This is a genomic window from Streptomyces liangshanensis (assembly GCF_011694815.1).
Classification (GTDB): Bacteria; Actinomycetota; Actinomycetes; order Streptomycetales; family Streptomycetaceae; genus Streptomyces; species Streptomyces liangshanensis.
In genome coordinates, this window is the sequence record NZ_CP050177.1 from 1,254,693 (window position 1) to 1,368,211 (window position 113,519).

100 protein-coding genes and 2 pseudogenes (2 of these 102 cut by a window edge) are annotated in these 113,519 nt (G+C 71.7%); 28 read left to right on the plus strand and 74 right to left on the minus strand.

The genetic code is table 11. The features are described from left to right. A protein-coding gene (locus HA039_RS05485; protein WP_167024575.1) for a PucR family transcriptional regulator crosses the window boundary here: on the plus strand, nucleotides 1–1,000 show its 3' portion. It extends 200 nt beyond the left edge of the window; 1,000 of the gene's 1,200 nt are visible here — the last part of the coding sequence; its start codon lies off the left edge, out of view; it ends in the stop codon at nucleotides 998–1,000. 42 nt (nucleotides 1,001–1,042) lie between these two features. Here the strand turns inward: HA039_RS05485 and HA039_RS05490 are convergent, their stop codons facing one another. From HA039_RS05490 to HA039_RS05500, 3 genes are all read right to left on the minus strand, one after another. Next, nucleotides 1,043–2,236, minus strand: a complete 1,194-nt coding sequence (locus HA039_RS05490) for a lipid II:glycine glycyltransferase FemX (RefSeq protein WP_167036265.1) — start codon at nucleotides 2,234–2,236, stop codon at nucleotides 1,043–1,045. A gap of 63 nt (nucleotides 2,237–2,299) precedes the next feature. Further along, entirely contained in the window at nucleotides 2,300–3,235 is a 936-nt protein-coding gene (locus HA039_RS05495; protein ID WP_167036268.1) for a DUF6891 domain-containing protein, read from the minus strand. Nucleotides 3,236–3,395: 160 nt separating this feature from the next. Further along, a complete protein-coding gene (locus tag HA039_RS05500; protein WP_167024578.1) occupies nucleotides 3,396–4,550 on the minus strand; it encodes a glycerate kinase in 1,155 nt (384 codons plus the stop codon). A gap of 105 nt (nucleotides 4,551–4,655) precedes the next feature. On the opposite strand from HA039_RS05500, the gene HA039_RS05505 reads away from it, so the two are divergent. From HA039_RS05505 to HA039_RS05515, 3 genes are all read left to right on the plus strand, one after another. After that, the gene (locus HA039_RS05505; protein ID WP_243869182.1) at nucleotides 4,656–5,147 is read left to right on the plus strand and encodes an NUDIX domain-containing protein; all 492 of its coding nucleotides are present in this window, start codon (nucleotides 4,656–4,658) and stop codon (nucleotides 5,145–5,147) included. Between the two features lie 397 nt (nucleotides 5,148–5,544). After that, complete coding sequence (locus tag HA039_RS05510) at nucleotides 5,545–6,267, plus strand: SIR2 family NAD-dependent protein deacylase (RefSeq protein WP_167024581.1); 723 nt, start codon at nucleotides 5,545–5,547, stop codon at nucleotides 6,265–6,267. Next, nucleotides 6,260–6,853, plus strand: coding sequence for a GrpB family protein (locus HA039_RS05515; RefSeq protein ID WP_208298548.1), 594 nt, complete (start codon nucleotides 6,260–6,262; stop codon nucleotides 6,851–6,853). Before HA039_RS05510 ends, HA039_RS05515 begins: the two co-directional genes overlap by 8 nt. Nucleotides 6,854–6,911: 58 nt before the next feature. Here the strand turns inward: HA039_RS05515 and HA039_RS05520 are convergent, their stop codons facing one another. The 4 genes from HA039_RS05520 to HA039_RS05535 form a co-directional block, all read right to left on the minus strand. Then, nucleotides 6,912–7,418, minus strand: coding sequence for a methylated-DNA--[protein]-cysteine S-methyltransferase (locus HA039_RS05520; protein WP_167024584.1), 507 nt, complete (start codon nucleotides 7,416–7,418; stop codon nucleotides 6,912–6,914). 11 nt (nucleotides 7,419–7,429) lie between these two features. Next, nucleotides 7,430–8,926 (minus strand): AlkA N-terminal domain-containing protein, encoded by a 1,497-nt coding sequence (locus tag HA039_RS05525; RefSeq protein WP_167024587.1) that lies wholly within the window; start codon nucleotides 8,924–8,926, stop codon nucleotides 7,430–7,432. Nucleotides 8,927–9,223: 297 nt separating this feature from the next. Next, a complete protein-coding gene (locus HA039_RS05530; protein WP_167024592.1) occupies nucleotides 9,224–9,745 on the minus strand; it encodes an O-acetyl-ADP-ribose deacetylase in 522 nt (173 codons plus the stop codon). A gap of 96 nt (nucleotides 9,746–9,841) precedes the next feature. After that, a complete protein-coding gene (locus HA039_RS05535) occupies nucleotides 9,842–11,257 on the minus strand; it encodes a phytoene desaturase family protein (protein ID WP_167024595.1) in 1,416 nt (471 codons plus the stop codon). A 268-nt stretch (nucleotides 11,258–11,525) separates the two neighbouring features. Here HA039_RS05535 and HA039_RS05540 point away from each other — a divergent pair, with 268 nt between their 5' ends. Next, entirely contained in the window at nucleotides 11,526–11,948 is a 423-nt protein-coding gene (locus tag HA039_RS05540) for a nitroreductase family deazaflavin-dependent oxidoreductase (protein ID WP_167024598.1), read from the plus strand. An 11-nt stretch (nucleotides 11,949–11,959) separates the two neighbouring features. On the opposite strand, the gene HA039_RS05545 is transcribed toward HA039_RS05540, so the two are convergent. The 5 genes from HA039_RS05545 to HA039_RS05565 all read right to left on the minus strand — a co-directional run bounded on the left by HA039_RS05545 (nucleotide 11,960) and on the right by HA039_RS05565 (nucleotide 16,719). Then, nucleotides 11,960–12,886 (minus strand): inositol monophosphatase family protein, encoded by a 927-nt coding sequence (locus HA039_RS05545; RefSeq protein ID WP_167024601.1) that lies wholly within the window; start codon nucleotides 12,884–12,886, stop codon nucleotides 11,960–11,962. A gap of 54 nt (nucleotides 12,887–12,940) precedes the next feature. Continuing rightward, the gene (locus tag HA039_RS05550) at nucleotides 12,941–14,761 is read right to left on the minus strand and encodes a gamma-glutamyltransferase family protein (protein WP_167024604.1); all 1,821 of its coding nucleotides are present in this window, start codon (nucleotides 14,759–14,761) and stop codon (nucleotides 12,941–12,943) included. A gap of 94 nt (nucleotides 14,762–14,855) precedes the next feature. After that, nucleotides 14,856–15,320, minus strand: a complete 465-nt coding sequence (locus tag HA039_RS05555; RefSeq protein WP_167024608.1) for an MEKHLA domain-containing protein — start codon at nucleotides 15,318–15,320, stop codon at nucleotides 14,856–14,858. Between the two features lie 53 nt (nucleotides 15,321–15,373). Beyond that, nucleotides 15,374–15,931 carry an NADPH-dependent FMN reductase gene (locus HA039_RS05560; protein ID WP_167024611.1) on the minus strand — a complete coding sequence of 186 codons (558 nt, stop codon included), beginning with the start codon at nucleotides 15,929–15,931 and terminating at the stop codon, nucleotides 15,374–15,376. A gap of 143 nt (nucleotides 15,932–16,074) precedes the next feature. Beyond that, nucleotides 16,075–16,719 carry a TetR/AcrR family transcriptional regulator gene (locus HA039_RS05565; protein WP_167024614.1) on the minus strand — a complete coding sequence of 215 codons (645 nt, stop codon included), beginning with the start codon at nucleotides 16,717–16,719 and terminating at the stop codon, nucleotides 16,075–16,077. A gap of 156 nt (nucleotides 16,720–16,875) precedes the next feature. On the opposite strand from HA039_RS05565, the gene HA039_RS05570 reads away from it, so the two are divergent. Continuing rightward, nucleotides 16,876–17,793 carry an alpha/beta fold hydrolase gene (locus HA039_RS05570; protein WP_243869184.1) on the plus strand — a complete coding sequence of 306 codons (918 nt, stop codon included), beginning with the start codon at nucleotides 16,876–16,878 and terminating at the stop codon, nucleotides 17,791–17,793. 116 nt (nucleotides 17,794–17,909) lie between these two features. Further along, entirely contained in the window at nucleotides 17,910–18,965 is a 1,056-nt protein-coding gene (gene lplAB / locus HA039_RS05575) for a lipoate-protein ligase LplAB (protein WP_167024619.1), read from the plus strand. Nucleotides 18,966–19,060: 95 nt separating this feature from the next. Here the strand turns inward: lplAB and HA039_RS05580 are convergent, their stop codons facing one another. The 13 genes from HA039_RS05580 to HA039_RS05640 all read right to left on the minus strand — a co-directional run bounded on the left by HA039_RS05580 (nucleotide 19,061) and on the right by HA039_RS05640 (nucleotide 36,799). After that, nucleotides 19,061–20,578 (minus strand): NCS1 family nucleobase:cation symporter-1, encoded by a 1,518-nt coding sequence (locus HA039_RS05580; RefSeq protein WP_167024621.1) that lies wholly within the window; start codon nucleotides 20,576–20,578, stop codon nucleotides 19,061–19,063. Nucleotides 20,579–20,616: 38 nt separating this feature from the next. Next, nucleotides 20,617–21,618 (minus strand): TIGR03842 family LLM class F420-dependent oxidoreductase, encoded by a 1,002-nt coding sequence (locus HA039_RS05585; RefSeq protein ID WP_167024624.1) that lies wholly within the window; start codon nucleotides 21,616–21,618, stop codon nucleotides 20,617–20,619. A gap of 78 nt (nucleotides 21,619–21,696) precedes the next feature. Continuing rightward, nucleotides 21,697–23,100 carry a dihydropyrimidinase gene (gene hydA / locus HA039_RS05590; protein WP_167024627.1) on the minus strand — a complete coding sequence of 468 codons (1,404 nt, stop codon included), beginning with the start codon at nucleotides 23,098–23,100 and terminating at the stop codon, nucleotides 21,697–21,699. Nucleotides 23,101–23,187: 87 nt separating this feature from the next. Then, nucleotides 23,188–24,519, minus strand: a complete 1,332-nt coding sequence (locus HA039_RS05595) for an aspartate aminotransferase family protein (RefSeq protein WP_167036277.1) — start codon at nucleotides 24,517–24,519, stop codon at nucleotides 23,188–23,190. Nucleotides 24,520–24,551: 32 nt separating this feature from the next. Beyond that, complete coding sequence (locus HA039_RS05600) at nucleotides 24,552–25,394, minus strand: nitrilase-related carbon-nitrogen hydrolase (RefSeq protein WP_167024629.1); 843 nt, start codon at nucleotides 25,392–25,394, stop codon at nucleotides 24,552–24,554. A gap of 176 nt (nucleotides 25,395–25,570) precedes the next feature. Further along, complete coding sequence (locus HA039_RS05605; protein ID WP_341830005.1) at nucleotides 25,571–27,490, minus strand: hypothetical protein; 1,920 nt, start codon at nucleotides 27,488–27,490, stop codon at nucleotides 25,571–25,573. A gap of 187 nt (nucleotides 27,491–27,677) precedes the next feature. Further along, complete coding sequence (locus HA039_RS05610; protein WP_167024635.1) at nucleotides 27,678–28,070, minus strand: PPOX class F420-dependent oxidoreductase; 393 nt, start codon at nucleotides 28,068–28,070, stop codon at nucleotides 27,678–27,680. 220 nt (nucleotides 28,071–28,290) lie between these two features. Then, complete coding sequence (gene ggt / locus HA039_RS05615; RefSeq protein ID WP_167024638.1) at nucleotides 28,291–30,126, minus strand: gamma-glutamyltransferase; 1,836 nt, start codon at nucleotides 30,124–30,126, stop codon at nucleotides 28,291–28,293. Nucleotides 30,127–30,236: 110 nt separating this feature from the next. Then, on the minus strand, nucleotides 30,237–32,501 hold the full coding sequence (locus HA039_RS05620) for an ATP-binding cassette domain-containing protein (RefSeq protein ID WP_167024641.1): 2,265 nt from the start codon (nucleotides 32,499–32,501) through the stop codon (nucleotides 30,237–30,239). Between the two features lie 35 nt (nucleotides 32,502–32,536). Beyond that, nucleotides 32,537–33,868 (minus strand): crotonyl-CoA carboxylase/reductase, encoded by a 1,332-nt coding sequence (gene ccrA, locus HA039_RS05625; protein WP_167024644.1) that lies wholly within the window; start codon nucleotides 33,866–33,868, stop codon nucleotides 32,537–32,539. A gap of 52 nt (nucleotides 33,869–33,920) precedes the next feature. Continuing rightward, nucleotides 33,921–34,247, minus strand: a complete 327-nt coding sequence (locus HA039_RS05630; RefSeq protein WP_167024648.1) for an antibiotic biosynthesis monooxygenase family protein — start codon at nucleotides 34,245–34,247, stop codon at nucleotides 33,921–33,923. A gap of 66 nt (nucleotides 34,248–34,313) precedes the next feature. Beyond that, nucleotides 34,314–35,684: an NDP-hexose 2,3-dehydratase family protein gene (locus tag HA039_RS05635; RefSeq protein WP_167024651.1), complete on the minus strand. Its 1,371-nt coding sequence runs from the start codon at nucleotides 35,682–35,684 to the stop codon at nucleotides 34,314–34,316. Nucleotides 35,685–35,974: 290 nt separating this feature from the next. Then, nucleotides 35,975–36,799, minus strand: a complete 825-nt coding sequence (locus tag HA039_RS05640) for an SDR family oxidoreductase (protein ID WP_167024654.1) — start codon at nucleotides 36,797–36,799, stop codon at nucleotides 35,975–35,977. 83 nt (nucleotides 36,800–36,882) lie between these two features. On the opposite strand from HA039_RS05640, the gene HA039_RS05645 reads away from it, so the two are divergent. Continuing rightward, a complete protein-coding gene (locus HA039_RS05645) occupies nucleotides 36,883–37,926 on the plus strand; it encodes a helix-turn-helix transcriptional regulator (protein ID WP_167024657.1) in 1,044 nt (347 codons plus the stop codon). Between the two features lie 28 nt (nucleotides 37,927–37,954). Here the strand turns inward: HA039_RS05645 and HA039_RS05650 are convergent, their stop codons facing one another. Together HA039_RS05650 and HA039_RS05655 are read right to left on the minus strand one after the other, a co-directional pair. Further along, nucleotides 37,955–38,614 carry an FMN-dependent NADH-azoreductase gene (locus tag HA039_RS05650; protein WP_167024660.1) on the minus strand — a complete coding sequence of 220 codons (660 nt, stop codon included), beginning with the start codon at nucleotides 38,612–38,614 and terminating at the stop codon, nucleotides 37,955–37,957. A gap of 116 nt (nucleotides 38,615–38,730) precedes the next feature. After that, nucleotides 38,731–39,447, minus strand: coding sequence for a class I SAM-dependent DNA methyltransferase (locus tag HA039_RS05655; RefSeq protein WP_167024663.1), 717 nt, complete (start codon nucleotides 39,445–39,447; stop codon nucleotides 38,731–38,733). A gap of 179 nt (nucleotides 39,448–39,626) precedes the next feature. Between HA039_RS05655 and HA039_RS05660 the strand changes: the two genes are divergently transcribed. Together HA039_RS05660 and HA039_RS05665 are read left to right on the plus strand one after the other, a co-directional pair. After that, a complete protein-coding gene (locus HA039_RS05660; protein WP_167024666.1) occupies nucleotides 39,627–40,592 on the plus strand; it encodes an NAD-dependent epimerase/dehydratase family protein in 966 nt (321 codons plus the stop codon). Then, nucleotides 40,589–41,707 carry a DegT/DnrJ/EryC1/StrS family aminotransferase gene (locus tag HA039_RS05665; RefSeq protein ID WP_167024669.1) on the plus strand — a complete coding sequence of 373 codons (1,119 nt, stop codon included), beginning with the start codon at nucleotides 40,589–40,591 and terminating at the stop codon, nucleotides 41,705–41,707. The genes HA039_RS05660 and HA039_RS05665 overlap by 4 nt, the downstream gene beginning before the upstream one ends. A 47-nt stretch (nucleotides 41,708–41,754) precedes the next feature. On the opposite strand, the gene HA039_RS05670 is transcribed toward HA039_RS05665, so the two are convergent. The 3 genes from HA039_RS05670 to HA039_RS05680 are packed head-to-tail and all read right to left on the minus strand — an operon-like array spanning nucleotide 41,755 to nucleotide 44,730. Then, a complete protein-coding gene (locus HA039_RS05670; protein ID WP_167024672.1) occupies nucleotides 41,755–42,897 on the minus strand; it encodes a glycosyltransferase in 1,143 nt (380 codons plus the stop codon). 40 nt (nucleotides 42,898–42,937) lie between these two features. After that, nucleotides 42,938–43,741, minus strand: a complete 804-nt coding sequence (locus HA039_RS05675) for an ABC transporter permease (protein WP_167024675.1) — start codon at nucleotides 43,739–43,741, stop codon at nucleotides 42,938–42,940. Further along, entirely contained in the window at nucleotides 43,738–44,730 is a 993-nt protein-coding gene (locus HA039_RS05680) for an ATP-binding cassette domain-containing protein (RefSeq protein WP_167024678.1), read from the minus strand. The genes HA039_RS05675 and HA039_RS05680 overlap by 4 nt, the downstream gene beginning before the upstream one ends. A 396-nt stretch (nucleotides 44,731–45,126) precedes the next feature. Between HA039_RS05680 and HA039_RS05685 the strand changes: the two genes are divergently transcribed. Further along, the gene (locus HA039_RS05685; protein ID WP_167024681.1) at nucleotides 45,127–45,633 is read left to right on the plus strand and encodes a hypothetical protein; all 507 of its coding nucleotides are present in this window, start codon (nucleotides 45,127–45,129) and stop codon (nucleotides 45,631–45,633) included. 18 nt (nucleotides 45,634–45,651) lie between these two features. On the opposite strand, the gene HA039_RS05690 is transcribed toward HA039_RS05685, so the two are convergent. The 5 genes from HA039_RS05690 to HA039_RS05710 all read right to left on the minus strand — a co-directional run bounded on the left by HA039_RS05690 (nucleotide 45,652) and on the right by HA039_RS05710 (nucleotide 49,654). Further along, entirely contained in the window at nucleotides 45,652–46,077 is a 426-nt protein-coding gene (locus HA039_RS05690; RefSeq protein WP_167024684.1) for a nuclear transport factor 2 family protein, read from the minus strand. A gap of 44 nt (nucleotides 46,078–46,121) precedes the next feature. After that, nucleotides 46,122–46,985: an AfsR/SARP family transcriptional regulator gene (locus HA039_RS05695; protein WP_167024687.1), complete on the minus strand. Its 864-nt coding sequence runs from the start codon at nucleotides 46,983–46,985 to the stop codon at nucleotides 46,122–46,124. Nucleotides 46,986–47,420: 435 nt separating this feature from the next. Further along, on the minus strand, nucleotides 47,421–48,200 hold the full coding sequence (locus HA039_RS05700; RefSeq protein WP_167024690.1) for an SDR family NAD(P)-dependent oxidoreductase: 780 nt from the start codon (nucleotides 48,198–48,200) through the stop codon (nucleotides 47,421–47,423). A gap of 48 nt (nucleotides 48,201–48,248) precedes the next feature. Then, entirely contained in the window at nucleotides 48,249–49,187 is a 939-nt protein-coding gene (locus HA039_RS05705) for an MBL fold metallo-hydrolase (RefSeq protein WP_243869186.1), read from the minus strand. Further along, nucleotides 49,184–49,654, minus strand: a complete 471-nt coding sequence (locus HA039_RS05710) for an SRPBCC domain-containing protein (protein WP_167024693.1) — start codon at nucleotides 49,652–49,654, stop codon at nucleotides 49,184–49,186. Before HA039_RS05710 ends, HA039_RS05705 begins: the two co-directional genes overlap by 4 nt. Before the next feature lie 206 nt (nucleotides 49,655–49,860). Here HA039_RS05710 and HA039_RS05715 point away from each other — a divergent pair, with 206 nt between their 5' ends. Next, complete coding sequence (locus HA039_RS05715; RefSeq protein WP_167024696.1) at nucleotides 49,861–51,129, plus strand: beta-ketoacyl-[acyl-carrier-protein] synthase family protein; 1,269 nt, start codon at nucleotides 49,861–49,863, stop codon at nucleotides 51,127–51,129. Between the two features lie 14 nt (nucleotides 51,130–51,143). Then, a complete protein-coding gene (locus HA039_RS05720) occupies nucleotides 51,144–52,343 on the plus strand; it encodes a beta-ketoacyl synthase N-terminal-like domain-containing protein (protein ID WP_279592819.1) in 1,200 nt (399 codons plus the stop codon). Between the two features lie 117 nt (nucleotides 52,344–52,460). Here HA039_RS05720 and HA039_RS05725 read toward each other — a convergent pair whose 3' ends face one another. The 6 genes and pseudogenes from HA039_RS05725 to HA039_RS05750 all read right to left on the minus strand — a co-directional run bounded on the left by HA039_RS05725 (nucleotide 52,461) and on the right by HA039_RS05750 (nucleotide 65,170). After that, nucleotides 52,461–53,645: an acyl-CoA dehydrogenase family protein gene (locus HA039_RS05725; RefSeq protein ID WP_208298549.1), complete on the minus strand. Its 1,185-nt coding sequence runs from the start codon at nucleotides 53,643–53,645 to the stop codon at nucleotides 52,461–52,463. Next, nucleotides 53,642–53,899 carry an acyl carrier protein gene (locus HA039_RS05730; RefSeq protein ID WP_208298550.1) on the minus strand — a complete coding sequence of 86 codons (258 nt, stop codon included), beginning with the start codon at nucleotides 53,897–53,899 and terminating at the stop codon, nucleotides 53,642–53,644. The genes HA039_RS05725 and HA039_RS05730 overlap by 4 nt, the downstream gene beginning before the upstream one ends. Nucleotides 53,900–53,976: 77 nt before the next feature. After that, nucleotides 53,977–54,906, minus strand: coding sequence for an aromatase/cyclase (locus tag HA039_RS05735; protein WP_167024702.1), 930 nt, complete (start codon nucleotides 54,904–54,906; stop codon nucleotides 53,977–53,979). 91 nt (nucleotides 54,907–54,997) lie between these two features. Further along, nucleotides 54,998–61,132 (minus strand): annotated as a pseudogene (locus HA039_RS05740) (type I polyketide synthase); the annotation flags it as partial. A gap of 98 nt (nucleotides 61,133–61,230) precedes the next feature. Continuing rightward, nucleotides 61,231–64,131, minus strand: coding sequence for a type I polyketide synthase (locus tag HA039_RS05745; protein ID WP_167024707.1), 2,901 nt, complete (start codon nucleotides 64,129–64,131; stop codon nucleotides 61,231–61,233). Then, nucleotides 64,124–65,170, minus strand: coding sequence for an acyltransferase domain-containing protein (locus HA039_RS05750; protein WP_167024710.1), 1,047 nt, complete (start codon nucleotides 65,168–65,170; stop codon nucleotides 64,124–64,126). Before HA039_RS05750 ends, HA039_RS05745 begins: the two co-directional genes overlap by 8 nt. Nucleotides 65,171–65,352: 182 nt before the next feature. Between HA039_RS05750 and HA039_RS05755 the strand changes: the two genes are divergently transcribed. From HA039_RS05755 to HA039_RS05775, 5 genes are read left to right on the plus strand one after another with little or no spacing between them, the layout of a single operon-like run. Continuing rightward, nucleotides 65,353–66,396 (plus strand): ketoacyl-ACP synthase III family protein, encoded by a 1,044-nt coding sequence (locus HA039_RS05755; RefSeq protein WP_243869189.1) that lies wholly within the window; start codon nucleotides 65,353–65,355, stop codon nucleotides 66,394–66,396. Nucleotides 66,397–66,448: 52 nt separating this feature from the next. Continuing rightward, nucleotides 66,449–67,930, plus strand: coding sequence for an alpha/beta fold hydrolase (locus HA039_RS05760; protein ID WP_167024713.1), 1,482 nt, complete (start codon nucleotides 66,449–66,451; stop codon nucleotides 67,928–67,930). Nucleotides 67,931–67,960: 30 nt separating this feature from the next. Next, nucleotides 67,961–69,190 carry an FAD-dependent oxidoreductase gene (locus HA039_RS05765; RefSeq protein ID WP_167024715.1) on the plus strand — a complete coding sequence of 410 codons (1,230 nt, stop codon included), beginning with the start codon at nucleotides 67,961–67,963 and terminating at the stop codon, nucleotides 69,188–69,190. 48 nt (nucleotides 69,191–69,238) lie between these two features. Next, on the plus strand, nucleotides 69,239–70,459 hold the full coding sequence (locus HA039_RS05770; RefSeq protein WP_167024719.1) for a cytochrome P450: 1,221 nt from the start codon (nucleotides 69,239–69,241) through the stop codon (nucleotides 70,457–70,459). Nucleotides 70,460–70,463: 4 nt separating this feature from the next. Then, nucleotides 70,464–71,192, plus strand: coding sequence for a class I SAM-dependent methyltransferase (locus tag HA039_RS05775; RefSeq protein ID WP_167024722.1), 729 nt, complete (start codon nucleotides 70,464–70,466; stop codon nucleotides 71,190–71,192). A 60-nt stretch (nucleotides 71,193–71,252) separates the two neighbouring features. On the opposite strand, the gene HA039_RS05780 is transcribed toward HA039_RS05775, so the two are convergent. Genes HA039_RS05780 through HA039_RS05790 form a run of 3 tightly spaced genes read right to left on the minus strand, consistent with a single transcriptional unit; the run spans nucleotide 71,253 to nucleotide 74,140 of the window. Further along, nucleotides 71,253–72,245 carry an NAD-dependent epimerase/dehydratase family protein gene (locus tag HA039_RS05780; RefSeq protein ID WP_167024725.1) on the minus strand — a complete coding sequence of 331 codons (993 nt, stop codon included), beginning with the start codon at nucleotides 72,243–72,245 and terminating at the stop codon, nucleotides 71,253–71,255. 56 nt (nucleotides 72,246–72,301) lie between these two features. Further along, on the minus strand, nucleotides 72,302–73,450 hold the full coding sequence (locus tag HA039_RS05785; RefSeq protein ID WP_167024727.1) for a nucleotide disphospho-sugar-binding domain-containing protein: 1,149 nt from the start codon (nucleotides 73,448–73,450) through the stop codon (nucleotides 72,302–72,304). Between the two features lie 9 nt (nucleotides 73,451–73,459). After that, nucleotides 73,460–74,140, minus strand: coding sequence for a dTDP-4-dehydrorhamnose 3,5-epimerase family protein (locus tag HA039_RS05790; RefSeq protein WP_167024730.1), 681 nt, complete (start codon nucleotides 74,138–74,140; stop codon nucleotides 73,460–73,462). A 160-nt stretch (nucleotides 74,141–74,300) separates the two neighbouring features. Between HA039_RS05790 and HA039_RS05795 the strand changes: the two genes are divergently transcribed. After that, a complete protein-coding gene (locus tag HA039_RS05795; RefSeq protein ID WP_243869192.1) occupies nucleotides 74,301–75,542 on the plus strand; it encodes a winged helix DNA-binding domain-containing protein in 1,242 nt (413 codons plus the stop codon). A 48-nt stretch (nucleotides 75,543–75,590) separates the two neighbouring features. Here the strand turns inward: HA039_RS05795 and rfbA are convergent, their stop codons facing one another. Next, on the minus strand, nucleotides 75,591–76,469 hold the full coding sequence (gene rfbA, locus HA039_RS05800) for a glucose-1-phosphate thymidylyltransferase RfbA (protein WP_167024733.1): 879 nt from the start codon (nucleotides 76,467–76,469) through the stop codon (nucleotides 75,591–75,593). A gap of 166 nt (nucleotides 76,470–76,635) precedes the next feature. On the opposite strand from rfbA, the gene HA039_RS05805 reads away from it, so the two are divergent. Then, nucleotides 76,636–77,853 carry a class I SAM-dependent methyltransferase gene (locus HA039_RS05805; RefSeq protein WP_167024736.1) on the plus strand — a complete coding sequence of 406 codons (1,218 nt, stop codon included), beginning with the start codon at nucleotides 76,636–76,638 and terminating at the stop codon, nucleotides 77,851–77,853. A gap of 193 nt (nucleotides 77,854–78,046) precedes the next feature. On the opposite strand, the gene HA039_RS05810 is transcribed toward HA039_RS05805, so the two are convergent. The 12 genes from HA039_RS05810 to HA039_RS05865 form a co-directional block, all read right to left on the minus strand. After that, nucleotides 78,047–78,904 carry an amino acid ABC transporter permease gene (locus HA039_RS05810; protein ID WP_167024739.1) on the minus strand — a complete coding sequence of 286 codons (858 nt, stop codon included), beginning with the start codon at nucleotides 78,902–78,904 and terminating at the stop codon, nucleotides 78,047–78,049. Beyond that, on the minus strand, nucleotides 78,901–79,545 hold the full coding sequence (locus tag HA039_RS05815) for an amino acid ABC transporter permease (protein ID WP_167024741.1): 645 nt from the start codon (nucleotides 79,543–79,545) through the stop codon (nucleotides 78,901–78,903). The genes HA039_RS05810 and HA039_RS05815 overlap by 4 nt, the downstream gene beginning before the upstream one ends. A gap of 8 nt (nucleotides 79,546–79,553) precedes the next feature. Beyond that, nucleotides 79,554–80,492: a glutamate ABC transporter substrate-binding protein gene (locus HA039_RS05820; RefSeq protein ID WP_167024744.1), complete on the minus strand. Its 939-nt coding sequence runs from the start codon at nucleotides 80,490–80,492 to the stop codon at nucleotides 79,554–79,556. Nucleotides 80,493–80,643: 151 nt separating this feature from the next. After that, nucleotides 80,644–81,081, minus strand: a complete 438-nt coding sequence (locus HA039_RS05825) for a DUF6278 family protein (protein ID WP_167024747.1) — start codon at nucleotides 81,079–81,081, stop codon at nucleotides 80,644–80,646. A 70-nt stretch (nucleotides 81,082–81,151) separates the two neighbouring features. Then, nucleotides 81,152–81,931, minus strand: coding sequence for an exodeoxyribonuclease III (locus HA039_RS05830; RefSeq protein ID WP_167024750.1), 780 nt, complete (start codon nucleotides 81,929–81,931; stop codon nucleotides 81,152–81,154). Between the two features lie 102 nt (nucleotides 81,932–82,033). Further along, nucleotides 82,034–82,666, minus strand: a complete 633-nt coding sequence (locus tag HA039_RS05835) for an MBL fold metallo-hydrolase (protein ID WP_167024753.1) — start codon at nucleotides 82,664–82,666, stop codon at nucleotides 82,034–82,036. 63 nt (nucleotides 82,667–82,729) lie between these two features. After that, a complete protein-coding gene (pcaDC, locus tag HA039_RS05840; RefSeq protein WP_167024756.1) occupies nucleotides 82,730–84,034 on the minus strand; it encodes a bifunctional 3-oxoadipate enol-lactonase/4-carboxymuconolactone decarboxylase PcaDC in 1,305 nt (434 codons plus the stop codon). Between the two features lie 110 nt (nucleotides 84,035–84,144). Then, nucleotides 84,145–85,158 (minus strand): alcohol dehydrogenase catalytic domain-containing protein, encoded by a 1,014-nt coding sequence (locus tag HA039_RS05845; protein WP_167024758.1) that lies wholly within the window; start codon nucleotides 85,156–85,158, stop codon nucleotides 84,145–84,147. A gap of 217 nt (nucleotides 85,159–85,375) precedes the next feature. Continuing rightward, a complete protein-coding gene (locus HA039_RS05850; protein ID WP_208298551.1) occupies nucleotides 85,376–85,954 on the minus strand; it encodes a CGNR zinc finger domain-containing protein in 579 nt (192 codons plus the stop codon). 211 nt (nucleotides 85,955–86,165) lie between these two features. Beyond that, the gene (locus tag HA039_RS05855; RefSeq protein ID WP_167024761.1) at nucleotides 86,166–86,885 is read right to left on the minus strand and encodes a type 1 glutamine amidotransferase domain-containing protein; all 720 of its coding nucleotides are present in this window, start codon (nucleotides 86,883–86,885) and stop codon (nucleotides 86,166–86,168) included. A gap of 177 nt (nucleotides 86,886–87,062) precedes the next feature. Continuing rightward, nucleotides 87,063–87,920 carry an SDR family NAD(P)-dependent oxidoreductase gene (locus HA039_RS05860; RefSeq protein ID WP_167024764.1) on the minus strand — a complete coding sequence of 286 codons (858 nt, stop codon included), beginning with the start codon at nucleotides 87,918–87,920 and terminating at the stop codon, nucleotides 87,063–87,065. A gap of 97 nt (nucleotides 87,921–88,017) precedes the next feature. After that, nucleotides 88,018–88,920: an alpha/beta hydrolase gene (locus HA039_RS05865; RefSeq protein ID WP_167024767.1), complete on the minus strand. Its 903-nt coding sequence runs from the start codon at nucleotides 88,918–88,920 to the stop codon at nucleotides 88,018–88,020. Between the two features lie 169 nt (nucleotides 88,921–89,089). On the opposite strand from HA039_RS05865, the gene HA039_RS05870 reads away from it, so the two are divergent. Further along, on the plus strand, nucleotides 89,090–89,764 hold the full coding sequence (locus HA039_RS05870; RefSeq protein WP_167024770.1) for a TetR/AcrR family transcriptional regulator: 675 nt from the start codon (nucleotides 89,090–89,092) through the stop codon (nucleotides 89,762–89,764). Nucleotides 89,765–89,793: 29 nt separating this feature from the next. On the opposite strand, the gene HA039_RS34340 is transcribed toward HA039_RS05870, so the two are convergent. The 4 genes and pseudogenes from HA039_RS34340 to HA039_RS05890 form a co-directional block, all read right to left on the minus strand. After that, the gene (locus HA039_RS34340; RefSeq protein WP_341830007.1) at nucleotides 89,794–92,862 is read right to left on the minus strand and encodes a helix-turn-helix transcriptional regulator; all 3,069 of its coding nucleotides are present in this window, start codon (nucleotides 92,860–92,862) and stop codon (nucleotides 89,794–89,796) included. Between the two features lie 32 nt (nucleotides 92,863–92,894). After that, the gene (locus tag HA039_RS05880; RefSeq protein WP_167024776.1) at nucleotides 92,895–94,196 is read right to left on the minus strand and encodes an MDR family MFS transporter; all 1,302 of its coding nucleotides are present in this window, start codon (nucleotides 94,194–94,196) and stop codon (nucleotides 92,895–92,897) included. Nucleotides 94,197–94,458: 262 nt separating this feature from the next. Further along, nucleotides 94,459–95,295, minus strand: coding sequence for an oxidoreductase (locus HA039_RS05885; RefSeq protein WP_167024779.1), 837 nt, complete (start codon nucleotides 95,293–95,295; stop codon nucleotides 94,459–94,461). 34 nt (nucleotides 95,296–95,329) lie between these two features. Continuing rightward, nucleotides 95,330–96,744 (minus strand): annotated as a pseudogene (locus HA039_RS05890) (aldehyde dehydrogenase family protein). A gap of 92 nt (nucleotides 96,745–96,836) precedes the next feature. Between HA039_RS05890 and HA039_RS05895 the strand changes: the two are divergent. Next, nucleotides 96,837–97,532 (plus strand): TetR family transcriptional regulator, encoded by a 696-nt coding sequence (locus HA039_RS05895; RefSeq protein WP_167024782.1) that lies wholly within the window; start codon nucleotides 96,837–96,839, stop codon nucleotides 97,530–97,532. 118 nt (nucleotides 97,533–97,650) lie between these two features. Then, nucleotides 97,651–98,400: an alpha/beta fold hydrolase gene (locus tag HA039_RS05900; RefSeq protein WP_167024785.1), complete on the plus strand. Its 750-nt coding sequence runs from the start codon at nucleotides 97,651–97,653 to the stop codon at nucleotides 98,398–98,400. A gap of 19 nt (nucleotides 98,401–98,419) precedes the next feature. Here HA039_RS05900 and HA039_RS05905 read toward each other — a convergent pair whose 3' ends face one another. After that, on the minus strand, nucleotides 98,420–98,782 hold the full coding sequence (locus tag HA039_RS05905) for a nuclear transport factor 2 family protein (protein ID WP_167024788.1): 363 nt from the start codon (nucleotides 98,780–98,782) through the stop codon (nucleotides 98,420–98,422). A gap of 139 nt (nucleotides 98,783–98,921) precedes the next feature. Between HA039_RS05905 and HA039_RS05910 the strand changes: the two genes are divergently transcribed. Then, nucleotides 98,922–99,749 (plus strand): MerR family transcriptional regulator, encoded by an 828-nt coding sequence (locus tag HA039_RS05910; protein ID WP_167024790.1) that lies wholly within the window; start codon nucleotides 98,922–98,924, stop codon nucleotides 99,747–99,749. A gap of 57 nt (nucleotides 99,750–99,806) precedes the next feature. Here the strand turns inward: HA039_RS05910 and HA039_RS05915 are convergent, their stop codons facing one another. Then, complete coding sequence (locus HA039_RS05915; RefSeq protein WP_167024793.1) at nucleotides 99,807–100,745, minus strand: ketopantoate reductase family protein; 939 nt, start codon at nucleotides 100,743–100,745, stop codon at nucleotides 99,807–99,809. 192 nt (nucleotides 100,746–100,937) lie between these two features. Beyond that, nucleotides 100,938–102,482: an MFS transporter gene (locus HA039_RS05920; protein WP_167024795.1), complete on the minus strand. Its 1,545-nt coding sequence runs from the start codon at nucleotides 102,480–102,482 to the stop codon at nucleotides 100,938–100,940. A gap of 70 nt (nucleotides 102,483–102,552) precedes the next feature. Between HA039_RS05920 and HA039_RS05925 the strand changes: the two genes are divergently transcribed. Continuing rightward, on the plus strand, nucleotides 102,553–103,197 hold the full coding sequence (locus tag HA039_RS05925; protein WP_167024798.1) for a winged helix-turn-helix transcriptional regulator: 645 nt from the start codon (nucleotides 102,553–102,555) through the stop codon (nucleotides 103,195–103,197). Between the two features lie 39 nt (nucleotides 103,198–103,236). Here HA039_RS05925 and HA039_RS05930 read toward each other — a convergent pair whose 3' ends face one another. Continuing rightward, the gene (locus HA039_RS05930) at nucleotides 103,237–103,962 is read right to left on the minus strand and encodes an alpha/beta fold hydrolase (protein WP_167024801.1); all 726 of its coding nucleotides are present in this window, start codon (nucleotides 103,960–103,962) and stop codon (nucleotides 103,237–103,239) included. 111 nt (nucleotides 103,963–104,073) lie between these two features. On the opposite strand from HA039_RS05930, the gene HA039_RS05935 reads away from it, so the two are divergent. After that, nucleotides 104,074–104,847 carry an IclR family transcriptional regulator domain-containing protein gene (locus HA039_RS05935; protein WP_167024804.1) on the plus strand — a complete coding sequence of 258 codons (774 nt, stop codon included), beginning with the start codon at nucleotides 104,074–104,076 and terminating at the stop codon, nucleotides 104,845–104,847. A 33-nt stretch (nucleotides 104,848–104,880) separates the two neighbouring features. Here HA039_RS05935 and HA039_RS05940 read toward each other — a convergent pair whose 3' ends face one another. The 6 genes from HA039_RS05940 to HA039_RS05965 form a co-directional block, all read right to left on the minus strand. Continuing rightward, nucleotides 104,881–105,348, minus strand: coding sequence for a DUF6221 family protein (locus tag HA039_RS05940; protein WP_167024807.1), 468 nt, complete (start codon nucleotides 105,346–105,348; stop codon nucleotides 104,881–104,883). Further along, nucleotides 105,345–105,557, minus strand: coding sequence for a hypothetical protein (locus tag HA039_RS05945; protein WP_167024810.1), 213 nt, complete (start codon nucleotides 105,555–105,557; stop codon nucleotides 105,345–105,347). Before HA039_RS05945 ends, HA039_RS05940 begins: the two co-directional genes overlap by 4 nt. A gap of 117 nt (nucleotides 105,558–105,674) precedes the next feature. Continuing rightward, nucleotides 105,675–107,015, minus strand: coding sequence for an MFS transporter (locus HA039_RS05950; protein WP_167024813.1), 1,341 nt, complete (start codon nucleotides 107,013–107,015; stop codon nucleotides 105,675–105,677). 333 nt (nucleotides 107,016–107,348) lie between these two features. Continuing rightward, nucleotides 107,349–108,188 carry a pentapeptide repeat-containing protein gene (locus HA039_RS05955; RefSeq protein WP_167024816.1) on the minus strand — a complete coding sequence of 280 codons (840 nt, stop codon included), beginning with the start codon at nucleotides 108,186–108,188 and terminating at the stop codon, nucleotides 107,349–107,351. A 255-nt stretch (nucleotides 108,189–108,443) separates the two neighbouring features. Then, the gene (locus HA039_RS05960) at nucleotides 108,444–109,001 is read right to left on the minus strand and encodes a GNAT family N-acetyltransferase (protein WP_167024819.1); all 558 of its coding nucleotides are present in this window, start codon (nucleotides 108,999–109,001) and stop codon (nucleotides 108,444–108,446) included. 88 nt (nucleotides 109,002–109,089) lie between these two features. Then, nucleotides 109,090–109,707, minus strand: a complete 618-nt coding sequence (locus HA039_RS05965) for a TetR/AcrR family transcriptional regulator (protein ID WP_167024822.1) — start codon at nucleotides 109,705–109,707, stop codon at nucleotides 109,090–109,092. Between the two features lie 154 nt (nucleotides 109,708–109,861). On the opposite strand from HA039_RS05965, the gene HA039_RS05970 reads away from it, so the two are divergent. Continuing rightward, nucleotides 109,862–110,854, plus strand: coding sequence for a zinc-dependent alcohol dehydrogenase family protein (locus tag HA039_RS05970; RefSeq protein ID WP_167024825.1), 993 nt, complete (start codon nucleotides 109,862–109,864; stop codon nucleotides 110,852–110,854). A gap of 168 nt (nucleotides 110,855–111,022) precedes the next feature. Here the strand turns inward: HA039_RS05970 and HA039_RS05975 are convergent, their stop codons facing one another. Then, nucleotides 111,023–111,601 (minus strand): TetR/AcrR family transcriptional regulator, encoded by a 579-nt coding sequence (locus HA039_RS05975; RefSeq protein WP_167024828.1) that lies wholly within the window; start codon nucleotides 111,599–111,601, stop codon nucleotides 111,023–111,025. A gap of 91 nt (nucleotides 111,602–111,692) precedes the next feature. Here HA039_RS05975 and HA039_RS05980 point away from each other — a divergent pair, with 91 nt between their 5' ends. Then, complete coding sequence (locus HA039_RS05980) at nucleotides 111,693–112,139, plus strand: anthrone oxygenase family protein (protein ID WP_167024831.1); 447 nt, start codon at nucleotides 111,693–111,695, stop codon at nucleotides 112,137–112,139. A 30-nt stretch (nucleotides 112,140–112,169) separates the two neighbouring features. Here HA039_RS05980 and HA039_RS05985 read toward each other — a convergent pair whose 3' ends face one another. Both HA039_RS05985 and HA039_RS05990 read right to left on the minus strand, forming a co-directional pair. Beyond that, nucleotides 112,170–112,838 carry a Type 1 glutamine amidotransferase-like domain-containing protein gene (locus HA039_RS05985; RefSeq protein WP_167024834.1) on the minus strand — a complete coding sequence of 223 codons (669 nt, stop codon included), beginning with the start codon at nucleotides 112,836–112,838 and terminating at the stop codon, nucleotides 112,170–112,172. Nucleotides 112,839–112,968: 130 nt separating this feature from the next. Next, nucleotides 112,969–113,519, minus strand: the 3' portion of a protein-coding gene (locus HA039_RS05990; protein ID WP_167024837.1) for a tautomerase family protein. The gene runs 277 nt beyond the window's last position; only the last 551 of its 828 coding nucleotides appear in the window; its start codon lies off the right edge, out of view; the stop codon is at nucleotides 112,969–112,971.

Here is a 113,519-nt window from a genome sequence, read left to right on the forward strand (position 1 = left end):
GATCACCGCGCCGCGCGACGCGCCCCGGCCGGACCTGGAGTACGCCAGGGCGCTGGGCCGCCGCCGGGCCGAACAGGGCCTGGCGCTCGACCTGCTCCTGCACGCCTACCGGCACGCGGGCTACCTGGTCTGGGACGAGCTGCTGCGGATCGTCGGCGAACAGGCCCCCGCGGACCTGCCGTTACTGGTGCACACGGCGTCCCACATGTGGTCGGGGGTGGACCTCCAGGCGACCGCCGTCGCGGAGGCGTACCGGACGACGGAGCGGGAGATGCAGCGGCGCAGCGACGAACGGGTGCAGGCGTTACTGGACGCCCTGCTGGAGGGCCGGGCGGCCCCGGGGGTCGCGGCGCGCGCGGCGGCGGGGCTCGACCTGCCGGAGCAGGGGCGGTACGCGGTGGTCGTGGCCCGGGTCGAACGGCAGGGCGGGCGGGAGCCGTTCGAGCGGATCACCGCCGCGGAGGGCATGCGGTTCTTCTGGCGGATGCGGGCCGACTGCGAGATCGCGGTGGTGGCGCTGGAGGCGGAGGCGGGCCTGACCGAGCTGGTCGAGGCGCTGGGCCGGCCCTGTCCGGGGCCCGGCGGGATCAGCCCGGTGGTGGAGAGCCTCACGGAGCTGGGCCTCGCGCGGCGGCTGGCCGAGACGGCGCTGCGGACGATCGCGCCGGGCGGCCAGCGGATGGCCCGTCTGGACGCCTGCCTGCCGACGGCGTTGGTGGTCAGCCAGCCCGAGCTGGCCGCCCGGCTGATCGCGGACGTCTTCGGCCCGCTGCTCGAACTGGACCCGTCCGACCGGGCCGTCCTGCTGGAGACGCTGGACGCCTGGCTGGAGTACGGGGGTTCGGCGGGGCGGGCGGCCACCCGGCTGTACTGCCACCGCAACACGGTGTTCAACCGGCTGCGCCGGCTGGAGCAGCTCACGTCCCGGTCGCTGTCCCGGCCCCGGGACCTGATCGAGATGACGTTGGCCCTCGACGCGTTCCGGCTGACCCCGGGCTGACCTCTGGCTGACCTCTGGCTGACCCCGCGCTGGCGGCGGGTCTCAGCGGCGGGCCATGTAGAGCTGGAACGCCTTGTGCAGCGGCTTGTTGAGCGGGAAGTCCCACTCGCCCAGGTACTCGGCGGCCTCGCCTCCCGTACCCGCCTTGAAGCGCAGCAGACCGAGCAGGTGGTTGCCCTCGTCGAGGGTGTCGGTGATGCCGCGCAGGTCGTAGACGCGCGCGCCGTCCGCGTGGGCGTCGCTCAACATCCGCCACTGGACGGCGTTGCTGGGCTGCACCTCGCGCCGGCGGGAGGTGGAGGCGCCGTACGAGTACCAGACGTGGTCGCCCACGGTGAGCATGGTGGCGGCGGACAGGATCTCCCCGTCGTGGTGGGCGAGGTAGAGGCGCATGCGGTCGGGGTCCTCGGCGGTCAGCGCGGTCCACATGCGTTCGAAGTACGGCAGCGGCCTGGGCAGGAACCGGTCGCGCTCGGCGGTCTCGCGGTACAGGGTGTAGAAGGCGGGCAGGTCGTCGTACCCGCCGCGGACGACCTTGACGCCGGCCTTCTCCGCCTTCTTGATGTTGCGCCGCCACTGTTGGTTGAAGCCCTGCTGGATCGCGTCCAGCGACCGTCCTTCGAGGGGGACCTGGAAGACGTACCGCGGCTGTCCGGCGGCGAAGCCGTCCCCGGCCGGGTCCTCGCCCTGCCGCCAGCCCAGTGCGCGCAGCCGGTCGGCGACCCGCAGGGCGCGGGGGTCGGTGGTGGTGGGGGTGACGTCCCGCAGCCGGTGCGCGGCCGGGTCGGCGACGGCCGCCTTGAGCGCGTCGGCGTCCCAGCGGCGGGCGACGACCGGCGGGCCCATCTTGACGGAGAAGGCGCGCCGGGCCTTGAGGTGGGCGAGCATCGGGGTGAGCCAGGCGGCCAGGTCGTCGGCGTACCAGTCGAGGACGGGGCCCTCGGGCAGGTACGCGAGGTACCGCTTGATCCTGGGCAGCGGCCGGTAGAGGACCAGCCCCGCGCCGACCATCCGTCCGGCATCCCGCGCCTCGCCGAGGCTGCCCTCGGCCCGGTCGTCCCCGGCCCCGCCGCCGGCCCGGTCCCCGGCCCCGTCCTCGTACCAGCCGACGCTTTCCGCCCGCCAGTCCGGCTTGACGTCCCCCCACGAAGGGACCTGCATGTGGCTGGCGGAGGGTCTGGCGCGGACGAAGGCCAGGTGCTCCTCGCGGGTGATCGTCCTCAGTCGGTAGCTGATGCTCATGGTCCAGTCATACGTGCCGTACGGGCCGGGGCGGGGCGGACACGCGAAGGGGGGCCACTACCCGATCAGGCGGCGGCGCCAGTCGAGCGGGGTGACGGTGACGGACCGGGTGGGGTCGCCGTCCCATTCGGCGGGGAGCCCGGCCGCTCCGAGGGCGGCCACGACCTCCCGGCCGATCGCCGCCGTGGTCGCGGACGAGCCGTCGAAGCCGCCGAAGAGCAGCGACAGTCCGTGGCCGGCCGCGGCGGAGTCGGTGCACTGGGTGTGGAAGTAGACGAAGCCCCGGGCGTCCGGCTCGCCCTCGGCGCCGATCTCGGACTGTCCGCAGCTGCGGCAGCAGGTGAAGTTCTCGCGGGCGGTGATCCCGGCCCGGTCCAGCGCCCCGAAGGCGCGGGTGAGCCGCTCGGGGTCGGTCTCGCCCCGCCAGTCGGCCTGCTCCGCCACGCGCTCCAGCCACAGTTGATCGGCCAGGACGCGTGCCTGGTCGCGCGTCACGGGCCGGCGGTCGGCGGTGACCAGGTACTCCTCGGCGATCTCGGCCAGCTCGGCGCGGGTGGTGTAGCCGCCGGCGAGCACCTCGCGCAGGCGGGTCTCCAGCTCCTCGCGCTCGCGCGCGTCGAGGCCGAGCGGCGGGATCTCGGGGGCGGGGCCCATGTCGAGCGTCGTCCAGCCGGGGTCGGAGGCGCCGCCGGCCGCTCGATCGTCCCAACCCGTGAGCGTCGCCCAGCTCGTCAGCGTCACGATCACCGCGTCGGGGTCGTCGAGCATCACCTGGAAGTGGCGGTCGGCGGCGCCGTCGCGGTACTCCACCGTGTAGTCCCCGCCGGCCTGGTGCCAGACCTGGGCGAAGACGTCGGGCAGGTCGGGTATCCGGTGGAGGACCAGGAACCGGTCGCCCTCGCCGCCGATGCGCCGGACCAGCCCGGCCAGGTCTTCCGCGGGCAGCCGGACGAACCGCTCCCGCCTGTCCGTCTCCACCACGATCTCCAGCACGATCTCCAGCATGCGGGGACTCTCGCACACCGCACTGACAGCGGCCCTGGCGGTCCCGGTGACGGCGCTCATGACGGGGCCGGCCCCCGCGTCCGATCGGCGAACGCGGGGGCTGGCCTCAGGACCCGAAGTCCCTCACCTCAGGGAGTCTGCGCGTCCCTCACGTCAGGAAGTCCCTCCCGATGTCCTCCGCGAGCCGTTCCAGCAGCGGACCCGCCTCGGCCATGCACACCGCCGGGTCCTTCTCCAGGTCCGTGAGGGCGTACGCGCGTCTGATGCCCGCCCTGCCGAGAGCCTCCGGCAGCAGGGCCAGCCGGCCGCACACGGCGATGACCTCGATGTTCTTCGCGCGGGCCGCCGCGGCGACCCCGGCGGGCGCCTTGCCGTGGAGGGTCTGTTCGTCCAACGAGCCCTCGCCCGTGATGACCAGCGTCGCCCGGGACAGCGCGGCGGCGAAGCCGAGGACGTCGAGCATCACCTCGATGCCGGGGCGGAAGCTGGCGTTGAGGCCGACCAGGGCGCCGTAGCCGATGCCGCCGGCCGCGCCCGCGCCCGGGGACAGCGCGAGACGCGTGGCCCGGGAGCCGAGGGTGGCCTCCAGGACGGAGGCGTAGTGGGTGAGGGCCGCGTCGAGCAGCTCGACGTCCTCGGGGGTCGCGCCCTTCTGGGGCCCGTAGACCGCCGGGGCGCCCTTCGGCCCGGTCAGGGGATTGTCGACGTCGCTGGCCAGGACGATGTCCGTCCGGGCGAGCCGGGGGTCGAGACCGGAGAGGTCGGCGGTGGCCAGTTCCCGCAGTCCGCCGCCGCCCGGCGGGACGGGCGTGCCGTCTGCCGTCAGGAAGCGCGCGCCGAGCGCGGCCAGCATGCCCGCGCCGCCGTCCGTCGTGGCGCTGCCGCCCACCCCGAAGACGATGGTGTGCGCCCCCGCGTCGAGCGCGGCGCGCAGCAGCTCGCCGGAGCCGTACGTACCGGCCGTCAGTGGGGCGGGGACCCCGTCGGGCAGCCGCGACAGGCCGGAGGCCTCCGCCATCTCCACGACGGCCGTGCCGTCCCGGAGGGCGAACGCGGCGGTGAGTTCGTGGCCGAGCGGTCCGCTGACGCGTACCTCACGCTGTTCGAATCCGGCCGCCACCGCGGCGGCCACCGTGCCGTCGCCGCCGTCCGCGACGGGCATGGTGTCGACCGGCACGTGGGGGGCGGTCCGGTGCAACCCGGCCGTCACCCGCTCGGCGACCTCCACGGCCGTCAGCGACCCCTTGAACTTGTCCGCCGCGATGAGCACGCGCGCGGTATCGGTTACTGCTCCGTCCGTCACGTTGATATCCCTTGCTGTCGAACAGGCAGTCGCGCCGCTTCGACCCTATCCGCACGGGTGCCACTCTGCCCATGGCCCCCGGGTCCGCCGGATACGCTGCCCTCCGTGACGGACACCGACTACGCCGCGTACATCGCCGGACTCCCCCGCATTCTCGCCGGGGCGGCCATGCTCCTCAGGGACGGCGAGGGGCGCGTCCTGGCCGTCGAGCCGAACTACCGGGAGGGCTGGGCGCTGCCCGGCGGGACCATCGAGTCCGACGCGGGCGAGACGCCCCGCCAGGGCGCGCGGCGCGAGACGCTGGAAGAGATCGGCCTCGACGTCGAGCCCGGCCGGCTGCTCGCGGTCGACTGGGCACAGGGGCCCGCCCGCCCGCCGATCGCGGCCTACCTCTACGACGGCGGCGTCCTGACGGAGGCCCAGCTCGCGGCGGTGCGCGTCCAGGAGGCGGAACTGCTGTCCTGGCGCCTGCTGACCCGCGAGGAACTCCCCACGTACCTGCTGGGCTCACTGGCGGGTCGCGTGCTGGCGGCACTGGACGCCTTGGACGCGGGCACGGGCACGGCGGAACTGGAAAACGGCAAGCGGGTGGGGTGAGGGGCCGGGGGGCCGCGGGGGCTGGGGGCTGGGCGTCTCCGGGCGCGGGCCACCGGGCCGCAGGGCGTCGGGCGTCAGGCGTCGGGCGTCGGGCGCAGGGAACGGGCACTGGGCCGCCCGGTACGGAGCACCGCCGGGCGCCGGGCCGCCAAGTGCCGGGCCAGCAGGGCCTCGGGCCACCGGGTGCCGGGCGGCGGCACGGGCCACCGTGCACGGGGTGCCGTGTCAGGAACCGCCGGGCTCAGGCCCGCCGGTCACCGGGCCGCTGGGTTGAGGTTTCACCGGCCCACCCGGCCCCCGGGTGCGGCGTTTGTGGACGGCCCGGGCCGGATCGTGGGGGTGGGGTGCCCGGGCAATTGGGTCGCCTGCTTTGGCGGGCGCTGCGTACGCTCCCCGTATGACTCTCGTCGCGATTCTCAGCGGCGCCGGGATCTCCACGGATTCCGGCATCCCCGACTACCGCGGGCCGAACGGGCTCTGGCGGCGTGATCCCGGGGCCGAGAAGCTCGTCACGTACGTCTCGTACGTCCACGACCCCGAGATCCGGCGGCGCGCCTGGCGCATGCGTACCGACAGTCCCACCTGGCGGGCGGAGCCCAACGCCGGCCACCGCGCGGTGACCGAGCTGGAGCGGTCGGGGACGGCGGTCCGGGTGCTCACCCAGAACGTCGACGGACTGCACCAGCGGGCGGGGACGCCTGCCCGGAAGGTGCTCGAACTGCACGGCACCGCACGGGAGACCAGTTGTGTCCGGTGCCACGCGCGGGCTCCGATGGAGGAGGCGTTGGCGCGGGTCGCGGCGGGCGAGGAGGATCCGCCGTGCCGGGTGTGCGGCGGGATCCTGAAGTCGGCGACGGTGATGTTCGGCGAGCGGCTCGACCCCGAGGTGCTGGCGCAGGCGATGGCGATCGCCAAGGCGTGCGAGGTGTTCCTCGCGGTCGGTACGACGCTCCAGGTGCAGCCGGCCGCCTCGCTGGCGGGCCTGGCCGCCGACCACGGCGCGCGGCTGATCGTGGTGAACGCCGAGCCGACACCGTACGACGACCGGGCCGACGAGATCGTGCGGGAGCCGATCGGCACGGCGCTGCCGACGCTGCTGAAGAGGTTCCACGGTGGCTGAGCACGGCAAGGCCAAGGACTCCCGGCTCGCCGACATGGCGGTGACCCTGGCCGAGTACGACCCCGCGTGGCCCCTGGCCTTCGCCGAGCAGCGCGACCGGCTGGCGGTGCTGTTGGCGCCCCGGCTGGCCGCGCCGGTCGAGCACATCGGCTCGACGGCGGTTCCCGGGCTGCGGGCCAAGCCGGTCGTGGACGTACTGGCGCCGGTACGGTCCCTGGACGGCGAGGCACGGGCCGCGATGGTGGCGGCCCTGTCGGCCGACGGGTGGCTCCACTGGCCGGACGACCCGCGCGCCGACACCCGGTTGTGGTTCCTGCGCCCGCGTCCCGAGGCGCGGACGCACCACCTGCATGTCGCCGTGCACGGTGACGCGCGCGCCACGTCGCTGCTCGCGTTCCGGGACGCCCTGCGGGCGGATCCGTCGGCGGCGGCGGAGTACGAGCGGCTCAAGTCCCGCCTGGCGCGCGAGCATCCGTCCGCCAGGAACGCGTACACGAACGGCAAGGCGGAGTTCGTGGCACGCGTCCTGCGGGCGGCCGGGATCCCGCGTCCGGTGCTGGAGGAGCTGCCGGAGTCGTCCGAGTAGGGGACTGCACGGGGGCTGTAGTACGGGGGCTGTACGGGGCCGTCCGACCGAGGGCGCGTCAGAACAGCGTTGCCGTGGACGGGACTTCGGACGCCGCCCCCTCGAAGACCAGCAGCCGCTGCTTGCGGTCCAGGCCGCCGCCGTACCCCGTGAGGCCGCCGGTCGAACCGATGACGCGGTGGCAGGGCACGATGATGCCGACCGGATTCTTGCCGTTGGCCAGGCCGACCGCCCGTGAGGCGCCCGGTTTGCCGAGGGCGTCGGCCAGTTCGCCGTACGAGCGGGTCTCGCCGTACGGGATGCGCTCCAGCTCCGCCCACACACTGCGCTGGAACGGGGTGCCGGCCAGGTTCAACGGCAGCTCGAAGCGAGTCAGTTCGTGGGCGAAGTACGCGGCGAGCTGGCGCCGTACCTCGCCGAAGGGCCGGGTGTCGGGGACCCCGAAGGTCTCCTCGGCCGGGCGGTGGCGCTGCCCCTCCATGTAGAGGCCGCTGAGGAGACCGTCGGTGGCGACGAGCGTGAGGGGTCCGTACGGGCTGTCGATCACGGTGTGTTGCTTGAGCATGGTGAACTTTCCTAGGCGGGAAGGTGGTTGATGGCGTGGTCCTCGGTCGCCCACAAGTACTGCACCGCGTACGCCCGCCAGGGCCGCCAGGTTGCCGCCCGGGCGGTGAGCGCGGCGGGCGTGGCGGGCAGGCCGAGCGCGGCAGCCGAGCGGCGGACTCCGAGGTCGCCCGGCAGGAACGCGTCCGGGTCGCCGAGCGCGCGCATCGCGATGACCTCGACCGTCCAGGGCCCGAAGCCGGGCAGGGCGGTGAGCCGGGCGCGCGCCTCGTCCCAGTCGCTGTCGGTGCCGAGCCGGAGCGAGCCGTCGGCGAGGGCGGCGACCAGTGTGGTGAGGGTGGTTCGGCGGCTGCGCGGCAGCGCGAGGGCCTCCGGGTCCAGTGACGTCAGGGCCTCCGTGGTCGGGAAGAGGTGCGTGAGGCCGCCCTCGGGATCCTCGACCGGCACGCCGTACGCCGTGACCAGCCGGGCGGCGTGGGTGCGGGCCGCCGCCGTGGACACCTGCTGGCCGAGCACGGCCCGTACGGCGAACTCGGCGGCGTCGACGGTACGGGGCACCCGGCGGCCCGGCGCCTTGTCGACCAGCGGGGCCAGCAGGGCGTCGGACCGCAGCTGCTCGTCCACGGCGACCGGGTCCGCGTCCAGGTCGAGCAGGCGGCGGCACGCGCTGATGGCGAAGGTCAGGTCACGCGGGTCGGTGAGCGAGAGCCGGCAGGCGATGTGGTCGGGGCGCGGCGACAGGGCGGCGATGCCGTGCCCGTACGGGAGGGAGAGCGTGCGCCGGTACGCGCCGTCCCGCCACTCCTCCACGCCCGGGACGGCCGTCGCGGCGAGGTGGCCGAATAGGTTGTCGGGGTTGAGGGGCGCCCGGAAGGGGAGCCGCAGGGAGATCACGCCGGGGGTGGGCGCGTCGCCGCCGCGTCCGCCGCGGGGGCCGCGGGCGCTCCGGGCGGCGCGGGTGCGCAGTTCGCTCGGCGAGAGGGCGAAGACCTCGCGGACCGTGTCGTTGAAGGCCCGGATCGACGCGAACCCGGCCGCGAAGGCGACCTCGGCCATCGGGAGCGCGGTGGTCTCGATGAGGACGCGAGCGGTCTGGGCGCGCTGGGCGCGGGCCAGGGCGAGCGGTCCCGCGCCCAGCTCGGCGAGGAGCTGGCGTTCGATCTGCCGGGCGGAGTACCCGAGGCGTCCGGCGAGTCCCGGCACGCCCTCGCGGTCCACGACGCCGTCCTGGATGAGGCGCATCGCGCGGGCGACCGTGTCGGCGCGGGCGTTCCACTCGGGCGAACCGGGGCTGGTGTCGGGGCGGCAGCGCTTGCACGCCCGGAAGCCGGCCTGCTGGCAGGCGGCGGCGCTGGGGTAGAAGGTCATGTTCCGCGCCTTGGGCGGCACGGCGGGGCAGCTGGGCCGGCAGTAGATCCCGGTGGTCAGGACGGCCGTGAAGAACCACCCGTCGAATCGCGCGTCCTTGGACCTGACGGCCCGTACGCACCGCTCGGTGTCGGTGTACATGCCTCCAGCATCCGGCACCGGGGAGGGGGAGGCTGGCAGGAATCCGACATCAGGGTCGGGGCCCACCGGGGCGGCGCGTCCGCCGGGCCTCCCCCGTGGGGCGTCCGGATGACTGTCCGAACAGCCGCCCGGACGGCCGCCGGGACGGCCATCCACCCAGTAGTCCGCCCGGCCTGCCCGGCCCGCCCGGCCCGTGGCGCCCGGCCCGTGACGCGCCGCCCGGCTCGTACGCCGATGCAGCTCGCGCCCCCGGACCGTACCGCCCGTGCCGGCGCCCGCCCGCCGCCGACCGTCCCGTCAGGACGCGGCCCCCAGCGCCGTTTCGAACGCCCCGTACGCCGCCGCGTCGAAGAGTACGAACCGGACCTCCTCGACCGGCGCCGCGGCCGCCTCCCGCGCCGTGCGGACCGCGATCCGGGCGCCGTCGTCCATCGGCCAGCCGTAGATGCCCGTGGAGATGGCCGGGAACGCGACCGTACGCGCCCCCAGTCCGGCGGCGATCGTCAGGGACTCGCGGTAGCAGGAGGCGAGCAGGTCGGACCGGTCCTCGCCGGAGGACCAGACGGGGCCCACGGTGTGGATCACCCAGCGGGCGTCGAGGAGCCCCGCCGTGGTGGCGACAGCCCGGCCGGTGGCCAGCCCCCGCCCGTAGTGCCCGGCCCGCAGCTTCCGGCAGTCGGCGAGGATCTCGGGGCCCCCGCGCCGGTGGATCGCGCCGTCGACCCCGCCCCCGCCGAGGAGCGACGAGTTGGCGGCGTTGACGATGGCATCCACGCTCTGCCGCGTGATGTCGCCCTGGACCAGTGTCAGATGTGCCATGCGGGAGAGCTTGTCAGGCCGGGGCGGTTCGGTGCGCGCCCCATACCGTGGGCCGTCGCTCCGCCCGCGGCCCCGCCACTCTGCCCCGCGGCCAGGTCACTCCGCCCGCAACCGCCGCCACACCGCCTTCGCCGCGTTGTGGCCCGACATCCCGTGCACCCCGGGGCCCGGCGGGGTCGCCGAGGAGCAGAGGAAGACCGCAGGGTGCGGGGTCGTGTACGGGAACAGGGAGAGCTTCGGGCGCAGCAGCAGCTGGAGACCCGAGGCGGCGCCGCAGGCGATGTCCCCGCCCACGTAGTTGGCGTTCTTCGCCGCGAACTGGGGCGGGCCCGCCGTCGCGCGGGCCAGGACCCGGTCGCGGAAGCCGGGGGCGAAGCGCTCGATCTGCCGCTCGACGGCGTCGGTCAGGTCGCCGTCCCAGCCGTTCGGGACGTGCCCGTACGCCCAGAACACATGCTTGCCCTCGGGCGCGCGCGACGGGTCGACCAGACTGGGCTGGGCGGTGATCAGGAACGGCGTCCTGGGTGCCCGGCCGCCCGAGGCCTCCCGCAGCGCCGTGCCGATCTCGCCGCTGGTGGGGCCCACCTGGACCGTGCCGGCCCGGCGCGGCTCCTCGGCCGTCCAGGGGACGGGCCCGTCCAGCGCGTAGTCGATCTTGAAGACGCTCGCGCCGTAGCGGTACCCGTCGTACACCCTGCCGAGCCCCGCGATGCGGGCGAGGGCGGTCGGCGAGGTGTCGAAGACGTACGCGCGGGCGGGCGGCAGGTCGTCGAGGCGCTTGATCTCGTACCCGGTGTGGACCGTGCCCCCGAGGGCCTTGAGGTACGCGGTGAGCGCGTCCGAGATCGACTGGGAGCCGCCGCGCGGCAGCGGCCAGCCGCCGGCGTGCGCCGCGAGGGCGAAGACCAGGCCGACGGCGCCGGTGGCGATGCCGCTCAGCGGGGCCATGACATGCGCGACCAGTCCGGCGAACATGGCCCGCGCCTTCTCGTCGCGGAACCGCCGCGCCAGCACGCTGTACGGCGGGAGGCCGGCGAGGCCGAAGCGGGCGAGGGTGACGGGGTGGCGCGGGAGGGCCGTCAGCGGCAGGGACATGAAGTCCTGTGCCAGCGTGTCCCACCGGCCGAGGAACGGCGCGACGAGCCGCCGGTACGACCCGGCGTCGCGCGCGCCGAACGAGGCGGCGGTCTCGGCGACGGAGCGGGAGAGCACGGCGGCCGTGCCGTCGTCGAAGGGGTGGGCCATGGGCAGCTCGGGGTGCAGCCACTCCAGGCCGTACCGGTCGAGGGGCATGGTCTTGAAGGCGGGGGACCCGGCGCCCAGCGGGTGGACGGCCGAGCAGGGGTCGTGGCGGAATCCGGGGAGGGTCAGCTCTTCCGTCCTCGCGCCCCCGCCCACGGTGTCCCGGGCTTCGAAAACGGCCACGGAGAAGCCGCGGCGGGCCAGTTCGACCGCGGCGGTCAGTCCGTTGGGGCCCGCCCCCACGACGACTGCATCGAGCATCGACGGCACCTTCGGACTCCTTCGTCAGCCGATGGCCAGGACCCCCAGGATATTCCTGGGCACGGACAGCCCGGACGCCGGCACTGTCCGCGACGGCGGGGCGGCGCCGCGCGTTTCACCGGTGGGTGGTCCATCTCACTGCCGGGGGCGGTGAACAGACCGGTCCACACAACCGTATTCCGTGAGGGATGGGGCAACTTTCGCCACTCCACCGACACATACCGATAGATGCCGACACATACCGGCAGAACACGATCGAACAAGGCAGTGGTACGACATGAACGCACTCAACGATTCCGTGATCACCGAGTTCCGCGCGAACGGCGGCGTCGTCACCGAGGCCATGGGGGGACACTTCAGGAACTCCACCGTGGCGCTCGTGCACCATGTGGGCCGGCGCACGGGAACGCGGCGCGTCCAGCCGGTGCTGTGCATGGCCGACGGCGGTCACTACGTCCTGATCGGGTCCAACGGCGGCGCGGCCGAGGACCCCTCGTGGGTCGGGAACCTGGAAGCCATGTCGGAGACGACCCTCGAACTCGGCGCGCGTTCCTTCTCCGTGAAGCCGACCGTGTTGCGCGAGGGCGACGAGAGGGAGCGGCTGTACGCGGCCTACACCGCGTTCTGGCCGGACATCACGGACTACGAGAAGAACACCGACCGCACGTTCCCGGTCGTCCTCCTCGAACCCCTCGCGTAGACGCCGCCTTTCTAGGCCCCGGCCCGCAGCAGGTCCCGTATCCGCCGGGCCGTGGCCGTGTCGCGGGCGGCGGTGAAGGGCAGCGCGTTGTCACCCGTGATCCGGAACGGCGCGCCCGCGGACGTCACGTCGCCGCCGCCCGCCTCGGCCACCAGGAGCAGCCCCGCCGCGTGGTCCCACGCCAGCTCCCAGCTGAACGCCACCGCGTCCAGGGCGCCCCGGGCCAGGGCCAGGTACTCCAGCCCCGCCGAACCGCAGGGGCGGGTCTCGACGCCTTCGGTACGGAGGCCGAGGAGCGCGCGCTTCTGGTCCTCGGTGGTGTAGTCCGGGTGGGACATGGCGACGGTGAGCGGCGCGCCGGGAGCGGGAGCGCCGGAGCGCAGACGCGTGCCGTTCAGCCAGGCGCCCCGGCCGCGCACGGCGACGGCCAGCTCGTCCAGCGCGGCGGCGTACGTCCACGACGCCAGCACCTCGCCGCCCTGGGCGAGCGCGACGAGCGTGCAGAACCCGGGCTCGCCGCGGACGAACTGGGCGGTGCCGTCGACCGGGTCGACGATCCACACCGGCGCGTCCCCGCGCAGTGCGTCGTACACCGCCGGGTCCGCGTGCACGGCCTCCTCGCCGACGACGACGGAGCCGGGGAGCAGGGCGGTCAGGGCGGCGGTGAGGTGCTCCTCGGCGCCCCGGTCGGCGACGGTGACCAGGTCGTGCGGGCCCTTCTTCTCGACGATCTCGTGGGCGGCGAGCTGCCGGAAGCGCGGCATGATCTCGGCGGCGGCCGCGGCCCGTACCGCCGCCTCGACGTCGGACACCCGGGGGCCCGGCGCGTCACCGGCCCCCGCCGCGGCGGGGGTCCGGCGCACCGGCACCCTCGTGGAGAGGAGGTCTCCGTACCCGGACCCGTCGTTCCCGGCGCTGCCCGCGCTCTCATCGATCATGCGTCCATACCATCACGCGGCACTGACAACGCGTATGACAGGTCGGGTGACAACTCAGCGGCCTACGGCGTAACCCTGCATGCCGCGCGGGTTCGCCGCCGCCGACAGGACGCCCGTCGCCGGGTCCCTCGCCACCACGCACAGCCGCCCCTCGGACCAGGGATCGCCGACGGTGACGTCGTGGCCCAGCCGCCCCAGCTCCGCGACGACTCCCGGGTCCATGCCCTCCTCGACCGTCACGCTGCCCGGCCGCATCCCACGCGGGTAGAAGGAGCTGGGGAAGCTGTCGTTGTGCCAGTTGGGGGCGTCGACCGCGCCCTGGAGGTCGAGTCCGCCGCGTACGGACCCGCGCAGCACGAGGGCCAGGAAGAAGTGGAGCTGCCACTGGTCCTGCTGGTCCCCGCCGGGGGTGCCGAAGGCGAGCACCGGCACCCCGTCGCGCAGCGCGAGGGTCGGGGTGAGGGTGGTGCGCGGACGGCGGCCGGGGGTCAGGGAGTTGGGCAGGCCCTCCTCCAGCCAGGTCATCTGGAGGCGGGTGCCGAGCGGGAAGCCCAGCTCGGGCACGACGGGGTTGGACTGGAGCCAGCCGCCGCTGGGCGTGGCGGCGACCATGTTGCCCCAGCGGTCGACGATGTCGAGGTGGCAGGTGTCGCCCCGGGTGGCGCCGTCCTTGGCGACGGTCGGCTCCCCCGCGCCCGGCACCCCCATCGGGCTGAACTCCTCGGCGCCCTCGGCGACGGCACCGGCGTGCGCGCTGAGCACGGGCGTACGCCCTCCGGGGCTGCCGGGGCGCAGTTCGTACGAGGCCCGCTCGCCGATCAGCGCCCTGCGCGCGGTGTTGTACGGCTCCGAGAGCAGCGCGTCGAGGGGTACGTCCCCGGCGGGCGTCTCCCCCGCGTCGCCGTACCAGGCCTCCCGGTCGGCCATCGCGAGCTTGCAGCCCTCGATCAGGAGGTGGACGTACGCGGCGGAGCCGTACGCGGGCAGGTCGGCGGCGCGGGACGGCAGGAGGGCGAGCTGCTGGAGGAAGGCGGGGCCCTGGCTCCAGCCGCCGGCCTTGCAGAGCGTCCAGCCGTCCCAGTCGTAGGTGACGGGGGCCTCGTACGACGCGGACCAGCCGGCCAGGTCGGCGGCGGTCAGGGTGCCGGTGTGGTGCGCGCCGCTGGTGTCGAGGGTGGGGCGGGCGGCCTGGCGGACGAGCGCCTCGGCGATGAACCCCTCGCGCCAGACGGCGCGGGCGGCCTCGATCTGGGTGGTCCGGTCGGGGCCGGCCGCCTCGGCCTCGGCGACGAGGCGGCGCCAGGTCGCGGCGAGGGCAGGGTTGCGGAACAGGGTGCCGGGGGCGGGCGGTTCGCCGTCGGGCAGGTAGATCCCGGCGGACGAGGCCCACTCGGTCTCGAAGAGTTCGCGGACGGTCGCGACGGTCTGGCCGATCCGTTCGACGGGGGCGTGGCCGTCCTCCGCGTAGCCGATGGCGTAGCGCAGCACGTCGGCGAGCGTCCAGGTGCCGTGGTCGCGGAGCAGCAGCATCCACGCGTCGAAGGCGCCGGGGACGGCGGCGGCGAGGGGGCCGGTGCCGGGGACGAGGGTGAGGCCCAGGGAGCGGTAGTGGGCGACGGTCGCGGCGGCGGGGGCGGGGCCCTGCCCGCACAGCACCCGCACGTCCCCGCCGGCCGGCGCCAGGATGATCGGCACCTCGCCGGCGGGTCCGTTGAGATGGGGCTCCACGACATGCAGCACGAACCCGGCGGCGACGGCGGCGTCGTACGCGTTCCCGCCCCCCTCCAGGACCGCCATCGCGGACTGCGAGGCCAGCCAGTGGGTGGAGGAGACCATGCCGAAGGTGCCCTGGAGGGTGGGTCGGGTGGTGAACACGGGTGCCGCGCCTCGCTGTTCCTCTGCCGGCGCCGATGACGGGCGCTCGGGACGGGTCCCGGGGAGCGTGCCCGCTCCCCGCTTCCCCAGAAGGCTAGGCGGGGGTCGTGGAGCGGATCAGGGCGGCCTGTCCGTGGATCCGTCCGGCCTCGTCGACGAGATTCCAGATGGTGACGTCCTCGATCCAGAACCGGGTCCCGGACCTGCCCTCGCGTATTCCCCGGTAGTGGTCGCTGTAGCCGCGCTCCAGGACGTCCTTCATGAGTTTCGCGCGCGTGGACCGTTTGGCCGGCGGCGCGGAAAGCCGGGAAGGCATTCCGATGAACTCTTCCCACTCGTATCCGAAGAACGATTGGACGGTCCTGTTGGCGTAGACGAACCGGGGATCTTCGGCCGTGTCATGCGCCAGGAGGCCGAACGGCGCCTTCTCGTAGAGCCATCGCGCGGCATCCGTCGCGCCGGGTGGCATATCGGCCAGCAGCGACTTTCCGGTGAGCCGTCGATAGGTGTCGGCCAGTAGCGAGGAGAACCGGTCGCCGTACGGATCGGGAAGTGACATCACGTGGTCCGGGTCGCGTGGGCGTATTCCTGGCGCGTGGGTGTCGGTGGATGTCAGTCGCGGAGCGAGCCGAGGGCCGTACCCCACTGCACCACTTCGTCGATCGTACCGTTCAACTGCTCGACGAGCCGCTCGGTGGGCTTGAACGTGTAGAACTCCTCGAAGTCGGTGTAGGAGTTCAGGGCCACCTGGGAGCGCACCGTGGCGACCTTGAGTTCCGCCAGCACGACGCGCAGGTGCTCGACGGCGCGCAGGCCGCCCGCGGCGCCGTAGCTCACGAACCCGGCGGCCTTGTTGTGCCACTCGTAGTGGAGGAAGTCGATCGCGTTCTTGAGGCTTGCGGGCACCGAGTGGTTGTACTCGGGCGTCACGAAAAGGAAGGAATCCAGGCCCGCGATGGTGGCCGACCAGTCCTTGGTGTGCTGCTGCGTGTACTGCTGGACCATCGGAGGCATGCCCTCGTCGAACAGCGGCAGACCCGCCTTCGCCACGTCGACGAGCACGAACTCTGCGTCGTCGCGCTGGGAGGCGACCTCGGCCACCCAATCGGCGACTATCTCGCCGACGCGTCCGGGACGGGTGCTGCCGAGAATTATTCCGATCTTGATCATGACGACCTTCTCCAGAGCTGCTCACCGGCGACCCATTCGGCCGGATCGCCCACACGCTAGCACTTGGATGCCGTGCGAAAGTACCTGGTTTATCAGGCACTTACTCCAGGTATTTGACCGGGCCCGGAGAACCGGTAATGAGTTCACAAAGGGCGATCAAAGATATCTCCCCCGGACTTGCCCCGGGCCGCCGGGAGAATGCGGTCGAGATGGTGGTTCAGGACCTCGACGGCCGACTCCGGGTCGCGCTGGCCGACCAGGATGCTGGTGCCGAGTCCGGCGGACAGGGCGAGCAGGCCCACCGCCTCCAGGCGCGCGTCCATCCCGGGCTCGGCGAGACCGCTCTCCCGCGCCTCCCGCAGGAGCCCGACGAGGATGCCCTCGGCGGCGTCGGGGTCGGCGATGAAGGGCTGGGCGGCGAGCACCTCGTCGGTGACGGACAGCACGGCGTACGACGTGTAGACGAGGTGGAAGACGCGGCTCTCCTCGTCGGTCGGCAGCGCCGCCATCAGCATCGCCTCGATCATCACGCGCGGCCCGGGATCGTCGCCGGCGGCCAGGACGCGGGCGGCGACCCGCTCGCCGAACCGCTCGGCCAGGTGCCGGAGCCCGTACAGGAGCAGCTTCTCCTTGGTCTCGAAGTAGTACTGCACCAGCCGCAGCGAGACGCCGGCCTCGGCCGCCACGTCGCGCATGCCCGCGGCGTGCAGCCCACGCCGCGCCGCCACCCTGAGGAGCGCCTCGGCGATCTCCGTACGCCGCTCCGCGTGATCCACCCGCTTGGGCATCGACCGCTCCTCCGCTCGCCGTTCGCTCCGGCCGGGTCGTCCGCGGCCACTTTGATGGTACAGCCGTACCACCATCGTGGTACGTTCGTATCACGTCGGACCGGCACCCGGTCGCGACGGATCGACACCCGTACCAGGACAGATCCGTACCCGGAGGTGACCGTGTCCCGGACCGAGACCCGACCCCAGGCCGAGGTGGGCCGCTACGTGAACGACGCCCTGCGCGACCGCTACTTCGCGGCGTGCGACGCGGTGTACGCGCTGGGCGCCCCCGCTCACTCCGAGACGGACGTGGAGACCTCCTTCGGCACCACCCACGTCTACCGGTACGAGCCCGCCGACCCGGCCGCCCGGTCCCGTACCCCCGTCGTGCTGGTGCACGGGGCCAGCTCCAACTCCGCCATGTGGTACCCGAACACCCCCGCGCTCAGCGCCGCCCGCCCGGTCTACGCGATCGACACCCCGGGCGATCCCGGGCGCAGCGTCCACCGCGTCCCCCTCCACCAGCCCGAACGCGCCGCGCAGTGGCTGGACGAGACACTCACCGGCCTGGGACTCGACCGGGTGCACCTGGTCGGCTCCTCCTACGGAGGCTGGCTCGCCCTGAACCAGGCCCACCGCAGGCCCGACCAGCTCGCCTCGGCCACCCTCCTCGACCCGGGCGGCCTGGAGAAGGTGGGCCTGCGCTTCCTCGCCTGGATCTTCGTCAGCCTGTTCGCCACCTCCGCGCCGAAGGCACTGCGCCCCCGCCTGGCGAAGTGGCTGGAACAGCCCGTCCTCGTCATGCCGGAGCTGCGCGCCATGATCAGACTGGGCGTCCGCGCCTACCGCGTCCGGCGGCCCGCCCCGCTGCCCCTCTCGGAGAGCGAGCTGTCCACCGTCCGCACCCCGCTCTACCTGGTGCTCGGCACACGGAGCCTCCTCCTGCACCCCCGCAGGCAGGTCGAGCGCGTCCCCCGCCTGATACCGACCGCGCGGGCCGAGATCGTCTCCGACACCGGCCACGGGCCGCAGATCGACCACGCGGACGAGATCAACCGGCGGATGCTCCGCTTCATGGAGTCCGTCGACTGAGCCGGTCACCCCGCTCGACCGGGCCCGTCACACCGGTCGAGCAGTACGATTTGTGGGTGATCATGCCCAGCTCCGCCACGGGTGCGAGGCGGCACGGACCGTAGCGGAGGTACGCGGTGCACGGTGAGTACAAGGTCCCCGGCGGCAAGCTCGTCGTGGTGGACCTGGACACGGCGGACGGGGTGCTGCGCGGGGTCCGGGTCGCCGGGGACTTCTTCCTGGAGCCCGACGAGGCGATCAAGGCCATCGACGCCGCGCTGGAAGGCGCTCCCGTCGACACGGAGGCGGAGGCCCTCGCGTCCCGGATCGACGCGGCGCTGCCGCCCGGCACGGTGATGTACGGCCTGACGTCGGAGGGCATCGCCGTCGCCGTACGACGCGCCCTGGCGCGGGCCACCGACTGGACGGACTACGACTGGCAGGTCATCCACGCGGCCCCCGAGTCGCCCGCCCTGCACATGGCGCTGGACGAGGTCCTCACCACCGAGGTCGCCGCGGGCCGCCGCCCGCCCACGCTCCGCATCTGGGAGTGGGGCGCCCCCGCCGTCGTGATCGGCAGCTTCCAGTCGCTGCGCAACGAGGTCGACCCGGCGGGGGCGGAGCGCCACGGCATCACGGTGGTGCGCCGGATCTCGGGCGGCGGGGCCATGTTCATCGAGCCGGGGAACACGATCACCTACTCGCTGTCCGTGCCGGAGGCGCTGGTCAAGGGCCTGACCTTCGCCGACAGCTACGCCTACCTGGACGACTGGGTGCTGGGCGCGCTCGGCGACCTGGGCGTGAAGGCGTGGTACCAGCCGCTGAACGACATCGCGACGGACGCCGGCAAGATCGCGGGCGCGGCGCAGAAGCGGATCGTGAGCGGGCGGGGCGCCGTTCTGCACCACGTGACGATGGCGTACGACATCGACGCGGACAAGATGCTCGACGTGCTGCGGATCGGCCGCGAGAAGCTCTCGGACAAGGGGACGCGCAGCGCGAAGAAGCGGGTGGATCCGCTGCGCCGGCAGACCGGCCTGTCGCGGGAGGCCGTGATCGAGCGGATGATCACGTCCTTCCGCGGGCGGTACGGGCTCACCGAGGGCCGGGTCACCGAGGAAGAGATGGCGCGGGCGCGGGAACTGGCCGCGACGAAGTTCGGCAGCCGGGCGTGGACGGCGCGGGTGCCGTAGACCACGGGCTGTGCGCACCTCCGCCCCGGCGGGGGGAGCCACCGGGGCGGAAGGGTTCGGGGGCGGGGAGGCCCGCCGGGGCGGGTCCGGGGCCGTCAGGATCCGGCGGCCACCGCCCGGCGCTCGGGCAGCATCAGGACCACGTACAGCGCGAGCGACGCGGCCAGCCCCACCGCCCAGCCGTAGTCGGCCAGCGGCTTGAGGAAGGGGATCAGCCCGTCCTCCGGGAACGGCCCCTTCCCCTGCGCCGAGTGCGACCCGCCCACCGCCAGCACACCCCCGACGAGGAACGCGGCCACGGCCTTGGGGTTCCAGCCGTTGGCGTACCAGTAACGGCCGCCGGGCCGGTAGAGGTCGGCGAGGTCGAGGACCGTCCGCCGGACGATCCAGTAGTCGGCGATCAGGATGCCCGCGACCGTACCGAGCAGGCCGCCGACCAGGCCGAGCCAGGTGAAGATGTACAGCTCGGGCGTCTCGGTGAGCTTCCACGGCATGATGAGCACCCCGACCACACCCGTGATCAGCGCGCCCGTACGGAAGTTGACGAGCTTCGGCGCCAGGTTCGCGAGGTCGTACGCCGGCGAGACGACGTTCGCCGCGATGTTCACCGAGATCGTCGCGATCAGTACGGTCACCAGCGCGAAGAGCAGCCCGAAGACGTTGTCCGTCTTGGCGGCCAGGGCGACCGGGTCCCAGACGGCCGCTCCGTACACCGCCTGCGATCCGGAGGTGACGAAGACCGACAGCAGCGCGAAGACGGTCATGGTCGTGGGCAACCCGAGGGTCTGGCCCCAGATCTGGGCGCGCTGTCCGGCGCCGAAGCGGGTGAAGTCGGGGATGTTGAGCGACAGGGTGGACCAGAAGGCGATCATCCCCATCAGGGAGGGGAAGAAGACCGGCCAGAAGTCCGCGCCCCAGCCGAGCTCCGACGGCTGGTCGAGCAGCGGGCCGAGGCCGCCGGCCTTGACGGTGATCCAGAGGAACAGCACGAGCGCGCCGACGATGACGAAGGGCGCGGCCCAGTTCTCGAAGCGCCGCAGGGTGTCCATCCCCCGGTAGATGATGGCGAGTTCGAGCGCCCAGAAGAGGACGAAGCACAGCCACAGCGTCCAGGGCTGGCCACCGACGCGCGACGCCTCCGCCCAGCCGCCGAAGATCTTGCCGAGCAGGACGAAGATGCCCTGGCCGCCGATCCAGGTCTGGATGCCGAACCAGGCGCAGGCGACGGCGGCCCGGATCAGCGCGGGCAGGTTGGCGCCGCGCAGGCCGAAAGAGGCGCGGGCGAGGACGGGGAAGGGGATGCCGTACTTGGGTCCCGCGTGGCCCGTCAGCAGCATCGGGAAGAGCACGATCAGGTTGGCGAGGGCGATCGTGAGGACCGCCTGCTTCCAGTCCATGCCGAGGGTGACCAGGCCCGAGGCCAGCAGCCAGGACGGGATGTTGTGCGCCATGCCGATCCACAGCGCGGCGAAGTTGTACGTGGTCCAGGTGCGGCGCGCGACCGGGACCGGCAGGAGGTCGTCGTTGACGAAGCGGCTGTCGGCGGGGGTCGCGCCGGGCGCGAGCCCGACCCGGCCGCCGTCGTCCGTTCCGGTGTCGGATATCGCGGTCATCGCGGCGGAACCCTTCCTCTGGAGGGGAAGTGCGGGATTCAGTCCTGGAAGTGCGGGATGATCTCGGAGCCGTACGCGTCGATCGTCGCTTCCTTCGCGTCGTGCATGTTGTACAGAGCGAACTGGTCGACGCCCAGGGCGCGCAGGGCCTCCAGCTTCTCGATGTGCGCCTCGACGGGTCCGAGCAGGCAGAACCGGTCCACGATCTCGTCGGTGACGAAGTCCGCGGACGCGTTGTCGGTGCGCCCGTGGTGGCTGTAGTCGTAGCCCTCGCGCCGCTTGATGTAGTCGGTCAGCGCGTCGGGCACCAGGCCGGAGTGCTCGCCGTAACGCGCCACCAGGTCCGCGACGTGGTTGCCGACCATCCCGCCGAACCACCGCGACTGGTCACGGGCGTGGGCGAGGTCGTCCCCGACGTACGCGGGCGCCGCCACGCAGATCGTGATCGCGTCCGGGTCGCGCCCGGCGTCCGAGGCGGCGGTACGGACCGCCTTGACCATCGACTCGGTGAGGTACGGGTCCGCGAGCTGGAGAATGAAGCCGTCGGCCTTCTGCCCGGCGAGGGCCAGGGCCTTGGGCCCGTACGCCGCCATCCAGACCGGCAGCTTCCCGTCCCGTACCCACGGCAGGCGCAGGGTCCGGCCGTCGACGTCCGCCTCGCGGCCCTCCGCGAGGTCCCGGATGACGCCCATCGCCTCGCCCAGCCGGGCCAGGGTGTTGGGCTTGCGGCCCGCGACCCGCATCGCGGAGTCGCCGCGCCCGATCCCGCAGACCGTGCGGTTGCCGTACATCTCGTTGAGGGTGGCGAAGGTGGACGCGGTCACCTCCCACGTCCTGGTGCCCGGGTTGGTGACCATGGGGCCCACGACGAGGCTGGTGGTGTGCTCCAGGATGCGGCTGTAGATGACGAACGGCTCCTGCCACAGGACCGCCGAGTCGAAGGTCCAGCCGTAGCGGAACCCGTTGCGTTCCGCGCGCCGCATGAGCCCGACGACCTCCGAGGCCGGCGGGTCGGTCTGGAGGACGAGTCCGAAGTCCATGGCCGTGCCACTCCTAGATCGCTTGGTTCGTTGGATTCGTTCGGTGCGCTTGGTTCATGGGGAGTTCGGCGGGCGTGCTCAGCCGAGGTACTGGCAGGTGGCGCGTGGCGTGTACTGGCCGTGGCCCGCGCGGCCGGTGAACTCCCGCCGGTCGATGACCGGTTCGCCCCGGGACAGCACGGTCTCCACCTGGCCGGTGATCCGTTTGCCCTCGTACGCCGAGTAGTCGACGTTCATGTGGTGCGTGGCGGCCGAGAGCGTCTGCTCCCGGTGCGGGTCGTAGATGACGACGTCGGCGTCCGCGCCGGGGGCGATGGTGCCCTTGCGCGGGTAGAGGCCGAACATCCGGGCCGGGGCGGCGCAGGCGATCTCGATCCAGCGGCGGCGGGTGAGGTGCCCCTCGACCACGGCCTGGTGCAGGAGATCCATCCGGTTCTCCACCCCGGGCAGCCCGTTGGGGATCTTGGAGAAGTCGCCGCGGCCCATGTCCTTCTGCCCGGTGAAGCAGAACGGGCAGTGGTCCGTGGACACCACCTGGAGGTCGTTGGTCCGCAGGCCGCGCCACAGCGCGGCCTGGTGCTCCCGGGGCCGCAGCGGCGTCGAGCAGACGTACTTGGCGCCCTCGAAGTCCGGCTCCGCGAGGTTGTCGGTGGAGAGGAAGAGGTACTGCGGGCAGGTCTCGCCGAAGACGGGCAGCCCCTTGTCGCGGGCCTGCGCCAGCTCCGCGACGGCCTCCTCGGCCGAGACGTGCACGACGTACAGCGGCGCGTCGGCGACCCGCGCGAGCTGGATCGCGCGGTGGGTGGCCTCGGCCTCCAGCAGGACCTTCCGTACCTCGCCGTGGTAGCGGGGGTCGGTGCGTCCCTCGGCGAGCGCCTGTTCCACGAGGACGTCGATCGCGATGCCGTTCTCGGCGTGCATCATGATCAACCCCCCGTTGTGGGAGGCGCGTTGCATGGCCCGCAGGATCTGGCCGTCGTCGCTGTAGAACACACCGGGGTACGCCATGAAGAGCTTGAAGGAGGTGACGCCCTCCTGCACCAGGAGGTCCATCTCCTTGAGCGAGTGCTCGTTCACGTCCGCCACGATCATGTGGAAGCCGTAGTCGATGGCGCACCGGCCGTCGGCCTTGGCGTACCAGGCGTCCAGGCCCTCGCGCAGTGCCTGTCCCGGCGACTGGATGGCGAAGTCGACGATGGTGGTGGTGCCGCCCCAGGCCGCGGCGCGGGTGCCGGTCTCGAAGGTGTCGGCCGCCAGGGTGCCGCCGAACGGCATCTCCATGTGCGTGTGGGCGTCGACGCCGCCCGGGATGACGTACTTCCCGGTCGCGTCGATCGTCCGCCCGGCGGTCCAGCCCTCGGCGACCGTGGACCCGTGCGCGGCGAGGGCGACGATCCTGCCGTCCTCGATCAGGACGTCGGCGTGGGTCTCCTCGGCGGCGGTGATGACAAGCCCGCCGCGGATCAGGGTGCGGGTGCTCATGGTGGTGGCGCTCCCTTGCTCGCGGTCCGACTGCCCCGGCGCAGAGGGTGGTGCCGGTTCCGCGCGGGGGCAGCCAGGACGGATCGGTCAGACGGCCCGCAGGGCCTGTTCGAGGATGGCCGCGCCCTGTTCCGCCTCCGCGACGGTGAGGGAGAGCGGCGGGGCGATCCGCACCACACTGGTGTTGTGGCCGCCGCCCTTGCCGAGCAACAGCCCGCCCTCGCGGGCCGCTTCGAGCAGGGCCGCGGCCCGCTCGGGCGACGCCTCGTCGGTGCCCGGCCTCACCAGTTCGAGGCCGATCATCAGGCCCCGGCCGCGGACCGCCCGTACGGCGTCGACCCCCGCGCCGATCCCCCGCAGCCGCTCGATCAGCAGTCCGCCGACCCGCCGGGCGTTGCCCTGGAGGTCGTGCTCCAGGAGGTACGAGAGGTTGGCGAGGCCCGCCGCCATCGTGACGGGGCTGCCGCCGAACGTCGAAATGGAGTTGGAGTCCAGGCAGTTCATGATGTCGGCGCGCGCCACCACTCCACCGATGGACATGCCGTTGCCGATGCCCTTGGCGAAGGTGAGGATGTCGGGCGGGCCGCTCGCGGCGTGCGCCTGCCAGCCCCAGAAGTGGTCGCCCGTGCGGCCCCAGCCGGTCTGCACCTCGTCGCTGATCCACAGGATGCCGTGCCGGTCCAGGACTTCGCGGAACGCGGCGTACAGCCCGTCGGGCGGGGCGGTGAACCCGCCGACGCCCTGCACCGGTTCGGCGATGAGCGCGGCGGGGACGCGGCCGTGGCCGAGCAGGTCCTCCAGGTCGGCCACGCAGGCCTGGACGAAGTCCGCGTCGTCGAGGTGCGCGTACGGGCCCCGGTCGCGGACCCCGCCGTGCACGTACAGCGTCTGGAGCGGGGAGAGCGAGGTCGGCGACCAGCCGCGGTTGCCGGTGACGGACACGGTGGAGAAGGACCGGCCGTGGTAGCTGTTGCGCATCGCCAGGATCTGGTTCGACGCGCGGTAGGTCGTGGCCAGCATGAGGGCCGTGTCGTTGGCCTCCGTACCGGACGTGGTGAAGAAGACCCGGGCGTCCGGGATGCCGGACAGGGTGGCGATCCGCTCGGCCAGCTCGACCATCGGGCGGTTGAGGTAGAGCGTCGAGGAGTGGATGATCCGGCCGGCCTGCTCGCTCACCGCCTTGGTGACCTCGGGCAGGGCGTGGGCGGTCATGGTGGTGAGGATGCCGCCGAAGAAGTCCAGGTAGCGGTTGCCGTCGGCGTCCCACACGTGGCGGCCCTCGCCGTGGGTGATCTCCAGCGGCCGGTCGTAGTACAGGGTGAGCCAGTCGGGGAGGACCGCGCGGTGGCGGTCGAGCAGCCGGTCGGTGCCCTGGGGGGTGACCGCGCGCGCGGGCGCCTGCGGGATGTCGTCCGTCATGTCGCCCACCTGTGTGATGTCCGTCGTGTCGGTCACGGCCGCACCAGTCCTTCGTACGCGTCGGGCCTGCGGTCCCGGTAGAACGCCCATTGCTGTCGCACCTCGTCGATCACCCCGAAGTCCAGGTCCCTGACGAGCAGTTCCTCCGCCTTGTCGCTCGCCTTCTCGCCGACGAACTGGCCGCGCGGGTCGACGAAGTAGCTCGTGCCGTAGAAGTCGTTGTCGCCGTACTCCTCCTGGCCCACCCGGTTGATCGCCGCGACGAAGTACTCGTTGGCGACGGCGGCGGCCGGCTGCTCCAGCTGCCAGAGGTACGCCGAGAGGCCGCGCGAGGTGGCGGACGGGTTGTAGACGATCTGGGCGCCGTTCAGGCCGAGCTGGCGCCAGCCCTCGGGGAAGTGCCGGTCGTAGCAGATGTAGACGCCGACGCGGCCGACGGCGGTGTCGAAGACGGGCCAGCCGGCGTTGCCCGGTTTGAAGTAGTACTTCTCCCAGAAGCCCTTCACCTGCGGGATGTGGTGCTTGCGGTACTTCCCCAGGTAGGTGCCGTCCGCGTCGATCACCGCGGCGGTGTTGTAGTAGAAGCCCGCCTGCTCGATCTCGAAGACGGGGACCACGATCACCATGCCGGTCTCCCGGGCGAGCTCGCGCATCCGCGTGACGGTCGGGCCGTCCGGGACGGGCTCGGCCCACCGGTAGTGCTCGGGCTCCTGCACCTGGCAGAAGTACGGGGCGTTGAAGACTTCCTGGAAGCCGATCACCTGAGCGCCCTGCCGGGCCGCCTCGCGGGCGTGCTCCTCATGCTTGGCGATCATGGATTCGGTGTCGCCGGTCCAGGTCGCCTGGACAAGTGCGGCGCGTACGACTCTGGCCACGGGACTGCTCCTTGGGCGTGATCGTCGACGAGCTTTCTACGCACGTAGATGCGATGCGTAGGAGGAGAACGTAAGCCCCGCCACACACGGGGGCAAGACCATCGTCGTTAACCCGCAGAGTCGATCAAGTTTCACACCCGAGCGGTCGACAACGAGCGGTTCGGGGTACGGACGGGTCAGGCGACCCCGATCCCGGCCAGCCGCAGGGCGTGCACCACGTCCCGCTCGTGACCGGCCGAGACGGCCCGCGCCGCGTCGAGGAGCTGCGGTACGAGACGGCGGGGATCGGGTACGGCGATCCGCGCCGCGTCCTCGGGTGTGCGGGCCTGGACGAAGGTGCTCAGCAACGCCTGCGCCTCGTACGCGCGGCCCGCCTCCCCCAGCGCGAGCACGGCGTGGGCGATCTCCCCGGCGGGGCGGGCGGCGCCCTGGCGGAGCAGCTGGGCGCAGTCGTCGTCCCGCCCGGCGACGGCGAGCGCCCCGGCCGCGGCGGCGAGCCGGTCGGGCGGCAGGGAGGCGGCCTCCCAGAGCAGCTCGGCCCAGTCGGCGGCGAGGCCCGCGCGGTTGAGTTCGGCGGCGAGCAGCGGCAGCTGGCCCGGCGGGCGCCCGGCGGCCTCGCAGAGCAGGACGTGCGCCTCGCCGGAGCGGCCCTGGGCGCGGAGCCCGACGAGCGAGGCGACCAGGCCGGCGGCGGCGCGCAGGTCCTCGGGCGAGTGGACGGGCTCGGCCGGGCGGGCGACCCCGGCGAGCGCCCCGCCGAAGCGGGCGCCGCGCGGGGTGTCGCGGGCGGTGGGGGGCGGGGTCTCCGTGAGGGGCGTGGCGACGGGCTCGTCGGCGTCGTCGTCGAGGTCGAGCCCGGCGAACCGGGCGCCGCGGGGTTTGCGCTTCGCGCCGGAGCCGCGCTTCTTCTGCCGCGGCGGAGCGGCATCCTCCTCACGGGGCGCGCCTGCGGCCCACTGCGGGGGGCTGCCGTCCGGCAGGGGGGCGGGGGCGTCCCGGACCGGGGCGGGGTACGGGTCGTCCCGGACGGGGGCGGGCTCGGCGGCGTCCCGGTAAGGCCCCGCCCCCGCGGCGCCACCGACCCCGGGGGCTCCCGGCCCCCACACACGGTCGCGCGGCGCAGGGGCACCGGGCCCGTTCCGGTAAGCCTCCTGCGAGGCAACCCCACCACGCGCACCGACGTCGCGCGGTGCACCGGCCCACGCCGAGGAGGCGCCGCCGCCGCTGCCGCTGCCGTCAGGCCGCGTGCCCGTGCCCGCACGGGGGTCCATGCCGGGGTGGGGGTCCGTCCCCGAGCGGCCGTCCGCACCCGGGCGGAAGTCGGTACTCGGGCGAGGGTCCATGCCCGCACGGGGATCCGTACCCGGACGGAGGTCTGTACCCGGGCGGAAGTCCGGCCCCGGGCCCAAGTCCGTACCCGCACGGAAGTCCATGCCCGCACGGGGATCCGTCCCGGGGCGACCGGTCGTGCCGGGAGCGGCGCCGGCGCTCGCCCCCGTACCCCTGCTCCCCCGCCGCGCGGACCCCGGGGCCGGGTCGCGGGTGCCGAAGACGGACTCCTCGTCCGACGGGGACTCCTCCTCGCGGAACCATCCCTCGGGGGCCACCGGGCGCGCGGTCGGGCCGCCGCGTCCCGGGGTGGTGAGCGCGGTGAGCCGGGAGCGGAGTTCGGCGCAGCGCGCCGAAGCGCGGGCGTGGTCGTCGCGCACCCACGCGAGGTCGTGCGCCAGCTGGTCGCCCTCGGGCGAGCCCGCCGGCACGGTACGGAGCCGCCGTACCAGCTCGTCGGCCCGCTCCACGGCGTACGCCTGCTCACGGACCATCAGCCGCAGCCGCTCGGCCAGCGCGTCCTCGCCGCCGGCCCGCCGGTCGTACGCGGCGGCGGACGCGGAATGCAAACGGCGCGCGCGTGCCGTCTCGGCCGCCGCCTGCTGGGCGTCGCGTCCCGCGCCGAAGTCCTGGAGCAGCGACTCCACGACGTCCCACGGGGGTATCTCGACGCCGTCGAAACACGCCCGCAGCCCGTCGGGGTCGCGCTGCCTGAACACGCCGTACCAGCCGCCGCCCGGGTCGAGCAGCGACGTCAGGTCGCGCAAGTACCGAGCGAACGCCCCTATTTCTGCCGGGAGTTGATGCACCGTCATCGCTGCCCCGTTCTGACCCCCCGTACCTGCCTGCGGTCAGGTGGCATTCGACCGCAGTCGTGTTACAGGACGGCTACGCGCAGTTTTCAGGGACGGTGCGGTGTGTTCGGCGCGGCACGGTGAGCGAGGGCGCGGGCGGTCAGAACGAGACGGCGATGCTGACCGTCCGGGGCTTGCCGCGCCGGAAGAGGCGGGCCGGGCGGTCGATCATCCAGAACTGCCAGGTGTACTTGCGGGTCAGGAGCCGCCGCACCCGGTCGTTCTCGGACGCGTCCAGCAGACGGGCCGTTCCCTCCACGGTGGTGGCGCCCGGCGCGACCCGTCCGCGCACGTCGCAGGCGGCCAGGACCACGCGGCCGTTGTTGCGGATCCGTTTGACCTTCCAGGCCTCCACGTTGGTCCAGACGAACAACTCACCCCCGTCCACGGCGTGCCAGACGGGGGTGGCGACACCGGTGCCGTCCTTGCGGTAGGTGGTGAGGCTGACATAGCGGGCGCGGCCGAGTTCGCCGACTTCGTCGAGGGTGGTCACGGACGGGAGACTACGCGCTCCCCGCCCGCCAGGCACGCGTCTCCAGCGGCCCTTGAGGGGCGCCCGGCTTCCGGCTGATCCCGGGGCCTGAGGCGGCCCCTCGGCGCAACAGCACACGCGGAACGCACGTAGCGCTTAAGACGGACGGCCCGCGCCTCCTCGCGACCCGGTGGGCCGTGGGGGTGCGGGCCGTCCCGTACACACCGACGCTCCGCGGGGCCTACCGCTTGCCGGCCGGCGTCACCACCATCGCCGAGCCGCCGCCCCTGCGGACGGTCTCCGCCGCCGCCAGCCAGCGGCCGTCCGGCAGGCGCTGGACGCCGGTCGCGGCGCCGATCTCCGGGTTCTGCGTGAACACGTGCCCGAGCGCCTCCAGTTGGGGCCGCACGGGGCTGTTCCACAGCCCCGGCTCCAGCTCCGTGGCCGCCGCGTTGCGCTGGCTCGCGCGGGGCGCGGCGATCGCGTCGACCAGCGGCAGGCCCCGGTCGAGGACGCCCGTCAGGGTCTGGAGGACCGTCGTGATGATGGTCGAGCCGCCGGGCGAGCCGACCGCGAGGACGGGGCGGTCGTGCCGGTCCAGCACGATCGTCGGGGAGATCGAGGAGCGCGGCCGCTTGCCGGGCCGGGGCAGGTTCGGGTCGTGGACCGCCGGGTTGGCGGGGGCGAACGAGAAGTCCGTCAGCTCGTTGTTGAGCAGGAAGCCGCGCCCCGGCACGGTGATCGCGCTGCCGCCGGTGGACTCGATCGTCAGGGTGTACGCGACGACGTTGCCCCACTTGTCGGCGGCCGTCAGGTGCGTGGTGTTCTCGCCCTCGAACGTGGTCGGCGCGGCGGTGCCGCCCTTCGCGCACGGCGTCGGATCGCTCGGATCGCCGGGCGCCAGCGGGCTCTTGAGGACCGCGTCGTCCTTGACGAGGCAGGCGCGCGAGTCCGCGAAGCGCTGCGAGAGCAGCCCCTTGGTGGGGACGTCCTCGAAGGCGGGGTCGCCGAGCCAGCGCCCCCGGTCGGCGAACGCGATGCGGCTCGCCTCGATGAAGCGGTGCAGGTACCGCGCCTGGGTGGCCTTCGAGAGGTCCGTGTTCTCCAGGATGTTGAGCGCCTCGCCGACACTCGTACCGCCGGACGAGGACGGCCCCATGCCGTACACGTCGAGGCCCCGGTAGGAGACCTTCGTCGGTGCCTGCCGCTTCGTCCGGTACGCGGCGAGGTCCCGGGTGCTGAGGTCGCCGGCCCGGACGACGCGGGTCGCCTTCGGGTCGACGGGAGGCGTCCGTACCGTACGGACGATGTCGCGGGCCAGCTCGCCCTCGTACAGGGCGTCGGTGCCCCGGCGCCCCAACTCCGCGTACGTACGGGCCAGATCGGCGTTCTTGAAGGTCGAGCCGACGACCGGCACCTGCCCGCCGGGCAGGAAGAGCTTCGCGGACGCGGGGAAGTCCGCGAACCGCGCCTGGTTGGCCTGGGTCTGGGTGCGGAAGGTCTCGTCGACGGTGAAGCCGTCCTTGGCGAGCTTCTCGGCGGGCTTCAGCAACTGCCCGAGGGACCTGCTGCCCCACGCGTCGAGCGCCGTGTCCCAGGTGGCGGGGGTGCCGGGGGTGCCGACGCTCAGCCCGCTGGTCACCGCGTCCGCGAACGGGATCGGCCTGCCGTCCTCCAGGAAGAGCCCGGAGTCGGCGGTCCTGGGGGCGGTCTCCCGGCCGTCGATGGTCTGCACGGTACGGGACCTGGCGTCGTAGTAGACGAAGTAGCCGCCGCCCCCGATGCCCGCCGAGTAGGGCTCGGTGACGCCGAGCGCCGCGGCCGTGGCCACCGCGGCGTCCACGGCGTTGCCGCCCCGGCGCAGCACCTCGATGCCCGCGGCGGAGGCGTCGGCGTCGACGCTCGCCACCGCTCCCCCGTACCCGGCGGCCACCGGGGTCTTCGCCAGGGTGGTGGGCGCGGGCGTCCGCGCCGAGGCCCCGGGGGCCGCCGTCGAGGGCGGCGCGGCGGCGCCCACGGCGAGCATGGCCGCGGCGACGGCCACGGCCGACACGTTCCGAGCAGCGGAGCGTTGCATCCGTACCTCCAGTCAAGAACCGTCCGCGCACTGTAACTTCACCGCCGCCGCCCCGTCAGGACCGTCTCGACCAGCGGTGCGGCGCACGCCCCGCCCCCCGCTAACTCCGGTCAGACCACCGCGCAGCGGCGCAGGTACTCGCCGGTGGCCGAGCCTTCCGCCTTGAGCAGGTCGTTGGGGGTGCCGGTGAAGACGATCTCCCCGCCGTGCTTGCCGCCGTCGGGGCCGAGGTCGATGACCCAGTCCGACTGGCGGACGATGTCGAGGTTGTGCTCGACCACGATGACTGTGTTGCCGCTGTCGACCAGGCGGTTCATCAGGCCGAGGATGGTGTCGACGTCGGACATGTGGAGGCCGGTGGTCGGCTCGTCCAGTACGTAGACGCTTCCTGAGCGGTGCAGTTGCCCGGCGAGCTTCAGGCGCTGCCGCTCGCCGCCCGACAGGGTGCTGAGGGACTGGCCCAGGGTGAGGTAGCCGAGACCCACGTCGAGGAGGCCCGTCAGCTTGTCGCGGATCTCCCGCTCGGTGAAGAATTCCACGGCCGCCTCGGCGGGGAGTTCGAGGACGTCGGCAATGGACTTGCCGCGCAGGTGGTGCGCGAGGACGTCCTCGCGGAACCTGCGGCCGTCGCAGGCCTCGCAGTGGGTCCGCACCGGGTCCATGTAGGCCAGTTCCGTGATCAGTTGGCCGCGGCCGTTGCACTCGCCGCAGGCGCCCGCCGAGTTGAAACTGAACAGTCCGGCCGGCGCGCCGCTCGCCTTGGCGAAGAGCTTGCGGGTCGCGTCCATCAGGTCGAGATGACTGAGCGGTGTGGAGCGCGAGGACCCCTTGATGGGCGACTGGTCCACGAAGACGCTGTCCGGGTAGGCCTTCAGGAACGACGCGGTGACCAGGGAGCTCTTGCCGGATCCCGCGACACCGGTGACCGCGGTCAGGACCCCGGTCGGGAAGGCGACGGTGACGTTCTTCAGATTGTGCAGGTCGGCGTCGCGCACCTCCAGGTGCCCGGTGGGCGTGCGGACCGTGTTCTTCACCGGGCCGACCCGCCGCAGGCCCTCGCCGGTGAGCGTGTCGGCTCTCCTCAGCTCCTCGAACGTCCCCGAGAAGACGATCTCCCCGCCGTGGACCCCGGCACGCGGGCCGACGTCGACGACATGGTCGGCGATCTCGATGACGTCGGGGTCGTGCTCCACGATGAGCACCGTGTTCCCCTGGTCCCGCAGGGCCCGCAGCAGGTCGTTGAGCCGGCCCACGTCCCGTGGATGCAGTCCGGTGCTCGGTTCGTCGAAGATGAAGGTCATTCCGATGAGACTGCTGCTGAGGTGGCGCACCATCTTCAGCCGCTGGGCCTCACCGCCGGAGAGCGAGGTGGTCTCCCGGTCGAGCGAGAGGTAGCCGAGGCCGATCCCCTCGATGCGTTCGAGCGCGGTACGCACACTCTCGGCGATCCCCACGGACTCGGGGTCACGAAAGGTACCGAGAAGCCGGATGAGGTCGCCGACCTCCATCCGGGACCAGTCCGCGATGGTGCGGCCGTCGATCGTCGCGGCCCGTGCCGCGGGATTCAGCCGGGTCCCCTGGCAGCCGTCGCAGGGACCTTGGGTGATGAACCGTTCGATGTTCGCCCGGCCGCGTTCCCCCAGCGTACTGAGGTCGCGCTTGAGGTTGGTCCGGGCGAACCGGTCGACCACGCCTTCGTACTTGAGGGTCGCCGTGGTGTTGGCGGTCCGCACGGTCACCGTGCCGCCGGAGCCGTGCAGGAGCATGTGCCACTCGGCAGCGTCGTAGTCGGCCAGCGGCTTGGCCGTGTCGAAGTGACCGGAGTTGGCGTACTGCTGCCAGTCCATGCCGCCGACCTTGTGGGTGGGCAGCTGGATGGCCCCCTCGTCGAGGGACTTGGACCGGTCGAGCATCCGCTCCACGTCGACCTGGCGCATCCGGCCGAGACCGTCGCAGTCGGGGCACATGCCCTGCGGGTCGTTGAAGGAGTAGACGCCGGGCGGCTGTTGGGGGGTCGCGAAGCGGGAGAACAGCACACGGATGGACGAGTAGATGTCCGTCATCGTGCCGACCGTCGACCGGGCATTGCCGCCGACCGGCTTCTGATCGACCACCACGGGTGTCGTTAAATTCTTGATCACGTCCGCGTGCGGGCGCTGGTATTTCGGCAGCTGATTGCGGATGAACCAGCTGAACGTACTGTTCAGCTGGCGCTGGGACTCCACCGCCAGCGTGTCGAAAACCAAGGAGGACTTCCCCGAACCCGACACCCCGGTGAATACCGTGATCTTGTTTCTCGAAAGGCGCAGCGACACGTTCTTGAGATTGTTCTCCCTGGCGCCGACGATCTGAATGTCATCTTCGTTCTCTGCCATGGGAATACAGTACAGGAATCATCCGGGCCGGTTCATCAAATCCCTTGCGCGCGCAGCGGGTTCAGGGCGGACTCCCCTATTCGTTCCCGGAGTACGGGATCGGTCACCCCCAGTCCTTCTCGGGGCGCGAGGCAGAGAACGCCCACCTTTCCGATGTGCTGATTGTTCTGGACCGTGCGGGTGGCCTCTCCGACCTCGGACAGCGGGTGGACGGCGGACAGGACGGGCACCAGCTTTCCGAGCCCGAACAGGCGGGTGCACTCGGCCTGTTCCTGGAGATTGGCGGCGTGGCTGCCGATGACGCGCTTGGAGTTCATCCACAGGTAGCGGTTGTCGTACTCGTGCCGGTATCCGGTGGTCGAGCCGCAGGTCACCACTGTGCCGCCGCGGCGGACGACGAAGACCGACAGGCCGAAGGTCGCCCGGCCGACGAAGTCGAACACCACGGCCGGGTCCTCGCCCGCCACCTCACGGATCGCCCGCCCCAGCCGCTTGGCCTGTTCGGCGGTGCTGTCCTTGCCGTCCGGACCTTCCAGGCCGAGTTCGGACCGGTTGACGACCAGGTCGCAGCCGAGCGCGCGCAGGTACCCGGCCTTGGCCTCGGAGCCGACCACCCCGACGGGGATCCCGCCCGCCTGTCTCACCAGTTGTACGGCGAAGGCCCCAAGTCCTCCGGTCGCGCCCCAGATCAGTACGACGTCCCCCAGCTTGATCCGGGCTCCCTTGTCGCTGATCAGCATCCGGTAGGAGGTGGCGGCGGTGAGGAGGACACCGGCGGCCTCCTCCCAGGTCAGATGACCCGGCTTCGGAAGCAGCTGGCTCGCCTTGACCACGGCGTAGTGGGCGAGTCCGCCGAAGTTCGTCTCGTACCCCCAGATCCGTTGTTCGGATCCGAGCATGGCGTCCGCGTGCGTGGCGGGCTCGTGATCGTCCACCTGGACACAGCTCACCACCACGTGGTCCCCGGGCCGCCACCGCCCGACTCCCGCCCCGGTACGGACCACCACACCCGCCGCGTCCGAGCCGATGACGTGGTACGGGAGATCGTGCCGGGCGGCGAACCCGCCGGCGGCGGCGCGCCGGGAGAGGAAGGCGAAGGTCGGCAACGGCTCGAACGTGGCCGACCAGACGGTGTTGTAGTTGATGGAACTCGCCATGACGGCGACGAGCACCTCGTCCGGCGCCAGCTCCGGCATCGGCACCGCTCCGACATGGATGGACTTGCGCACGTCCTTGTCGGTCTGCCCCGCGAACATACCGACGTCCTCGGCCCGCAGATGTGCCGCGGTGTACTCCTCCGGCAACGGCGCCCGCGCCAGTTCCCCCGGGGGCGCGTCCGACAGGACAGCCTCGCTCAAGGAATTCATCGCATTCCGTTTCTCGTCGGGGGTGCGGGGACATCGGTGGGGTTCCGCGGGATCAGGAAGCGGTGACGCCGCCGTCCAGGTAGCGCTGCCGCTCGGCGTAGAGCCGGGATTCGCTGGTCGCCAGCTTTCGCAGCTCTCCCACATGGGACTGGAAGCCGGGGTCGCTCACGGCGGCGCGGAGCGACTGCGCGTTCTTCCAGCGCGCGATGTTCACGAACCGCTGGGGGTCCTCGGTGTCCTGGGAAAGGGTGTATCCGAGAATGCCGGGCTGGCGCGTCATGAATTCGGCGGTCCTGGCGAAGGCCTCCTCGAATTCCTTCGGCTCCCCGGTCACGGTGAACCGGTTGACAAAAGTGACGGAGGTGGGCTGGTTGTCCATCGGAATCCCTTGCGTGGAGGACGACGGTGACGGGTCTTCGTGGTGGTACGGGAGAATGCCGGCGCGTCAGGCGGACAAGGCGTGCAGGCAGGCGATCAGACTGCGGGCCTGCACGTTCACGTAGTGGCTGTGCTGCACCAGGGAGGCCAGCTGGGTCAGCGTGAGCCAGCGGTAGTCCGGGTGGCCGGCATCGACATCGCCCTCGACCTCGATGACGGAGTACCGGTTCCGCGCGTGGAAGAAGCGCCCGCCCTCCTCCGAGTGCACGGCCTCGAACCGGACCTGGTGCGGCCGGGCGGCGAGAACCTCGGCCAGAAAGGGCGGTCGCGCGCCCCCCGGGATCGCGTCGTAGTTGGGCGGGGTGCACTGGACGGTGGGGGCGAGTTCCACGACGTCGACGTACCCCGGCTCGGCCTTGGCGTGGACCAGCAGGTGCAGGACGCCGTTCATCTGTTTGGCCAGGAAGGCCACCACGCCCTCGCCGCACGGCTCTATCATCGGCTGGGCCCAGGCGCGGGTCTCGCGTCCGGTGGCCGTGACACCGACCCCGATGACGCGGAAGAACAAGCCGCTGTCGTGCGCGATCTTCTTGTCGTCCCGGTTCCAGCCCTGCACGTCCCGCAGGGCGATCCGCTCGGCGTCGCTCTCCCGCCGGGTGCGGACGTCCGTGATCCAGCTGAGGACCTCGGAGGTGCTGTGGACGGCGTCGGCCTCCACGCCGTACGACCGGATGAGCGACGAGGTGAACGCGGTGAGATCGGGGCCGAACGCCCGCAGCAGGTTCACTCCGGCGAAGGGGACGCACGACAGGACCGTGCGCACGTCCATGTTCACCAGGTCGTCCAGCGCCAGCAGTTGGTGCACCTGACCGAGGGTCAGCCAGCAGAACCCAGCGAGCAGCTCGACCTCGCCGGTGACCTGGACGACCATGTTGCGGTTGCGCTTCCGGTGGAACCAGGAGCCCTGCTCGGACTGCCGGACGTCGGCCAGGACACGGTGGCCCGCGGTGTCCCGGAAGTAGTCGAGGTACGGCACACTCGCACCGCCGTGCACCCGGGTGTAGTTGCTGCGAGTCGCCTGGACCGTCGGGGAGAGCTGGAGGCCGTTGCAGTTGCCCGGCTCGATCTTGGCCTGCATCAGGCAGTGCAGGACACCGTCGAACTCCTTGACCAGGATGCCCAGGATGCCCACCTCGGGCTGGTTGATGATCGGCTGCTGCCACCGCTCGACCGGGCCGGCCGTCACCCGCGCGTCCAGCCCCTCGACCGAGTAGAACTTCCCCGAGACATGGCGGATGTTGCCCGTGTCGGGGTCGGTCCGCCATCCGTCGAGGTGGTCCAGCGGAAGGCTCCGGACCTCCATCTGGGAGATACGCCTCTGCTCGCCGAGCCAGCGGTGGAAGTGGTCGAGGTCGGGGACCAGTCCGGACCTGGCCATCACGGACCTCGCTGTCTGTAACGACGCGGCGCCGTCCACATCCTCGTGGGACTGGGCCGGCCGAAGGTGCGACGTCAATGCGGTCTCCAGAAAAGTCCGTTCGGCGGTCTGCACCGAATCGCGGATGCCGGGAGCGGTAGGGCGGCGGGCACCATCGTGGTCGGCCTCTCTCGACACCGCCTGCATTCACACTCGAACGGACAGCCGACGCCCCGGCCTCACCGATCCCGCGGATGCCGGGCACGCCGGAAGCCGGCCGGGGCTCGGCCCGGCCGGCCTCCGCGGGGTGGTCAGGCGGTGAAGGCCGCCGCGTTCTCCTCCACCCACTGGGCGAAGGCGCGCGCCGGCTTGCCGGTGACCTCCTCCACCGTGGGCAGCACGGTGTAGCCGGCCTCCGGGGGATTCGTGCGCATCATGAGGAAGAACTCGATGTCACCGTCCGCGTAGCCGCTGTTGCGCCAGTCGGCGACCACCTCGTCCTGGCTCAGCTCGACGTACCGGACCTCGCGGCCGATCACCTCGCCGATGATGCGCACCTTCTCCGCCGGGGTGAGCGCCTGGGGTCCCGTCAGCCAGTACTCCTTGCCGGCGTGACCGTCCGCGGTCAGCGCGGTCATGGCCACCGAGGCGATGTCCGCCTCGTGGACCATGGCGCTCCTGGACTCGGGGAAGCCCTCGCGGACGACACCCTCCGTCCTGACGGACTCGGCCCACTCCAGGGCGTTCGACATGAACTCCACCGGCGAGAGATGCGTCCACTCCAGGCCCGCGGCCTCGACGGCCTCCTCCAGGGGGCTCTTGGACAGGTCCCCCTTCAGTACGGTCACCTTGCGCACGCCGGCCTTGCGGGCCAGTTCGACGATCTCGGTGCCGTTCGTCAGCTCCGAGAAGTCCTCTCCGTTGAAGCTGATCAGGTGGGCCGCGGTGACGCCCGAGAAGACCTCCGCCAGACTCTCGGTCTCGGCGAGGTTGCCGGCGACGGCCTGCGCCCCGGCGGGAAGGTTCGCCTTCTGCGGGTTGCGGGTCAGAGCGCGTACCGGGTGCCCGGCGGCCAGCAGCTGCTCGACCAGCGGACGCCCCACGTTGCCCGTGGCTCCTGCGACAAGAATGGTCATGAGAATCTCCTTCGGGTCCGGAGCTCCGAAACTATGAGCAATCGCGGTCAACTGCTGTCCGCCACCGGTGCGAGACTCGGCTCATGTTGGAAACCTCGGCACGATTGCTCCGTCTGCTGAGTCTTTTGCAGGCACACCGGGACTGGTCCGGATTCGAGCTGGCGGACCGGCTGGGAGTGAGTCCGCGGACCGTGCGGCGCGACGTGGACAAGCTGCGCGCGCTCGGGTACCCGGTCAACGCGACGGGCGGGGTGGGCGGTGGCTACCAGTTGACCGCGGGCGCCTCGCTCCCGCCGCTGGTGCTGAACGACGAGGAGGCCGTCGCGGTGGCGATCGGGCTGCGCACCGCGGTGGGCGGCGCGGTCACCGGCATCACCGAGACGTCGATACAGGCCCTGGCCAAGCTGGACCAGGTGCTCCCCTCCAGGCTGCGCTACCAGGTCAACACCCTCAGCGCGGCACTGGTGACCGTGCCCGCCCCCGGTCCGACGGTCGATCCCTCCGTGCTCGTCGCCATCGCGTCGGCGATCCGCGACCTCGAACGACTGCGGTTCGACTACGTCTCGTACGACGGCTCGGAGAGTCTGCGGGACGTGGAGCCGTACCGCCTGGTCCATCACGGGCGGCGGTGGTACGTCTTCGGCTGGGACGTCACCCGGTCGGACTGGCGCAAGTTCCGTGCCGACCGGGTGACGGTCCGGATCCCGAACGGTCCGCGCTTCGCCCCGCGCCCGCTGCCCTCCGAGGATCTCCCCCACTACTTCGCCACCGCCACGGTCACCGACCAGTACCGCTACCGCGCGGTACTCACCATGTACGGCCCCGCCCAGGACGTGGCGGACGAGGTTCCGCCCACCCTCGGCGCGGTGGAACCCGTCGACGCGCACACCTGTGTCCTGCGCATCGGGTCGGACAGCCTCGACCATCTCGCGGTGTGGATCGCCGCCTTCGGATTCGAGTTCGACATCCAGGAGCCGCCGGAGCTGGTCGAACACGTCAGAACCCTGTCCGACCGCATGGGGCGCTCCGTCCGGCCCGGGGAGCGCGCCGTCCTCGGCGAGGCGGGCGCCCCGGAGCGTCCCGGCTCGGGGTCGGGGTCGGGGTCGGGTGACCGCGGAGGGGGGTGACCGCGGTCAGGCTCCCGCGGCCCCGGCCTCAGCGGAGGGAGGCCGCGCCCAGATCGCCGGCGACCTTCCGCGCGCGGTCCGTCGCGGCGGCGTGCGCCTGCCGCAGGGACAGCGCCGCCTTCTCCAGCTCCACCGGGTTCTCGGAGAGGAAGGGGGCGACCGTGTGGGAGGCGGCGATCAGCTCCAACTGGTAGCCGAGCACCTTCCCCAGAACCGTGCGCAGGTACGGGCCGCAGTGGTCCATGTCCTCGTCCGGCGCGCCCGGTCCGTAGTCCCCGCCGTAGGCGATCAGCACGGTCGCCGGACGGCCGGCGAGCGGGTTGGACGCCGGATCGTAGGGCAGGGTCCGTCCCAGGATCAGTGACTGGTCCAGCCACGCCTTGAGGCTGGACGGGACGGTCCAGTTGTGCATGGGCACGCTGATGAGCAGCGCGTCCGCGGCCTGGATCTCCGAGACCAGTTCGGACTGCAGCGCTGCGGCCGCGCGCTGCGCGTCGCTCCGCGGCTCGGACATGAGCGCCACGTACGAGTCGGGGTCGAGGTGCGGGATCGGGTCCGCGGTCAGGTCCCGGTGCGTGACGGTCGCACCGGGGTGTTCCTCGGCCCAGGCGGTCCGGAAGGAGGCGGCGAGACTCCGGGACACGGAGTACGGCGAGGTCGACGAGTCGATGTGCAGCAGATGGGGCACGGGACACCTCTCATGAACGACGGCGAGCTTCCCCGGGGGGCGGCGCTGACGGGAGTGCCGATCGTGGCGCGGGGCGCTCGAACCTGGTCGGAGCGCGGCTTGCGCCTCGGCGGTTCTCAGGTGCGGACGCCCACGAACAGGCCCCGGCCCGACAGGATTCCCGGCACGTACTCGGGGCGCAGTCCGGCGAGCGAGAACGCCGTCTCGTACTGCTCCCTGGTGAACAGCATGGCGCGGTGGACCTCCGTGAGGTGCTGGACACCGGTGTCGGGGGAGGCGCGCAGGTAGTGCACCTCCATCCGGGAGGTGTCGCCCTCGCGCACGGTGTGGGACATGCGGCTGATGGTGTCGCCCTCCCACCGCACGATGTCACCGGAGACCCAGCGGTCGACGAAGGTGTCGGGGAACCACCAGGGCTCCACGACCACCACGCCGCCCGGCCTGACGTGCCGGGCGAAGCGGACCAACGACGCGCGCAGTTCGTCGACGGACCCCACATAGCCGATCGAGGCGAACAGGCAGGTCAGCGAGTCGAACGTACGGCCGAGGTCGAAGTCCCGCATGTCCCCGACGTGCAGGGGCAGTTCGGCCGGCAGCTCCCGCCTCGCGATCTCCAGCATCGGCTCGGAGAGATCGACGCCCTCCGCGTACCCGATCAGCTCGGTGAACGGTCCGAGGTGGCCTCCGGTGCCGCAGGCGACGTCGAGCACGGAGGACGCGCCGGGGAGACGCAGACGGATCTGTTCGGCCACCGCCTCGGCCTCGGCCCGGTAGTCCTTGCCCCGCGCCGTGTGCTGTGCGTAGTAGATCTTCGCTGACTCGCCGCCGTACATGCCGTCTCCTCCGTTGCCGGGCCGGTCGTCGCCGGGACGGGTGACGGTCCCGGCTCCGGCACCCTGCCCTCTCCCCTTCGAGCGGCGGTGGAACCCGGCCGGGGCTCTAGCGAGCCCCGATCGGGCCCGCCGATGATGCGAGAGGGGAAGGGCCTGATGCCAGTGAGGGAAAGGACCCCATGTCCGTTAACGGAAGCGCCGTTGTCCTGGGCGGTACCGGCTTCGTCGGGCGGCACACGTGCAGGGCGCTGAGCGCGCAGGGCTTCGACGTGTGGGCCGTGGCACGCGGGGCGCCCCCGCCGGGAGAGGCCGGCCGCTTTCTGGCCTTCGACGTCGCGCTGCGGCCCCCGGAGGACCTGGCGAAGGTCCTGGACGAGCTCCGGCCCGAGGTCGTGGTCAACGCGGTCGGCAGCATCTGGGGCCGTACCGACGACGAGATGTGGGACACCGTCACCGTCCCCACGCTCCGGCTGCTGGACGCGCTGGCGCTGCTGGCCACCCCACCGAGGATCGTGCACCTCGGCTCCGTACTGGAGTACGGACGGATGGATGTCGGAACGACCGCGAGCCCGGCCACCGTGGAGCGGCCCGGCAGCGCCTACGGCCGGGCGAAGCTGGCCGCGACCCGGGCGGTGATGGAGCGGCTGCGGTCGCACCGGCTGCGGGGGGTGGTGCTGCGGATCACGAATCTGGCGGGTCCGCTCAGCCCGGACGTCAGCCTGCTCGGCCGGGTGGCCAACCAGTTGTGGGCGGCGGCCGGGGAGCCCGCGGTGGTGGAGCTCGATCCGCTGCTCGCCCACCGCGACTTCGTGGACGTCCGCGATGTGGCCGACGCGGTGGTGGCGGCGGCGACCTCACCGGTCACCGGCGAGCTGATCAACATCGGAAGCGGTACGAGCACGTCGGTACGGGTTCTGGTGGACCTGCTCGTCGCGCGCAGCGGACTGGCCGCCGGCGTGGTGGAGCGCACCGGCACCGGTATCCAGCACTCCACCGAGGACTGGTCCCGGGTGGACATCGAACCCGCCGAGCGGCTGCTCGGCTGGCGGCCCCGTCGTCCGCTCACCGACGCGGTGGACGCGTTCTGGCAAGAGTTCGTCGCACGACACCATCAACCGAACGGAACGGAGAACCCCCCGACATGACCACATACGTGTGGGATTACCTGCCGGAGTACGAGTCGGAGAAGGAGGACCTGCTCGACGCGGTCGACACGGTGTTCCGCTCCGGTCAGCTGGTGCTCGGACCGAGCGTGGCCGGTTTCGAGCGGGAGTTCGCCGACTACCACGGGGTGGCGCACTGCGCGGGGGTCGACAACGGCACCAACGCGGTGAAGCTGGGGCTCCAGGCGCTCGGGGTGGGTCCGGGGGACGAGGTCGTCACCGTCTCCAACACGGCGGCCCCGACGGTGGTCGCCATCGACGGGACCGGCGCGAAGCCCGTGTTCGTGGACGTCCGCGAGGACGACTACCTGATGGACACGGACCAGGTGGCCGCCGCGATCACTCCGCGTACCAAGGCGCTCCTCCCGGTGCATCTCTACGGCCAGTGTGTGGACATGGCCCCGCTGCGAGCCCTCGCCGATCAGCACGGGCTGGCGCTCCTGGAGGACTGCGCGCAGGCGCACGGCGCCCGTCACGGGGGCAGGCTCGCGGGCAGCATGGGGGACGCGGCGGCGTTCTCCTTCTACCCGACCAAGGTGCTCGGCGCGTACGGGGACGCGGGGGCGGTCGTCACGGCGGACCCGGCCGTGGACGCGAACCTGCGGCGGCTGCGCTACTACGGCATGGAGAAGACCTACTACGTCGTGGAGGTCCCCGGGCACAACAGCCGGCTGGACGAGGTGCAGGCCGAGATCCTGCGCCGCAAGCTCCGGCGGCTGGACGGGTACGTCCGCGGGCGCCGGGCCGTGGCCGAGCGGTACGAACAGGGGCTGGGCGACCTCGCCGACCGCGGTCTGGTCCTGCCGTCCGTGAACGAGGGCAACGAGCACGTGTACTACGTCTACGTGGTCCGGCATCCGCGCCGGGACGAGATCATCAAGGCGCTCAAGCGGTACGACATCTCGCTCAACATCAGTTATCCGTGGCCCGTTCACACCATGTCGGGGTTCGCGCACCTGGGGTACGAGGCGGGGTCCCTCCCGGTCACCGAGCGGCTGGCGGGGGAGATCTTCTCCCTGCCCATGTATCCCTCCCTGCCGGCCGGCCTCCAGGACAAGGTGATCGCGTCCCTGCGCGAGGTTCTTCTCGCCCTCTGAGCGCGGCTGTGGGGGCCACCCGGTCGGGTGGCCCCCACAGCCGTTCCTCAGACGAGCTTCTCGATCATCTTCACGATCTCGGCGGGAGCCGGCAGCCCGGCGATCTCGCCGGCGAGGCCGCGGGCGTTGTCCCGGTAGGAGGAGTCGGACAGGATCTTGGCGGCCGCCGTCGCCACGGTCTCGACTGGCTCGGTGTGGCTGTCCAGGGTGATGGACGCGCCCTGGGCGTCGACCCGGCGCATGGGAATCGCGGAGGCCAGGATCTCGGGCAGGACCAGCTGCGGGACCCCCGCGTTGAGCAAGGTCATGACCGTGACGCCGCCGCCGTGGTGCACGGCGAGGTCCGCCGTGCCGGCGACCACGTCCAGCGGGAGGAAGCCGGCCTTGATGTCCGGGAACTCGGCGCGCAGTTGCGCGGCGACCGGTTCCGATGTCGCGACGACGACCTCGACGTCGCCGCTCGCCAGCAGGGAGTTGCTCAGCAGGGGGCGGAAGAAGTCGATCCCCAGCGTCGGCACGAACACGCTCCGCGAGCCGGAGGTGATCAGGACCCGGGGGCGATCACCCTTGGCGTACATCCAGGGCTGCAAAGGAAGTTGGGGGTTGCCCGGGGTCCAGCGCATCGCCTGCGCCGCCTCGGCCCCTTCGGGCCGGAGGCTCGGCGGGGTGATGTCGACGAACAGGTCGGACCCGGGGATCTCGGTCAGACCGAACCGGGAGAGTTCCTGTTCGAGTTCGTCGGTGGCTCCCTGCCAGTCGACCTCGGTGCGGTCGTAGATGGCCCAGGTGTGCCGCACGTGCGGGATCCCGAACCGGTGCGCGATCAGCGGGGCGGCGTGGTTGTACTCCCCGCCGATCACGACATCCGGTTTCCACGCCTCGGCCAGTTCCTCGGTCGCCCGGTAGGCGGCGGCGGACAGCCGGGCGAAACCCCGCCCGGCGAAGTCCATCTCCTCGTCCTCGGTCGACGGCATGCTCAGCCAGTTGCCCTGGCGGTCCTTGAGCATCGCCTCCCCCATGCCCAGCTCGGTCACCCCGCGGGCCGGCAGGCCCAGACCGTTGATGAGCTCGATGTTCTCGTCGGGAGCCGCGACTATGACGTCGTGGCCCGCGGTCCGGGCGGCCGACGCGAGGGGTGCGCCGGCGTGTACGGGGGCGGCGCCGCCCCCGGCAATGAACAGGAATCGCACTGCTTCTCCTTGGACGTGGGTCACGGACAGGGGACAGGCCCTAGCTGCTCACGGCACGCTGGTAGCGGCGTACGGCCAACGGCACGAAGACGACCAGGATGAGAGCCACCCAGAGGAAGGCCGACAGGACGGGGTTCTGCAGTGGCCAGACGTCCGGATCGGGCCGGCCCGGGGGGATGTTGCCGAACAGCTGCCGGCATGCCTCCACCACCGCGGACACGGGATTCCAGTCGGCGACCACCCGGAGCACGGTGGGCAGTCCTTCGCTGGGGACGAAGGAGTTGGAGATGAAGGTGAGAGGCAGCAGGACCATCAGCATCGCGTTGCCGAGGACTTCGGGCGACTTCGCCGTCAGCCCGATCGCCGCGGTGACCCAGGAGGCCGCGTACGCGAACAGGAACAGCAGGAGGAAGCCGAGGGCCGCGTCGAGGACGCCCGACCGGATCCGCCACCCCATGGCGAGGCCGGTCAGCGACAGCAGAATGATCACGAAGACGTTGTTGACCGCGTCGCCGTTCGTCCGGCCGACCAGCACCGCCGACTGGGAGATGGGCATCGACCGGAAGCGGTCCACGAGGCCCAGCTTCATGTCGAGGGCGATGCCCACGCCCGTGTTGGTGGCGGTCAGGAGCATCGTCTGCGTCAGGATGCCGATGACCATGAACTCGCGGTAGTTCGAGCCGCCCACGTCGATCGCGCTGCCGAAGACGAACCCGAAGAGCAGGGCGAAGGCGATCGGCGCGACGGTGGCGAAGACCACGATGTCGGGGTTGCGGAAGTTCTTGAGGATACTGCGCCTGGTGAGGGTGAGGCCGTCCTCGACGGCCTGGCTGAAGGCGTTCACCGTGCCTCCTCCTTGGTGAGGGCGGCCGCTTCCACGGAGGCCGGCGCGGGGTCGGCGGCGGTACCGGTCAGGGAGAGGAACACCTCGTCGAGACTCGGCCGGCGCACCGTTGTCCCGGTCAGCCGCACCCCCGCCCCGTCCAGCAGCCGGATGGCGCTGACCAGGGCCGACGGGCCGTCCGTGATCGGTACGATCACCCGGTCGTCCTCCTCGTCCACGGTGATCTCGCCCTGGGCGATCTCCCCCAGGACCCGGCGGGCCTCGGCCACGTCCTCCCGGCTGCCCACGGTCAGTTCGAGCCGCTCGCCGCCGACGCGGGCCTTCAGCTCGTCGGGCGTCCCCTCCGCGACGACCTTGCCCTGTTCCATCACGGTGATCCGGTCGGCCAGTTGGTCGGCCTCCTCCAGATACTGGGTGGTGAGCAGCAAGGTGCTGCCGCCCGAGACCAGTTCGGCGATCACTTCCCACATGGCCATCCGGCTGCGGACGTCGAGACCGGTGGTCGGCTCGTCCAGGAACAGCACCTCGGGCCTGGACACCACGGCACAGGCCAGGTCGACCCGTCGGCGCATACCGCCCGAGTAGCCCTTCACCTGACGGTCCGCGTCCTTCGTCAGGCCGAACCGCTCGACGAGTTCGTCGGCCCGCTCGACGCTCGCCGTGGCGCCGAGGTGGTAGAGCCTGCCGATCATCCTGAGGTTCTCCCTGGCGGTGAGATCCTCGTCGACCGCGGCGTACTGGCCGGAAAGGCCGATCTTGCGACGGAGTGCCACGGCGTCGTTCCGTACGTCGAGTCCGGCGACCACGGCCCTGCCCGAGTCGGCGCGCAGAAGCGTGGACAGCACCCGCACCGTGGTGGTCTTGCCGGAACCGTTCGGGCCCAGCAGCCCGAGGACCGTGCCCTGACGCACCGTGAGATCCAGCCCGTTCAATCCGACATTGTCACCGAAGCGCTTAGTCAGCCCTTCGGCGACGATCGCGTTCGTCATCTTTCCTCCGTCACCTGATACGTGCGACCACAAGAGAGACCGCACGGCCCTCAAAGGGGCAGGGCCACACCGTACGGGCAATCGCGGACAGCTTCCGTCCCCGATTGGCGGGGGACGCCCGGAAACGTGAACTGGTTCTTTGTTGAACCATCGAGGATTTCTCGGTCCTTTGCCCGGACCCGAAGTTCTTCGCTAACGACGAAAGAGGAGATGCCAACGCGCCACGGCACGCCGACGGTCGTGGTCGAGAGTGAATCCAGGGTTCCCATAGCGCCCGGCCCCAACTTATTCTCACCATCCGCCGCCACTCGGTGAACGGGGTTCCGAAGGCCCGCCGGGCGGTCACGCTCCGGGCGTCTCAGGATCCCGGTCCCAACCGATGAGAACGGAAGCGAAATGACCAGACGAATATCCCGCCACCTCGCGGTCCTCGGCACTCTGGGCGCCGCACTGCTGCTGACCGCGACGACGGCGACCGCTCGGAGCGGTACGCAGGACCGGGCGGCGGCGTCCGCCGGCTCGCATGCGAGCGGTCCCGTCGGCGTGTGGGAAGGGGCGGTGGCCATCCCGGGCGGTGAGGTGGAGGCCACCATGTCGTTCCGCTCCGACGGAACGCTGTGCCTGGTGGCCCCGCCCCCCGGCCCCGACGGCGGGGTCGAAGGCGCGGGCAGGTGGGTGTCCACGGGTCAGAACACGTTCAGCTTCCGCGTAACGGAACGTTTCTTCGACGGAACGGGTGCCACCACGGGATATCTGCGGGCCAGCCACAGTGCCGTCGTGCACGCGGGCCGGTTCAGCAGCTCGGGAACAGGCGCCTTCTACGACGCGGGCTGGACCCTGCTCGACTCCTTCACGGCCACGTCCCGGATGCACCGGACCAGTCCGGTCCCCACGGCCTGCTGAGTCCGCGCTCCCCGTCGGTCACCGCTCCGCGGGCCGGTCCCGCACGATGGTCCGGGACCGCACCCGCAGCCCGTCGTCGACGAGCACCAGCACGTCGGTCACGGCGAAGGTCGACTCGAAGCGGACGCGCCCGTCCCCGTCGGTGAGCGTGACCAAGGAGCCGTAGGAGACGGTGAATCCCTCACCGTCCTCGGTCTCGTCGACCAGGTAGTGGTCGTTCCAGTGCCGGACGACGACGGTCCGGTAATGGGGCAGCGCCTTGGTGGCGTGGGCGAGTATCGCCGCGCTTCCCTCCAACTTCTCGCCGCGGTGCACGTGGTGGGTCACACCGTCCTCGGTGAACGTCCCGACATAGCCGGTCACGTCCTGGGCGTCGAGGAGGCTCATCTGGTGCGCGTAGAACCGCATGATGTCGACGTACTGGTCGGCGTCTACCTTGGCCATGGTCTGTCCTCATCTCTCGTGACGAAGTCGTGGGCCGGCCGGGATCACCAGTGTGCGAAGCGGGGCCCTGGCATGCCCAGTGCGGGTTCGGGGGCGGCGGGATGGCTCCACGCCTCCCGCTGCTCGACCGCGTGCGGGACCAGGTCGAGTTCCGATCGCAGGACCGCCTGCTGGAGATTCTGGAGCCGGGTCGAGGGCTCCACCCCCAGCTCCCGGTTCAAGGTCTCGCGAAGCGTCCGGAACACCTGGAGGGCCTGGCACTGCCGCCCGGCCCGGTACAGCGACACCATGTGGTGCGCGCAGAGGTTCTCGTGCATGGGGTGTTGAGCGGTCAGTACGGTGAGTTCGCTCAGGATCGCGTGGTGCCGGCCGAGCCGGATGTCCGCCCCGATGCGGCTCTCCAGCACGTTCAGCCTGCTCTCCTCCAGGCGGGTCACCTCGATGCCGAGCGGCATGCCGATCCTGACGTCGGCCAGCGCACGCCCCTGCCACTTCGACAGCGCCTGGCCGAGCAGTCGCGAGGCGGCGTGGTACTCGCCCTTGTCGATGGCGCGGTTCCCCGCCTCCACCAGCTGCTCGTAGACGCGCACGTCGATGGAATCCGGAGGCACGTCGAGCAGGTAGGCGTCGAACCGGGTCACCAGGATGTCCTTGGCCCTGCTCGGGGAGCCGGCCGGCAGAGCCGACTGGATGAGCCTGCGGAGCTGGAGGATGTAGGTCTGCAGCGTGGTACGTACGCTCATCGGCGGGCGGTCACCCCACAGTTCCTCGATGAGCGTGGGCACGGAGACGATGTGTCCCGCGTGCAGGGCGAGCAGGGCGAGCACCTGTCGTGGTTTCGCGGCGGTCGGTGTCACCGACCGCCCGTGCAATGTGGCGTCCAATTCCCCAAGAAGGCGTATCCTCATTCGAAATCCCCCACGAGATCTGAGTGCCTCGTCCGCGGTGTGAATTGCGGACGGAAGGCAGTTCTCGGCGATAAATCCCTGCCTCGATGACATCGCCCGTACTGCCGCATCCCCCTCCCCCTCTAGATCGTCCATCTCTGGACTTGACTTTGCGGGAACATTACCCTAAGTACTTTCTGGCCGTTCAGTCAACCGGCCCCTCGGATCCTTGGTCGAGCCGCTCAAGCTCCGCTTGATTCGGCTACTTACGGACGATCCGCTGACCGAAAAGGGTCCGGGACGGATGAACAGACCCGGTGCGGGTATAGAGTCGCTCCGCCCACCATGAACAAAAACGGCGAAGGCCTCTGTCACGCGGATCTTCTTTCCACGTGACAGAGGCCTTTGGCTCCCCGCCCGGCGGGCCGGGAGCGGGCGGAAGGCGGGGACCCGGACTCAGTAGTTGCCCAGCCCGCCGCAGACATTGACGGCCTGGCCGGTCATGGAGGCGGCGGCGTCGGTCACCAGATAGCCGACCAGTCCGGCGACCTCCTCGGGAGTGGAGTAACGGCCCAACGGGATCTTGGCGTTGAAGCGCTCCAGCACGTCCTCCTCGGTCACCCCCCAGTAGCCCGCGTACCCCTGCCGGACCCGTACCGCCATGGGCGTCTCCACGTACCCGGGACAGACCGCGTTCACGGTGATCCCCGACTTGGCCAGTTCGAACCCGACCGACTTGGTGAAACCGACGACCCCGTGCTTCGACGCGGTGTACGGCGCGGCCAGGGCGACGCCCTGCTTCCCCGCGGTCGAGGCGATGTTGACGATCCGTCCCCAGCCCGCGGCCGCCATGCCGCCGGCGGACAGCACCTCCTTGGTGACCCGGAACACACTGTTCAGGTTGGTGTCGAGCACGTCGAACCACAGGGACTCGTCCAGCGTCGCCGTCTCACCGCCGCCTCCCCGGCCGGCGTTGTTGACCAGGATGTCGATGGTCCCGAACGCCGCCACGGCGGCGGCCACCGCGGCCCGGATGTCGTCGGGGGAGGTCACGTCGCAGGCGGTGCCGTCCGCCTCGTGGCCGTCGGTACGCAGTTCCTTCACGGTGGCCGTCACCTTGCCCGCGTCGCGCGCGACGCCGAACACGGCGATGCCCTGGGCCGCCAGCGTGCGCGCGATCGCCAGGCCGATCCCGCTGCTGACACCGGTGACGAAGGCGGTCTTCTTACGGATCATGGTGGTCCTCCTGAGGGGTGTCGTGCCGGTCCGCGCGGCTCGCGGGGGTCAGGCGGCGGAGTGCGGCGGGCCGCCGTGGAACTCGGCCATCTCGCGGAACGAGGCGGCGACGTCGAGCCGCTCGCCGGGCTCCGCCCCCTGGAGTTCGGCGTACGCGCGGTGCAGGTTCCCCACGAGCCGTTCCGGGTCGACGAGCCCGGCGTACGCTCCGGGATCCGCCGCCCTGGCGGTCTCCAGCGGAGACCTGCCCGCCGTCAGCCCGTCCCTCGCCAGACCATCGACCCAGCGCAGATACGCCTCGGTCTCGTCCAGCACCTCGGGGCCCGCCACCGGGCCGTGGCCGCAGACGACCACCTCCGGGTCGAGTGCGCGCAGCCGGTCGAGCGCCAGGAGCGAACCGGAGACCGATCCCATCAGGACGTACGGGGTGACCCCCGACCACGCGATGTCACCGGTGAAGAGCACGCGCCGTTCCGGCACCCAGGCGATCACGTCGCCGGCGGTGTGGGCGGGGCCGACGCACATCAGGACCACGGTCAGTTCACCGCACCGGAGAGTGAGGCCGCCGCTGAACGTGACGTCCGGCAGGGTCAGCCGGAGATCGCCCCAGTCCACCTTCGGCCACAGGCCGCGCATCCCCAGTCCCGCCTCGGCCATGTCCGACCGGGTCACCTCGTGGGAGACGACCGTCGCCCGGGGCACGAACTCGGTGTTGCCGAACACGTGGTCGCCGTGGAAATGGGTGTTGACGACGATGTCGGGTCCGCCGGGCGCCACCCGCTCGGTCTGCCCGCGAAGATGACGGGCCCTGGCCTGGGTCGCCGCCGTGTCGATGAGCACAGCCCTGCCTCCCGAGGCGACGAGCCCCGCGTTGTTGAGGCACCACCCGCCCGGCAACTGCTCGTAGGCGTACACACCGTCGGCTATCTCACGCAGCGTCGGCCCGTCCGCCCGGTCCCGGCCGGCTCGCCCGTCCAGGACGGTCACCGGACGGCTTCCGCGAAGCGCTGGAGGGTCTCGCCGGGGCTCGGACCGTCCAGCGCCCGGAAGATCCCCTGCCCGTCCGCGCCGAGCTTGTCGAGCCGTACATGGGCCAGTTCCACCCGCGTACCCCCCGACTCGACCGGTGCGAAGACCACTTCGATCTCGCTGGCCCGCTCGTCGTCGGGCAACGCCTGGAACTGACCGCCGACCCGCCAGGTCAGCCGCAGGCGGTGGGGCGGTTCCCAGGCGAGCACACGACCCCAGTCGGCCTCGGTCCCGTCGACGTCCCACTCGTAGTAACGGCCGTCCACCCACGGTTCCATGGCCAGACCTGCCCGCGGCCGGCTCAGGAGCACATGGGTCGGAGGCCACCACTCCGCCATCCGCTCGGTGAAGTACACGAAGCAGCGCTTCGCGTCGGCCTGGACCTCCACGAATTTGCGTACGTCCGGTATGGAGCCCTCTGTCATCGCTTCCTCCCACGCAGCCACTGGACCTGCGGCCACGGTCGCCAGTGGGGCTCGACCTCCTGTGGAGCACGGCTCGACAGGACGGCGCGTCCGACGGCGCGCACCGGACCGATTCCAACGCCACTGGACCGCGAGTCAAGGGCGGGGACGCAGCCTGCGACAGAGGCCCCAGCCAGCCGATCCATCTGTGACCACCGAGGAGCCCCATGGCCCGCAGAGCAGTCATCACCGGAATCGGTGTCGTCGCCCCGGGAGGGACAGGAAAGGAGCCGTTCTGGGAGTTGCTCACCAGCGGCCGGACCGCGACGCGGACCATCACCCGGTTCGACGCGAGCGGGCATCGCTGCCAGGTCGCGGCCGAGTGCGACTTCGACCCGCTGGCGCACGGTCTGAGCAGGCAGCAGGTACGGCGTACCGACCGGGTGTCGCAGCTCGCGATGGTGGCCGCAGGAGAGGCGGTCACGGACAGCGGGCTGGACATCGACGGCGCGCTGGCGGAGCGCACCGGGGTGGCCATCGGCAGCGCGGTCGGCGGCACGACGACCATGGAGCGGGAGTACGCGGTCCTGTCGGACGGCGGCCGCGAGTGGGTCGTCGACCCGTCCTTCGCCGTACCGCACCTCTACGACTACTTCCTGCCCAGTTCGATCGCGGCCGAGGTGTCCGTGGTCACCGGTGCGCGGGGTCCCGCGGCGGTGATCTCGACGGGGTGCACCTCGGGCATCGACTCCGTCGGGTACGCGGCCGAACTGATCCGGGACGGCGAGGCCGACGTGATGATCACGGGTGCGACCGACGCCCCCGTCTCCCCCATCACCCTGACCTGCTTCGACGTCATCAGGGCCACCTCGGCCCGCAACGACGACCCGGCCACCGCCTGCCGGCCGTTCGACCGCACCCGGACCGGGCTGATCCTCGGCGAGGGTTCGGCGGTACTGGTGCTGGAGGAGTACGAACACGCGCGGCGCCGGGGCGCGACGATCTACGGGGAGGTGGCCGGCTACACCTCCCGGTGCAACGCCTTCCACATGACCGGGCTCAAGGAGGACGGCCGGGAGATGTCGGAGGCCATCGAAGGCGCCATGAAGCAGGCGCGGGTGAACGGAACCGACATCGACTACGTCAACGCCCACGGCTCCGGCACCAAACAGAACGACCGTCACGAGACGGCGGCGGTCAAGCGCAGCCTCGGAGACCACGCCTACCGCACCCCGATGAGCGGCATCAAGGCCGCGGTCGGCCACTCGCTCGGCGCCATCGGTTCGATCGAGATCGCCGCCTGCGCGCTGTCCATGCGGCACGGCGTCGTCGTGCCCACGGCCAACCTCCACGAAGCCGACCCCGAGTGCGACCTGGACTACGTGCCGAACGTGGCGCGTGAGCGGCGTCTCGACGCGGTGCTGACCGTGGGCAGCGGCTTCGGCGGATTCCAGAGCGCCATGGTTCTCACGAAGGTGGAGCGGACCACGTCATGAAACAGGATGTTGTTGTGACCGGTGTCGATGTCGTCGCACCGAACGGGGTGGGCACCGAGGCCTATTGGGCGGCCACGCTCAAAGGGGTGTCCGCGATCCGGCCGATCACCCGGTTCGACGCCTCGGACTATCCCGTCCGGCTGGCCGGTGAAGTCCCCGAGTTCGAGGGGGAGTCGGCCTTCCCCAAACGCCTGGTTCCGCAGACCGACCGGCTGACCAGGCTCGCCATGCTGTGCGCCGACGCGGCTCTGGCCGACGCGCGTGTCGATCCGGCGGCCCTGTCGGCGTACGCGGTGGGGGCGGCCGTCTCCAGCTCCACCGGCGGGCTGCACTTCGGGCAGGAGCAGTTGCAACTGCTGTGGGGCACGGGCTGGGAGGCCGTGAGCCCCTACATGTCCTTCGCCTGGTACTACGCGGTGAACACCGGCCAGATCTCCATCAAGAACGGTCTGCGCGGGCCGGGCGGGGTCGTCGTCTCGGAGCAGGCGGGTGGTCTGGACTCGATCGCGTTCGCGCGCCGGAGGGTTCGGCAGGGCACCCCGGTGATGACCACCGGCGGCTTCGACAGCATGCTGTGCCCGTACGGCGTGTCGACCGTGTCGACGGCCACCGGCGTGAGCCGGTCCGACGACCCCGAGCGCGCCTATCTGCCGTTCCACGCCGGCTCACCGGGCTTCGTGCCGGGTGAGGGCGGCGCGGTCCTGGTGCTGGAGTCGCGTACGGGCGCGGTGGAGCGGGGCGCGCCCCAGGTGTACGGGACGGTCGCGGGCCACGGCGCGGCGTTCGAGCCCCCCGGATCGGACTCCCCGGGCGACGGCCTGGTGCGCGCGGCGCGTTCGGCGCTGCGGGACGCGGGGCTGTCGGCCGGGGACGTCGATGTGGTGTTCGCCGACGCCGCCGGCAGTGTGCCGCTCGACCTGGCCGAGACCGCGGCGCTCGTGGAGCTGTTCGGACCCGGCGGGGTACCGGTCAGCGCGCCGAAGGCGCTGGTGGGCAGGCTCCTGTCCGGCGGGGCCGCGCTGGACGCGGTCGCGGCGCTGCTCTGCCTGCGCGACGGCGTCGTGCCCGCGCTGCCGGAGGTGGCGGCGGACACCGTCGATCCCCGCGTCGACCTGGTGGTGGGCGAGCCCCGTGCTCTGGAGAGCCGCACGGCGCTGGTGCTGGCCCGGGGACACGGTGGTTTCGCCTCGGCCATGGTGCTGACGGGAGCGTGACGGCGGGCGGAGCGCGGTCCGCGGTCCGCGGTCCGCCTCCGCCGGCCCCGTACGCCGACGTCGGCTCCCAGGACCCGTCGGGGTCCTGGGAGCCGACGTCGGCGCGCCCGGGCCGGATCAGCGGCGTTTGCCGGCCGGCACCACGAAGCGGGAGTAGAGGAGGTCGCGGACGACGTCGTCGCCGCCCTCCACCAGCCCTACGTACCGCAGGTCGCGCACGAGTTTGCCGATCGGGTGGTCGTGGGTGTAGCCGAGCCCCCCGAACATCTCCGAACCGATGGTCGCCACCTGCCAGCCCGCCTGGCCGCAGTACATCTTCGCGGCCAGCGCGGAGCGCAGGGTGCCGGTCCGGTAGAGGGACGGCAGCGGATCGGGCGCCGCCATGTACCGGTCGAACTCGGCGGCGGCCGCCCGGCACTGGTTGCGCATGACGTCGATCAGCATCTCGATCTGCCCGAGCTTGCCGGCGAAGACGGCGTTGCCGGTCAGCGCCGATCCCTTCACCTGTTTCACCGCCGCGTACTCCATCGACAGATCCCGCACCCGGCGTGCCAGACCGATCGCCGTCGCGGCGATCAGGATGCGGCTGGCGTTGAGGCCGATCTCCAGATTCCGTAGTCCGTTGCCGCGCAGCACATGAGCCGCCGGAACCGCGCAGTCACGCAACCGCGCCTGGTAGGTGGCGGAGCCGCGCATGCCGACCATGTCCCAGCGTTTGACGATCTCCACCCCGGGGGTGTCGCGGGGCACCAGTACCACCCGGAAGTCGGCGTCGTCGTCGGCGTCCCTGGCGACGGCCAGCAGCAGGTCGGCGGCGTCGGCGTTGGTGGCGAAGTACTTGTCCCCGCTGATGACGACCTGGTCGCCGTCGTGGGTGAAGCGGGCCGCGATCCGCCCCAGTTCGCTGCCGGCCTGCTCCTCGCTGGCGAGGATCCCGCAGCTTCCCCCGCCTGCGGCCAGGGCCTCCAGGTGGGTCCGGGCGAGGGGCTCCTCGCCGCAGAGTCGGAGCATGGTGGTGCCCAGGATCGACAGGAAGGAGCCGAAGGCGAATCCCGCGTCGCCGTAGGCGAGTTCGGAGACGATGTCGACGCTTTCCTCGAGGTCCGCGCCGATGCCGCCGTACCGGGACGGGATCCACCAGTTCGCCAGCCCCGCCTCGTGCAGCCGGGCCGTGGCGACCGTCGGTGCCTCGGGCAGGCTGTCGAAGTAGTCGCTCCTGGGCGTGATCTCGGCGTCGGCGAAGGCCCGCACCCGGTCCAGCAGGCCGGCCGTCGCCGTCGCTCCGCCGCCGACCGCGCTCACGCGGGAGCGGTCAGCTGCTGGTTGAAGACGGTGAGGAAGTCCCCGGGGGTCTTGATGTCCGAGTAGGCCTCCTCCGGCACCTTGATCCTGAAGTGCTGCTCCAGGCTGCTCGTGGTCGCGATGACGGCGAGGGAGTCGAAGCCCAGCTCGGCGAGACCGGTGTCCAGGATGTCCCCGGACAGGTCCACCGTCTCGTCCTCTCCCAGCGTGCGCAGCAGGAATTCCTTGAGCTCGTCGATGGTCAGCTCCGCCATGGCGGACCGCCTTCCCTGGTGTCGGTGTGTACGGAGGGGAATCGTGTGTACGGAGGGGATCGTGTACGGAGGGGGGATCAGCGTGATTCGACGAACTGGCGCGCCCTGGCCAGGGTGGCCCGGCTGTTGGAGCCCAGGGCGTGCCGGACGGCGGCCTTGGCCGCGTCGAGCGACGCGGGCGGCTCGGGCAGCGCGGCGATCCCGTCCGGGTCCAGGATCACCTGGTGCCGGGACGTGACCCGGACGGAACCGTCCTGGGTGGACTCGAACGTCCACTCGCCGTTGTGCGCCTGGAGCACGGGCGGCAGCTTCGTCTGCTTGTAGACGATCCGTCGCGAGGGGTCACACACCCGGCCGGACACCGTGGTGTGCAGCGAGCCGTCCGGTGAGATCGTGTCCATCTCCATGTGCTGGAGTCCCGGGGTGTCCTCGCGCAGCTCGATACGGGCGACGTGGGGCACCCGCTCGGGCCATTTCCCCACGTCGTAGAGGAAGTCGTAGGTGTCCTCCAGCGAACCGGCGATGATCTCGGTGTCCTCGAAGTCGAGGAGCAACTCCTTCTCGCTCTCGCCTCGTTCGGCGGCGCGCTTGAGGTGGGCGAGTTCCGAGACGCTGTTGTGTTCCACCGCCCGGGCGATCAGGTCGAGTTGCACCGGGTCGTCGTCGACGGCGCGGTAGTGGTGGTCGAGGACCACGGCGCACCGGCCGCTGCCCCGCTCCTCCACGGACCACTCGCCGCCCAGCGCGGCCACCGGGGCGGAGGGCCGGATCTGCTCGAACCGCACCCGGCGGCCGTCCGTGATCCGCCTCGACTCCCAGGTGCGCAGCCGGCCGTTGGCGACGGCCCAGATCCGGATCCGCTCGTCGGTGTCGTCGCCCGACACACGCTCGGCCCGTACCGTCGGCGGGAAGTACAGCGGCCACAGGCCGACGTCGGCGACGATGCGGTGCACCGACTCCGCGGACGCCGACACGTCGATCCGGTGGGTCACCTCGATGTTGCTCATGACGAGCCCCTCCTCCCCTGCCGCTCTGGTCGTACGGAGAATCTGGCAGCGCCCCGTCGAGCGGCTCTGGAGCAGCGGTACAGAGGAGAGGTCATCGCTCCTCCAGGCCGGCCATGATGAACGCGACCAGAGCCCGGGGGGTCGGGTGCTTCAGGACCGCCTCGGCCGGCAGCCTCAGACCGGTCGCGGCGTTGAGCCGGTTGCGCAGATCGACGCTCAGCAGGGAGTCGAAGCCGAGTTCCTTGAAGGAGTCCGTCGGACTCACGGTCACGGTGTCGGTGTAGCCGATCACTTCGGCGGCCTGCGCGCAGACCATCCGTACGAGCGCCTCGGCCGAGTGTTCCGGAGCCTTCGCCGCCACGGGGGCGGCCGCGGGCCGGTCCCGTACGGGTGCGGCGGGTACGGCGCCGGGGGTTCGCGGATCCCCGAACAGCAGGTCCGCCCGGCTCTCCGGCCTCAGGCCGGTGAGCGCGGGCCGCAGGGGTACGAGCAGCGCGCGGGACGACGCCATGGCCTCGTCGAGGAGCCTGAGCGCGTGGTCCGTCGCGAGGGGGGCGACTCCCCCGGCGGCCAGGGCCGCGAGGTCCGCCGGGGACAGGTGCGCGGTCATGCCGGTGCGCTCCTGCCAGAGGCCCCAGGCCAGTGAGGTCGCCTCCAGGCCCGCGGACCGCCGGTGCTGGGCGAGGGAGTCGAGGAAGGTGTTGGCCGCCGCGTAGTTGGCCTGGCCGGGGCCGCCGATCACCCCTGCCGTGGAGGAGAAGAGAACGAACGCGGAGAGGTCGAGGTCGCGGGTGAGTTCGTGCAGGTGCCAGGCCGCGTGGGCCTTGGGGCGCATCACCGCGCGCAGTCGTGCGGGGGTGAGCCGGGTGAGCAGGCCGTCGCTGAGCACGCCCGCCGTGTGGAAGACGCTGCCCGGCGGACGGTCCGTCACCACCCGCGCCAGGGCCGCCCGGTCGGTGACGTCGCAGGCGAGGACGGTCACCTCGGCGCCGAGGGCGGTCAGTTCGTCCCGCAGCGCCGCCGCGCCGGGAGCCTGCGGGCCGCGCCGGCTCAGGAGCAGCAGCCGCCGGGCACGGTGGGTGGTCACCAGATGGCGGGCCAGGACCGCGCCGAGCCCGTCGGCTCCGCCCGTGACGAGTGCGGGGCGGTCGGGGTCGAAGGCGCGGGGCATCGTCAGCACGAGCTTTCCGCGCTGCCTGGCCCGGCTGAGGAGTCGCAGCGGTGTACGGCCCTGGTGGACGTCCCAGGCGCGGATCGGCAGGTGGTGGAGCGCACCACGCTCGAAGAGGGAGATCAGCTCGGCCAGCACCTCGCCGATCCGGTCGGGCTCGATCCCCAGGATGTTGTAGGCGCGGTAGGTGACGTCCGGATGGGCCGCCTCGGTCGACGCGACGTCACGGATGTCGGTCTTGCCCATCTCGACGAACCGGCCTCCCGGGGCCAGCAGCCGCAGGGAGGCGTCGATGGCCTTCCCGGACAGCGAGTTGAGCACCACGTCGACGCCGCGGCCCCCGGTGGCCGTACGGAAGGCGTCCTCGAAGTCGAGCGAACGCGAGGAGGCGATGTGATCCCGGTCCAGTCCACGGGCACGCAGCAGGTCGTGCTTGGCGGGGCCGGCCGTGGCGAACACCTCCGCGCCGAAGTGGCGGGCCAGCTGGATCGCCGCGAGCCCGACACCCCCGGTCGCGGTGTGGACGAGCACCGACTCGCCGGGGCGGAGGGCGGCGATCTCGGCCAGGCACTGGTAGGCGGTGATGTACACGATGGGGACACTCGCGGCCTGGGCGAGAGTCCACCCGGCCGGTACGGGCGCGACCATCCGTTCGTCGGCGACGGCGACGGGTCCGAGGGATCGCTCGAACACACCGAAGACCCGGTCTCCCACCGCCGTCCCCGTGACGTCGGCGCCGACCTCGGTCACCAGCCCGGCGCCCTCACTGCCCATCGTCCTCTCGCCAGCCACCAGGGCGAGCCCCACCGCGATGTCGCGGAAGTTGAGGCCGGCCGCCCGGACCCTGATACGGACCTGGCGCGGACCGAGAGGCTCTTCCGCCTCCGGGTGGGGCACCAGCGCGAGGTTGTCCAGCGTGCCCCGGCTCGTCACGTCGAGACGCCAGGCGCCGGGGCCCGCCGGTTCGGGAAGCAGACCGTCGTCGTCGGGCACCCGCAGGCGGGGCCGGTGGATCGTGCCCGAGCGGACGGCGAGTTCGGGTCCGCCGTCGGCGAAGGCCGCGGGCAGCGACGCGAGTGAGGCCGGATCGTCGTCGATGTCGATCAGCTGGAACGCGCCCGGGTGCTCCGCCTGGGCCGCCCGCACGAGGCCGGTGACCGCGGCGGACGCGAGACCGGGAACCGCCTCCCGGCCGGTCACGGCCAGCGCCCGGCGGGTCAGGATCACCAGCCGCGCCGAGGACAGGCGTGGTTCGGCCAGCCAGCCCTGGAGGAGGTCCATGGCCTCACCGGCCAACCGGTCCGCCTCCTCGGGCAGGCTCGGGCCGCCCCGGCCCGGAGCGTCGGCGTCGGGGGCGTCGGCACCGATGAGCGCCGCGACGACGTCCGGGACGGACCGCGGGAGCGACGCGAGGTCGGGGACGTCGCGCGGCGCCCCGAGCGCCGGTGCGGCCAGGCTCGCCCACGACAGGGGCGCGGGGGTGTCCCCGGTCTCCGTGCGTTCCCAGGTCAGCGCGAAGGTCTGCCCTTCGGCGCCGGGAGCGGGGCGCGACGGGCGCAGGGTCAGCGACGCGACCGTCGCGACGGGCCGTCCCTGTTCGTCCGCGCACTCCAGCGTGATCCGGTCGGCCTCGACACGTGAGCGGACCCGGAGGGTCCTCGTCCGCGCGGGCCGCAGGCTGACACCGCGCCAGGTGAACGGGACGAGCAGTTCGTCGCCGGTCCGCAGCAGGGCGGCGTGCAGCGCCGTGTCGAGCAGCGCCGGATGGGCGGTGCCGGAGGAGTCGATCGGGACGCCGGCCGGCAGCGTCACCTCGGCGAGGATCTCGCCGTCCTTCTCCCACGCGCGCCCCAGCCCGCCGAACGCGGGTCCGTAGCCGTACCCCCGGACGGCGAGCCGGGCGTAGGCGTCCCGCGTGCCGACCTCGGTCGCGCCGGCCGGCGGCCAGACTCCGGACGCCGCGGCGTCCGGGGTGCCGCCGGCCGCCCCGGACTCCTCGGGCGCGGCCGTCAGGGTGCCGGAGGCGTGCCGGTCCCAGTCCGCGGCGCCCGGCTGCCGGGCGTGCACCTCCAGTGCCCTGTGTCCCGAGGCGTCGGCCGGCTCCAGAAGGAGCCGGATCTCGATCGCTCCGCGGTCCGGGACCGGCAGCGGTCCTTCCAGGGTGAGTTCCTCGATCGTCCCGACGCCGGCCGCGCGGCCGGCGTCGGCGACCAGGGAGAGGGTCACGGTCGCGGGCACCAGCACGGTTCCCCGTACGGCGTGATCGGTCAGCCAGGGATGCCCGTCGGTGTCGATGCGCGCCGTGAACACCTCCTGACCGGAGGGCAGTTCGACGCGACGGGTGGTGAGACCCGCGGCCGGGCGGTCGGTGTCGGGGGCACCGACCGCGTCCGGAGCGGTGATCCAGTAGCGGCTGCGGTCGAAGGCGAAGGTCGGCAGCTCCGTCGGCCGCCCCGGGGGCTGCAACGGGGCGAGGTCGACCGTCACCCCGGCCGTCCGCGCGGCGGCGGCCGAGACGGTGAACTGCTCCAAGCCCCCGCTGTCCCGGCGGACGGATCCGAGGACGGTGCCTGGCACACCGACGTCGTCCAGGATCTCCTGCACCGCCATGCCGAGCACCGGATGCGGGCTGACCTCGACGAACACGCGGTGCCTGCGGTCGATCAGCCGTTGTACCGCCGTCCGGAACCGCACCGGGTTGCGGAGGTTCTCGTACCAGTACGAGGCGTCCATGACGGCGGTGTCGGCGATCTCGCCGGTCAGCGTCGAGTGGACGGGGACCGAGGACGGCCTCGGCACCACGTCCGCCAGGTCCTTGACGAGCGGTTCCCGCAGGACCTCCATGGCGGCGGTGTGCGAGGCGTAGTCGACCGCGATCCGCTTGGCGTCCACGCCCTGCCGCTCGCAGGCGGCGAGGACCTCGTCCAGTGCCCCGGTGGGGCCGGCCACCACGGTTGCCCGGGGGCCGTTGAAGGCGGCGATGCCCACACCACCGTCGGTACCACCCACCGCGTCGAGGAGCCTCCCCGTCGACTCGGCGTCCAGCGGTACGGAGACCATGCCCCCGCTCCCCGACACCGTGTGCAGGGCCTTGCTGCGCAGGGCGACCACCCGGCAGGCGTCGGCGAGGGTGAGGACGCCGGCCACGTGCGCGGCGGCTATCTCGCCCTGCGAGTGGCCGACGACCGCGCCCGGCCGTACACCCGCGGACTCCCACATCCGCGCGAGGGACACCATCACCGCGAACAGGGCGGGCTGCACCACGTCCACGCGGTCGAGGGACTCTCCGCGCAGCGCGTCGGCCAACCGCCAGTCGCAGTAAGGGGCCAAGGCCTCGGCGCAGGCATCCATATGGGTACGGAAGGTGCTGGACTCCTCCAGGAGCAGCAGCCCCATCCCGCGCCACTGCGACCCCTGGCCGGGAAAGACGAACACGGGACCGGCGGCGCCCTGCGCGGCCGCGGCGCGCAGAACGGTCGGAGACCGGTACCGGCCGGGAACCGCCGGCGCCGCCTTCCCGGACGCGAGGTCGGACAGCCCGGCCAGCAGGTCCGTCCTGGTCCCGGCGACCACCGCCCCCCGATGGGCGAAGCCGGTCCGGGAGCGCAGGACGTGCGCGACGTCCTCGGGCCTGGCCTCCGGAGCCGCGGCGAGGAAGTCCGAGAGTGCGGAGGCCTGGAGCCGCAGGGAGTCCGCGGTCGGCCCGGAAAGGGGCCATACGTACGGCCCCGCCGCACCGCCGTCCCGCGCGGTTTCGGGCTGTGGCGCGGCCTCCTCCAGCAGCAGGTGCGCGTTGGTGCCGCTGATCCCGAACGAGGAGACCCCGGCCCGCAGGGGCCGGCCCTCCCTGGGCCACGTGCGCGCCTCGGCCAGCAGGGCGAGCCCGCTGCGGCGCCAGTCCACGTGCCGGCTGGGCCGGTCGGAACGCAGCGACCGCGGCAGCACGCCGGCCCGCATGGCCTGCACCATCTTGATCACGCCGCCGACTCCGGCCGCGGCCTGGGCATGCCCCAGATTCGACTTCAGCGAGCCGAGCCACAGCGGGCGTCCCGGGGTACGGCTCCGGCCGTAGGTGGCGGCGAGGGCGCTTGCCTCGATGGGATCGCCCAGTTCCGTTCCGGTGCCGTGCGCCTCCACGGCGTCCACGTCCCGGGAGCTGAGTCCGGCCCGCGCGAGCGCGAGGGTGATGACGTTCTCCTGGGCCGATCTGCTGGGCGCGGTCAGGCCGTTGCTGGCGCCGTCCTGGTTGACGGCGCTGCCCCGGATCAGGGCGTGGATCCGGTGGCCCCGGGCGATCGCGTCCGACGCGCGTTCCAGGAGGAGGAGTCCGGCGCCTTCGGACCACGCGGTCCCGTCGGCGTCGTCCGAGAACGGCTTGCAGCGGCCGTCGGGGGCCAGGCCGCCCTGCCTGCTGAAGTCCACGAACAGGCCCGGGGTGGACATCACCGCCACTCCGCCCGCCAGGGCCAGGTCGCATTCGCCCTCGCGCAGGGACTGCGCGGCGAGGTGGAGGGCGACCAGGGAGGACGAGCAGGCGGTGTCGACGGTGACGGCAGGACCCCGCGTACCGAAGTAGTAGGCGAGACGACCGGACAACACGCTGACGGTGCTGCCGGTGAGGCGGTAGCCGCCGGTGCCCTTGCCGTCCTCGTGCAGGCGCGGGCCGTACTCCTGGGCCATCGCCCCGACGAACACACCGGTGTTGCTGCCGGCCAGGGCCGCCCGGTCGAGGCCGGCCCGCTCGAAGGTCTCCCAGGCCACTTCCAGGAGCACCCGCTGCTGCGGGTCCATCCCGGCCGCCTCGCGCGGGGAGATGCCGAAGAACTTCGCGTCGAACAGGTCGGCGTCGTGCAGGAAACCGCCGTGACGGGTGGCGGACCGGCCGACGCCGTCCGGTGCCGGGTCGTGGAGCCGGTCCAGGTCCCAGCCGCGGTTGGCGGGGAACTCGGTGATCACGTCACCGCCGGCGGCGACCAGCTCCCAGAGGTCCTCCGGGGACCGGACGCCACCGGGGTAGCGGCAGCCCATGGAGACGATCGCGATCGCCTCCCGTTCCGGTGTCGGAGGTGTTGAGGCGCGGGCCATGGGCAATCATGCCTTTCGGGATACGGACGGGGCGGGTCGCGACGACGGGCCGGCCGGGAACAGGCCGGTCATCTCGGGTCCTCCCGTTCCAGGGCCTCGATCAGGGCGGCGGGAGAGGGGCAGTCGAAGAGGAGCGTGGCGGGAAGCGGCCGGCCGACGAGCCTGGACAGCGTCGTCCTGAGCGCCACGGCCATCCGTGAATCCATGCCCAGGTCGTGGAACGACCGGTGCAGGTTCAGGTCCGCCTCCTTCTCGAGGCCCAGGATCTCCAGCGTGGCCGTGACGACGAGTTCGAAGGGGTCTCGTACGGGCGGGAGGGCGGAGGGATCCGCGGGGGGCGCCGGATCCGGTGTCCGGCTGTCGAGCCAGTGCCGCCGGCGCTGGAACGGATAGAGGGGAAGGTCGGCGGGGCGTGCCCGGGGTCCGTACACCGCGGGCCAGTCGACCCGCCTGCCGAGGACATGGGCGGTGGCCAGGGTCCTGGCCAGGCCCTCGGCCTCGTCGCCGGAATCGAGCGGCGCCACGAACGTCTCGTCGCCGTGCGTCAGGGTCTCGCCGGCCATGGTGGTCAGGCCCCGTCCGGGACCCAGTTCGACGAAGAGCCGCGCGCCCTCCCGGTGGGCCCGGTCCAGCGCGGGGCCGAACCGGACCGGCGCGCAGATGTGACGGATCCAGTAGTCCGGAGTACTCATCTCCTCGGGCGCGACCGGCCGGCCGGTCACCGTCGAGACGATGACGGGCCCGGAGTGGCGGTGCCAGGTCAGCTGCCCGGCGACGGCCCGCAAGCCCTCCTGCGCGGGAGCCATCAGGGGGGAGTGGCCGGCCGCCGCGACCCGCAGCCGGCGGGTCCTGCGGCCGAGCGCCTCGAAACGCTCGGCGACCTTCCGGGTGGCCCGCTCCTCGCCGGACACCACCACGGACATGGGGCTGTTGACGGCGGCGATGCCCACCAGCCCGCTCTGGGCGGCGATCACCTCCGCGGCCTCGGTCTCCCGTGCCTGGACGGCGATCATGGCTCCGCCGGGCGGCAGCGCGTGGATGAGCCGGCTCCGCTCGGCGACCAGCGTCGCCGCGTCCTGGAGGGACAGGATGCCCGTGACGTGAGCGGCGGTGATCTCCCCCTGCGAGTGCCCCAGCAGCAGGTCGGGTACGAGCCCCCAGGACTCCAGGAGCCGGTACAGGCCGACCTCCAGTGCGAAGAGGGCCGGCGGTACGTACCTCAGGCCGGCCGGACCGTGGTCCTCCCCCATCGCGTCGGAGAGACTGACGCCGAGGCCGGTCTCCAGCGCCTCGCTCACCTCGTCGAAGGCGCGGGTGAAGGCGCCGAACTCCTTGTGGAGCCGTCGTCCCATGCCTTCTCGCTGGGAGCCCTGGCCGGGGATGAGGAAGGCCGTGAGGCCGCTGTCGGGGCCGCCCCGGACGATGCCGTCGGAGCCGTCGGGGGCGCCGTCGGCCAGGGCCCGCAGCCGGAGGGCTAGTCGGTCGGTGCCGGAGGCGACGACGGCGGCGCGGTGGCGGAACGCGGTCCTGGTCGTGACCGAGGCGAGCCCGAGGTCGGCCGGCGCGCGCGGATCCGTTCCGGGGGCGCCGAGTTCGTCGGCCAGGAGCGCCGCCTGCCGCCGCATCGCGGCCTCGGTGTGGCCCGACACCATGACGGGCACGGCCGTGGCGGCGGGCGCCGGTGCCCGGTCGGGCCGTACGGGCGCTTCGCCGAGCACGGCGTGGCAGTTGGTGCCCCCGAGCCCGAACGACGAGACTCCGGCGACCAGGGGGGTCGCGGCGTCCGGCCACGGGCGCCGCTCGTCGCACACGCGCAACCGGAGCGCGGCGAGATCGATCGCGGGGTTGGGTTCGCGGTAGTTGAGGCTGGCCGGCAGCTCACGATGGTGCAGGGCGAGTGCCGTCTTGATGAAGCCGGCGATCCCGGCGGCCCCTTCGAGGTGGCCGATGTTGGTCTTCACCGACCCGACGAGCAGCGCCTCGCCGGGCGAGCGGCCCGGGGCGAACACGCCTCCCAGGGCGGACGCCTCCACCGGGTCCCCCAACGCCGTTCCGGTGCCGTGCAGTTCGACGTAGTCGACGTCGCGGGGGGACACTCCCGCCCGGCGGTGGGCCGTGGCCACCAGGTCCTGCTGGGCCGCCCGGCTGGGTGCGGTCAGGCCGGTGCTTCCGCCGTCGTTGTTCATGGCGGTGCCGAGGACGGTGCAGTAGACGCGGTCCCCCGCCGCGACGGCCCGGTCCAGCGGTCTGAGGACGAGCACGCCGGCCCCCTCGCCGCGCACGATGCCGTCGGCCCGCGCGTCGAAGGTGTGGCAGCGCCCGGCGGGCGACAGCGCGCCGATCGCTTCGACGACCTCGTCGCCCTCGGCGGAGAGGTTCAGCTGGACGCCCGCGACGATCGCGGTGGCGCACTCGCCCCGCCGTACCGCGTGTGCCGCCTGGTGCAGGGCGGACAGGGAGGAGGACTGGCCGGTGTCGACCACCAGGCTGGGGCCGGTGAAGCCGAAGGAGTGGGAGACCCGGTTGGCGAGGAAGGCCCGGCCCGCGCCGGTCAGGGTGTACGGGGTCGGGGCGCCGGCCACCCGGCTGAGCATCGCGTAGTCGTCCGCGCAGGCACCGACGAAGACGCCCGTCCTGCTGCCGGAGAGCGAGTCGGGCCGGATGCGCGCGTTCTCCAGCGCGTGCCAGGTCAGTTCGAGGAGCAGCCGCTGCTGCGGGTCCGCGGCAGCCGCCTCGTACGGGGACATGGCGAAGAACTCCGCGTCGAAGTGGTCGACGGAGTCGAGGTAGCCCCCGGGGCGCCGGCCGGCGCGCCACTGCGGGCCGGGGCCGATCGCGTCCGAGCCGGAGAGCAGGAGGTTCCAGAACGCGTCGAGATCCTCGGCCCCCGGGAACCGGCAGGCCATCCCGACCACGGCAAGGGGTTCGTCCGGACCGGGAGCGGGTTCGCGGGCGGGGGTCTCAGACACGGGGTCCTCCGGAGTCGGCCAGATCGGTTCGCCGGGCGGCGGGCGCGACGGGGGTCCGCTCCGTCCGGAGCAGGCGCCGTACCGTCTCCACCGCCCGCAGGTCGGCCTCGTCCCCCAGGCTGCCGGGCGGCAGCAGGGACAGGACGGAGCTGCGGCCGGCGGCCACCGTCGGCTGCCGCCGGGCCAGCGCGCTGAGGCTGTTGCCGGGACCGGTCTCGAGGAGCCGGCAGTCGTGGTCGGCCAGCAGGGCGGACAGCGTCGGTGCGAAGTGGACGGGCGAGGAGGCCTGTTCGGCCCAGAACCGCGGGTCCAGGGCGTCGGAGTCGGTCAACACCCCACCGGTGTAAGCGGAGTAGACGGTCAGGGCCGGGGACCGCAGGGGGGCCGCTTTCCAGTCGGGCAACGAGGCCGTCACGGCCGGGGCCACCACCGGGCTGTGGAACGCCTGCCGGGCCAGCACCTCCCGGCAGACCAACCCCTTGGCCGTCAGCCGCCTCGCCGCCTCGGCCAGGGGCGCGGACTCGCCGGCGAGGAGCAGCTGGCGGGGTGCGTTAACGGCCGCGAGGTGCACCTCGTCCCCCAGCACCTCGGCGACGTCGTCCACCCCCGCGGCGACCGCCAGCATCCCGCCGGGCGGGGTGTCCGCGAACAGGTCGATCCGCCCGCGCATCAGCCGGATCCCGTCGGCGAAGTCGATCACCCCGGCCAGGGTGGCGGCGACCAGCTCCCCCACGCTGTGCCCGAGCATCGCCACCGGGCGCACGCCCCATCCGAACACCATGCGCCCGAGGGCGTGGCTCACCGCGTACAGCAGCGGCTGGGCCACCGACACGTCGTCGTACAGGGGGGAGGGCTCGGGCGCGAGCCACTCGGCGCGGAGCCGGTCACCGTCGTCCCCGAACAGCGTGAAGGAGCGGTCCATCCACCGGCTGAAGATCTCCTCCCGGCCGTACAGGCCCGCGGCCATCCGCGGGTGCTGGGCCCCCTGCCCGGCGAACATGAGGGCGACGGGCGGGGCGGGCTGTTCCGACACGGACATCCGCGTACCTTTCCTCGGCTGGGCCGATGGTGCGGGTACGGATTCGAGGCTCACCGGAGGATCGTTCGAACCGCCCACCTCCATCCCGCCTCAAGTCCGCTTCCATCCCGGCGCAGCACGCTTCGGCCCCAGGACGCCGGCGCTCGCGGGCGGTCCGGCCGGGTGGGTACGGGGAGGATTCGGTGGGAGTCGCGGACGTGTACGTATCCGGTGTCGGGCTCCATCTGCCCGCGGCCATGCCCGTCACCGAGGTGGCGGAGCGCGGTCTCGCCGACCTGCGCACCATCCGGCGGTCCGGGATGAGTTCGGTGTGCGTGGCCGACCGGTCGGGACCGGAGATGGCCGTCGACGCCGCCAGGGACGCCCTCCGCCTCGCGGGGGCGGCTCCGGACGAGATCGCCCTGGTCCTGCACGCGGGCACGTACTTCCAGGGGCACGATCTCTGGGCGCCGGCCTCGTACGTGCAGCGGGAGGCCGTCGGGGGTGTCTGTCCGGCGATGGAGCTGGGGCAGCTCTCCAACGGCGGCATGGCGGCGATGGAGTTGACGGTCGCCTACCTGCGGGCCGACAGCTCCCGGCACAGCGCCCTGATCACCACCGGGGACCGCTTCACCCTGCCGGGGTTCGACCGGTGGGAGACCGACCCCGGAACGGTCTGCGGCGACGGAGGCACGGCGCTCGTCCTGTCGGCGGCCGGCGGCTTCGCGCGGATCGCCGGCCTGGTCACCGTCTCCGACCCGACCCTGGAGGCGATGGGCCGGGGCGACGATCCGTTCGCCACGGCCCCGCTCACCCACCGGTCCCCCATCAGCGTGGCGGCCCACCGGGCGCTCCTGGTCGAGGAGGTGGGCCTGTCGCGGCTGCTCGACCGGATCCAGGACGGGCAGCGGGAGGCGTACGAGCGGGCCCTCGCCGAAGCCGGTGCCAAGGCGGCGGACATCGACCGGTTCGTGCTGCCGCACCTGGGCCGGCCCAAGATGGACTACCAGTTCTTCGACGCCCTCGGCATCGACCCCGCGCGCAGTACCTGGTCGTGGGGCCGCACGGTGGGACACCTCGGCGCCGGGGACCCGTTCGCCGGGCTGGCCCACCTCGTGAGCACCGGTTCGCTGCTTCCCGGCCAGTTGTGTGCCCTCATCAGCGCGGGCGGCGGTTTCTCCTGGTCGGTGGCGATCCTGGAAATCCTCCGGGATCCGTCGCCGACCGCCGGCCCGGACCGCGGGTGAGGCCGTGGTCCGGCCCAGTCGTCCCATCTACCCGGAGGTCGTGCACCGCGCCATGAAGACTGCCATTGATCCAGCGGATCCCCTGCGCGCCTACCACCGTCAGCGGCTCGCGTGGTCGCCCGCGCCGTCGGGTGACGGCACGGAGCACGCGCGGATCGACGTCCCGCTCGACTACGCGGACCCGGCCGGGCGGCGGCTGTCGGTCGCCCTCAGCCGGATACGGGCCGCGGACCCCGGGCGCCGGCGGGGAGTACTCCTCGCCGTCAACGGCGGACCGGGCGGGTACTTCGGGCTGGGACGCCGTTTCCCGCTCGCCCTCTCGCCCACACCGCTCGGCGAGTGCTACGACGTGATCGGGTTCGACCCCCGCGGAACCGGCGCCTCCACACCCCTGCGGGCGGAGATCACCCCGGTGAAGGCGCCCTTCGACAGCCGTCCCCCCGACGCCGACTTCGCCGCGATCGCCGACGACTTCGCGGAACGCGAGAAGGGCGCCGGACGGGCGGGCGGTGAGATCCGGCCGCACTTCAGCACCCGGAACCTCGCCAGGGACATGGACGTGATCCGGGAAGTGCTCGGCGAGGAGACGATCAACTTCCTCGGCTACACGTACGGAACGTATCTCGGCGCGGTCTACGGCAGCATGTTCCCGGCCCGCCTCGACCGCTGCGTACTCGATTCGTGTGTGCACCCGGACTGGTCGTGGCGGGAGCAGTTCATGGCCCAGGGCCGGGCCAACCGCGCCAATCTCGGGGCGTGGGCGGTCTGGGTGTCGGAGCGTCACCGGCACTTCGGCCTCGGCACCTCCGCCGGAGAGGTGATCGGGGCGGTCGAGGAGGCCGCCGCCGGCCTGGTCACGCGCCCCGGAAACGTCCACCTGCGCACCCTGTACGACGGGGCGGTCGGCTCGCGCTCGGCCGACCGAGCGCGATGGGAGGAGCTCGGGCGGCTGGTCGCCGATCTCCGCCACGGCGACACGGCGGCGGCCGAGAAGTGGCTCGCCGACGAAAAGGTCTGGCCGCCGGCGGAAACGGAGGGGACGACGCGGTGCGGCGTCCTGGAAGCCGTCACCTTGGAGAAGGACTGGCCCACCGAACTCGACGTGTACTACGAGGACATGCGCCGTTTCCGTACCCACTATCCGTACGGATACGGCGTGATGCGCGCGCAGCCGTGGGTCGGCGCGTTCCGCTCGTTCACCCCGCCCGAGGCGCCCACCGTCCTGAGCGGGCGCGCGTACCCGGCCGGCCTCGTCGTCCACGCCGACGGCGATCCGACGGACCATTACGCGGGCGCGGTCGCGATGGCCGCCCTCCTCGGCCACCGGCTGATCACCGTCTCGGACTCGGGCGAGCACGAGATCTACGCGTTCCGCCGCAATCCGGAGGTGGACCGCCTGGTCAACGCCTACCTGGTCGACGGCGTCCTGCCGGACGACACCACGTGCCCGAGCACCGTGTCCCGCCCGGACGTACCCGCCGACCCGGGCCCCGACCCGGACGCGAGCGGCACCGGCACCACACACAGCGCCTAGCCCCCGCGCGCGGCCGAGTTGAGGAGAGACATGACACACGCGCTGGTCATCGGCGGTGGTATCGCGGGCACCGTGGCCGCGATCGCCCTGCAGAAGGCAGGATTCGAACCGACCATCTACGAGGCCTTCGACCGTACCGCCGACGGCATCGGGAACTTCGTCAACATCGCGCCGAACGGGCTCGACGCCCTGGACAGCGTGGGCCTGGGCGACCTGGTGCGGCGCGACGGATTCGACACCCCCGCCATCGCGTTCTACAGCCACACCGGCCGGGCGCTGACCGGTGACGTACGCACGGACCGGATCTCCGCCGAGGGGATGATCATCCAGACCATCCGGCGGTCCGCCCTGTACATCGCGCTGCGCGACGAGGCCGTCCGGCGCGGGATCAGGGTCGAGTACGGCAAGCGCGTCACCGACGCGAAGACCGCGGGCGGCGGCGTACGCGCCGTCTTCGCCGACGGGGACCACGCCGAGGGCGATCTGCTGGTCGGCGCCGACGGCCTGCGCTCCCGGGTGCGGCGGATCATCGATCCCGCCGCGCCGGCCCCCCGCTACCTCGGCGTGCTGAACGCGTTCGGCTGCGCGCGGGGCGTCCGGACCCCGGGGCCGTCCGGAGTCATCCGCATGTTCTTCGGCCGGGAGAGCTTCTTCAGCTACACCAAGCACCCCAACGGCGACCTCTGGTGGTTCGCCAACCCCCCGCGCCCCGCCGAGCCGGACCCGGCGGAGTTGAGCCGGGCGGCGGAGACCTGGCGCGAGGACCTGCCGCGGTTGTTCGAGAAGGACAGAACACCCGCCGCGGAGATCATCAGGGCCACCACCGATCTCGCGCCGCCCTCCCCCACCTACGACCTGCACCACGTGCCCCGGTGGCACCGCGACCGTATGGTCGTGATCGGGGACGCCGCCCACGCCGTCTCCCCGACGGCCGGGCAGGGCTGCTCCGTCGCCATGGAGGACGGGGTCGTGCTGGCCAAGTGCCTCCGGGACTCGGGCTCCGTCGACGGGGCCTTCGCCACCTACGAGGCGGCCCGCCGGCAACGGGTCGAGGACATCGTGGCCCAGGGGAAGTACAACAACGAGGGCAACATGCGCCGGGGTGCCGTGGGCCGGCAGGTGCGCAACTTCTTCATCTCGCGGGCCTTCAGGACGACGTCCGGCAGGTCCGATCCCACCTGGATGCTCGGTCACCACATCGACTGGGACGCCCCGGAGCCCGCCGCGAGCCACCCGCGGGGGCTCAGGACCACGTCGTGACCGCTTCCGGCCCGACCGCACGCGTCACTCACCCGAGGAGAGCCCACGATGACCGACACCGTGCAGGAACCCGTGGCGGAGGAGACCTTCCCCTACTCCCGTCAGTGCCCGTTCACCGCCCCCAAGCAGTACCCGGAGATGGTCGAGAAGGGCGTCACCCAGGTGACTCTCGCGCAGTCCGGTCTGCGGGTATGGGCGGTGACGGGGTACGAGAACATCCGTAGCCTGCTCACCGACCCACGCGTCAGCGCCTCCCGGAAGCACGACAACTTCCCCTTCTACTTCGTCCCCCCGCCGCAGGCCAGGACCGAGACCTCGTTCATCGGGTACGACGCGCCGGAGCACGGCCGGGCGCGGCAGAAGGTCGCGGCCGCGTTCACGTTCCAGCGGGTGCAGAGGCTGCTTCCCCGGATCCAGCAGATCGTCGACGAACACATCGACCGGCTGCTCGCCCTGCCCCCGCCGGTGGACTTCCACCGTCTGTTCTCCCTCTCCATGCCGACCACCGTGATCTGCGAGATGCTCGGGATGCCGCAGGGCGACCACGACTTCATCATCAAGCACAGCAACAACATGTTCGGCGGCCAGAGCACCCCCCAGCAGCGGCAGGAAGCGATCGTCGAGGTCAACGCGTATGTCGAGCGGTTGGTGGAGGAACGCGAGGAGAAGCCGGGCGACGACCTGACCAGCACGGTGATCGAGCAGTTCCGCAAGGCCGGCGACTACACCCGCCGGGACGCGGTCAACATGATCCGCATGCTGATGAACGGCGGTCACGAGACCACGGCGAGCATGCTCTCCCTGGGCACCGCCTGCCTCCTGGAGAACCCCGATCAGCTGGCGGAGCTGCTGGCCTCCCCCGAGACCCTGATCGAACCGGCCACGGAAGAACTCCTGCGCATGGTGACGATCGGCGACATCGGGGTGCCGCGGGTGGCCCTGGAGGACATCGAGATCGCGGGGACGGTGATCCCGGCGGGGGACGGCATCCTGTGCCTGCTGCTGACCGCGAACCGGGACGAGGCCGTCTTCAGCGATCCGGAGCGCCTGGTCCTGAGCCGCGGCAGCCGGAAGCACATCGGGTTCGGGCACGGTGCGCATCTGTGCATCGGCGCGGAACTCGCCCGGCTGGAGATGCAGGTCGTCTGGACGACACTGTTCCGCCGCATACCCACCCTGCGGCTGGACCGGCCGCTGGAGGACATCCCCCGCAAGGAGGGCGCGATCGTGTACGGCGTCCACGAACTGCCCGTCACCTGGGAGGTGTGACGCGGTGGAGACGGAGGACACCTACGGCTCGGGGCTCGCCGAGCTGTACGAACTGATCTACGCCGGCCGGGGCAAGGACTACCCGGCCGAGTCGGCCGCCGTCACCGACCTGGTGCGTTCCCGGAAGCCGGAGGCGTCCTCGCTGCTGGACGTCGCCTGCGGGACGGGAGGCCATCTGGCCTTCTTCCGGGAGTACTTCGACGGGATCGAGGGACTGGAGCTCTCCGAGCACATGATCGCGAAGGCCGCGACCGGGCTGCCGGGTGTGCGGGTGAACCGGGGCGACATGCGGGACTTCGCCCTCGACCGCACCTTCGACGCGGTGGTGTGCATGTTCAGTTCCATCGGCTACCTGGAGTCGCCGGACGAGCTGGACCGTACGCTCAAGAGCGTCGTCCGCCACCTGAACCCGGGCGGTGTCGTGGTGATCGAACCCTGGTACTTCCCCGAGGCGTTCCTGCCGGGCTACATCGCGGAGGACGTCGTCAGGACCGACGAGCGGGTCACCGTACGGGTGTCCCACTCCGCCAGGGAAGGCGACCACGTACCGATCGTCGTGCACTACATCGATGCCCGGAAGGACGCCGGCATCGCGCACTTCACGGACGTCCACCGGATGGCTCTGTTCACCAGGGAACAGTACGAGGCGGCCTTCCGGCGGGCGGGCTGCGCGGTGGAGTACATAGCCGGCGGCCTGTTCGGCTGCGGGCTGTTCGTGGGCGTCCTCACCTGACCGGTGGCGCGGGACCCGGCCCCACCGGGTCCCGCGCCCTGGTGCATGAGTGACGGCCGGTCAGACAGGGCCGGTCGTACGGCGTTCGGCCTCGGCCGTCTCCCACATGTCCCGCAGGGACCGCGCCAGGTCGATCCGGGGACGCCAATGGAGCAGTTCGCCGGCGAGCCGGATGTCGGCCCGGGTCCAGGACCCGCCGAGGCTCCCCACCTCCCGGCGGCGCGCGTCCAGCCTGCCGAGCGGGAATCCCGCGCCGACGACGAAGAGCCGGACCAGTTCGTCCATGCTGACGGCCCGGCCGCCGCCGATGTTGACGACCTTCCCCGTCACGGAGCTCCCGACCGCGCCGACGACCGCCGCCGCCGCGTCCCGGACGTCCACGAAGTCGCGGCCGGAATCGGTCACCCCCACCGTCATCGGCCGGCCCGAGGCCACGGCCTCGCGGAGCATCCCGACAAGCTTGCCCGGGAAGCTCGCCGGCGACGGATGCGGCCCGCTGACATTCGCCAGGCGCAGCACGAGTCCGTCGACCTCACCGCGGCGGGCCGCCTCCAGGACCGTCCGCGAGCCGGCGAGCTTGGTCCGCGTGTACGCGGAGGCCGGACGGGGGGTCAGCGCTTCGTGCATGACCGTGCCCGGGGGGACGTCACCGTACTCGTGGAGGGTGCCGACGTGGACGAGGCGGGAGCCGTGCGGCAGCGTGGACATCGCCGCCACGAGACGCCGCACGAGGTCCACGTTCAGGACGGCCATCTCCTCCTCGCTCCCGGACCAGCCGTCCGTGGCGTTGGCCGCGTCGGTCGCGTTGACGACCGTACCCACGCCCTCGGCGCGCAGCAGCCGTGCGAGGTGGTCCGCCGGGGTGGTCCGCAGGTCCAGTCCGGCGAACCGGTGGGCCGCGACATGGGGGGCGGGCCGGCGGGCCACGACGAGCACGTCGTGACCCCGCCGTGCCAGGGCGGCGCACACATGGCGGCCGACCCAGCCCGTGCCGCCGAGAACGGCGACGGCGGGCCGGGACGGCGGCGCGGCGCGCGACTCCCTGCGTGTCATGGTGCTCTCCCCTTCGGTGCGAGGCCGTCGGCCCGCGCGGCAGCCGGACACCCGCCTCAGGCCGCGGCCTTGGCCTTGCCCACGAGGTTCTCCAGGACGGTGACCACCTCGGCGGGCGAGGGCTGGAGCGCGATGTGCTCCTGGACGGCGCGTGCCTGTCGGCCGTGGCGCGCGTCGTCGAGCAGTGCCCGGCAGGACTCCTTGAGGGCCTCAGGGGTGAGCTCCGCCGGCGGCAGTTGCAGGACCGCGCCGAACTCGGCGAGCCGGCCGATCGCTTCGAGGGGTTTGCCCCGGCCGGGGACGACCACCTGGGGCAGCCCCTGGGCCAGGCACGCCATCATCGTGCCCGGTCCGCCGTGGTGGACGACCGCGTCGCAGCTGGGCAGTACGGAGGTGAGGGAGAGCCAGCCGACGCCGACGACCGGGTCGGGCAGCGGACCCAGGGCGCCCACCAGGTGATCGGCCACGGCCACCACCAGTTCCACCGGCAGCTCCGCCACCGCCTGCACGAACTGGGCGAGCATCGGGATGCCGCCGATCTGGGGCTGCACGGAGCCGAGCGTGACGAGGATCCGGGGCCGCGACCGTTCGCCGAGCACCCACTCGGGCACCAGCCCCGGTTCGCCGTACGGCACGTATCGCAGCGCCTGGGCGTCGCCGGCCTCGCCGAGCATCGGCGGACAGTTGTCGAGGACGAGGTCGGGCCGCGGCACGTCGTCGAGGCCGAACCGGGCCAGCTCCGGCGCGAGTTCCTCCGCCACCCACGGGCCGACCGGGAGGTCCCCCGGCCCGACCGTGTGCTTGACCCAGGGAACGCCGTGCGCGGCGGCGGCCACGGCGGCCGCCGCGTACCCGTACGACTCCGCGACGACGAGGTCCGGTTTCCAACGGCCGACCAGGTCGTGCGTGCCGTCGAGCGTGCGCGCGGCCAGGCGTCCGAAGCCGGCGCCGATGCCCGCCGCCATGTCCGCGTCCGCGTCCGGCACACCGACGGGCCGGCCCTGCCGGTCCTTGGCCATGACCTCGCCCATGTCGAGCGGGCCGCAGATCGCCGCCATGGGCAGGCCTGATCCTCGTACGGCCGGCTCGAAACTCGCCGGGGCCGCCACGAGGACCTCGTGCCCGACCGAGCGGAGCGCCCAGGCCAGCGGGACGACCGGGTAGTAGAGGGGATGCGCGGGACCCGTGGTCAGCAGAATTTTCATGATCGGAAGCTACGCGCCGGACCCGGAATCCGGCTCGAATCCGGCTGGTGCGCCAGGCGTCGCGGCGGGCGTTCCCGGCGTCCCCCGGACCGCGGTGAGTTCCGCTTCGAGCGCCAGGCACTGCTTGTAGCGCGGCAGCAGCCCCCGCGCGCCGGCCTCGGCCAGACTCGGCGCCACGCGGTCCCGTTCGGAGAGCAAGGGTTCGATGCCGTCCGGCAGCGGGAGCCTCAGGTCGGGGTCGAAGAACGAGAGGGCCAGTTCGTTCTCCGGCACGTAACTGCCGGAAAGTGTGTACGACATGACCGTGTCGTCGTGCAGGGCGACATACGCGTGGCCCACGCCCACCGGGAGATAGACGGCCCGGAAGTCCTCCTGGTCGAGCAGCACGCTGTCCCAGGTGCCGAAGGTGGGTGAGCCGACCCTGAGGTCCACCACGAGATCGAGTGCCTTGCCCTGGACGCAGTAGACGTACTTCGCCACCCCGGGCGGGGTCGCGGTGAAGTGCACGCCCCGGACGACGCCCTGCCGGGACCGGCTGATGCTGCCCTGGGACACGGGGAACAGCGGGCGCCCGCCGGCCTGGACGAAGGCGGCCTTCTGGAAGGGGGAGACGAAGAGCCCGCGGGAGTCCCTGAACACCTCCGGAGTGAATTCGAGGGCGCCGGTGACGGTCAGCTCGCGCGATTTCATGGGCCGACTCCTTGGCTGTTGTTCCGTGCCGTGCGGGGACCGCCTCGACGCGGTCGGAGCGGACTCTGCGGCAGTCGCCTCGAATCCGCCTGGAAGGCAACTGGGCAGCGGCGCGGCGGACCGGCCCCGACACGCGGATCGAGGTCAACAACTGACCGCGATGCGCACTACCTTGACCCCCGACACCGACCAGCCTCCGGCCGGATCCCCCGCCCCGTACGGGCAGTCCGCGCCCGCGGGCAGACGAAGGGACACGATGACCCCCACGCTCACCCCCCGGGATCTGAACCGGGCCACGCTGCAACGGCAGTTGCTGACCGAGCGCGTGAAGGACCTGTCGGCCGTCCAGGTGATCGAGCTCCTGGTCGGATTGCAGGCGCAGGACCCTGATCCCCCGTACATCGGGCTGTGGAGCCGGATCGCGGGCTTCCGCCTCGACGATCTCACCCGGTCGCTGGACGACCGCGAGGTGGTCCGCGCCACTCTCTTCCGGGGGACGCAGCACCTGCTCGCCGCCCAGGACTACCTGTGGCTGCGTCCGCTGCTCCAGCCCATGCTGGACCGCTGGCAGAAGGGCGGATTCGGGAGGTTCACGAAGGGGCTGGACCTCGCCGAGCTGGCGGACTTCGCGCGGGAACTCCTGCGCGACGCGGAGTTGACCCGGCCCGAACTGGGCCGGGCGCTGACCGAGAGATGGCCGGGGCGCGACCCGGTCGCCCTGGCCCGCTCGGTGCAGGGCCTCTTGCAGATCGTGCACCCGCCGCCGAACGGCACCTGGGGACGGCACGGCACCACGCCCTTCGCGCTCGCCGACCGCTATCTCGCGCGGCAGGCGGAAGCGGGAACGCGGGAGCGGGCCGGTGCGGCAGGGGAGTCGGAGGCGCGCAGACCGCCGGCCCAGAACCTCCTCCTGCGTTACCTCGCGGCGTTCGGGCCGGCCAGTGTGCGGGACGTCCAGGCCTGGAGCGGGATGAGCCGGCTGGCCGAGGTGGCCGACGCGCTGAGGCCGCGACTGCGGGTGTTCCGCACGGAGACGGGTACCGAGCTGTTCGACCTTCCGGACGCCCCCCTGCCGGCCCCGGACACACCGGTCCCGGTCCGCTTCCTCGCCGCGCTCGACAACATCGTCCTCGGCCACGCGGACCGCTCCCGCATGATGGCCGACGACCGGCGCAAGCATGTCATCGTCGAGGCCGCGCTGCTGGTGGACGGCTTCGTGGAGGGGCTCTGGAACATCAAGCGGCAGAAGGGCGTGGCCACCCTGACGGTCAAGCTCTTCGCGCCCCTGTCCGGAAGCGACGAGGACGCGGTGGCCGAGGAGGGGACCCGGTTGCTGCGGTTCGCGGCCGAGGGGGCGGAGACCCACCGGCTCCGGTTCGCCCCGGTCGGAGAGAACGGCTGACGGGGTCCGCGGGCACCTGGTCACCGGTGACGGCGCGGGGCGACGGGGTCATCGCTCCGCGCCTTCCCGCGCTATCGCCATGACGTAGCGGCCGTACGGTGACTTGGCCAGTGCGGCGCCCAGCCGGTGGCACTGGTCGCGGTCGATGAACCCCATACGGAGGGCGACTTCCTCGATACAGGCGATACGGATCCCCTGGCGTTCCTCCAGCGTGACCACGTACTGGCCGGCCTGGAGCAGTGACTCCGGAGTTCCGGTGTCCAGCCAGGCGAACCCGCGTCCCAGATTGACGAGCCGGGCGCGTCCGCGCTCCAGGTACCAGCGGTTCACATCGGTGATCTCCAACTCCCCCCGGGCGGAAGGCCGCAGGTTCTTCGCCACGTCCACGACCGCGTTGTCGTAGAAGTAGAGGCCGGTGATCGCGGTGTGGGAGCGCGGTCTGTCGGGCTTCTCCTCCAGCGAGACGAGGTTCCCCGCCGCGTCGGTCTCGCCGACGCCGTACCGCTCGGGGTCGTTCACCGGATAGCCGAAGAGAACACAGCCCTGGATATCGGCGCTGTTCCTCGACAGGATGGAATAGAAGTCGTGACCGTGGAAGATGTTGTCACCCAGAATCAGCGCGACCGGGTCGTCCCCGATGTGGTCGGCGCCGATGACGAATGCCTCGGGCAGCCCGTTCGGCTCGGCTTGCACCCGGTACTCGATCGCCAGCCCGAGGTGGGTGCCGTCGCCCAGCAGCCGGCGGAACTGCGGGAGATCGTGAGGGGTCGAAATGATCAGGATCTCCCGGATTCCGGCCAGCATGAGCACGCTCAGCGGATAGTAGATCATCGGCTTGTCGCCCACCGGGAGCAACTGCTTGGAGACGGCCAGGGTGATCGGGTGGAGCCGGGTTCCGGCGCCACCCGCCAGAATGATCCCCTTCACGAGGTGTCCCCCATTTCCAGAGTCGTAACGCGACGGACGCACGTGCCGAATAAGTCATGCGGGATTCGAGCGCGAGTCGAGAGGGACTCAAATCACATCGCTCAGGAGGAATTCACCTCTAGCCTCCTTCGAGTCGATTTCGAGCACTTATTCGTAGCGTGCCGCCATGATAACCTGCCGTATCTGCCAGGGCTCGGTACAGGAATTCTTCGACTTCGGGAGCCAGCCCCTCTCGGACGCATTCCGAAAGCCCGACGACACTTCGACGGAATTCTTCTACCGACTGGCCGTCGGCGTCTGTGAGCAGTGCACGATGGTGCAGCTGACGGAGGAGGTGCCCCGGGAGCGGATGTTCCGGGAGGACTACCCGTACCACTCCTCGCTGTCGTCCGTGATGCGGAACCACTTCGAACAGACGGCCCGGCACCTGATGGAGACCGAGTGCCGGGGCCCCGATCCATTCATCGTGGAGATCGGCTGCAACGACGGCGCGATGCTCGGGACCGTCGCCCGGAGCGGCGTACGGCACCTGGGTGTCGAGCCGTCCCGCGACGTCGCCGAACTGGCCACCGCCAAGGGCATCCGGGTCCACTTCGACTTCTTCCAGGAGTCGACGGCGGCCGAGATCCGGGCGGCCGACGGTCCGGCCGACGTCATCTACGCGGCCAACACGATCTGCCACATCCCCTACCTGGACTCCGTGTTCCGGGGGGTGGACATCCTTCTCGCGCCGGACGGGGTGTTCGTCTTCGAGGACCCGTACCTCGGCGACATCGTCGACCGGGCCAGCTTCGACCAGATCTACGACGAGCACTTCTACCTGTTCTCGGCCTCCTCGGTCCGGACGGCGGCGCGGCGATTCGGACTCGAACTGGTCGACGTGGAGCGGCTGCCCGTGCACGGCGGCGAGGTCCGCTACACCCTGGTACGGCAGGGGCGGCGCGAACCGAGTCCTGAGGTCGCGGCCCTGACCGAGGACGAGCGGCGCCGCCAGATCGTCGACAGCGCGATCCTCGAACAGTTCGGCATCCAGGTGAAGCGGAACTGCGAGGAGCTGACCGGGCTCCTGCGCGAACTGCGCGCCGCCGGGCACAGCGTGGCCGCCTACGGGGCGACCGCGAAGAGCGCCACGGTGATGAACTACGCGGGGATCGGCCCGGATCTCGTCCCGAGGATCTTCGACTCCACGGCCGCCAAGCAGGGCCGCCTCAGCCCCGGTTCCCACGTCCCGGTCCGGCCCATCGAGGAGTTCGCGGAGCCGTACCCGGACTACGTTCTCCTCTTCGCCTGGAACCACGCCCAGGAGATCATCGCCAAGGAGACCGCCTTCCGGGAACAGGGCGGCAAGTGGATCCTGTACGTCCCGAACGTGCACGTCGTCTGAGAACCCCTCGGGGCGGGGTTCGCGGAACGGCACCCCCGTCGCTTACCTCCGCGACGCGGGCCCGCTCCGCATCGAGCACAACCCGACCGGCTCGCAGCTGACCTTCCACCCGCCCCGGCCGACGTTGGCGCACGCCGGTCCGCGATACGGGAAGTGATCTCCGGCTGCTGCCGGACGGGCCATTGCCCCTGAGCTACTGCGCGCCCGGCAGCAGCGTCCCTGGTTCGGCCGGGGGTCCCCCCGCGGCCTCTGTTCTCGGACTGTGCCGCTGCCGCCTGGCCAGCCGGTGGGCGAACCAGGAGAGCAGCATGCACATCCCGATGTAGATCGGCGAGATCACCATCACCACAGGGATGAACGGCAAATCGTAGTCCAGATTCGAAGCGATGAGCTTTCCCGCGTGGAGAAACTCCTCATACGTGATCAGATAGCCCAGCGAGGTGTCCTTGAGCGCGACCACCAACTGGCTGACGATCGTGGGCAGCATGGCCCGTGCCGCCTGCGGCACCAGCACGTAGCCCATGACCTGGGTCTTGCGCATGCCCAGCCCGTACGCGGCCTCCCGCTGCCCGCGGTCGACCGAGTTGACTCCGGTACGGAACACCTCGGCGAGCACGGAGCCGTTGTAGAAGGTCAGTCCGGCCACCAGCGCGGGCAGTGCCTGCACGCGCAGCGCCACGAAGATGAAGAAGATCATCACCAGGACGGGCATGGCCCGGAAGAACTCGACGAGCAGCGTGGCGAGCCACCGGACGGGCCGGTGCGCGGAGAGCCGGCCCGCGGCCAGCACGACGCCCAGCGCGAGCGAGAGGACGGCCGCGAGCGCGAACGCCTTGAGGGTGTTCCCCAGGCCGCGCAGCAGCAGTTCCTGAATCCCCCTGTACTGGAAGGGAGTCCACTTGACGGCGGTGAACTGCCCGGAGTCCAGGAGGAGGAACAGCAGCCACCCGAGGACGCCCGCGAGCGCGGCCGTCGACACCGCCGCGTACAGGCCGTGCCGCCGCCGGGTGCCGGGGCCGGGGAGGTCGTAGAGGACCGTCGATCCGCTCACCGGGCGATCCCCCAGCGTTTCTCCATGACGCCGAAGAGGGCGCTGAGGGACAGGGTGATGATCAGGTAGCCGGCGGCGATCCAGACGAAGGTCCAGATGATGCTGAACCCCTGCTCGTTGAGGGTCCGGTAGGTCCCGAGCAGCTCGGTGACGCTGAACGCGCCGGCGATCGCCGAGTTCTTCGCGAGGGCGATGAGGGTGGAGCCGATCGGCGGGATGACCGTGCGGAACGCCTGGGGCAGCACGACGTTCGCCAGGGTCTGGGGGAAGGTCATCCCGAGGCTGCGGGCGGCCTCGCCCTGGCCCTTGGGCACGGTGTTGATGCCGGAGCGCACCACCTCGCAGATGAACGCGGAGGTGTAGCAGCCGAGCGCGAGGACCGCGAACAGCCGGAAGGGCAGGACGAGTCCGAAGCGCGGCAGGCCGAGCAGGACCGCGAAGAACAGCAGGGTCAGCGGGGTGTTGCGCAGGATGTTCACCCAGGTCGCGCCGACGGCCCGCAGGGCGCGGACGGGAGCGACCCGGAAGGCGGCCATGAGCAGCCCCAGGGACAGCGCGAGGAGCGACGCGTAGAACGTCAGCTCGACCGTGCCGAGGAAGCCGTCGCGGTAGAGGGAGAAGTTCTGGGTCAGTACGTCCATGGCCGGCCTCAGCTCGCCGGGTAGCGGTCGACGGGCGGCGCTGGGGTCGCGGGGCGGCCGGAGAGGCCCAGGGTGGCGTCGTACGCCTTCTGCCAGTCGCCGTTCCTCCGGTGGGCCTCGACGGCGTCGTCGAGGGCCAGGCGCAGGGCGTGGTCGCCGCGCGGGACGCCGATGCCGTACGGCTCCTCGGAGAACGTCTCGCCGACGACCTTGAGCTCGTCGGGGACCTTGGCGGCGAAGCCCTGGAGGATGGTGTCGTCGGTGGTGACGGCGTCCACCTGGAAGGTCAGCAGATTGTCCACGCAGACGGAGTAGGCGTCGTACGCGACGAGTTCCGCGCGCGGGTGGTCTCGCTGGATCCGCTGGTACGGGGTGGACCCGGCGGCCGAGCAGACCCGCTTGCCGGCCAGGTCGGCGGGGCCCTCGATGTCGCGCTCGCCGGCGCCGACGAGGAGGGACTGCCCCGCGAGGTAGTACGGGCCGGCGAAGCCGACGAGCTTCTTGCGCTTGTCGTTGATGGTGTAGGTACCGACGTAGTAGTCGATCTGCCCGTTCTGGAGGGCGGTTTCGCGGTTGGCCGAGGCGATCGTACGGAAGCTGACGGTCCGGGGCGCGAAGCCGAGGGAGGCCGACATCATCCGGGCGATCTCGATGTCGAAGCCGGAGTAGACGCCGGTGGCCGGGTCCTTCTCGCCCATGTACGGCTGGTCCTCCTTGGCCCCCACGACCAGATGGCCGCGCCGCTTCGCCTTGTTCCAGGTGGCCGAGCCGGGGAGCCGGAAGGTGTCGTCCACGGCGTACCGGGGCAGCGCGCCGGCCCGGGGGCCCTTCACCGGCGGGCTGCCCTCCTTGCCGCAGCCGGCGCCGAGCGCGGCGGCGAGCAGGACGAGGGCGGCGACCACGGAGGTACGCGCCGTACGCGCCGTACGCGGCGTTCTGCTGGGCATCACGGTCCGTACTCGCCCCCTCTCGACCGGTCGAGGCCAGCGCAAACTATCCAGCCGGACAAGGGACTTCACGGCCGACACGCTAAAATCAGGCATAAGCCGTATTTACTGCACAGGTATCAAGGCGCATCCGGACGGGCGGGTCGGCGCCTCAGACCTCCTGGGCCTCCGCGTACACCTGGGACAGCTCGGGCGCGCCCGTACCGGCCCACTCGACGCCCGCCTCGACGACCTCGATCTCCCGGCCGGACGCGAGCCGGACGACGGGATGCCCGTCGGGCCAGATGTTCCAGACGGCGCCGGGGATCGTACGGACGATGACCGTGCCCAGGTAGAGACCCGCGTCGTTGCCCAGGAACGGCAGCTCCTCCGGGTCGTCGCGCCAGCGCGGCGTCAGCTGGTCGAGCGACTCCAACGACTCGGGGGTGTCGTCCAGTTCGAGCCCGCTCTGCCCTGCCCGGACACGCAGCAGCTCGCATTCGGAGAGCAGCTCGGCGACGCCGGCCGGCTCCCCCGCGGCGGCGGAGACCGACGAACCGGGGGTGTCGCCGTGCCGCTTGCGCCAGTTGTCCAAGAAAGGGATGTTCATACCGCTCAGCCTGCCATTCCCCCGGCCGCGTCACCATAGGGCGCGCGGCCGGGGGCCCCGGGGCCGGGGCTCAGAGGTCGAGGTCCACCACGACCGGGGCGTGGTCCGAGGCGCCCTTGCCCTTGCGCTCCTCCCGGTCCACGTAGCTGTCCTTGACGGCCGTGGCGAACGGCTCGTTCCCGTACACCAGGTCGATCCGCATGCCGCGGTTCTTGGGGAAGCCCAACTCGCGGTAGTCCCAGTAGGTAAACGGGCGGTCGTACTTGAGCGGGCGGGGCACCACGTCCGTCAGCCCCTCGGCCCGCAGCGCCGCGAGCGCGGCCCGCTCCTCCGGGGTGACGTGCGTGGCGCCGTCGAACAACGACCGGTCCCAGACGTCGTCGTCGGTCGGGGCGACGTTGTAGTCCCCCAGCACGGCGAAGGGGCGCGAGCCCGCCGCGTCCTCCCGTACCGCCGCGCCCAGCGCCTCGAACCAGCGCAGCTTGTACGCGAAGTGCTCATGCCCGACCTCGCGGCCGTTCGGCACGTACACCGACCAGAGGCGGACCGGACCGCACACCGCGGAGACGGCGCGCGGCTCGCTCACGCCCTCGTACTCGGGGCCGCCGGGCAGGCCCTTGACGACGTCCTCCAGGCCCACCCGGGAGAGCAGCGCCACCCCGTTCCACCTGCCGGTCGCGTGGACCGCCGACTCGTACCCCAGCTCCTTCAGCTGCCCGGAGGGGAACTGCTCCTCCGAGCACTTGGTCTCCTGGACGCACAACACGTCCGTCCCGCTGCTCTCCAGCCAGGCCAGCAGCCGGGGCAGCCGGGCAGTGATCGAATTGACGTTCCAGGTCGCGATGCGCATGCTCCCCAGCCTATCGGCGGGGTCGGACAGTCACCGGATCCCGCCCGGGGACGGCCTTCCCCGCGCCCCGGACCCCAGGGCCCGGGGCCGGCGCCGGGCGCCTCAGACGTCCACGGAGGTGCCCGGCGCCAGGTGGCTGTGGTCCGTACCGCCCAGGGACCCGAGCAGGCTCCCGTAGAGCCCCAGGCCGGGGTCGGCGAGCAGCGCGTCGTGGACGTCGTACGCACGGGCCGGCTTGACCTCGCGCAGGTACTCGATCACCTCGGAGACCTTGCTCCAGGGCGCCTGGAGGGGCAGCAGCAGGGTGTCGACCGGCTGGTCGGGCACGGTGAGCGCGTCGCCCGGGTGGAAGAGCGACCCGTCGACGAGGTAGCCGACGTTGGTGACGCGCGGGAGGTCGGGGTGGATCACGGCGTGCAGTTCGCCGTGGACCCGGACGTCGAACCCGGCCGCGTCGAAGGTGTCGCCGTGGCCCACGGTGTGCACGCGGCCGGGGAAGGCCGCGGAGATCTGCCCGGCCACGCTGCGCGGCGCCCACAGCTCGGCGGCGGGGTTGGCCTCCAGGCCCGCCCGCAGCCGGTCCTCGGCGAAGTGGTCGGGGTGCTCGTGCGTGACGAGCAGGGCGTCCGCGCCGACCGCGGCGTCCGCCTCGGTGAACATCCCGGGGTCGACGACCAGGGTCCGCCCGTCCTTCTCCAGCCGGACGCAGGCGTGTGTCTTCTTGGTGAGCTTCACCGCGGACCACCTCTCCCTCTGAGCTGAGCGCTGTGGGACCGATCCTGCCCGGATCCCATCCTCCTACGACTCGGGGCGGGTCTCCTCCTGGATCACGGTCGCGGCGACGCGGAAGGCGGAGTTCGCGGCGGGGACCCCGCAGTAGACGGCCGTCTGCATCAGCACCTCCTTGATCTCGGCCGGGGTGAGGCCGTTGCGCAGCGCGGCGCGCGTGTGGAAGGCCAGCTCCTCCAGGTGCCCGCCCGCGACCAGCGCCGTCAGCGTCACGGCGCTGCGGGTCCTGCGGTCCAGGCCGTCCCTGGTCCACACCTCGCCCCAGGCGTAGCGCGTGATCAGTTCCTGGAAGTCGCCGGAGAAGTCCTCGGCGGTGGACATGGCCCGGTCCACGTGCGCGTCGCCGAGCACCTCCCGGCGTACCCGCATGCCGGACTCGTACGGATCGGGGCGTCCGGAACCGGAAGCGCCCCCCACGGCCCGCGGCTGCTCGGCGGGGGCGATCTCGGCCACCGGGCCGACGGTCGGGGAGACGGCGGGGGCGACGGCCCGGTCGGGCAGCACGGTCAGGCCCGTGGCGGTGTCCGAGGGGTTGAACCAGGCCGTGGAGAAGTGGTGCACGAGCAGGTCCGTGACGGCGGCGGGCTGCTCGACGGGCGCCAGGTGCGAGGCGCCGGGGACCAGCGCGAGGCGGGCGTCGGGTATGCCCGCGACCAGGGTGCGCGCCTCGGCCGGGCCGGTGACCTGGTCCTCCGCGCCGACCAGGACCAGGGTCGGGACGGTGATACGGCCCAGCTCCGCGCGGATGTCGAACGCGGCGAGCGCCTCGCAGGCGGCGATGTAGCAGCCCGGGTCGGTGGTACGGACCATCTGGACGGCCCACTCGACGATGGCCGGCTGGGCGGCGGCGAAGCCGGGCGTGAACCAGCGCTCGGGCGCGGTACGGGCCATGGGGTCGAGCCCGTTGGCCCGGACGATCACCCCGCGCTGGCGGAACTCGTCGGCGGTGCCGAACCGGGGCGAGGCGGCCACCACGGCGAGGGAGGCGATCCGGTCGGGCCGGCGCAGGGCGAGCTCGGCGCCGACGGCCCCGCCGATGGAGCACCCCGCGTACCCGAAGCGCTGCACGCCGAGCGCGTCGAGCGTGGCCAGCAACCGCTGCGCCAGCTCGGGAACGCTGGTGGCGGGGTGCGCGGGCGCGCCACCATGACCGGGCAGGTCGAACCGAATCACCCGCCAGGTACGCGCGAGCTCCGGAACCTGCCGGTCCCACATGTGCCAGGTGGTGCCCAGAGACGGGCCCAGGATCAGGACGGGACCGTCCTCGGGCCCGTCAGAGCGGTACTGGAGGGTCTTCTCTGTCGTCGGACTCACGCCCCGCACGCTCTCACATCTCCCTGAGACCCACGAAGGGCGGTCGGCGGCCGTGCGCGGTCCCGGTCGCGGGGCGCATTCCGCTGCGGACCGCTACGTGCCCGACGGTGTCAGGGGACGAGGACCATCCGGAAGCGGGCCTTGCCGCTGAGCATGCGGTCCACGGCGGCGGGGGCCTCGTCGAGGGGGCGTTCCTCGATGAGTGCCTTGACTCCCTGTCGCCGGGCGAAGGCGAGGTTGTCCTCGTTCTGGATCGGGGTGCCGGTGAGGGAGCCGAGGATCCGGATGCCGCGGTCCTTCAGGTCGTCCGGGCCGACCGTCACGGGGGACGCTCCGAGGATCATGAGGCGGCCGTGGTCCGCCAGGCCCGCGATGAGGCCGGACGCCACGTCGCCGCTCGACGCCGTCGCGACGATGACGTCCGCGCCGCCGAGTTCGTTCAGCGCGGCGACGGCGTCCGTACCGCTGGAGTCGATGTACTCGTCCGCTCCCAGTTCGCGGGCGAGTTTCTCCTTGTCGGTGCCGCGTGCGAGGGCCACGACGTGCATGCCCATCTTGTCGGCGTACTGGAGGCCGAGGTGGCCGAGGCCGCCGATGCCGAGGATGCCGACGACCGATCCGGGACGGACGGAGGAGTTCAGCACGCCGTTGTACGTGGTGAGCCCCGCGCACAACAGCGGCGCGACGTCCGCCGACGGCATGCCGTCGGGGATGGCCACCAGGCCCGTCTGCCGGGCGATCATGTACTCGGCGTACCCACCGTCGACCTCCAGGCCGGTCTTCGGCTGGTCCTTGCAGGTGACGAAGTCGCCGCGGCGGCAGCTCACACACTCCCCGCAGTGACCCGCCAGGAATCCCACACCGACACGGTCGCCCACCGCCCACCGCGTCACTCCCTCACCGACCGCGTCGATGACACCCACCACCTCGTGCCCGGGGACGCGCCCCTGTTCGGTCTCGGGGTGGGGCTGGAAGCCGTAGGCATCGGTGTGGCAGACGCCGCAGGCCTCGACACGCAGGCGGACGTGGCCCCGGGTGGGGTCGGTCAACTGACGGTGTGTCGGCTCCAGGGAGCCGTCCGCGGCCACCTGTACGGCTCGGTAGGTGCTCGGAGCTGATGACATGGCGAGCCTTCCTCTTCGGACTGGGTGTCGTGGGGGAAGGCCGAGGGGCGCTTCCCCGGAGGTGGTGCACCGAAGCGGCACACCCGGCCGAAGTAATCAGCATAATCCTTTAGCCGGGCATCAAGCGCGGTCAAGGGCCGTCACGGTGACTTGCGTAGCGACTTCGGGCATAACGGTGTACGGTACGGCGCCCGCGCCGGCCACCCGGGGTTCCTCGTCAGTGGGCCGCTTGTCCGGTCTTCTGGCGCTGACGGTAAGAGCGCATGGAGACCTGGCTGCTGCACGCGGCGCTGCAGTACAGCCCCGAGGAGTTGCGGGTCTTGTCCAGGAAGCTCACATGGCACGGCAGGTTGCGGCACATCTTCATGCGCGGCCACAATCCGGCCGCTGTCGCCTGGGCGACGCCCGCGACGATGGATCCGAAGACGCCGGGGACTCCCTGCTGGGACGGTGTCAGTTCGCATCCGGTCTCGGTGACGACCGCCATCAGCGGGTGGAGTGCGGCGGTGCGTCGCATGTGGCTCTCGGCCTCGGCCACCCCTCCCGCGCATTCCTCGACTCCCACGTGCGAGAGCAGCAGGGCCACCAGTGCCTCACGCAACTCCCTGGCGACCGCCGCGTCCGCGTCGGTGACTCTGAGGTCGTCCTCGCTCCCCAGGCCGGCCCCTTCGATCCACCGCCGGAAGCCCTCCGCGTCCCCCATCAGCTCCGGATCGCCGTTCCCGGTGGCGCGGGTGTTGACGAAACCCAGCACCAGGTCCGCCGCGGACTTGCCCACACTCTCCTGCACCGTCACCTCTCCCACCTCCGACCGTGCCCCATCAGGAGCCCGCGACTCGCGCGAAACAACCACGAAGGTAACGATTGTCCGCGCCAATCGTATTCCGTTACCGCCTAAGCATCTATGCCGGTAACGCTCAGAGAGTGGGTGGCGTACAGCCCCCCGGGTTGCCCCGTAGCAGCGTAGAGGACCTCCGTACGAGACTCGACGTGCCGAGGGTGGGACGCTACTTCGCCGTGACGCCGGAGAGCGCCGTGACGACGGCCTCGGCCGAGGGCCGTGCGGAGGCCGGGTTCTGCCCGGTGACCAGGTTGCCGTCGACGACGACGTGCGGACCGAAGGGCGCCCCGCCGGAGAAGTCCGCGCCGGCGGAACGCAGGCGGCTTTCCAGGAGCCAGGGCGCCTTGTCGCCGAACCCGAGCGCGGTTTCCTCCTCGTCGGTGAGGCCGGTGATCCGCCGCCCGGCGAAGGGCCAGGTGCCGTCCTCGTTCGTGGCGGGGAGGAGCGCGCCCACTCCGTGGCAGACCGCCGCGACGACCTTGTCCTGCCTCGCGAGCAGGGTGGTGAAGATCGCGCCGATCTTCTCGTTCACGGCCAGGTCCTCCATCGGGCCGTGGCCGCCGGAGACGTAGACGGCGTCGTAGTCGTCGGCGTCGACGTCCTCGAGCCGTACGGGCCGGGTCAGTTCGGTGCCCAGGGCGGCCAGGTAGGCGCGCTGCTTGTCGATGGCGGACCGGTCGTTGTTGTTCATCTCCGGCGCCAGGCTGAACTCGTCCACCGTCGGCGCGATGCCACCGGGGGTGGCGATGGTGATGTCGTAGCCGGCCTCGCCGAACACGAGGTGAGGGTCGATGAACTCGCTCGCCCAGAACCCCGTCGGGTGCTTGCTGCCGTCCTTCAGGGTCCAGACGTCGGCGCTCGATACGACCAGGAGGACTGAAGTCATGATCGTTCCTCTCTCGATGGCTCGATCGGCTCCCTGTGAGCTCGATGCAATGACCTTAGCCTATACAGACCTAACGGATAGCAGCAAGCGCGGCTCATCGATACCTTCTAAACGGCTTAAGCCACAACCGGCGCCGCCTGGCGCGGAAGGCGCGCCAGGCGGCGCCGGCCTCCCGGATCAGGCGGACACGGGGTCGGAGGCGGACTCCGAGAGCGTGCGCCATGCCTTGTCGGCGCCCGCCAATTCCTCCGCGGCCGCCTGCGCGTACCGCGCGGCGTCCCGGCCGAGCAGAAGGCGCAGCGGGGCGTCCTCGCGTCCGGCGAGGTCACGTACGATCTCCGCGACTCTGGCGGGGTCGGCCGCCCGCGCGGCCATGGCGGCGGCGCCCTCGGGGTCGGGGTTGCGGATCATCTCGGCGAAGGCTCCGACGGTGGGCCGGTACGGGTCGCTGACCGGCGGGACGGTCATGGACGAGCCGGCCCAGTCGGTGCGCATGCCGCCCGGTTCGAGGACGGTGATCTTGATGCCCAGCGGGGCGACCTCCTGGGCCAACACGGTGGAGAACCCGCCCACGGCCCACTTCGCGCTCTGGTAGGCGGCCAGGCCGGGCGTGCCGATCCGCCCGCCCAGCGAGGACACCTGGAAGACGTGCCCCGACCCCTGCTCGCGCAGGACGGGCAGGACCGCCTTGGTCACGTGGACAACACCGTAGAAGTTGGCGTCGATCTGGGCGCGGAAGTCCTCGGGGGTGACGTCCTCGACGGAGGCGACGTCCCCGTACCCGGCGTTGTTGACCACGACGTCCAGGCGGCCGAAGGCCTTGACGCCTCCCTGGACGGCTTCCCGCACCTGGTCGTCGTCGGTGACGTCGAGTTCGAGCGGCAGGATGCGCTCTCCGTACCGGACGACAAGATCATCGAGTTGGGCGGGCTTGCGGGCCGTGGCGACGACCTGGTCGCCGGCCCGCAGCGCGGCTTCGACGAGGGCGCGGCCCAGGCCGCGGGAGCTTCCGGTGACGAACCAGACCTTGGACATGGCGTTGCTCATTTCTGTCACGGGTTTCTGCGGGGGGATGTGCGAGGGGGATGTGCGGGTGTCCGTTCGACTGCGTACGCGACACCGCGGGGGGGGCTCAGGGCGCCGGGATCTTGGCGATGTACCGCGCGATGAGGTCGTACATCTCGCGGGTACGGGCTGTTTCCTCGGTCAGCAGGTTGAAGGCGTGGTCGAGGCCCTCGAACTCGCGGTGTTCCAGCAGCGCGTTCGAGGCGCGCAGCTTGGCGGCGTAGCGGATGCCCTCGTCGCGCAGCAGGTCGAGTTCGCAGGTGATGATGAGGGCGGGGGCGATGCCGTCGAGGTGGTCGGCGTTGGTGCCGTACAGGGGGGATACGAGCGGGTCGGTACGGTCGGCCACCTTGGGCAGGTAGGCGCCCTGGAGGATCGGGACGAGGGCCGGCCGTACGACCGGCTTGGCGGCCTTGGCCCGCTTCTTGGGGTCCTCCAGGTCGAACGGGGCGTAGTTGAGGACCTGGAGGCCGATGCGGGGGCCGCCGTTCTCCCATGCCTGGCGGGCCGCCGCGGCGGCCAGGTTCCCGCCGGCGCTCTGGCCGCCGACGCCGAGCCGGCCGCCGTCCCAGCCGTGGTCGGTTCCGTGCGCGGCGACCCATCGCACGACCTCGTACGCCTGCTCGGCCGGGGCGGGGAAGGGGTGTTGCGGGGCGAGAAGGTAGTCGACGTTGACGACGACGGCGGGGGCGATGGCCGCGAGGTAGCGGCACATCGCGTCGTCCATGTCGTAGTGGCCTATGACGAAGCCGCCACCGTGGAAGTTGACGTGGACCGGGGGCGTGGCGTCCGGGTCCTGGGGTGGGTAGTAGACGGTGGCCTCGGCGTCACCCTGGGCGGTGGGGATGGTGAGGGTCCTGGTACGGCCGGGGATCTCCGGGAAGGTCACCGCGGCCGGCACCGCGGGGTGCGGAGCGGCTTGCACGACGCGCGCCAGCGGGCGGGCGACGAGGCGGGAGAACAGGGTCATGAGGTCCCCTCGATCGGTGAGGAAGATGAGGAAGATGCGGAGTCCGAGCCCTCGCGAGCACGGATCGAGGCCCGGCAAGTCCTTTCAGACCGCCGGTCTGTGACGCGCTTCCAACGTAAGGGACCGCCGGTCTGATGTCAAAAGACCGAGAGTCCGTAAACTGGGGTGCATGACGACCTTCCAGCGCGCACGCAGCGAGGACCAGCGCGAACTACGCCGGCAGACGATCCTCGACACCACCGCCGCCATGCTCGACGAGGTGTCCGTGAACACGGTCACCCTCAACGAGCTGAGCCGCCGCGTCGGACTGGCCAAGTCGAACGTGCTGCGCTACTTCGAGTCCCGCGAGGCGATCCTGCTGGAACTCCTCGACCGGGCCTGGAAGCAGTGGAACGCCGATCTGCCGGGCCTGCTGGACGCCGCTCTCGACGCCGCCGCACCCCCGGCCCGCCGGGGCGAGCAGCTCGCGGCCGCCCTCACCCGTACCCTCGCCGATCGGCGGATCCTGTGCGACCTGCTCAGCGCCCAGGCCGGCGTCCTGGAGCACAACGTCTCGCCTGAGGTCGCCGCCCGCTACAAGGGGGCCGCGCTCGCCAACGTCGGCGCCCTTGCCGCGCTGGCCCGCGTCCACCTGCCCGAACTGGGCGGGTACGCCGAGCAGTTGACCGGCCAGATGATCATGGCGATCGGGGCGGTGTGGACCCACGCCCGCCCCTCGGCCGCGATGCTCGCCGCCTATGAGGACCACCCGTCCCTGGCCGCGCACCGGATGGACTTCGCCCACTCCCTCCAGGAGAACCTGACGACCCTCGTCGCCGGGGCGCTCGCCCGCGCTGGAGCCTGACCTGACCGGCGCGTTCCTCCCGACCGTCCTCAGCCTGCCTCCTCGGCGGCCGCCAGCCCCAGACGGTGGGCAAGTGCCGCGGCCTCGCCGCGGCTGGACAATCCCAGCTTGTCCAGAATGTGGGAGACGTGCACGCTCGCCGTCTTCGGGGAGATGAAGAGCTCCTCCCCGATCCGGCGGTTGCTGTTCCCCTCGGCGAGGAGTCGCAGCACCTCGATCTCGCGCGCGGTCAGCCCGAACGATGCCGTCGCGTCGGCGTCCGGCGTGGCGGTGGAGGCGGCGCTGTTCTGGGCGGCGGCATCGTCCGGTTCGGCATCGGCCGTTCCGGCATCGAGGCTGATGCGCGAGCGCGACGCGAGGGCGAGGAGCTCGTCCATCAGGAGGCGGGCCCCGAGGAGCCTCGCCGCCCGGTAGGCCTCGGTGAGCTGTTCGGCCGCCGCGGCGCGGTCGGCTCGCGCGGTGAGGAGGGCGGCCGCCCACTGGGTCCTCGCGAGGGCCTGTTCGTAGGGCCGGTCCCGTCCGGCGAAGGCACCGGCTACCTCTGCCCAGTCCTCGGCGTTCGCCGTTCCCTCCGCTCGCCGCACCTGGGCCTTCAGCAGGAGGTGATACGCATGCCAGACCGGCGCCAAAGGCCGTACCAGCGCGGATTGCCGACGGATGGTGGCGAGGACGCTCTCGCGTTCGGGGTCCGCGTCGGGGCCGGACGCTCCTCGGGCTTTCGCCTCCACGTCGGCCATGGCGCACAGCAGCGGTAGGGCGTACTGCTCGGTCCCCGCGGGGAAGCCGACGGAGACGATACGGGCAAACTCCGCTCGTGCGTCGGCGAGTCGGCCCTCCAGCGCGGCGATGCGAATCGCCACCTCGGCCGGGGTGATGAGGAACTGGGGTTGAGGATCGTCCGTACCGAACAGCCCGCGGGCGAGGGCCAGTTGGCGCTTGGACTCCTTCACCTCGCCGCGCATCAGCGCGATCTGCGTCAGACGGAGGGCGACGAGGGCGCGCGCCTTGCGGGAGTTGGCGATTCTCGCCGCTTCTTCCGCGGCGCGTCGGGACGGCTCCCACTGCCCCAGGGAAGCCAGGGACTGCGAGAGGTTGCATCGCACCCACGCCTCGGTGTTGGTGAGACCTCGTGCGCGGCAGGTACGGATGCCCTCCTCCCCCGCGGCGACGGCCTCCGCCGAACGGCCGGCCGCTTCCAGTGTCGACGGCAGGGTGATGCTCACCCGGCCCAGCGCACTGACCGAGTCGAGTTCCTGGGCCGTCCGGCGCACTCGGTACAGATCCTCGATGCTCTCGTCGAACCCACCGGCCGAGGCGGTGAGCCAGGCGCGGATCACCCGTGCGTGCAGTTCGGTGTGTTCCGCTTTCGCCTGACGGGCGAACTCCACCGCGTGCTGGGCGTCGGCCAGGCTCTCCGGGCCCGGCTCGTGGCGCGCGCCCCAGGCGGCGACGGCCACCAGGACTTCGGCGTGAAAGACGGAGGGCGGCGAGCGGCGTACCAACTCGTGTGCCTGATCGAGCTCTTGCCGTCCGGTGCCCATTCCGAGTTCCTGGACCAGCTCCGAGCGCTGGATCCAGAACCACGCCGCTCGCTGGGTGTCGGCCCGGGCCTCCGCCGTGGATGTGCCTTGCTTCGCGATGCTGAGGGCCCGTTGCCGATCCCCGGACAGGCGCGTGGAGACCGCTGCGTCGGCCATCAGGTCGAGCTGGTCCGGGTAGTCGGGGTGGCCGGGGTGGTCGCGTGTCGGGAGGGCATCCGGAGGAACGATCTCCCGGAGTTCCATCGCGCGTTCCAGCAACTGGGACTGCTCGGCGTACGCGTATCGCCGGCGCGCTTCGACCGCCGCCTCCAACGTCACCACGAGAGCGTTCTTCGCGTCGCGGGCGACGTACCAGTAGGTGGCGAGACGCGCGGTCCGCTCCTCGGCCGGCACCAACGACGGGTCCGCCGAGACGGCCTCGGCGTAGAGCCGGTTCAACCGGGCACGCTCTCCCGGCAGTAGCTCCTGATCCGCGGCTTCCCGCACCAGCGAGTGGCGGAACCGATAGCCGTCACCGTCGCGGGTCGGCCACAGGATCTGTGCGTCCACCGCGACTCGGAGCGCCTCGATCAGATCGTATTCCGGCAGCGGTGACACCCTGCGGAGCAGGTCGTATTCGACATGGGCACCCCCTTCCGCAACGGTCCCGACAACTTTCTGTACGTTCTCCGGAAGCGACAGGATCCTTGCCAGCAGGAGACCGCGCAGTGAGTCGCTCAGATCAGCCCGGGAGTTGACGTCGAAGGCCCGTACGAGTTCTTCGACGAAGAAGGCGTTCCCGTCGGAACGCGCGAAGATCCGGTCGATTTCGGAAGGTTCCGGATCGGCGGAGATAATCTCCCTCACCTGCTCCCTCACCTCGTCCCGGGTGAATCTCGGCACATCAATGCGCACGACGCTGCGCAGCCGGTCCGATTCCGCGAGGAAGGGGCGCAGCGGGTGCCGCCGGTGCAGGTCGTCGGAACGGTAGGTCGCGACCAGCAGAAGGCGCCCCTGACGCAGGGTCCGGAAGAGGTAGGTCAGCATGGACCTGGTGGACGCGTCGGCCCAGTGCAGGTCCTCCAGCACGACGATGACCGTGCGCTCCGCGGCCAGCCGTTCCAGCAACTGCCCCATGAGGGCGAAGAGTCGGCCCTGCCCCTCGCCCGGATCGGTGATCAGGCTGCTTCTCCCCCACTCCGGCAGGATGCCGGACAGCTCTTCCTCGAATCCTTCGAGGAAGGGGGCCACTTCTTCGGTGGACCGGCTCAGCAACGACCGCAGGAGCGTGGTGAATGCCTGGAGCGGAAGTCCGCCCGCCTCGATCTCGATGCATTCACCGACGGCCACCCATGCCCCTTGAATGCGAGCCGTCTCGGCGAATTCCTCGACGAGCCGGGTCTTTCCCACGCCCGCCTCCCCGCTGATCAACACCTTCTGGGGGACGCCTTGGTCGCTGCGACGCAGTGCGGCCGCAAGGGCGGAGAGAGCGTCCCCTCGTCCTACGAACCTGGAACTGACGGGCGCGCTTGTCATGCCGTCCAGCATAACGGTCGTCCGAGTCTTTTCCCGGGGCATGCGGCCTCTTCCCCGCTCGCCGGAAATGGCCGTTACGCCAAGGGGGTTTTCTCTTTGTCGGCGCTGCCCCTATCCGCTGCTTTCGCTTTCCGTACGGTCTCCCGGACCGCGCCGTCGGCGTCGGTTAGGCGTTGTCGCGGCAGGAGCAGCAGGAAGGCCAGGGCGACGGCCGCGCCGAGGACGGCACACGCGCTCCACAGGAACGAGGATCCGCCATGGTCAAGGATCAGTCCGCCGACCAGGGGCGCGACGCAGGTGGCGGCCGAGGAGCCGAAGCCGAACACTCCCTGGTAGCGCCCGCGCGAGTGTTCCGGGGCGAGATCGGCGACGACCGCGGAGGACGCCGGGGTGTAGATCATCTCACCCAGCGTCCATACCGCCACCGTTGCCGCGTACAGGAGGGCCGCGCTCCCGGCGAGGCCCGTCAGGCCGAACCCGCCGCCGATCAGCGCCGCACTGAGAGCGAGCGAACGCCTCCTGCTGTGGCCTTTCACGAGGCGCGTCAGGGGCATCTGAAGGAGCACGATCAGCAGACCGTTGACTCCGATGACAAGTCCGTACGTGTGTGCTCCCAGGCCCTTGTCCGCCATGGAGACCGGAAGGGAGGTGGAGGCCTGGTAGAGGATGATCCACAGAACGAACGCGAGCACGGTGATTCCCATGAAGCGCGCGTCTCGGAGGACCTCGGCGAAGGGCGCCGCCGGCTTCGCCGCCCGGTTGACCGTCGGCGAGGGTTCGGGGGCGGCGGGCCGCGTCTCGGGCAGCTTGATCCACATGATGATCGCGCACGCCAGGGTGGTGACCGCGTCTCCGACGAACAGCCAGACGTAACCGCCCTGTGCGATGAAGCCCGCCGCCACCGCGGACAGTCCGAAGCCGAGGTTGATCGCCCAGTAGTTGACGGAGAACGCCCTCAACCGGTCGGCCGGCCCGACCAGATCCGTGATCATCGCGGATACGGCGGGACGCGAGACACTCGCCGCCGCTCCCACGGCGAACGCCAGCACGGTGATCGCGGCGACCTGGGTCACCAGGCCGAGGGCCGCGGTGGCTGCGGCGGTGGCGAGCTGCGCACCGGCCATCGTGGTGCGGCGGCCGACCCTGTCGGTCAGCTCGCCGCCCAGGAGGGCTCCCGCCGTCGCGCCGATGCCGTAGACCGACAGCACCAGGCCGGCCCCGCCGGCCGAGTATCCGCGCTCCACGGTCAGGTAGAGCGTCAGGAACGGAAAGACGAAGGTGCCCAGCCGATTGACGAGGGTGCTCGACCACAGCCACCAGAACCCCGGAGGAAAACCCCGCACACCACTGGCCATGACGTGTCGAACGCGAGACAAGACGAACTCCTCCCCGGAGGCAACGTGTGTCCTTGTGGTGCCAGGTTGCTTTCCGGGGCGGGGGAGGCGCATCGGGTGGATGGCTTACTTCCGGAGCCAGGACGTCTTACGCGGTCCGCGACTTCTAAGACGTCGCGGTCGCCGCTGACCTTCGGTGCGTCGATCCGTGCGGATTCCTCTTCCGTGAGGGTGAGGTGGGCGGCGCCTGCGTTCCCTTCCGGGCGGGTGGCGCACGACCGCCGCGGGGGTCGCCACGAGGGGGTCAGGTTCGGGAGCCGCGGGAGGCCCGCAGGGCCATGGAGTCGTAGGCGCGGTCGGAGAGCAGCCGGCGGAGTGTGATGATCGCCTTGGCGCCGTAGCCGACGGGGTAGCGCGTCTTGGGCTTCCTGGTGGTCGCCGCCTTGACGATGGCGTCGGCCACGACCCCGGCCGGGACGTAGAGCCGGCTTCCGGTCTCGGAGAGCCGCAGCCCTTCGGCGACCGCGCGGGCCTGGTGGGCGTAGGGGCCCTGGCCCGAGTTCTTCTCGACGTGCGCGGCGGCGATCTCGGGCCACTCGGTCCGGACGCCCCCCGGCTCCACGACGACGACGTCGATGCCGAACTGTCCGAGCTCGATGCGCAGGCAGTCGCTCATCACCTCCAGGGCGTGCTTGCTGCCGTTGTAGTAGGCGGTCAGGGAGCTGTAGATCTTCCCGCCGATCGAGCTGACGTTGACGATCCTGCCGGAGCGCTGCTCCCGCATGTGGGGGACCACGAGTTGGGTCAGGCGCATCGCGCCGAAGACGTTGACCTCGAACATGTGGCGCCCGTCGTCGACCGAGGTCTCCTCGACCGAGCCGAGCAGGCCGTAGCCCGCGCTGTTGACCAGCACGTCGATGCGCCCGGATTCGGCGAGGACGCGCTTGACGCCCGCGGTGATCGAGGCGTCGTCGGTGACGTCCATCTCGAACGTCCGGACTCCGTCCTTGTCGAGGTCGGCGAGCCGGTCCGCGCGCCGGGCCACGCCGTAGACGGTGTAGCCCTTCGCCTTGAGCTTGCGTGCCACCTCGGCGCCGATGCCGGAGGAGGCACCTGTGATCAGCGCTACCTGTGTAGTCATCCCTGTCGCTCCTTCGTGCCGGGTCGGGTGTCGGTCAGTTGCTGAAGACGCTGGTGTGTTCGAGGTACTCGTCGATGCCGTAGTGCCCGAACTCCCGGCCGATGCCGGACTGCTTGAGGCCGCCGAAGGGGGCCTCGGAGTCGGCGGGCATGACGTTCACGGCGACGCGTCCCGCCGTGATGCGCAGAGCGACGCGGTGGGCGTGCTCGGGCTCGCCGAGAACGTAGGCCTGGAGTCCGAAGTCGGTGCCGTTGGCGATACGTACGGCCTCCTCGTCGTCCCGGTAGGTGAGGACGCTGAGGACGGGGCCGAAGATCTCCTCCTGCGCGATCCGCATGTCCGGGGTGACGTCGAGAAGACGGTGGGCCTGGCGAAGGTGCCCGCGTCGAGCCCTTCGGGGCGGCCCTCGCCGCCGGTGAGGAGGGTCGCGCCCTCTTCGAGACCGAGGCGGATGTAGGACTGCACGCGGTCGAAGTGGGCCTGGGTCGCCATCGGGCCGACCATGCTCCCGGGGTCGTGCGGGGGTCCGACCTTGAAGGAACCGATCTTGTCGAGGATCAGCCCCTTGACCTCGCCGATCCGGCTTTCGGGGACGAGCAGGCGTGCTCCGGAGACACACGCCTGGCCGCTGTTGAACAGCCACACCGTCAGGGCGTACTGGACGGCGTCGTCGAAGTCCGCGTCGTCGAGGACGACGGTCGGGGCCTTGCCGCCGAGTTCGAGGGTCACGCGTTTCATCGTGTTGACGGCGCTGCGGGCAATGGCCTTGCCCACCGGGGTGGATCCGGTGAAGGAGATCTTGTCGACGTCCGGGTTGGTCGTCAGCTCGTTGCCGACGTCGTCGCCGAGCCCGTAGACGATGTTGATCACACCCGGGGGCAGTCCGGCGTCGTGGACGGCCCGGGCGAAGGCGTGGGACTGGAGGATGCTGTTCTCGCTCGGCTTCATCACCACCGTGCAGCCGGCGGCCAGGGCGGCGGCGGACTTCACCGCCATGAACCAGGCGCTGCCGTTCCACGGCGTGATCAGGGCGGCGACACCGACCGGTACCCGCCTCACCTGCGCGGTGTTGACCCGCTCGCTGAACACGGTGCGCCCGATCACGTCCTTGGCCTGGAGGTACCAGTCCCGGGACGCGTCGACGACGCCCGAGGTGAACGCGGAGATCGCCCCGTACTCGGCCGACATGGCCTCACCGAGCTCGTCGCGGTGCGCGTCGATCGCGTCGGCGAGGCGCTGGAGGTAGCCCTGACGTTCCGGCACGCTCGTCGCCGACCACTGCGCGAACGCCTCCCGCGCGGCGGCGATCGCGGCACGCGTGTCCTCGACGTCCGCCAGCAGGCCGTCACCGATCAGCTCGCCGGTGACCGGGCTGACGACGTCCCTCACGCGCTGCCCGTGCGAGGGCGTGAAGGTGCCGTTGATGTAGTGGGTCGTGATGTGTTCCATGACGCGCCCATCCCTTATCGCAAGTGGTTTGCGTTATCCAGGCTAGATCGCCCGACTGGATTACGCAAGCCGCTTGCGTCAAACTGGAGGGCATGGAGACACCGCGACAACGAGCGAGATCCGGGGAGGACAAGGCCCGGCGCCGTCATGACCTGCTGAACGCGGCCTACGAGATCGCCGCGCGTACGAGCGTGCGCGAGCTGATGCTGTCGCAGGTCACCGCGGCGGTCGGACTGGACCCGTCAGCGCTGCGGCGCTACTTCAGCTCCCGGGAGGAGCTGCTGCTCGAACTCGCGGAGACCAGGGGCCTCGCGTGGGCCGAGCGGCTGTGCGCCGAGCTGGGCGACGGACGGCGGCGCACCCGGGAGGAGTTGGCGCACAGCCTCACCTCGACGCTGGCGGCGGACCCGGTCCTGTGCGACCTCCTCACGCACGTCCCGCTCAGCCTCGAAGGCGGCGTCGACATCGAGCGCGCCCGGAGCTTCAAGACGAAGGCGTTCGAGGCCCACCACACGATGAGCCGGGCACTCGCGGACGCGTCGGACGAGCTGGGCGTGATGGAGGCCCGTACCGTACTGGCCGCGGCCACGGCGCTGGCGGGCAACCTCTGGCAACTGTCCCACCCCACGCCGACCCTGGCCGCCCTGTACGAGCAGGTCCCCGAATGGGGGCACGTCGCCCTCCACTTCGGACCGACGCTCGAATACATCCTGGGCGTCGTGCTGCTCGGGCTCACCGCTCCCGGCCACCCCGAACCACCGGACTGGAGCATGCTCGAGTCGACCTGAGTACCCCGTTCCGCTCTCTCTCGGGGGCCGCGGCGACGGTCCCGTACCCCTGACCCCTCGTGATCCGACCGGCGCGGCCGACGCGGGACCGGCCTCCGCCTCCTGAAGGGAAACAACCATGCGGGTGTTCGTCCACGGGGTCCCGGAGACCCCCGTCGTCTGGGATGCCCTGCGGGAGAGCCTGGGCGGCGACTCCGTGGCGCTCGCGCTGCCCGGGTTCGGCACCGCCCTGCCCGCGGGTTTCACCCCGACCAAGGACGCGTACGCCTCCTGGCTGGCGGACGAGCTGAAGAGCTTCCAGGAGCCCGTCGACCTCGTCGGGCACGACTGGGGCGCGCTGCTCACCCTGCGCGTCGCCACCGCCGGCGACGTACCGCTGAGGAGCTGGGCCTGTGACGGGGGAAGCGTGTTCCATCCGGACTTCACCTGGAACTACGCCTGGGCGACCACGCTGATCACCCCCGGCGCGGGCGAGGAGATGCTGCTGCGCAGGCGGCACTCCACCCCCCAGGAGGCGGGGGCTCTCCAGGTCGGCCAGGGAGTCCCCGAGAAGGCGGCCGCGCGGATGTTCGCCGGCCACGACGAGACCATGAGCCGCTGCATCCTCGGGCTCTACCGTTCGGCCGTACCCAACGTCTCCGCCGACTGGGGGGCCCAGGCGCACACCCCGACGCCGGCCCCCGGAATGATCCTCCTGCCCACCCGCGACCAGGTCGACGACGCGAGGCTCTCCCGCCAGGTGGCGGACCGGCTCGGCGCGCGCTTCGAGGTGCTCGACGGACTCACCCACTGGTGGATGTACGACCACACGGGAAGGACCACGTCCGCGCTCGAACGGTTCTGGAGCGCGGTCGGACAGGCCGGGTGAGGGGCATGCCTGCCCGGGTTCAGTAGGCGGGTTCGTTACGGATGACGATCAGCGAAGTGATCTTGCCGTCGGCGACCGTGAAGTAGTTGCTCATGATCAGATCACCCTTCAGGTTGGTCTTGTCGTACTCGCCGTCGTACCGGGCGCGCACGATCTGGTCGCCGTAGTGGTCCACGACCTCCGTCACCTCCAGGGTGACCTTGTCGCCGACGAGCTCCTTGGCGACCCAGCGGCGGATGGCGGCGGCCCCGCGGAACTCGCGGCGCGCGTCGTTGACGAAGGCGTCCTCGGTGAAGGTGGCCAAGATCGCGTCCTCGTCGAACGCGTTGACGGCGCGGACGTGCTCGGCCAGGACCGGGAGCAGCAGCGTGGTGTCGGACATGGGAAGGACCTCCCTGGTACGGGGTTCACGGCCGCCGTTCCGGCGGCCTGATCACCACCCTCGGCGCTCCCGCGACCGGAGAGTCAACACCCGATCCGCGGGTCGACCCTCCCGCAGGGGGAGGGTCGATACTGGAACCATGCGGCAGACTCTGACGGTCGGGGACTTCTCACGGGCGACCCACCTGAGCGTCAAGACGCTGCGCCACTACCACCAGGTCGGCCTGCTGGAACCCGACGAGATCGACCCGGACACCGGCTACCGCCACTACGGGCCCGAGCAGATCCCCACCGCGCAGGTCATCCGCCGGCTGCGGGACCTGGACCTGCCCCTCGCCGAGATCAAGGCCGTCCTGGCCGCCCCGGACGCGACCGCGCGCGGCGAAGTGATCGCCACCCACCTGGACCGCCTGGAAGTGAAGCTCGCCCACACCCGCTCCGCGATCGAATCCCTGCGCAACCTCCTGCAACGCCCGGCGGCGGCCTCCATCGAACACCGCACCGTGCCGCCCTGCCCGGCCATGGCCGTCACCGCGGCCGTGGACCGCGCGGACCTGCTGCCCTGGTGGCAGGGCGCGCTGGGGGAACTGCACGCCGCGGTCCTGGCCCAGGGCCTGGAGCCGACCGGTCCCCCGGGCGGCCTGTACGCGAGCGAGCTCTTCCAGGACGACCACGGCCGGGCCACGGTCTTCGTCCCGGTCGAGGGACCCGTACGCCCCATCGGCCGCGTCGAGCCGCTGCTCGTCCCGGCCGCCGAACTCGCGGTCATCACCCACCACGGCCCGCTGGACGACGCCGACCTCACGTACGGCGAACTCGGCGCCTACACCGTCCGGCACGAGATCAGCGTCGCCGGCCCCCTGCGCGAGTACTACGTGCGCGACGCCCGCAACAGCCCCGACCCCTCCGAATGGATCACCGAGATCGGCTGGCCCATCTTCCGCGCCGAACACGCTCCGCCCGGGTGACCGCGCGGCGGCTTCGACAACCCTGCGGGACTCCCTTCGGCAACCCCGCCGGACCCCTCACTCTCCCGGCGTGGCGGTGAGTCGTCGGTTGTGCGCGCGCAGGGTCAGGGAGGCTGCCTCCAGGCGGGGTACGGCGATGCCCGCGGCGTGGCCTCGGCGGATGAGGTCGCCGAGGACGTTCTCGACCTCGGTGGGACGGCCGGAGGCCAGCTCGCGGGAGAGGGACGAGGTCATGCCGGACCCCGTCGCCGTGACCAGTTGGTGGAGTGCGGCGTGGGCCGGTTCGCTCAGTCCGTGGCCGGACGCGGCGGCGACCGAGGCCGCTTCCTCAAGGGTCACGGTGGCGAACCGCTCCCCGTCGGTGAGGGCGGCGGCGTCCCCGATGGTGCCGCGGGCCAGGGAGGTGATCGCCCCGACGGTGGCGATCATGACCCACTTCTGCCACATCGCGCCGACGATGTCCGTGCTCACGGCGACACTGAAATCGGGGATGGTCAGGGTCTCGGCCACCTCCTCCACCCTGCTGCTCCGCCTGCCGTCGAGCTCACCGATCTCGATCTGCCCACCGGGCGCGTACTGGCGGATGTCCCCGTCGTCGTCGAGTTGCGTGACGATCCTGAGAGTGCCGCCGACCAGGGACTCGCCGAAGCGCCCCGTCAGTTTCTCAAGATGCGTCACGCCGTTGAGGAAGGGGATCAGTACGGTGGCCGACCCGACGACCGGCGCGATGTCGTCCATGACCGCCGACAGCGCGTCCGGCTTCACCGAGAGCAGCACCAGGCCGTACGGCTCTTCCGTCCCTTTCAGGGCGTCGGCCGTGATCGGGTTGACCGCGATCCCCTCCGCCTGGCCCCCGTCGACGATGCGCAGGCCGCGCTGCCGGAGGTGTTCGGCGCGGCCGGGGCGGACCAGGAAGTGCACCTCCCGTCCGGCCTGGACCAGCCGTCCTCCCACAAAGCCGCCGACAGCACCGGCACCGACGATCAAAGTCCTCATGACGCGCTCCTTCAGGTGTTGTGCGCGGCGGACGCCGCAGAGTGGACGAGTGCCGCTTCCGTGTTCGGTGTGGTGGTTCCGGCTGTGCCCTTCCGTCCCCGCTTGATGGCCCTCAGGCGGCGCAGGGAGGTGATGTGCAGGGTGAGCAGCAGGGGGACGGCGGCGGTGGTCCGGTTCTGACGGTGTGTCCCGTCATGCGGGCCGGTGTTCCTGTTCGGGGTGGCGCGGGGGCTGGGCGGGCAGGTAGACGCCCGCGAACAGCGCGCCCGCGACGGCCACGAAGGCCGCGACCAGGCAGCCGATGGTCAGGCCGTGGTCGAAGGCTCCGGTGGCGGCGTGGCGTACGGCTCCGCCCAGGGCGGCCTGGCCGTGGGCGGCGAGTTGGCCGGAGACGCCGAACGCGGCTCCGACGGACTGGTGGGCCAGGTCGCTCAGTTCGGGCGGCACCGACGCCGGGAGGGTGCTGGTGAGCCGGGCGTCGTACTGGGTGGCGTAGACACTGCCGATGATCGCGACGCCGAGGGTGCCGCCGAGGAGGCGGGTGGAGTCGTTGACCGCGGACCCGACGCCGGCCTGGTCCCCGGCGACCGCGCCCATGATCGACTCCGTCGCGGGGGCGGACGTGAGGCCCATGCCCAGGCCGAAGACGATCATCTGGCCGGCGATGATCCCGTAGCTGAGGGTCGGGGAGATGTCGCTGGCGACCCAGAAGTAGAAGAGCGCCTGGAGGGCCAGCCCCACCGTGACGATCACCTTGGTGCCGACGCGGACCGCCAGCCTCGTCCCGAGGGTCGACCCGATGGCGACGGAGACCGCGACGGGCAGCAGGTGGACGCCGGTGGACAGGGGGCTGTAGGAGCGGATGAACTGGAAGTACTGCGTGATCAGGAAGATGAATCCGAAGAGGGTGAAGAACGAGATCGTGACCGAGACGCTGGCGGCGGTGAAGCGCAGGTCCCGGAAGAGCCGTACGTCGAGCATGGGCTCCGCGGAGCGGCGCTCGCCCACGATGAACGCGATCAGCAGCACCAGGGAGCCGCCGAAGCCGGCCAGGGTGGCCGTGGACGTCCAGCCCCGGCTCGGGGCCTCGATGATGGTGTAGACGAGCAGCCCCATGAAGCCCGCGGACAGGATGAGGCCGAGGTAGTCCAGGCGGTGCGCGACACGGCTCTTCGACTTGGGTACGTAGAGGGCGACCAGGGCGATGACGGCCAGCGACACCGGGCCGAGCGTGTAGAAGATGCTCCCCCAGCTGTAGTGCTCCAGGAGGAAGCCGCCCACGATCGGCCCCAACGCGATGGCGACGCCCGCGGTCGCGCCCCACAGGCCGATCGACAGCGCCCGTTCCTTGCGGCTGGTGAAGACGCTGGTGAGCAGCGCGAGGGTCGCCGGGAACGTCATCGCGGCGCCCAGGCCCATCACCGCCCGGGCCGCGATCAGCTCCGCCGGTGTCGTCGCGTACCCGCCGACGAAGCTCGCCACCCCGAACACCAGGAGTCCGGCCATGAGCATGCCCTTGCGGCCGAAGCGGTCGGACAGGCTGCCCGAGGTCAGCAGCAGGGCCGCGAACACCAGGTTGTAGGCGTCCACGACCCATTGCAGCTGTGAGGTGGACGTGCCCAGCTCGCGCGTCAGGGTCGGCAGCGCCACGTTGACCAGCGTCGTGTCGAGGTTGATCACGAACGAGGCCAGGAGCAGGGCGACGAGGACGAGCGGTTTGGATGGCGTACGCGTCATGATTTAAAAGTACACCCGCGTGGTTGAGTTTTTCTACTCGACACTTTAAGTCGTGCAGTACGCTTTGTTCATGCGTAGTTATGGTCAGTACTGCTCGATAGCCCGCGGGCTGGACGTCATCGGGGACCGCTGGACGCTGCTGATCGTCCGGGAGCTGCTGCTGCAGGGCCCGTCCCGGTTCACGGAGCTGAAGCGGGGGCTGCCGGGCGTCGCGACGAACCTCCTGTCGACCCGCCTCAAGGAACTCGAAGCGGCGGGGCTGATCACGCGCGAGGACGCGCCGCCGCCCATCGCCACCGCCCTCTACCAGCTGAGCGAGAGCGGCCACGCGCTCCAGCCGGTCCTGAAGGAGATCGGGCTGTGGGGGCTGCGGTTCATGGTCGACGAACGGCCCGACGACGCGTTCCAGGCCCAGTGGCTGGCCTACGCCCCCGCCTGGTTCACCACCGACGCGGAGCCGGACGGCCCGCCCGCGGTGATCCAACTCGTCGCGGACGGCGAACTCGCCGTCATCGAGCTGCGGAACGGCCGCGTCCACACCCGGCTCGGCCGCGCCACCGACCCCGACCTCACCCTGGAAGGCCCACCCCGCTCGGTCCTGGGACTGCTCACCGGCAAGATCGATCTCGACCTCGCCACCCAACTGGGCCTGACCGCCACCGGCCGCCTCGACCTGCTCCCCCGCCTACGCCCGGTCGCCCAGCAACCGGCGTGACGGCTTTCCCACCCCGTTCCTCCTCGCGCCGTGCCCCCGTCACGGTCCGAGGAGGGCTTGGGCCAGTTCGCCGGGGTGGGTGAGCAGGGACTCGTGGGTGCCGGGGACCAGGACCGGGTCGACGCCGAGGCGGCGGGCGAAGTCCGCGCCGGCTCCTGGCCGTCCCAGTCCCCGGTCGTTCTCGCTCAGGATGTAGGCGAGCGGAACACCGAGGGTCGTGACGTCCGGCAGGTCGAGGGAGCCGACGCCGTACTGCGCGGGCTGGGGCTGGAGGAGTTCCCACAGAAGTCGCTGGACGGGTTCCGGTTCGTCCTGGATCAGGGTCTTCTGGACAATGTCGAGGGGCGGCAGCCAGGCCGCCGGGGTGGACCTGATCGCGGTGTCGCGGGCGGCGGCGGGACCGTTGCCCGCCAGTTCATCGCGTGCGCTCACGCCTCGCGCGGGCACCATGGCGTTGTAGTAGACGATCTTCGAGAGGCGCTCCTTCAGCCGGTGCGCCGCCCCCGTCATCGGGTATCCGCCCCAGCTGTGCGCCACGAGGGTCACGTCGCCGAGATCGCGGCGCTCGATTTCGGCGACCACGAAGTCGACGGCGTCCTCCAGGCGGAGCCCGGCCGGATCCCGGTCGCCGTCCAGGCCGGGCAGGGTCAGGGACACCGTCCGGTGTCCCGCCGCGCGCAGCCGCCCGGCCACGGGCGTCCACGCCCAGGCGCCGTGCCAGGCCCCGGGAATCAGTACGAAGGTCGTTGTCGGGCTGTGTGCCATGTCGCCGTCTCCCACGGGTTCGGCCGGATCTTGATGTTCGCAATGCGTACGAGTACGCTGCAATGCGTACACCCAGGTTAGGTCACTACCGTACGCGCGACAAGGAACGTCATGCCCGAGCCCGAACGACGCGACCATCTGCAGACCCTCGAACGGGGGCTGATGACGCTGCTCGCCTTCGCCGACCGTGAACCATGGCTGACGCTGGGGGATCTGTCGGCCGCGACCGGGCTCACCAAGCCGACCGTCCGGCGCGTGATGATGACGCTGGAGAGCATGGGCTTCGCCAGGAGCGACAACAACCGATACGCGCTCACCCCGCGGGTCCTGCGGCTCGGCTACGCCTACCTGTCGTCGATCGACCTGCCCCGGCTCGCCCAGCCCGTCATGGAGTCCCTGACCGACCGCCTCCAGTTCAGCGCGTCGCTCGGCGCGCTCGACGGAACGGACGTGGTCTACGTCAATCGGGTCCAGCCCCACCAGGCCACGGTCGTGAATCTCGCGATCGGCACGCGGATGCCCGCCCACGCGACCTCCATGGGCCACGTCCTGCTCGCCGGGCTCTCCCCGGACGCCCTGGCCCACTACCTCGCGGACGCCCACCTCGCGCCGATGACCCACCAGACCGTCACCTCGGCGGAAGAACTGACCGACCGTCTGGACGCTGTGCGCGCGCAGGGATGGGCGGCGGTCGACCAGCACGTCGAGGTGGGCCGGCGCGCCGCCGCCGCACCCGTCACCGACGCCTCCGGAAGAGTGGTCGCCGCACTGGCCCTCTCCTCCGGAACCTCGGGCGAATCCTTCGAGACCTTCGCGGGACGCGTCGTACCGGAAGTCCTGAGCAGCGCCGCCGAGATCTCCCGCCTCCTCGGCGCGGACCACTGAGCGGCCGCCAGGCCGACAGGAACCCTCTCCGGACTAGGTGAAGCGGGGGAGCCAGGTGGCCTGGTAGTCCGGGTGTCCGGCGTCGAGGGCGGCGAGGTGGCGTACGGCGAATCCGAGACCGACGGCCTGCCCGGAGGGGTAGTCGTAGCTGTTGCCGTCGACGTCGAGGTGGGCGAGGTCCGCGTACGCGTCGAGCATCACGCGGTCGGCGACGACGCGCCGGAGTACGGCGTCGGGGTCGTGGTCCGCGATGAACATGGCTATCGCGGGGGACCGTTCCCCGCGGCCCGCTTCGGCGACGATCCACTCGCGCCCGTCCGGTTCCTGGGCGCCGACGACCGTGAGGTCGGGGTCGGGCTCGTCCTGCGGCGAGGCGCGCGGGTGGGCGGCCACCCAGTGGCCGGCCGTCGGGTCGGCGGTGGTGGGCCGGGCGGCCCGCGCCACGGCCTCCCGCTCGTCGAGGCGGGCCCGTACGAAGGCCACGAGGTCGGCGTTGCTCATGCGCTCCGCTCCCCGCCGGTCCTGAGCAGCCGTCGCAGGTACGAGCGCCGCCAGCCCGTGAGGTGGGCGACCGTGGCCTGCGCGCCGCGCTCGTCGGTGCTCCGGAGTGCCGCGACGGCCTCGGCCCGGAGATCCGCGCGGGCCGCTTCGAGGGCCTCCTCCGCGTCCTTGCAGCGCTGAGCCGCGAGTTCGAGCTTGGCGGTGTCCATGTGTCCGGCCCTTCCACACTGCTGACAAGTCCCTGTACGACTACGGTGCGGTACGCCTACCCCGCCACGTGCCGTCCACCGCCGAGGGCCGTGTCTCCGGGCGCGGTCAGGGAGGTCTCAGGGCGCGGTCGGCTCTTGGACGCTGCCGGTGGCGGCCGTGTTCTCGCCGGGCTGCTCCCGGAGGACGTCCCCGCCCGTCGCCTTCGCCGCGTCGTAGCGCCAGAACGACCGGGCGAGCGGCGCCCCGATCGCGACAGCGACCACGCAGGCCACTCCGCCCAGGGTCCACGACATGCTCGCCGAGAAGGCGACGGCCATCGCGCCCGCCCGCAGGTCACCGAGCCGCGGCCCGCCCGCCACCACCACCGTGTACACCCCCTGCAACCTCCCGCGCATCGCGTCCGGGGCGTACGTCTGGAGCAGGGTCTGCCGCAGCACCGCGCTGATGAGGTCCGCCGCTCCCGCGACGGCGAGGAACACGACGACCAGCCACAACTGCGGGGCCACCCCGGACACCGCGACGGCGGCCCCCCAGGCGATCACCGCGCCCGCGAGCACCGCGCCCTGCCGGCGCACCCGGCCGATCCAGGCGCTGCCGAACCCGGCGACGACCGAGCCGATCGGGATCGCGGCGTACAGGAGGCCGACCGAGCCGTGGAACCGCTCCAGGGCGACCGCCGGGAAGAGCGAACGCGGCATCGCCATGACCATGGCGCAGAGGTCGACGAGGAAGCTCATCACGAGGACCGGCCGTCCGGCGATGAACTTCAGCCCGTCGCCGACCGACCTGAGGCCGATCCTGGTGATGACGCCGTCGGGCGGGATCGACGGCAGTCGCAGCGTCGAGTACAGCGCGGCCGTGAACAGCACCGCGTCCGCCCCGTAGGCGTACGCGAAGCCGTGGGGCAGCGTGACCAGGACGCCCGCGACGAGCGGTCCGAGGACTTCGCCGATGGTGCCGACGACGTAGTTGAGGGTGTTCGCCGCCGGGATGAGGCCGGGTTCGACGAGGCGCGGAATGATCGCGCCCCGCGCCGAGCTGGCGATCGCGAAGCCGGCCGACTGCGCCGCGACCAGGGCGAGGATGAGCCCGATGTGGCCGACGCCGAGGAGGGTCTGGGCGAGCAGGGCCAGGGTCACCGCCCACGTACCGAGCGAGGACCAGAGGTAGAGCGTCCTGCGGTCGACGGCGTCGGCCACGGCCCCGCCGTACAGGCCGAACACGATCAGGGGTACGAGCCCGGCGAGCCCGACCATGCCGACGTCCAGCGACGAGTGCGAAAGGTCGAAGACCTGCACCGGGACCGCGACCTGGGTGAGCATCGAGCCGATGAAGGACGTGCCCTGGCCTATGAACAAGCGCCGGAAGGCGGGCAGGGAGAGCGGCCGGGTGTCGATGGACTGGTCGGTCAGCAGCCGCCGCAGACCGCCGGCACGCTTGCCGTCGTCCTCACTCATCGGACCGCTCCACGGGTTCCGTGCGCCGGGCCGTGCCCAGGCCGTCCCCGCGTCCTGCGCCCCGCCGGCTGCCGCGCCCCGGACGTGGCTCTTGGTCCACCTCCCCCGGACACCCCGCGCCGCGCCTTTCCCCTGCCGTTTCGCACCGTTCCCCTTATGTGGTCCCTCACCGGAGGCGCCACCGCGCCGCAGGTGACCGTTCCGCGTATCCGCTCGTCAGGGCGTCCACCGATCCCCCCGATCCTCCACGCCGAGGATGAACCGCCGGCACCCGCCCCCGTACAAACCGGGCAGGCGGCCCGTCGGCGGGACGGACGCGCGGCCCGTCCTGCTTCACGGCAGCCGCGTCTCGCCGTCCACGTAGGCCCGGTCGAGCATCCGCTTCGTCAGGTGCTTCGCCCCGCGCAGGTCCGTCCCGGCCAGGGTCGTGAGGCTCAGATCCGCGCCGCGCAGGTCCGCACCGCGCAGGTCGGCGTCGCTCAGGTCCGCACCGCGCAGGCGCGTGTCGCTCAGGTCCGCGCCGCGCAGGTCCGTACTGGTCATGTCCGCGCCGGACAGGTTCGCACCGGGCAGGTCCGCGCCGGTCAGGAACGTGGTGCTCAGGTTCGCGTCACACAGGTCCGCGTAGGTCATCTGCGCCAGGGCCAGGTTCGCGTCACGCAGGTCCGCCCCGCTCAGGAACGCGCTGCCCAGGTCCGCGCCGCTCAGGTCCGCGCCGCCGAGAGCCGCCGGTGATGTCAGGCTGTCGGATCCCAGTGCGACGCTGTCGAGCTGGGCTTCGCGGAGGTTCGGGCGGAAGGTGGCGTCGTACTTCGGGTCACGGGAGGCGAGGACGGTGAGGGCGGCCTGGATGTCGGCCGAGACGTCCTGGCTCCTGGGCGCGGGTTTCGCCGCGTGGGTACGGACGTACGTGGCGAGGACGTTGGCGATGGTGGGGTGGTCGCGGCGGGAGTCCTGCATGATCCGCTCCAAGGCGTAGATGCCGCCCAGCCGTACGTCCACCTTGTCGCTGCCGAGGTTTCCGACCGCGGCGGTGTACCGATCGGTGATCTGCCCCTCCTTGGCCAGCGCCCGGTCGTCCCGGGCCTGATCGCCGGAGTACCAGAGCCCCGCCACCCCCACGACCGCGGCGATCACCACGGTGAGCAGTTCGAGCTTGCGCGCCCAGTCCAATCCCCCGTGCTGTTCCTCACCCGAGGGGGCGGTCGGCGGACGCCGGGCGGATCCCGCACCCGGGCGGACGGGGGTCCGGGCTACGGGACGGGTCCTACGGCGCAGGCGCGGGCTCGGGTGCAGGCGCGGGCTCGGGCTCGGGCGACGGGCAGGTGTCGGAGGCATACCTGCATTCGACCCCGAACACCCGTTCCACCGCAGCGACTTCGGCTCCGTTCGCGGATCCCTCACCGGACCGTTTCCCGGACCGCCCCGTCACCCCGCCGACGGGTGCCATTCGCGTCTGATCAGACCGAACACCCACGAGTCCGACACCTCACCGTTCACGACGCAGTCCTCCCGCAGGGTCCCCTCCCGTACGAACCCGACCTTCTCCAGCACCCGGGCGGACGCGTCGTTGCGCGTGTCGGCCTCGGCCTGGACCCGATTCAGGTCCAGGGTGTCGAAGGCCCAACCCAGCAGGGCGCGCGCGGCCTCCGTGGCGTAGCCGTGACCCCACATCGCCTCGTCGAGGCAGTAACCCAACGACGCGCTGCGGTAGTCGGGGTTCCATCCGGTCAGACCGCACCAGCCGACGAACGCACCGTCGGAAGCGCGGTCGACGGCCACCCGTACCCCGGTGCCTTCGTCCGCGGCCTTGCGGGTGCTCGCGAGGAAGCGGTCGGCGCGGGCCCGCTCGGTCCACGGCGGGGAGTCCCAGTAGCGCATCACACGGGTGTTGCCGTGCAGCGCGAACAGGGCGTCCGCGTCGGTGTCGCTGAAGGGCCGCAGCCGCAGGCGAGCGGTACGCAGAACGGGGGTGACCACACTCATGCGCACCATGATGCGTTCCCACGGGGCGGGCGGAACACCGATTATCCGGTCCCGTCGGGGTGCCGCCCGGGGCCACGGGCCTGCCGCCTCAGGCGGGGTGGCGCTCCCGGTACCGGGGCGTGAGCGGAAGCCCGGTGAACGCCTGCCGCGCCGCCGCGTCCAGCGTGTCGCGGTCGATGCCGGCCTTGGCCATGATGTCGAAGCCGCGGGTGAGGCTGATGACCAGGCCGCCGATCGTCATCGGGTCGGCCGACGGGTCGAGGTCGCCGCCTCGCTGGGCCGCCTCGGCGCACGCGGCGACCAGGCGCTGCTGGCCGCGGAGCGTGTCCCGGATGACGGGTGCGGCCTCCGCGTCCCGTGCGGCGACTTCGTGCGCGAACTGGCCGGCCATGCAGCCCTTGCGCTCGGCATCGTCCAGCACCGAGTGCGCGCTGCCGACCAGGAACGCGCGGAGTCGGTCGATGGCCGACTCGTCCGGGCCCGCCAGGGACCGTTCCAGCGTCGGCAGACCCTGTTCGGCGTAGGTCGTGAGCGTACGGAGGAACAGCGGGTGCTTGCCGCTGAACGACGCGTAGAGACTCCCGCGCCCGAGACCCGTCGCGGCCGAGAGGTCGTCGAGCGTGGTCCCCGCGTAACCCGTGAGCCGGAACTGCCGCATCGCCGCGTCGAGCACGGTCTGCTCATCAAAACTCCGTGGCCTGGCCATATGCGCACTGTACGACATGATGACGAAGCAGTACAGAACTCGGCGTCTCCTCGTCCCCGCATTCTTGACGTTCTAGTACAGAACACGTAGCTTCGGCGAAGGGCCGGCCCGACGCGGCCTCTTCCCTTTCCGTCCCAGAGCGCGTGGAGCCACCATGAAAGCCGTACAGATCGCCGCGTTCGGCAGCCCCGCCGACGTCCTCACCGTCACCGACCTGCCGGACCCGCCGCGGCCCGTCGGCGACGAGGTCGTCGTGGCGGTGGAGTACTCGCCGGTCAACATGCACGACCTCGCCTTCGTCGGCGGTCTCTTCTTCGAGCCGCCGCTGCCCGCGATCCCCGGCAACGAAGGCGTCGGCCGCGTGGTCGCGACCGGACCGGACGTGACCGGTGTCGCGACGGGCGACCGCGTGGTCCTGCCTCTCCTCAGCGGCGCCTGGCGCGAGCGGGTGACGGTCCCGGCCGCCGGGCTCACCGCACTGCCGGACGGTGACGTGCGGCAGTACGCGATGCTCGCCAGCAATCCCCCGACCGCCGGGCTGATCCTGGACGAGTTCGTCCCCCTCCGGCCGGGCGACTGGGTGGCGCAGAACGCGGCGAACGGCGGCGTCGGGCGCGCCCTGATCGCGTTCGCGCGCGCCCGGGGCGTACGCACCGTCAATCTCGTCCGGCGCCCCGAGGCGGTCGCGGAGCTGAAGGCCGCCGGCGCCGATGTCGTCGTGGTCGACGGGCCGGACGCCGCCGACGAGATCCGGTCGCTGATCGGCGACGCGCAGGTACGGCTCGCCGCGGCGGCGGTCGGCGGACCGGCCGCTTCGACGCTGCTGCGGGTCCTGGCGCCGGGCGCCACCGTGGTGGACTACGGGAGTTACGGCATCGCCGTCGATCCGCGGGACGCGGAGGTCACCGAGCGCGGGATCACCGTGACGAAGTTCTTCGTCGGCGCCTTCGACCGCGCGACCAAGCTCGTACCGCTCGTGGACGAAGCGGTACGCCTGGTCGAATCCGGCGCACTCACCCAGCCGGTCGCCGCCGTCTACCCGCTGGCCGAGGCACGCGAGGCGGCGGCGCACACACTCCGCGGCGGAAAGGTCCTCCTGCGCGTCGCCGAAGAACAAGGCGGGGCGAGCGGCAACGCAGGGAGCTGAAACCGTCAAGGAATCGTCAGGCTGAGCGGGGCCGCCGAATCAGATCGCCCACACACCAGGCTCGTCCGCGTCGGTGCCGACGGGGCGCCCGTTCGCGCGATCGCCACCACCGGCGACAACCAGGCTCGGGTGGCCGGGGGTTGCCCCCCCGGCCGCCCGGCGGTGGGGTCAGAGGATCGCGAGTCGGGCGACCAGGAGTTCCACCCTGCGCTCGGTGTCCTCCGGGGGGAGGCGGCGTGCTCGGGTCAGGGTGGCCAGTCCGTGCAGGGCCGCCCAGAAGACCTCGGTGAACAGCTCCGGGTGGACGCCGTCCCCGGCGACCTCGCCGAGGCTCTCCAGCAGGGCGGCGAAGGCGTCCCGCAGGGGGCGCGGGGTCTCCTCGTCCGCGAAGGCCAGGCCGCCGTCGAGCCGGAAGAGGGCGTCGTAGACCGCCGGGTTGCGTGCGGCGAAGTCGAGGTAGGCGCGGGCGAGGGCGGTGACGCGGGCACGGGGGCCGTCCGCGGCGGCGGTCGCGGCCCGCAGGGCCACCGCCATCTCGGTGGCGCCTTCGAGGGCGACGGCGCCGATGATCTCGCGCTTGCCGCGGAAGTGGCTGTAGAGGACGGGCTGGCTGTACTCGATGCGCTCGGCGAGCTTGCGGGTGGTGACCGCGTCCCAGCCCTGCCGCTCGGCGATCTCTCGCGCCGTCGCCACGATGAGGCGTTCGCGGTCCGCCCGCTCACGCTGCTTGCGTTCCTGTACCGACATACCTCGATCCTAGCACCGCTAGACAATCGAGCGACAGAAGGTCTAGCGTTGCCTCATCGGCTAGCAGCACTAGATTCCTGGAGGGGTCGTCATGCTCAACGCACTTGAGGTGTTCACCACCGTGGTGGTCGGCCTGATGGTGGGGGTGGAACTCTCCGTCGCGTTGGTCATCAACCGGATCCTCGACGCGCTCCCCGGCGACAGCGGCCAACTGGGCCGCGCCCACGGGGGCCGGATGCTCGGCGCCGTGATGCCGGTCTGGTACATCGGCTCGCTCGTCCTGGCGGCAGCCTGGGCCGTCGCGGGCCGGCACGACCCGGGCGCCGCCCTCGTCGTCACCGCCGGCGGGCTGCTGATCCTCAGCGTGATCATGTCGGTCCTGCTCCTCGTCCCGATCAACAACCGGGGCAAGACGTGGACCCCCGAGAACCGGCCCGCGGACTGGAAGGAGCAGATGAACCGCTGGGACCGCTACCACTACGCCCGCGTCGCGGTCATCGTCGCCGCCTTTGCCCTCCTGGTGACCGCGCTCACCTGACCCGCAGGTCGCGGCTCACCCGCACAAGCGTTACGGGTGGAAGCGCCAGCGCCCCTCGGACACGACGTCCACCGCGCCGTTCCTGACGCGTACGGCCGTGTCGTCGTCGAGGAAGTAGACCGGGAAGTCCGCCCGCGCGACGATGCGATCGGCCCACGCGTCGTCCCGCTCGGGGAAGTCCGGCGAGTAGAGGTGCGGCTTGAGGTACCAGTCGAAGAGGCCGAACGGCGGCTCCACATCGGTCGCGCCGAGTACGTGGAGGTCGGCGGCGTCCCCGATGACGTCGGCGGAGTGCCCGGTGAGGTTCCGGCTGAAGATCATCGACCCGGCGCTCCACCCCACGTAGACCCGGCTCTCCAACGCCTCCAGGATCCCGCCGGCCAGGCCGTTGCCGGTGACGCTGCGCGCGAGGTGGTAGTGGTTGCCGCCCGAGACGTAGACGACGTCGGCGTGGAGCAGCCGGTCGAGCACCGTCCGCCGGGGCAGGCCGTTGAGTTCCAGTACGTCGAACTCACGCCAGCCGAGGCCGCGCACCCGGTTCATGTCCGCGACGAGCCACCCGTGGTCCCCCGGCTCGGCGACCGACGCCGTGGGAACGTACACGACGTTCGCCGCCCCGAACGGCTTGCCCACCATGTCCCGCAGCGCGTCCCGCAGTGTCTCGTTGCGCAGGCCGCCGGCCGTCAGCAGAAGCTCCATCGGGCGAGCCAACCACGACCGGCGGGCGCGTGCAATGAACCGTCGTCCGGGGCGTAGGAACGCCGGTTGGCCCGGCGCTCAGTCCTCGGAGCGGCGGGGCGAAGTCCGTGCGGCGGGGGGACGGGCGGCCTCAGTCCGCGAGCCCCGCCGCCGCGGCCGTGTCCGCGTAGAGCTGTGCGGTGGTGATGCGGCCGCCGGCCACCCCGAAGAGCCACAGGTTCTGGATGACGTGGGGCGTGCCCGTCGACTTGGGGACCGCGGTGTTGGTGAGCTGGACGACCAGGTGTCCGTCGGCCTCGATGATCCGGTCGACGTGGACGGTGAAGGACTCCCACACGGCGTCGCCGCCGGGCAGGCCCGAGAACAGGTTCTCGAAGGGCTGGATGCCGGTGAACTCACCGCCGTAGGGCAGCGAGCGCGGGACCCGCAGGACGAGGTCGTCGCGGAGCATGGGACGGACGAGGTCCCGGTCGTGGCGCTCGAACAGTTCGGTGAGGGCGTACCGCAGCTCCCCCGTGGTGTACGCCGCCGCGCGGGCCGGGGCCCTGTCGGCGGCGTTCAACGCCTCGGCCGCCAGCACGTCGGTGCCGATGACGCCGCCGGCGAAGGAGAAGCTGTCCGGGCCGGCGAGCGACATCATCACGAAGACGTCCTCGGGCCGGACGCCCGCGCCCTCGCCCA

Coding starts and splice junctions, on each gene's coding strand:
- HA039_RS05985 (WP_167024834.1), bottom strand. CDS start 112,838: ATGGAGCTTCTGCTGACGGCCGGCGGCCTGCGCAACGAGACACTGCGG.
- HA039_RS05910 (WP_167024790.1), top strand. CDS start 98,922: ATGCGGCAGACTCTGACGGTCGGGGACTTCTCACGGGCGACCCACCTG.
- HA039_RS05785 (WP_167024727.1), bottom strand. CDS start 73,450: ATGAAAATTCTGCTGACCACGGGTCCCGCGCATCCCCTCTACTACCCG.
- HA039_RS05750 (WP_167024710.1), bottom strand. CDS start 65,170: ATGTCCGTGTCGGAACAGCCCGCCCCGCCCGTCGCCCTCATGTTCGCC.
- HA039_RS05795 (WP_243869192.1), top strand. CDS start 74,301: ATGCGCACTACCTTGACCCCCGACACCGACCAGCCTCCGGCCGGATCC.
- HA039_RS05930 (WP_167024801.1), bottom strand. CDS start 103,962: ATGGCACACAGCCCGACAACGACCTTCGTACTGATTCCCGGGGCCTGG.
- HA039_RS05560 (WP_167024611.1), bottom strand. CDS start 15,931: ATGATCAAGATCGGAATAATTCTCGGCAGCACCCGTCCCGGACGCGTC.
- HA039_RS05580 (WP_167024621.1), bottom strand. CDS start 20,578: ATGACCGCGATATCCGACACCGGAACGGACGACGGCGGCCGGGTCGGG.
- ccrA (WP_167024644.1), bottom strand. CDS start 33,868: ATGAATTCCTTGAGCGAGGCTGTCCTGTCGGACGCGCCCCCGGGGGAA.
- HA039_RS05805 (WP_167024736.1), top strand. CDS start 76,636: ATGATAACCTGCCGTATCTGCCAGGGCTCGGTACAGGAATTCTTCGAC.
- HA039_RS05585 (WP_167024624.1), bottom strand. CDS start 21,618: ATGGACTTCGGACTCGTCCTCCAGACCGACCCGCCGGCCTCGGAGGTC.
- HA039_RS05865 (WP_167024767.1), bottom strand. CDS start 88,920: ATGACCCTGTTCTCCCGCCTCGTCGCCCGCCCGCTGGCGCGCGTCGTG.
- HA039_RS05620 (WP_167024641.1), bottom strand. CDS start 32,501: ATGGCAGAGAACGAAGATGACATTCAGATCGTCGGCGCCAGGGAGAAC.
- HA039_RS05565 (WP_167024614.1), bottom strand. CDS start 16,719: ATGCCCAAGCGGGTGGATCACGCGGAGCGGCGTACGGAGATCGCCGAG.
- HA039_RS05655 (WP_167024663.1), bottom strand. CDS start 39,447: ATGTACGGCGGCGAGTCAGCGAAGATCTACTACGCACAGCACACGGCG.
- HA039_RS05640 (WP_167024654.1), bottom strand. CDS start 36,799: ATGACCATTCTTGTCGCAGGAGCCACGGGCAACGTGGGGCGTCCGCTG.
- HA039_RS05665 (WP_167024669.1), top strand. CDS start 40,589: ATGACCACATACGTGTGGGATTACCTGCCGGAGTACGAGTCGGAGAAG.
- HA039_RS05760 (WP_167024713.1), top strand. CDS start 66,449: ATGAAGACTGCCATTGATCCAGCGGATCCCCTGCGCGCCTACCACCGT.
- HA039_RS05830 (WP_167024750.1), bottom strand. CDS start 81,931: ATGCGCATCGCGACCTGGAACGTCAATTCGATCACTGCCCGGCTGCCC.
- HA039_RS05790 (WP_167024730.1), bottom strand. CDS start 74,140: ATGAAATCGCGCGAGCTGACCGTCACCGGCGCCCTCGAATTCACTCCG.
- HA039_RS05555 (WP_167024608.1), bottom strand. CDS start 15,320: ATGTCACTTCCCGATCCGTACGGCGACCGGTTCTCCTCGCTACTGGCC.
- HA039_RS05770 (WP_167024719.1), top strand. CDS start 69,239: ATGACCGACACCGTGCAGGAACCCGTGGCGGAGGAGACCTTCCCCTAC.
- HA039_RS05860 (WP_167024764.1), bottom strand. CDS start 87,920: ATGTCCAAGGTCTGGTTCGTCACCGGAAGCTCCCGCGGCCTGGGCCGC.
- HA039_RS05595 (WP_167036277.1), bottom strand. CDS start 24,519: ATGACGGACGACATCCCGCAGGCGCCCGCGCGCGCGGTCACCCCCCAG.
- HA039_RS05545 (WP_167024601.1), bottom strand. CDS start 12,886: ATGATCGATGAGAGCGCGGGCAGCGCCGGGAACGACGGGTCCGGGTAC.
- hydA (WP_167024627.1), bottom strand. CDS start 23,100: ATGAGCACCCGCACCCTGATCCGCGGCGGGCTTGTCATCACCGCCGCC.
- HA039_RS05870 (WP_167024770.1), top strand. CDS start 89,090: ATGACGACCTTCCAGCGCGCACGCAGCGAGGACCAGCGCGAACTACGC.
- HA039_RS05680 (WP_167024678.1), bottom strand. CDS start 44,730: ATGACGAACGCGATCGTCGCCGAAGGGCTGACTAAGCGCTTCGGTGAC.
- HA039_RS05510 (WP_167024581.1), top strand. CDS start 5,545: ATGACTCTCGTCGCGATTCTCAGCGGCGCCGGGATCTCCACGGATTCC.
- HA039_RS05885 (WP_167024779.1), bottom strand. CDS start 95,295: ATGACTACACAGGTAGCGCTGATCACAGGTGCCTCCTCCGGCATCGGC.
- HA039_RS05925 (WP_167024798.1), top strand. CDS start 102,553: ATGCGTAGTTATGGTCAGTACTGCTCGATAGCCCGCGGGCTGGACGTC.
- HA039_RS05825 (WP_167024747.1), bottom strand. CDS start 81,081: ATGAACATCCCTTTCTTGGACAACTGGCGCAAGCGGCACGGCGACACC.
- HA039_RS05815 (WP_167024741.1), bottom strand. CDS start 79,545: ATGGACGTACTGACCCAGAACTTCTCCCTCTACCGCGACGGCTTCCTC.
- HA039_RS05980 (WP_167024831.1), top strand. CDS start 111,693: ATGCTCAACGCACTTGAGGTGTTCACCACCGTGGTGGTCGGCCTGATG.
- ggt (WP_167024638.1), bottom strand. CDS start 30,126: ATGCAACGCTCCGCTGCTCGGAACGTGTCGGCCGTGGCCGTCGCCGCG.
- HA039_RS05965 (WP_167024822.1), bottom strand. CDS start 109,707: ATGGCCAGGCCACGGAGTTTTGATGAGCAGACCGTGCTCGACGCGGCG.
- HA039_RS05520 (WP_167024584.1), bottom strand. CDS start 7,418: ATGCTCAAGCAACACACCGTGATCGACAGCCCGTACGGACCCCTCACG.
- HA039_RS05820 (WP_167024744.1), bottom strand. CDS start 80,492: ATGCCCAGCAGAACGCCGCGTACGGCGCGTACGGCGCGTACCTCCGTG.
- HA039_RS05630 (WP_167024648.1), bottom strand. CDS start 34,247: ATGGACAACCAGCCCACCTCCGTCACTTTTGTCAACCGGTTCACCGTG.
- HA039_RS05660 (WP_167024666.1), top strand. CDS start 39,627: ATGTCCGTTAACGGAAGCGCCGTTGTCCTGGGCGGTACCGGCTTCGTC.
- HA039_RS05975 (WP_167024828.1), bottom strand. CDS start 111,601: ATGTCGGTACAGGAACGCAAGCAGCGTGAGCGGGCGGACCGCGAACGC.
- HA039_RS05950 (WP_167024813.1), bottom strand. CDS start 107,015: ATGAGTGAGGACGACGGCAAGCGTGCCGGCGGTCTGCGGCGGCTGCTG.
- HA039_RS05685 (WP_167024681.1), top strand. CDS start 45,127: ATGACCAGACGAATATCCCGCCACCTCGCGGTCCTCGGCACTCTGGGC.
- HA039_RS05710 (WP_167024693.1), bottom strand. CDS start 49,654: ATGACAGAGGGCTCCATACCGGACGTACGCAAATTCGTGGAGGTCCAG.
- HA039_RS05855 (WP_167024761.1), bottom strand. CDS start 86,885: ATGACTTCAGTCCTCCTGGTCGTATCGAGCGCCGACGTCTGGACCCTG.
- HA039_RS05730 (WP_208298550.1), bottom strand. CDS start 53,899: ATGGCGGAGCTGACCATCGACGAGCTCAAGGAATTCCTGCTGCGCACG.
- HA039_RS05690 (WP_167024684.1), bottom strand. CDS start 46,077: ATGGCCAAGGTAGACGCCGACCAGTACGTCGACATCATGCGGTTCTAC.
- HA039_RS05645 (WP_167024657.1), top strand. CDS start 36,883: ATGTTGGAAACCTCGGCACGATTGCTCCGTCTGCTGAGTCTTTTGCAG.
- HA039_RS05695 (WP_167024687.1), bottom strand. CDS start 46,985: ATGAGGATACGCCTTCTTGGGGAATTGGACGCCACATTGCACGGGCGG.
- HA039_RS34340 (WP_341830007.1), bottom strand. CDS start 92,862: ATGCCCCGGGAAAAGACTCGGACGACCGTTATGCTGGACGGCATGACA.
- HA039_RS05530 (WP_167024592.1), bottom strand. CDS start 9,745: ATGGCACATCTGACACTGGTCCAGGGCGACATCACGCGGCAGAGCGTG.
- HA039_RS05920 (WP_167024795.1), bottom strand. CDS start 102,482: ATGACGCGTACGCCATCCAAACCGCTCGTCCTCGTCGCCCTGCTCCTG.
- HA039_RS05970 (WP_167024825.1), top strand. CDS start 109,862: ATGAAAGCCGTACAGATCGCCGCGTTCGGCAGCCCCGCCGACGTCCTC.
- HA039_RS05525 (WP_167024587.1), bottom strand. CDS start 8,926: ATGTACACCGACACCGAGCGGTGCGTACGGGCCGTCAGGTCCAAGGAC.
- HA039_RS05960 (WP_167024819.1), bottom strand. CDS start 109,001: ATGAGTGTGGTCACCCCCGTTCTGCGTACCGCTCGCCTGCGGCTGCGG.
- HA039_RS05735 (WP_167024702.1), bottom strand. CDS start 54,906: ATGAGCAACATCGAGGTGACCCACCGGATCGACGTGTCGGCGTCCGCG.
- HA039_RS05945 (WP_167024810.1), bottom strand. CDS start 105,557: ATGGACACCGCCAAGCTCGAACTCGCGGCTCAGCGCTGCAAGGACGCG.
- HA039_RS05540 (WP_167024598.1), top strand. CDS start 11,526: ATGAACGCACTCAACGATTCCGTGATCACCGAGTTCCGCGCGAACGGC.
- HA039_RS05935 (WP_167024804.1), top strand. CDS start 104,074: ATGCCCGAGCCCGAACGACGCGACCATCTGCAGACCCTCGAACGGGGG.
- HA039_RS05635 (WP_167024651.1), bottom strand. CDS start 35,684: ATGGCCAGGTCCGGACTGGTCCCCGACCTCGACCACTTCCACCGCTGG.
- HA039_RS05765 (WP_167024715.1), top strand. CDS start 67,961: ATGACACACGCGCTGGTCATCGGCGGTGGTATCGCGGGCACCGTGGCC.
- HA039_RS05905 (WP_167024788.1), bottom strand. CDS start 98,782: ATGTCCGACACCACGCTGCTGCTCCCGGTCCTGGCCGAGCACGTCCGC.
- HA039_RS05900 (WP_167024785.1), top strand. CDS start 97,651: ATGCGGGTGTTCGTCCACGGGGTCCCGGAGACCCCCGTCGTCTGGGAT.
- HA039_RS05715 (WP_167024696.1), top strand. CDS start 49,861: ATGGCCCGCAGAGCAGTCATCACCGGAATCGGTGTCGTCGCCCCGGGA.
- HA039_RS05895 (WP_167024782.1), top strand. CDS start 96,837: ATGGAGACACCGCGACAACGAGCGAGATCCGGGGAGGACAAGGCCCGG.
- HA039_RS05915 (WP_167024793.1), bottom strand. CDS start 100,745: ATGAGGACTTTGATCGTCGGTGCCGGTGCTGTCGGCGGCTTTGTGGGA.
- HA039_RS05940 (WP_167024807.1), bottom strand. CDS start 105,348: ATGAGCAACGCCGACCTCGTGGCCTTCGTACGGGCCCGCCTCGACGAG.
- HA039_RS05780 (WP_167024725.1), bottom strand. CDS start 72,245: ATGACACGCAGGGAGTCGCGCGCCGCGCCGCCGTCCCGGCCCGCCGTC.
- HA039_RS05845 (WP_167024758.1), bottom strand. CDS start 85,158: ATGTCATCAGCTCCGAGCACCTACCGAGCCGTACAGGTGGCCGCGGAC.
- HA039_RS05700 (WP_167024690.1), bottom strand. CDS start 48,200: ATGATCCGTAAGAAGACCGCCTTCGTCACCGGTGTCAGCAGCGGGATC.